Origin of the sequence: Streptomyces sp. NPDC053431 (assembly GCF_044544925.1) — a bacterium.
GTDB lineage: Bacteria > Actinomycetota > Actinomycetes > Streptomycetales > Streptomycetaceae > Streptomyces.
Genome location: NZ_JBITXX010000002.1, coordinates 503,328 through 613,103 on the forward strand (window position 1 = coordinate 503,328; position 109,776 = coordinate 613,103).

107 protein-coding genes, 3 tRNA genes and 3 pseudogenes (1 of these 113 cut by a window edge) are annotated in these 109,776 nt (G+C 71.1%); 56 read left to right on the forward strand and 57 right to left on the reverse strand.

All coding sequences use genetic code 11. The annotated features are described in order from the left end of the window. Positions 1–681 carry the 3' portion of a VWA-like domain-containing protein gene (locus tag ACIGXE_RS08245; protein ID WP_399744744.1) on the forward strand. It extends 552 nt beyond the left edge of the window, so 681 of the gene's 1,233 nt are visible here — the last part of the coding sequence; the start codon falls outside the window, past its left edge; its stop codon occupies positions 679–681. Between the two features lie 133 nt (positions 682–814). On the opposite strand, the gene ACIGXE_RS08250 is transcribed toward ACIGXE_RS08245, so the two are convergent. Further along, the gene (locus ACIGXE_RS08250) at positions 815–3,943 is read right to left on the reverse strand and encodes a discoidin domain-containing protein (RefSeq protein ID WP_399744746.1); all 3,129 of its coding nucleotides are present in this window, start codon (positions 3,941–3,943) and stop codon (positions 815–817) included. Between the two features lie 208 nt (positions 3,944–4,151). Between ACIGXE_RS08250 and ACIGXE_RS08255 the strand changes: the two are divergent. Beyond that, a pseudogene (locus tag ACIGXE_RS08255) lies at positions 4,152–4,481 on the forward strand (DUF2199 domain-containing protein); the annotation flags it as partial. A gap of 127 nt (positions 4,482–4,608) precedes the next feature. On the opposite strand, the gene ACIGXE_RS08260 reads toward ACIGXE_RS08255, so the two are convergent. The 3 genes from ACIGXE_RS08260 to ACIGXE_RS08270 form a co-directional block, all read right to left on the reverse strand. After that, a complete protein-coding gene (locus ACIGXE_RS08260; RefSeq protein ID WP_399744749.1) occupies positions 4,609–4,878 on the reverse strand; it encodes a GlsB/YeaQ/YmgE family stress response membrane protein in 270 nt (89 codons plus the stop codon). A gap of 131 nt (positions 4,879–5,009) precedes the next feature. After that, on the reverse strand, positions 5,010–5,183 hold the full coding sequence (locus ACIGXE_RS08265; RefSeq protein ID WP_399744750.1) for a hypothetical protein: 174 nt from the start codon (positions 5,181–5,183) through the stop codon (positions 5,010–5,012). A gap of 190 nt (positions 5,184–5,373) precedes the next feature. Next, on the reverse strand, positions 5,374–7,281 hold the full coding sequence (locus ACIGXE_RS08270; RefSeq protein ID WP_399744752.1) for a transketolase: 1,908 nt from the start codon (positions 7,279–7,281) through the stop codon (positions 5,374–5,376). Positions 7,282–7,685: 404 nt separating this feature from the next. Here ACIGXE_RS08270 and ACIGXE_RS08275 point away from each other — a divergent pair, with 404 nt between their 5' ends. The 3 genes from ACIGXE_RS08275 (at position 7,686) to ACIGXE_RS08285 (ending at position 12,919) form a co-directional block, all read left to right on the forward strand. Continuing rightward, positions 7,686–9,209, forward strand: a complete 1,524-nt coding sequence (locus tag ACIGXE_RS08275; protein ID WP_399744754.1) for a flavin-containing monooxygenase — start codon at positions 7,686–7,688, stop codon at positions 9,207–9,209. Positions 9,210–9,249: 40 nt separating this feature from the next. Beyond that, the gene (locus ACIGXE_RS08280) at positions 9,250–10,215 is read left to right on the forward strand and encodes a diiron oxygenase (RefSeq protein ID WP_399744755.1); all 966 of its coding nucleotides are present in this window, start codon (positions 9,250–9,252) and stop codon (positions 10,213–10,215) included. Between the two features lie 172 nt (positions 10,216–10,387). Then, entirely contained in the window at positions 10,388–12,919 is a 2,532-nt protein-coding gene (locus ACIGXE_RS08285; RefSeq protein WP_399744757.1) for an FAD-dependent oxidoreductase, read from the forward strand. Positions 12,920–12,973: 54 nt separating this feature from the next. On the opposite strand, the gene ACIGXE_RS08290 is transcribed toward ACIGXE_RS08285, so the two are convergent. The 7 genes from ACIGXE_RS08290 to ACIGXE_RS08320 all read right to left on the reverse strand — a co-directional run bounded on the left by ACIGXE_RS08290 (position 12,974) and on the right by ACIGXE_RS08320 (position 19,572). Further along, positions 12,974–13,195 (reverse strand): hypothetical protein, encoded by a 222-nt coding sequence (locus tag ACIGXE_RS08290; protein ID WP_399744759.1) that lies wholly within the window; start codon positions 13,193–13,195, stop codon positions 12,974–12,976. 69 nt (positions 13,196–13,264) lie between these two features. After that, on the reverse strand, positions 13,265–14,329 hold the full coding sequence (gene zapE, locus ACIGXE_RS08295; RefSeq protein WP_399744761.1) for a cell division protein ZapE: 1,065 nt from the start codon (positions 14,327–14,329) through the stop codon (positions 13,265–13,267). Between the two features lie 8 nt (positions 14,330–14,337). After that, positions 14,338–14,721 carry a PEP/pyruvate-binding domain-containing protein gene (locus ACIGXE_RS08300; RefSeq protein WP_399744763.1) on the reverse strand — a complete coding sequence of 128 codons (384 nt, stop codon included), beginning with the start codon at positions 14,719–14,721 and terminating at the stop codon, positions 14,338–14,340. Between the two features lie 174 nt (positions 14,722–14,895). Continuing rightward, a complete protein-coding gene (locus ACIGXE_RS08305) occupies positions 14,896–15,546 on the reverse strand; it encodes a dihydrofolate reductase family protein (protein WP_399744765.1) in 651 nt (216 codons plus the stop codon). A gap of 138 nt (positions 15,547–15,684) precedes the next feature. Continuing rightward, on the reverse strand, positions 15,685–16,767 hold the full coding sequence (locus ACIGXE_RS08310; protein WP_399744767.1) for a PP2C family protein-serine/threonine phosphatase: 1,083 nt from the start codon (positions 16,765–16,767) through the stop codon (positions 15,685–15,687). Positions 16,768–17,406: 639 nt separating this feature from the next. Continuing rightward, complete coding sequence (locus ACIGXE_RS08315; protein ID WP_399745172.1) at positions 17,407–18,825, reverse strand: DEAD/DEAH box helicase; 1,419 nt, start codon at positions 18,823–18,825, stop codon at positions 17,407–17,409. A 228-nt stretch (positions 18,826–19,053) separates the two neighbouring features. Continuing rightward, positions 19,054–19,572 carry a hypothetical protein gene (locus ACIGXE_RS08320; protein ID WP_399744769.1) on the reverse strand — a complete coding sequence of 173 codons (519 nt, stop codon included), beginning with the start codon at positions 19,570–19,572 and terminating at the stop codon, positions 19,054–19,056. 205 nt (positions 19,573–19,777) lie between these two features. Here ACIGXE_RS08320 and ACIGXE_RS08325 point away from each other — a divergent pair, with 205 nt between their 5' ends. Further along, positions 19,778–20,299 (forward strand): hypothetical protein, encoded by a 522-nt coding sequence (locus ACIGXE_RS08325; protein ID WP_399744771.1) that lies wholly within the window; start codon positions 19,778–19,780, stop codon positions 20,297–20,299. On the opposite strand, the gene ACIGXE_RS08330 is transcribed toward ACIGXE_RS08325, so the two are convergent. Further along, positions 20,296–21,135, reverse strand: coding sequence for a LysR family transcriptional regulator (locus ACIGXE_RS08330; RefSeq protein ID WP_399744773.1), 840 nt, complete (start codon positions 21,133–21,135; stop codon positions 20,296–20,298). The genes ACIGXE_RS08325 and ACIGXE_RS08330 overlap by 4 nt on opposite strands. Before the next feature lie 105 nt (positions 21,136–21,240). Here ACIGXE_RS08330 and ACIGXE_RS08335 point away from each other — a divergent pair, with 105 nt between their 5' ends. The 5 genes from ACIGXE_RS08335 to ACIGXE_RS08355 all read left to right on the forward strand — a co-directional run bounded on the left by ACIGXE_RS08335 (position 21,241) and on the right by ACIGXE_RS08355 (position 24,188). Beyond that, positions 21,241–21,966, forward strand: a complete 726-nt coding sequence (locus ACIGXE_RS08335) for an SDR family NAD(P)-dependent oxidoreductase (RefSeq protein WP_399744775.1) — start codon at positions 21,241–21,243, stop codon at positions 21,964–21,966. A 91-nt stretch (positions 21,967–22,057) separates the two neighbouring features. Further along, positions 22,058–22,282, forward strand: coding sequence for a DUF6193 family natural product biosynthesis protein (locus ACIGXE_RS08340; protein WP_399745174.1), 225 nt, complete (start codon positions 22,058–22,060; stop codon positions 22,280–22,282). A gap of 150 nt (positions 22,283–22,432) precedes the next feature. Further along, positions 22,433–23,104 carry a hypothetical protein gene (locus tag ACIGXE_RS08345; RefSeq protein ID WP_399744777.1) on the forward strand — a complete coding sequence of 224 codons (672 nt, stop codon included), beginning with the start codon at positions 22,433–22,435 and terminating at the stop codon, positions 23,102–23,104. Next, positions 23,101–23,757, forward strand: a complete 657-nt coding sequence (locus tag ACIGXE_RS08350; protein WP_399744779.1) for a Fic family protein — start codon at positions 23,101–23,103, stop codon at positions 23,755–23,757. The genes ACIGXE_RS08345 and ACIGXE_RS08350 overlap by 4 nt, the downstream gene beginning before the upstream one ends. Beyond that, on the forward strand, positions 23,754–24,188 hold the full coding sequence (locus tag ACIGXE_RS08355) for a DUF5958 family protein (protein WP_399744781.1): 435 nt from the start codon (positions 23,754–23,756) through the stop codon (positions 24,186–24,188). The genes ACIGXE_RS08350 and ACIGXE_RS08355 overlap by 4 nt, the downstream gene beginning before the upstream one ends. 314 nt (positions 24,189–24,502) lie before the next feature. Here ACIGXE_RS08355 and ACIGXE_RS08360 read toward each other — a convergent pair whose 3' ends face one another. Continuing rightward, a complete protein-coding gene (locus ACIGXE_RS08360) occupies positions 24,503–24,958 on the reverse strand; it encodes a MarR family winged helix-turn-helix transcriptional regulator (RefSeq protein ID WP_399744783.1) in 456 nt (151 codons plus the stop codon). A gap of 74 nt (positions 24,959–25,032) precedes the next feature. Between ACIGXE_RS08360 and ACIGXE_RS08365 the strand changes: the two genes are divergently transcribed. The 5 genes from ACIGXE_RS08365 to ACIGXE_RS08385 all read left to right on the forward strand — a co-directional run bounded on the left by ACIGXE_RS08365 (position 25,033) and on the right by ACIGXE_RS08385 (position 28,463). Then, the gene (locus ACIGXE_RS08365) at positions 25,033–25,860 is read left to right on the forward strand and encodes an alpha/beta fold hydrolase (protein ID WP_399744785.1); all 828 of its coding nucleotides are present in this window, start codon (positions 25,033–25,035) and stop codon (positions 25,858–25,860) included. A gap of 489 nt (positions 25,861–26,349) precedes the next feature. Then, positions 26,350–27,363 (forward strand): lysostaphin resistance A-like protein, encoded by a 1,014-nt coding sequence (locus ACIGXE_RS08370; RefSeq protein ID WP_399744787.1) that lies wholly within the window; start codon positions 26,350–26,352, stop codon positions 27,361–27,363. Between the two features lie 230 nt (positions 27,364–27,593). Continuing rightward, positions 27,594–27,794 carry a cold-shock protein gene (locus ACIGXE_RS08375; protein WP_399744789.1) on the forward strand — a complete coding sequence of 67 codons (201 nt, stop codon included), beginning with the start codon at positions 27,594–27,596 and terminating at the stop codon, positions 27,792–27,794. Positions 27,795–27,851: 57 nt separating this feature from the next. Further along, a tRNA-Met gene (locus ACIGXE_RS08380) sits at positions 27,852–27,924 on the forward strand. Positions 27,925–28,145: 221 nt separating this feature from the next. After that, entirely contained in the window at positions 28,146–28,463 is a 318-nt protein-coding gene (locus ACIGXE_RS08385) for a hypothetical protein (RefSeq protein ID WP_399744791.1), read from the forward strand. Positions 28,464–28,485: 22 nt separating this feature from the next. On the opposite strand, the gene ACIGXE_RS08390 is transcribed toward ACIGXE_RS08385, so the two are convergent. Beyond that, positions 28,486–29,769, reverse strand: coding sequence for a DUF2716 domain-containing protein (locus tag ACIGXE_RS08390; protein WP_399744793.1), 1,284 nt, complete (start codon positions 29,767–29,769; stop codon positions 28,486–28,488). Between the two features lie 204 nt (positions 29,770–29,973). Between ACIGXE_RS08390 and ACIGXE_RS08395 the strand changes: the two genes are divergently transcribed. Together ACIGXE_RS08395 and ACIGXE_RS08400 are read left to right on the forward strand one after the other, a co-directional pair. Continuing rightward, positions 29,974–30,092, forward strand: a tRNA-Arg gene (locus tag ACIGXE_RS08395). 90 nt (positions 30,093–30,182) lie between these two features. Continuing rightward, positions 30,183–31,118 carry a phosphotransferase enzyme family protein gene (locus ACIGXE_RS08400; RefSeq protein WP_399744795.1) on the forward strand — a complete coding sequence of 312 codons (936 nt, stop codon included), beginning with the start codon at positions 30,183–30,185 and terminating at the stop codon, positions 31,116–31,118. Between the two features lie 75 nt (positions 31,119–31,193). On the opposite strand, the gene ACIGXE_RS08405 is transcribed toward ACIGXE_RS08400, so the two are convergent. Further along, on the reverse strand, positions 31,194–31,763 hold the full coding sequence (locus ACIGXE_RS08405) for a class I SAM-dependent methyltransferase (RefSeq protein WP_399744797.1): 570 nt from the start codon (positions 31,761–31,763) through the stop codon (positions 31,194–31,196). Positions 31,764–32,164: 401 nt separating this feature from the next. Here ACIGXE_RS08405 and ACIGXE_RS08410 point away from each other — a divergent pair, with 401 nt between their 5' ends. The 3 genes from ACIGXE_RS08410 (at position 32,165) to ACIGXE_RS08420 (ending at position 33,955) form a co-directional block, all read left to right on the forward strand. Further along, entirely contained in the window at positions 32,165–32,398 is a 234-nt protein-coding gene (locus tag ACIGXE_RS08410) for a hypothetical protein (protein WP_399744799.1), read from the forward strand. A gap of 262 nt (positions 32,399–32,660) precedes the next feature. Further along, positions 32,661–33,179 carry a hypothetical protein gene (locus tag ACIGXE_RS08415; protein ID WP_399744801.1) on the forward strand — a complete coding sequence of 173 codons (519 nt, stop codon included), beginning with the start codon at positions 32,661–32,663 and terminating at the stop codon, positions 33,177–33,179. A 62-nt stretch (positions 33,180–33,241) separates the two neighbouring features. Beyond that, positions 33,242–33,955 carry an alpha/beta fold hydrolase gene (locus tag ACIGXE_RS08420; RefSeq protein ID WP_399744803.1) on the forward strand — a complete coding sequence of 238 codons (714 nt, stop codon included), beginning with the start codon at positions 33,242–33,244 and terminating at the stop codon, positions 33,953–33,955. Positions 33,956–34,197: 242 nt separating this feature from the next. Here the strand turns inward: ACIGXE_RS08420 and ACIGXE_RS08425 are convergent, their stop codons facing one another. From ACIGXE_RS08425 to ACIGXE_RS08445, 5 genes are all read right to left on the reverse strand, one after another. Beyond that, positions 34,198–34,821, reverse strand: coding sequence for a hypothetical protein (locus tag ACIGXE_RS08425; protein ID WP_399744805.1), 624 nt, complete (start codon positions 34,819–34,821; stop codon positions 34,198–34,200). 180 nt (positions 34,822–35,001) lie between these two features. Next, complete coding sequence (locus tag ACIGXE_RS08430; RefSeq protein WP_399744807.1) at positions 35,002–36,564, reverse strand: MFS transporter; 1,563 nt, start codon at positions 36,562–36,564, stop codon at positions 35,002–35,004. Positions 36,565–37,250: 686 nt separating this feature from the next. Beyond that, entirely contained in the window at positions 37,251–37,745 is a 495-nt protein-coding gene (locus tag ACIGXE_RS08435; protein ID WP_399744808.1) for an alpha/beta fold hydrolase, read from the reverse strand. 487 nt (positions 37,746–38,232) lie between these two features. Further along, positions 38,233–38,730, reverse strand: a complete 498-nt coding sequence (locus tag ACIGXE_RS08440; protein ID WP_399744810.1) for a hypothetical protein — start codon at positions 38,728–38,730, stop codon at positions 38,233–38,235. Between the two features lie 182 nt (positions 38,731–38,912). Further along, positions 38,913–39,215 (reverse strand): hypothetical protein, encoded by a 303-nt coding sequence (locus tag ACIGXE_RS08445; protein ID WP_399744812.1) that lies wholly within the window; start codon positions 39,213–39,215, stop codon positions 38,913–38,915. A gap of 504 nt (positions 39,216–39,719) precedes the next feature. Here ACIGXE_RS08445 and ACIGXE_RS08450 point away from each other — a divergent pair. After that, positions 39,720–40,403, forward strand: a complete 684-nt coding sequence (locus ACIGXE_RS08450) for an alpha/beta fold hydrolase (RefSeq protein ID WP_399744814.1) — start codon at positions 39,720–39,722, stop codon at positions 40,401–40,403. Positions 40,404–40,442: 39 nt separating this feature from the next. Here ACIGXE_RS08450 and ACIGXE_RS08455 read toward each other — a convergent pair whose 3' ends face one another. Then, a complete protein-coding gene (locus ACIGXE_RS08455; RefSeq protein WP_399744816.1) occupies positions 40,443–41,288 on the reverse strand; it encodes a hypothetical protein in 846 nt (281 codons plus the stop codon). 68 nt (positions 41,289–41,356) lie between these two features. Next, positions 41,357–48,703 carry a DNRLRE domain-containing protein gene (locus ACIGXE_RS08460; protein ID WP_399744818.1) on the reverse strand — a complete coding sequence of 2,449 codons (7,347 nt, stop codon included), beginning with the start codon at positions 48,701–48,703 and terminating at the stop codon, positions 41,357–41,359. A gap of 470 nt (positions 48,704–49,173) precedes the next feature. Here ACIGXE_RS08460 and ACIGXE_RS08465 point away from each other — a divergent pair, with 470 nt between their 5' ends. After that, positions 49,174–49,407, forward strand: coding sequence for a hypothetical protein (locus ACIGXE_RS08465; RefSeq protein WP_399744819.1), 234 nt, complete (start codon positions 49,174–49,176; stop codon positions 49,405–49,407). Then, a complete protein-coding gene (locus tag ACIGXE_RS08470; protein ID WP_399744821.1) occupies positions 49,404–49,532 on the forward strand; it encodes a hypothetical protein in 129 nt (42 codons plus the stop codon). Before ACIGXE_RS08465 ends, ACIGXE_RS08470 begins: the two co-directional genes overlap by 4 nt. A gap of 97 nt (positions 49,533–49,629) precedes the next feature. Here the strand turns inward: ACIGXE_RS08470 and ACIGXE_RS08475 are convergent. After that, positions 49,630–49,853: pseudogene (locus tag ACIGXE_RS08475) on the reverse strand (hypothetical protein); the annotation flags it as partial. Next, positions 49,854–50,579, reverse strand: coding sequence for a hypothetical protein (locus ACIGXE_RS08480; protein ID WP_399744823.1), 726 nt, complete (start codon positions 50,577–50,579; stop codon positions 49,854–49,856). A 366-nt stretch (positions 50,580–50,945) separates the two neighbouring features. Between ACIGXE_RS08480 and ACIGXE_RS08485 the strand changes: the two genes are divergently transcribed. After that, complete coding sequence (locus ACIGXE_RS08485; protein ID WP_399744825.1) at positions 50,946–51,200, forward strand: hypothetical protein; 255 nt, start codon at positions 50,946–50,948, stop codon at positions 51,198–51,200. Positions 51,201–51,366: 166 nt separating this feature from the next. Here ACIGXE_RS08485 and ACIGXE_RS08490 read toward each other — a convergent pair whose 3' ends face one another. Both ACIGXE_RS08490 and ACIGXE_RS08495 read right to left on the reverse strand, forming a co-directional pair. Next, positions 51,367–51,873, reverse strand: a complete 507-nt coding sequence (locus ACIGXE_RS08490) for a DinB family protein (RefSeq protein WP_399744827.1) — start codon at positions 51,871–51,873, stop codon at positions 51,367–51,369. 240 nt (positions 51,874–52,113) lie between these two features. Further along, a complete protein-coding gene (locus ACIGXE_RS08495) occupies positions 52,114–52,287 on the reverse strand; it encodes a hypothetical protein (RefSeq protein WP_399744829.1) in 174 nt (57 codons plus the stop codon). A 303-nt stretch (positions 52,288–52,590) separates the two neighbouring features. Here ACIGXE_RS08495 and ACIGXE_RS08500 point away from each other — a divergent pair, with 303 nt between their 5' ends. Then, positions 52,591–52,770, forward strand: coding sequence for a hypothetical protein (locus ACIGXE_RS08500; RefSeq protein WP_399744831.1), 180 nt, complete (start codon positions 52,591–52,593; stop codon positions 52,768–52,770). Positions 52,771–52,773: 3 nt separating this feature from the next. On the opposite strand, the gene ACIGXE_RS08505 is transcribed toward ACIGXE_RS08500, so the two are convergent. Beyond that, positions 52,774–52,944: a hypothetical protein gene (locus ACIGXE_RS08505; protein WP_399744833.1), complete on the reverse strand. Its 171-nt coding sequence runs from the start codon at positions 52,942–52,944 to the stop codon at positions 52,774–52,776. A 327-nt stretch (positions 52,945–53,271) separates the two neighbouring features. Beyond that, positions 53,272–53,853, reverse strand: coding sequence for a TetR/AcrR family transcriptional regulator (locus tag ACIGXE_RS08510; protein ID WP_399744835.1), 582 nt, complete (start codon positions 53,851–53,853; stop codon positions 53,272–53,274). 62 nt (positions 53,854–53,915) lie between these two features. Here ACIGXE_RS08510 and ACIGXE_RS08515 point away from each other — a divergent pair, with 62 nt between their 5' ends. Next, entirely contained in the window at positions 53,916–54,431 is a 516-nt protein-coding gene (locus ACIGXE_RS08515; protein WP_399744837.1) for an SRPBCC family protein, read from the forward strand. A 168-nt stretch (positions 54,432–54,599) separates the two neighbouring features. Here the strand turns inward: ACIGXE_RS08515 and ACIGXE_RS08520 are convergent, their stop codons facing one another. After that, on the reverse strand, positions 54,600–55,232 hold the full coding sequence (locus ACIGXE_RS08520; protein ID WP_399744839.1) for a hypothetical protein: 633 nt from the start codon (positions 55,230–55,232) through the stop codon (positions 54,600–54,602). Between the two features lie 245 nt (positions 55,233–55,477). On the opposite strand from ACIGXE_RS08520, the gene ACIGXE_RS08525 reads away from it, so the two are divergent. Both ACIGXE_RS08525 and ACIGXE_RS08530 read left to right on the forward strand, forming a co-directional pair. Next, positions 55,478–55,927, forward strand: coding sequence for a hypothetical protein (locus ACIGXE_RS08525; protein WP_399744841.1), 450 nt, complete (start codon positions 55,478–55,480; stop codon positions 55,925–55,927). 563 nt (positions 55,928–56,490) lie between these two features. After that, entirely contained in the window at positions 56,491–56,952 is a 462-nt protein-coding gene (locus ACIGXE_RS08530; RefSeq protein ID WP_399744842.1) for a GNAT family N-acetyltransferase, read from the forward strand. 130 nt (positions 56,953–57,082) lie between these two features. On the opposite strand, the gene ACIGXE_RS08535 is transcribed toward ACIGXE_RS08530, so the two are convergent. Together ACIGXE_RS08535 and ACIGXE_RS08540 are read right to left on the reverse strand one after the other, a co-directional pair. After that, complete coding sequence (locus tag ACIGXE_RS08535) at positions 57,083–57,517, reverse strand: hypothetical protein (protein WP_399744843.1); 435 nt, start codon at positions 57,515–57,517, stop codon at positions 57,083–57,085. Positions 57,518–57,587: 70 nt separating this feature from the next. Next, complete coding sequence (locus ACIGXE_RS08540) at positions 57,588–58,085, reverse strand: hypothetical protein (protein ID WP_399744845.1); 498 nt, start codon at positions 58,083–58,085, stop codon at positions 57,588–57,590. 134 nt (positions 58,086–58,219) lie between these two features. Here ACIGXE_RS08540 and ACIGXE_RS08545 point away from each other — a divergent pair, with 134 nt between their 5' ends. After that, positions 58,220–58,498 carry a hypothetical protein gene (locus ACIGXE_RS08545; RefSeq protein WP_399744847.1) on the forward strand — a complete coding sequence of 93 codons (279 nt, stop codon included), beginning with the start codon at positions 58,220–58,222 and terminating at the stop codon, positions 58,496–58,498. Positions 58,499–58,633: 135 nt separating this feature from the next. Here ACIGXE_RS08545 and ACIGXE_RS08550 read toward each other — a convergent pair whose 3' ends face one another. From ACIGXE_RS08550 to ACIGXE_RS08565, 4 genes are all read right to left on the reverse strand, one after another. After that, complete coding sequence (locus ACIGXE_RS08550) at positions 58,634–60,376, reverse strand: immunity 49 family protein (RefSeq protein ID WP_399745176.1); 1,743 nt, start codon at positions 60,374–60,376, stop codon at positions 58,634–58,636. 156 nt (positions 60,377–60,532) lie between these two features. Next, positions 60,533–61,159, reverse strand: coding sequence for a hypothetical protein (locus ACIGXE_RS08555; RefSeq protein WP_399744849.1), 627 nt, complete (start codon positions 61,157–61,159; stop codon positions 60,533–60,535). Between the two features lie 215 nt (positions 61,160–61,374). After that, positions 61,375–62,145 carry an alpha-ketoglutarate-dependent dioxygenase AlkB gene (locus ACIGXE_RS08560; RefSeq protein WP_399744851.1) on the reverse strand — a complete coding sequence of 257 codons (771 nt, stop codon included), beginning with the start codon at positions 62,143–62,145 and terminating at the stop codon, positions 61,375–61,377. Next, on the reverse strand, positions 62,129–63,358 hold the full coding sequence (locus ACIGXE_RS08565) for a hypothetical protein (protein WP_399744853.1): 1,230 nt from the start codon (positions 63,356–63,358) through the stop codon (positions 62,129–62,131). Before ACIGXE_RS08565 ends, ACIGXE_RS08560 begins: the two co-directional genes overlap by 17 nt. 489 nt (positions 63,359–63,847) lie before the next feature. Between ACIGXE_RS08565 and ACIGXE_RS08570 the strand changes: the two genes are divergently transcribed. Then, the gene (locus ACIGXE_RS08570) at positions 63,848–64,387 is read left to right on the forward strand and encodes an ArsR/SmtB family transcription factor (protein WP_399744854.1); all 540 of its coding nucleotides are present in this window, start codon (positions 63,848–63,850) and stop codon (positions 64,385–64,387) included. Positions 64,388–64,404: 17 nt separating this feature from the next. Then, positions 64,405–65,670 (forward strand): MFS transporter, encoded by a 1,266-nt coding sequence (locus ACIGXE_RS08575; RefSeq protein ID WP_399744856.1) that lies wholly within the window; start codon positions 64,405–64,407, stop codon positions 65,668–65,670. 17 nt (positions 65,671–65,687) lie between these two features. Here the strand turns inward: ACIGXE_RS08575 and ACIGXE_RS08580 are convergent, their stop codons facing one another. Further along, on the reverse strand, positions 65,688–66,635 hold the full coding sequence (locus ACIGXE_RS08580) for a hypothetical protein (protein WP_399744858.1): 948 nt from the start codon (positions 66,633–66,635) through the stop codon (positions 65,688–65,690). 262 nt (positions 66,636–66,897) lie between these two features. Between ACIGXE_RS08580 and ACIGXE_RS08585 the strand changes: the two genes are divergently transcribed. The 4 genes from ACIGXE_RS08585 to ACIGXE_RS08600 all read left to right on the forward strand — a co-directional run bounded on the left by ACIGXE_RS08585 (position 66,898) and on the right by ACIGXE_RS08600 (position 69,169). Then, on the forward strand, positions 66,898–67,218 hold the full coding sequence (locus tag ACIGXE_RS08585; RefSeq protein ID WP_399744860.1) for a hypothetical protein: 321 nt from the start codon (positions 66,898–66,900) through the stop codon (positions 67,216–67,218). A 2-nt stretch (positions 67,219–67,220) separates the two neighbouring features. Further along, positions 67,221–67,874, forward strand: a complete 654-nt coding sequence (locus ACIGXE_RS08590) for a hypothetical protein (protein WP_399744862.1) — start codon at positions 67,221–67,223, stop codon at positions 67,872–67,874. A 19-nt stretch (positions 67,875–67,893) separates the two neighbouring features. After that, a complete protein-coding gene (locus ACIGXE_RS08595) occupies positions 67,894–68,550 on the forward strand; it encodes a hypothetical protein (RefSeq protein WP_399744864.1) in 657 nt (218 codons plus the stop codon). 82 nt (positions 68,551–68,632) lie between these two features. Then, the gene (locus ACIGXE_RS08600; RefSeq protein ID WP_399744866.1) at positions 68,633–69,169 is read left to right on the forward strand and encodes a hypothetical protein; all 537 of its coding nucleotides are present in this window, start codon (positions 68,633–68,635) and stop codon (positions 69,167–69,169) included. 99 nt (positions 69,170–69,268) lie between these two features. On the opposite strand, the gene ACIGXE_RS08605 is transcribed toward ACIGXE_RS08600, so the two are convergent. Beyond that, the gene (locus ACIGXE_RS08605; protein ID WP_399744868.1) at positions 69,269–69,664 is read right to left on the reverse strand and encodes a hypothetical protein; all 396 of its coding nucleotides are present in this window, start codon (positions 69,662–69,664) and stop codon (positions 69,269–69,271) included. Between the two features lie 154 nt (positions 69,665–69,818). Here ACIGXE_RS08605 and ACIGXE_RS08610 point away from each other — a divergent pair, with 154 nt between their 5' ends. Then, positions 69,819–72,434 carry an amino acid permease gene (locus ACIGXE_RS08610; protein ID WP_399744870.1) on the forward strand — a complete coding sequence of 872 codons (2,616 nt, stop codon included), beginning with the start codon at positions 69,819–69,821 and terminating at the stop codon, positions 72,432–72,434. 4 nt (positions 72,435–72,438) lie between these two features. Here ACIGXE_RS08610 and ACIGXE_RS08615 read toward each other — a convergent pair whose 3' ends face one another. After that, positions 72,439–72,885 (reverse strand): Lrp/AsnC family transcriptional regulator, encoded by a 447-nt coding sequence (locus ACIGXE_RS08615; protein ID WP_399744872.1) that lies wholly within the window; start codon positions 72,883–72,885, stop codon positions 72,439–72,441. Positions 72,886–72,978: 93 nt separating this feature from the next. Between ACIGXE_RS08615 and ACIGXE_RS08620 the strand changes: the two genes are divergently transcribed. Continuing rightward, entirely contained in the window at positions 72,979–73,794 is an 816-nt protein-coding gene (locus ACIGXE_RS08620) for an LLM class flavin-dependent oxidoreductase (RefSeq protein ID WP_399744874.1), read from the forward strand. Then, positions 73,791–74,228, forward strand: coding sequence for a nucleoside deaminase (locus ACIGXE_RS08625; RefSeq protein WP_399744876.1), 438 nt, complete (start codon positions 73,791–73,793; stop codon positions 74,226–74,228). The genes ACIGXE_RS08620 and ACIGXE_RS08625 overlap by 4 nt, the downstream gene beginning before the upstream one ends. A 201-nt stretch (positions 74,229–74,429) precedes the next feature. On the opposite strand, the gene ACIGXE_RS08630 is transcribed toward ACIGXE_RS08625, so the two are convergent. Continuing rightward, positions 74,430–75,284 carry a universal stress protein gene (locus ACIGXE_RS08630; RefSeq protein ID WP_399744878.1) on the reverse strand — a complete coding sequence of 285 codons (855 nt, stop codon included), beginning with the start codon at positions 75,282–75,284 and terminating at the stop codon, positions 74,430–74,432. A 477-nt stretch (positions 75,285–75,761) separates the two neighbouring features. Between ACIGXE_RS08630 and ACIGXE_RS08635 the strand changes: the two genes are divergently transcribed. Both ACIGXE_RS08635 and ACIGXE_RS08640 read left to right on the forward strand, forming a co-directional pair. Next, the gene (locus ACIGXE_RS08635; RefSeq protein ID WP_399744880.1) at positions 75,762–76,676 is read left to right on the forward strand and encodes a universal stress protein; all 915 of its coding nucleotides are present in this window, start codon (positions 75,762–75,764) and stop codon (positions 76,674–76,676) included. Continuing rightward, positions 76,676–77,368, forward strand: a complete 693-nt coding sequence (locus ACIGXE_RS08640; RefSeq protein ID WP_399744882.1) for a helix-turn-helix domain-containing protein — start codon at positions 76,676–76,678, stop codon at positions 77,366–77,368. Before ACIGXE_RS08635 ends, ACIGXE_RS08640 begins: the two co-directional genes overlap by 1 nt. A gap of 121 nt (positions 77,369–77,489) precedes the next feature. Here ACIGXE_RS08640 and ACIGXE_RS08645 read toward each other — a convergent pair whose 3' ends face one another. Beyond that, a complete protein-coding gene (locus ACIGXE_RS08645; RefSeq protein WP_399744884.1) occupies positions 77,490–78,347 on the reverse strand; it encodes a universal stress protein in 858 nt (285 codons plus the stop codon). Positions 78,348–78,816: 469 nt separating this feature from the next. Here ACIGXE_RS08645 and ACIGXE_RS08650 point away from each other — a divergent pair, with 469 nt between their 5' ends. Both ACIGXE_RS08650 and ACIGXE_RS08655 read left to right on the forward strand, forming a co-directional pair. Continuing rightward, entirely contained in the window at positions 78,817–79,920 is a 1,104-nt protein-coding gene (locus ACIGXE_RS08650; RefSeq protein ID WP_399744886.1) for a universal stress protein, read from the forward strand. After that, positions 79,917–80,372 (forward strand): Hsp20/alpha crystallin family protein, encoded by a 456-nt coding sequence (locus ACIGXE_RS08655; RefSeq protein WP_399744888.1) that lies wholly within the window; start codon positions 79,917–79,919, stop codon positions 80,370–80,372. Before ACIGXE_RS08650 ends, ACIGXE_RS08655 begins: the two co-directional genes overlap by 4 nt. A 178-nt stretch (positions 80,373–80,550) precedes the next feature. Here ACIGXE_RS08655 and ACIGXE_RS08660 read toward each other — a convergent pair whose 3' ends face one another. Further along, positions 80,551–81,219: a DUF4389 domain-containing protein gene (locus ACIGXE_RS08660; RefSeq protein WP_399744890.1), complete on the reverse strand. Its 669-nt coding sequence runs from the start codon at positions 81,217–81,219 to the stop codon at positions 80,551–80,553. A gap of 495 nt (positions 81,220–81,714) precedes the next feature. Here ACIGXE_RS08660 and ACIGXE_RS08665 point away from each other — a divergent pair, with 495 nt between their 5' ends. From ACIGXE_RS08665 to ACIGXE_RS08675, 3 genes are all read left to right on the forward strand, one after another. After that, positions 81,715–82,950: a PP2C family protein-serine/threonine phosphatase gene (locus ACIGXE_RS08665; RefSeq protein ID WP_399744892.1), complete on the forward strand. Its 1,236-nt coding sequence runs from the start codon at positions 81,715–81,717 to the stop codon at positions 82,948–82,950. 282 nt (positions 82,951–83,232) lie between these two features. Continuing rightward, positions 83,233–84,315, forward strand: coding sequence for a zinc-dependent alcohol dehydrogenase family protein (locus ACIGXE_RS08670; protein ID WP_399745178.1), 1,083 nt, complete (start codon positions 83,233–83,235; stop codon positions 84,313–84,315). Next, positions 84,312–85,088, forward strand: coding sequence for an HAD family hydrolase (locus tag ACIGXE_RS08675; RefSeq protein WP_399744894.1), 777 nt, complete (start codon positions 84,312–84,314; stop codon positions 85,086–85,088). The genes ACIGXE_RS08670 and ACIGXE_RS08675 overlap by 4 nt, the downstream gene beginning before the upstream one ends. A gap of 7 nt (positions 85,089–85,095) precedes the next feature. Here ACIGXE_RS08675 and ACIGXE_RS08680 read toward each other — a convergent pair whose 3' ends face one another. Then, complete coding sequence (locus tag ACIGXE_RS08680; RefSeq protein WP_399744896.1) at positions 85,096–85,647, reverse strand: DUF6328 family protein; 552 nt, start codon at positions 85,645–85,647, stop codon at positions 85,096–85,098. Between the two features lie 874 nt (positions 85,648–86,521). Between ACIGXE_RS08680 and ACIGXE_RS08685 the strand changes: the two genes are divergently transcribed. From ACIGXE_RS08685 to ACIGXE_RS08700, 4 genes are all read left to right on the forward strand, one after another. Further along, a complete protein-coding gene (locus ACIGXE_RS08685) occupies positions 86,522–87,022 on the forward strand; it encodes a hypothetical protein (RefSeq protein WP_399744898.1) in 501 nt (166 codons plus the stop codon). A gap of 164 nt (positions 87,023–87,186) precedes the next feature. Next, on the forward strand, positions 87,187–87,747 hold the full coding sequence (locus ACIGXE_RS08690) for a hypothetical protein (RefSeq protein WP_399744900.1): 561 nt from the start codon (positions 87,187–87,189) through the stop codon (positions 87,745–87,747). A gap of 113 nt (positions 87,748–87,860) precedes the next feature. Further along, a tRNA-Ala gene (locus tag ACIGXE_RS08695) sits at positions 87,861–87,934 on the forward strand. A 1,156-nt stretch (positions 87,935–89,090) separates the two neighbouring features. Then, on the forward strand, positions 89,091–89,819 hold the full coding sequence (locus ACIGXE_RS08700) for a DUF2625 domain-containing protein (protein WP_399744902.1): 729 nt from the start codon (positions 89,091–89,093) through the stop codon (positions 89,817–89,819). A 285-nt stretch (positions 89,820–90,104) separates the two neighbouring features. On the opposite strand, the gene ACIGXE_RS08705 is transcribed toward ACIGXE_RS08700, so the two are convergent. After that, on the reverse strand, positions 90,105–90,986 hold the full coding sequence (locus ACIGXE_RS08705) for a polysaccharide deacetylase family protein (RefSeq protein WP_399744904.1): 882 nt from the start codon (positions 90,984–90,986) through the stop codon (positions 90,105–90,107). A gap of 87 nt (positions 90,987–91,073) precedes the next feature. Next, entirely contained in the window at positions 91,074–91,598 is a 525-nt protein-coding gene (locus ACIGXE_RS08710) for a DUF6584 family protein (protein WP_399744906.1), read from the reverse strand. 270 nt (positions 91,599–91,868) lie between these two features. Here ACIGXE_RS08710 and ACIGXE_RS08715 point away from each other — a divergent pair, with 270 nt between their 5' ends. Next, on the forward strand, positions 91,869–92,339 hold the full coding sequence (locus ACIGXE_RS08715; protein WP_399744908.1) for a pyridoxamine 5'-phosphate oxidase family protein: 471 nt from the start codon (positions 91,869–91,871) through the stop codon (positions 92,337–92,339). Between the two features lie 112 nt (positions 92,340–92,451). Here the strand turns inward: ACIGXE_RS08715 and ACIGXE_RS08720 are convergent. From ACIGXE_RS08720 to ACIGXE_RS08730, 3 genes and pseudogenes are all read right to left on the reverse strand, one after another. After that, a pseudogene (locus tag ACIGXE_RS08720) lies at positions 92,452–92,624 on the reverse strand (transposase family protein); the annotation flags it as partial. A 977-nt stretch (positions 92,625–93,601) separates the two neighbouring features. Then, on the reverse strand, positions 93,602–94,084 hold the full coding sequence (locus ACIGXE_RS08725) for a DedA family protein (RefSeq protein WP_399744910.1): 483 nt from the start codon (positions 94,082–94,084) through the stop codon (positions 93,602–93,604). 349 nt (positions 94,085–94,433) lie between these two features. Next, the gene (locus ACIGXE_RS08730; protein ID WP_399744912.1) at positions 94,434–95,207 is read right to left on the reverse strand and encodes a class I SAM-dependent methyltransferase; all 774 of its coding nucleotides are present in this window, start codon (positions 95,205–95,207) and stop codon (positions 94,434–94,436) included. 226 nt (positions 95,208–95,433) lie between these two features. Between ACIGXE_RS08730 and ACIGXE_RS08735 the strand changes: the two genes are divergently transcribed. Then, positions 95,434–96,003 carry a hypothetical protein gene (locus tag ACIGXE_RS08735; RefSeq protein ID WP_399744914.1) on the forward strand — a complete coding sequence of 190 codons (570 nt, stop codon included), beginning with the start codon at positions 95,434–95,436 and terminating at the stop codon, positions 96,001–96,003. A 423-nt stretch (positions 96,004–96,426) separates the two neighbouring features. Here ACIGXE_RS08735 and ACIGXE_RS08740 read toward each other — a convergent pair whose 3' ends face one another. The 9 genes from ACIGXE_RS08740 to ACIGXE_RS08780 form a co-directional block, all read right to left on the reverse strand. Further along, positions 96,427–97,836: an ATP-binding protein gene (locus ACIGXE_RS08740; protein ID WP_399744916.1), complete on the reverse strand. Its 1,410-nt coding sequence runs from the start codon at positions 97,834–97,836 to the stop codon at positions 96,427–96,429. Between the two features lie 229 nt (positions 97,837–98,065). After that, positions 98,066–98,656, reverse strand: a complete 591-nt coding sequence (locus ACIGXE_RS08745) for a hypothetical protein (RefSeq protein ID WP_399744918.1) — start codon at positions 98,654–98,656, stop codon at positions 98,066–98,068. Between the two features lie 319 nt (positions 98,657–98,975). After that, positions 98,976–99,758: a cytochrome c biogenesis CcdA family protein gene (locus ACIGXE_RS08750; RefSeq protein ID WP_399744920.1), complete on the reverse strand. Its 783-nt coding sequence runs from the start codon at positions 99,756–99,758 to the stop codon at positions 98,976–98,978. Continuing rightward, the gene (locus ACIGXE_RS08755) at positions 99,755–100,381 is read right to left on the reverse strand and encodes a TlpA family protein disulfide reductase (protein ID WP_399744922.1); all 627 of its coding nucleotides are present in this window, start codon (positions 100,379–100,381) and stop codon (positions 99,755–99,757) included. Before ACIGXE_RS08755 ends, ACIGXE_RS08750 begins: the two co-directional genes overlap by 4 nt. Continuing rightward, positions 100,381–101,160 carry a thioredoxin family protein gene (locus ACIGXE_RS08760; RefSeq protein WP_399744924.1) on the reverse strand — a complete coding sequence of 260 codons (780 nt, stop codon included), beginning with the start codon at positions 101,158–101,160 and terminating at the stop codon, positions 100,381–100,383. Before ACIGXE_RS08760 ends, ACIGXE_RS08755 begins: the two co-directional genes overlap by 1 nt. A 455-nt stretch (positions 101,161–101,615) precedes the next feature. Then, complete coding sequence (locus tag ACIGXE_RS08765) at positions 101,616–102,167, reverse strand: hypothetical protein (protein WP_399744926.1); 552 nt, start codon at positions 102,165–102,167, stop codon at positions 101,616–101,618. A gap of 253 nt (positions 102,168–102,420) precedes the next feature. Further along, positions 102,421–102,705 (reverse strand): hypothetical protein, encoded by a 285-nt coding sequence (locus ACIGXE_RS08770; protein WP_399744928.1) that lies wholly within the window; start codon positions 102,703–102,705, stop codon positions 102,421–102,423. Continuing rightward, positions 102,702–103,025 (reverse strand): hypothetical protein, encoded by a 324-nt coding sequence (locus tag ACIGXE_RS08775; RefSeq protein WP_399744930.1) that lies wholly within the window; start codon positions 103,023–103,025, stop codon positions 102,702–102,704. The genes ACIGXE_RS08770 and ACIGXE_RS08775 overlap by 4 nt, the downstream gene beginning before the upstream one ends. Before the next feature lie 465 nt (positions 103,026–103,490). After that, positions 103,491–104,522 carry an SGNH/GDSL hydrolase family protein gene (locus ACIGXE_RS08780; RefSeq protein WP_399744932.1) on the reverse strand — a complete coding sequence of 344 codons (1,032 nt, stop codon included), beginning with the start codon at positions 104,520–104,522 and terminating at the stop codon, positions 103,491–103,493. A gap of 86 nt (positions 104,523–104,608) precedes the next feature. Here ACIGXE_RS08780 and ACIGXE_RS08785 point away from each other — a divergent pair, with 86 nt between their 5' ends. Continuing rightward, positions 104,609–105,148, forward strand: coding sequence for a CAP domain-containing protein (locus ACIGXE_RS08785; RefSeq protein WP_399745180.1), 540 nt, complete (start codon positions 104,609–104,611; stop codon positions 105,146–105,148). A gap of 7 nt (positions 105,149–105,155) precedes the next feature. Here the strand turns inward: ACIGXE_RS08785 and ACIGXE_RS08790 are convergent, their stop codons facing one another. Beyond that, a complete protein-coding gene (locus ACIGXE_RS08790; protein ID WP_399744934.1) occupies positions 105,156–105,863 on the reverse strand; it encodes a response regulator transcription factor in 708 nt (235 codons plus the stop codon). 522 nt (positions 105,864–106,385) lie between these two features. Here ACIGXE_RS08790 and ACIGXE_RS08795 point away from each other — a divergent pair. The 3 genes from ACIGXE_RS08795 (at position 106,386) to ACIGXE_RS08805 (ending at position 109,673) form a co-directional block, all read left to right on the forward strand. Continuing rightward, on the forward strand, positions 106,386–108,368 hold the full coding sequence (locus ACIGXE_RS08795) for an amino acid transporter (RefSeq protein WP_399745182.1): 1,983 nt from the start codon (positions 106,386–106,388) through the stop codon (positions 108,366–108,368). A gap of 231 nt (positions 108,369–108,599) precedes the next feature. Beyond that, positions 108,600–109,040, forward strand: a complete 441-nt coding sequence (locus tag ACIGXE_RS08800; protein WP_399744936.1) for a VOC family protein — start codon at positions 108,600–108,602, stop codon at positions 109,038–109,040. A gap of 219 nt (positions 109,041–109,259) precedes the next feature. Further along, positions 109,260–109,673 carry a hypothetical protein gene (locus ACIGXE_RS08805; protein ID WP_399744938.1) on the forward strand — a complete coding sequence of 138 codons (414 nt, stop codon included), beginning with the start codon at positions 109,260–109,262 and terminating at the stop codon, positions 109,671–109,673. Positions 109,674–109,776: the final 103 nt, after the last annotated feature.

A 109,776-nucleotide genomic window follows, 5' to 3' on the forward strand; every position in this document is an offset into this window, starting at 1 on the left:
GGCGCCACCAGCGGCGTCAGCCCGGTCGAGGCCGAGGCCCTGCGCCGCCAGACCGCCGAGGCGGTCCGGGCGCACCACCGCTCCCGCGGCTCCGTCCCGGCCGGCTGGCGCCGCTGGGCCGAACAGACCCTCGAACCCGTCATCGACTGGCGCAAGGCCCTGGCCGGCGCCGTCCGCGAGGCCGCCGCCTGGGCCGGCGGCGCCGTCGACTACACCTACCGGCGTCCCTCGCGGCGTACCCCCGCGCTCGGCGGCCGGGTCGTGCTGCCCAGCCTGCGCCGGCCCCTGCCCCGGGTGGCCGTCGTCGTCGACACCTCCGGCTCGATGGGCGACGACGACCTCGCCGCCGCCCTCGCCGAGATCTCCGGAGTGCTCCGCGAGGTCGGCATCGGCGGCAACCGGGTCACCGTCCTCGCCTGCGACGCCGACGTCCAGGCCGTCGCCCGCGTCACCGCCGTCGACCAGGTCGAACTCGCCGGTGGCGGCGGCACCGACATGACCGTCGGCATCCGGGCCGCGCTCGCCGCGCCCGAACCCCCGCAGATCGTCGTCGTCCTCACCGACGGCCACACCCCCTGGCCCCGGGAACCCGTCACCTGCCGCCTCGTCGCCGCCCTGATCGGACCGGCCGCGCCGCAGCCCCCGGCCTGGGTGGAGACCGTACGGGTCACACCGGCCTGACACCCGTCGCCCCGACCGGGCGCACATCCCGCCCGTGTCACCGAGGCCGTCGTGGCCGCCTGCTCCCGCATCGGCCACGGCCCCGGACCCGGCGGGGAGCCGGGTCCGGGGCCGTTGCGGGGGACCGGTGAGGTCAGCTGACGCCGATCTCGCCGAGCTGCAGGTAGTGGTCGCCGAACTGGTCGGGGCTCAGCCGGGTGCCGGTGATCTTCACGTAACGCGCCCTGGTCGGCGCGAACGAGAAGGTCTGGGTGGTGGCGCCGGGCCGCGGATGGCCGTGCTCGTCGGCGACGGTGGTCCAGGTGGCGTTGTCGGCCGACACCTGGACGGTGAAGTCGACCGGGAAGCCGAGACCCGTGTTCACACCGTCGGTGCGCGGGGTGAGCCGGACCTGGCTGATCAGGCTCGCCCCCTGGAGGTCGACGGTGATCCACTCGTTCGCGGCGGCCGTGGGCGACCTGAGGCTGCTCCAGCCCATCGAGTAGCCGAGCGCCGAGTTCCGCACGCCGTCCGTGGCGGCGGCGCGCTTCCAGCCCCAGTCCTCGACGGAACTGGACGCCGTCACCGGCCGGTTGGCGGCCAGGTCCTCGCCGGCGGCCTCGATCTCGGCCAGCTGCATGTGGTAGTTGCCGTGCGGGTCCGTGCGCAGCTTCGTCCCGGTGACCCTGACGTAGCGCACGTCGGCCGGCGCGAACGGGAAGGACTGTGCGGACGCGTCCGGCCGCGGGTACCCGTGCTCGTCGGCGACGGTGGTCCAGGTGGCGTTGTCGGCCGACACCTGGACCGTGAAGTCGACCGGGAAGCCGAGACCGGTGTTCGCGCCGTCGGCGCGGCCGAAGAGGTCCAGGCGCCCGATCCGGCGGGCGGCACCGAGGTCCAGGGTCACCGACTCGGTGTGGTCGACGGACATCTTGTCGATGCTGCTCCAGCCGGTGGTGCCGGTCGGCAGCGAGCGGCGGCCGTCGGTGAGGGCCTTGCTGCTCCAGCCGTCGGCCTCGTAGCTGCTGGACGTGGCGACGGCCGCGCCCTCGGCGGGGTTGCCGCCGGGATTCAGCCGTACGTTGTCGAACCGGGCGCCCGCGCCGCCGGTGGCGAGACCGACGTTGCCGACCGGATAGCTCGCGTCGGTCAGCGAGATCAGCTCCGTCGCGCCCGCGTACACCCTGAGCGAGGAGCCCCGGGTGACGGCCCGCAGGGTGACCGTCCGGCCCGGGCTGTAGCCCGGCACCACGGCCTTGGCGAGGTCGACCCCGCTGCGGTGCACGAAGACCTCGCCGTTGTTGCGCAGGGCGACGAGGTAGCCGGTCTGCCGGTCGGTGGGGTGCTGGCTGTGGACGGTCAGACCGGCCCAGTTGGTGTCGCCGCCGTCGGCGTTCACGCCGGTGATCCGCACGTCGACGGAGGCGGCGACGTCACCATAGGCCCGCCCCGCCACCGCGGAGACGGTGTCCCAGTCGGCGGCGGTGTCGGTCTGCGCGTACGCCTGGTCGCCGGTGACCGACCAGGAGCCCCGGGTGTGCCGCCACTCGGAGTCCACGCCGGAGGAGAAGTCGTCGGCGAACGGATAGGAGGCGTCGGGGCCCGGGGTGGTGAGGGCGTCCAGGATCTGCTTGTGGCGGTGGTCGACCTCCGCGCCCGAGGTGGTGAACCGCACGCCGCTCGTGATCAGGGACGAGACGAGCGCCCGGGCCAGGACCGGCTTGACGGCGGCCAGTCGGTGCAGCAGCTCGTAGTCCTGGATGCCGGCCAGCAGCGCTTCGCCGCGGACGCTGTCGAAGACGTCGAGGGCGTCCTTGTCGGGGCGTACCAGGAACGGGTCGCCGTCGGTCGCGTCGTCGAAGGTGTCGATGTGCCGGAAGCCGTCCGGGGTCGTCCAGATGTTCCAGCCCCAGTGCAGGAAGCCGTTGCCGCCCACCGCCGACACCATCCACGGTGTCAGACGGGAGTCGGACAGCGGGTAGCTGATGAAGCGGTTGAGGCGGTGGTCCCTCGGCTCCGTGCAGTAGTACAGCCAGAGGTCCTTGCCGGCGAGGCGGCGGCTCTGGTAGTAGCCCGGGTTCGCGTCGTACTGGTCGTTGCGCGGCGTGACGGTGCCGAGGACCTCGTCCAGGGCGGGCACGGCGGCGTGATGGGCCTCGTTCGACTGCCCCTGGGGGAAGTACGCGTGATAGCGCTCGTAGAGCCGGCGGGCGGCGTCGACCTGGGGCTGGTCCCAGTCGTTGGGCTCGTCGACCGCGCTCATGTAGAACGCGTCGCTCCACCGGCGCCCGGGTGCGCAGGACCGGCCGGGATCCAGGCACTTGGAGTCGAGGTGGGCCTTCAGCGCGGGCAGCACCGTGTCGAGATACGCGGTGGCCTCGGGCGACCCCGAAGGCAGGTAGCCCATCTTCACCCCGCCCGCGCCGTCGCTGACGAGGGCTTCGAGGTTCTTGCCGCCGGCGCCCTCGATGAGGGTGGGGGTGTAGATGTACTGCAGCGCGCCGGTGTCCTGGAAGAGCTCGACGAAGCGGTCGAAGTTCTTCCAGGTGAAGGTGTACTTCCCGGCCACCAGGGTGGTGTCGCGGATGGCCAGGGCCTGGAAGTCCGCGTAGATGACGTTGTTGCGATGCCTGGCGTGGTTCTTGGCGATGTTCCCCATCAGGGTCCACCAGGCGGGGGAGTAGTCCTCGATCCCGTACTGGTCGGGGATGGACGTCGCCGTCCACGAGTAGTCCCAGCCGACGGAGGTGAACCAGTTGTTCATCCGGAACGTCGACCGGTTGGCCGGGGGCAGTTCGACGTCGTACACCGTCACGGACACCGGTACGTCGACCGGCCCGGCCGAACTCTGCACGGTGGCCTTGCCGGTGTAGGTGCCGGGAGCCTGCCCGGTGGGCACCGCCACGCTGTAGTAGTACGGCTGAGTGGTGTCGGGCGCCAGCTGCTCGAGGCCGTTCGCGACGAGTGCGTCGTAGTAGGCCGTGCCGCCGTCCGGCGGCTCCTGCTGGTGACCGCTGCGGACCTTCCAGATGTTCGGGTGGTTGTACTCCCGGTTCACGGTGATCCGCGAGGCCGGGATCACGGCCCCGCCCGGACCGGTGAGGTCGCTCGCCCGCACCGACACGTCGCTCAGCGTCTCTCCCGAGCGCAAGGCGATCTGCGCGGCCTGCACCTCGTTGCGCGCCGCGAAGAGCGACACGGCCTTCGCCGGTCGCTCGGGCGCCGGCGACGAGGAGAAGACGTGGTCGGCCCCGCTCTCGACCCATACCGACGGCTGGACCACGGCCGCGGCCTCCCCCGGGCTGAGCACGGACGCCGTCAACAGACAGGCCGATGCCGTGACTGACGCCCTGATGAATGCTCGTCTCACGATGTCCTTACGCTCCCCCTGACATGCGCACGGCGGATCCGTGGCGGCCCCCAGTCAACCGCATGACGCCCCCGGAGATGATCTTTCCCCGCCTCTTTCCCTTCCCGGACGCGAGGAGCCCGGGCGAGCGCGCAGGTTCTCCTGGGGCGTGTGGGTCTCGCTCAGCCGGGAGAACTTCTCCCGCTCGGCGGACCTCTGGGACACGCCGGGACGCGAGGCGGAGGAGCCGTACTTCGGCTGGCTCACGACCGATCTGCCGCTGTACGCGCCGACGACGCTGAACCTGAAGACCAACGTCCACACCCGCCCCGTCGGCGAGCGCCCCTTCGTGGAGCTGGAGCCCACCGACCACCCCCTCGCCGTCGAGCAGCGCACGGGGATCACGCTGGACCGCGTGCGGGAGATCGCGACGGCCGTCCTCCACTCCGGCGCCGACCACGGCCACGACTGATCGCTCGCCGCCGGCCCGCGCCGGCCCGCGCCGGCCCGTGCCGCCGTCCCGGCGGAACGGGGCCGCACACACGACGCGGCCCCGACCGGCCCCCGAGGGCGCCGGTCAGGGCCGGATGCGAAGCGCGTCAGTGGCGGTGCCTGGCGCCGGCCACGAGGCGGTAGCAGGCCAGGAGGATGAGAGAGCCGACGATGGCGGCGACCCACGTGGAGATCTCGAAGAACCCGTCAATGGAGTCCACGTCGAAGATGACCTTCCCGAGCCATCCGCCCAGCAGTCCTCCCGCGATACCGATCAGAATGGTGATGAAAATGCCGCCCGGATCCTTTCCAGGCATCAGAAGCTTCGCGATGATTCCGGCGATCAGGCCCACCAGAATCCAACCGATGATGCTCACGGTGCACCTCTTCTCAACGCAGATTCCTGCTACTCCGTATGCGCTGAACACCGCGTTCCAAACCCGAGCAGAAGCGTCGGGTGAGAGATTCTTCTTTCTGTCGCGGGCATCGGAAGCCGCGACCGGCCAGGTCAGTCCTTGAAGGCGTCCTTGCCCTTTTCCTTCAGGCGCCGCGCCTTGCCGCGTGCCTCCAGTGCGGCCCCCTTGAGCGCCGTCTTCTCGTTCCCCAGCGCATGCGCCGTCTTCCTGACGGCCTTCCCCATTACTTGCTCCGCCGAAGCCTTCAGTTTCTCGCTCGCGCTCATACCCGTCACTCCAGAACAGGAACAGGAACCGGGACGGGCCCGCCGGCCCGCCCCGCGTCACCGGCTACAGCTCGATTCTGCGCCGGACGCGGGCTCCGGGGCCAGTCAAAGCGCCCGGGAAACACGACAGGGATCGCCGTTACGACGGCGATCCCTGCTACGACGGTCGTCCCCGCTACGACGTTGATCGCTACTTGCCCAGCAGCGTCCGGGCGGCGCGGGCGATGTGGGTGCGGGAGATGCCGGCCGCGTCGAGGAGCTCGTCGGTGGTGCCGGAGCCCGGCAGGCCGTTGACCGCGAGGTGGGCGAAGGACGGCTGGTGGCCGCCCGGGGCGAGCGCGGACAGCACCGCCTCGCCGATCCCGCCCTCGGGGTGGTGGTCCTCGGCGACGACGAGGGCACCGGTCTCGCGGGCGGCGCGGACGAGCGTGTCGGCGTCGACAGGCTTGACCGAGTAGAGGTCGATGACGCGGGCCTGGATGCCGTCGGCGGCCAGTTCCTCGGCGGCGGCGAGACATTCGTGGAGCGTGACGCCCGCGCCGACGAGGGTGACCCGGTCCTGGTCGCCGTGCCGCAGGGTCTTGGAGCCGCCCACCGGGAAGGTCTCGTCGGCGGCGTACAGCACGGGATACGCGCCACGCGTGGTGCGCAGGTAGGAGATGCCGCGCAGGTCGGCCATGGCGACGGTCAGGGCCGCGGCGGAGGTGGCGTCGCTGGGGTAGAGCACCGTGGAGCCGAGCACGGCGCGCATCATGGCGAGGTCCTCGACGCCCATCTGCGAGGGCCCGTCGGCGCCGATCTCGACGCCGCTGTGGGTCCCGCACAGCGACATGGTGATCTGCGAGACGGCGGCCATGCGGATGAAGTCGTGGGCGCGGGTCAGGAACGCGGCGAAGGTGGTGGCGTACGGGCGGAAGCCGCGCACGGCCATGCCGACGGCGTCGGCGATCATCTGCTGTTCGGCGATGTACGTCTGGAAGAACCGCTCGGGATGGGCCTTCTTGAAGTCCTCGCTGTGCGTGGAGTTGCCGACCTCGGCGTCCAGGGCGACCACTTCGGGCCGGACGCCGAGCGCGGCGAGGGCGGCACCGAAGGCGACCCGGGTCGCGACCTCATCCCCGACCTCGTAGCGCGGCAGCTCCACCGACCCCGCCGCGGCACCACCGGCGCCGGCACCGACGCCGGTGGTGCCACCCCCGTCGGGCCCGCCGGCCGGAGGCTTGGGCCCGCGCACCGCCAGGCGGCGGACGCCGCCCAGCTCGGCGACGGCCCGCTCGGCCATGTCCTCGGGCAGCGGCTTGCCGTGCCAGCCGTTCTTGTCGGCGACCTCCGACACCCCGCGGCCCTTGACGGTCCTGGCGACGACGACCGTGGGCCCCGTTCCGTCCGCCGCCACGGTCAGGGCCCGGTCGACCTCCGCCAGATCGTGACCGTCCACCACGAGCGCCCGGCAGCCGAAGGCCTCGACGCGCCGGGCGTACGCGTCGGTGTCCCACTCGAGCTCCGTGGGACCGCTCTGACCGAGACGGTTGACGTCGACGATCGCGACGAAGTTGGCGAGCCGGTGGTGCCCGGCCTTGTCCAGCGCCTCCCACACGGACCCCTCGGACATCTCGCTGTCGCCGCACAGCACCCACACCCGGTACGGCTGCCGCTCCAGGTCGCGCCCCGCCAACGCGATCCCGACCCCGTACGCGATGCCCTGGCCGAGCGAACCCGTGGCCACGTCCACCCAGGGCAGCACGGGGGTCGGGTGGCCCTGGAGGCGGTGGCCGAAGCGGCGGTACGTGGTCATTAGCTCGTCGTCGTCGATCGCGCCGGCGGCCTTGAACATCGCGTAGAGCAGCGGCGAGGCGTGGCCCTTGGAGAAGACCAGGTGGTCGCCCGCGGGGTTGTCGGGAGCCGCCCAGTCGTAGCGCAGATGGCGGGTCATCAGGACCGCCATCAGATCGGCCGCGGACAGGCTGGAGGTGGGGTGGCCGGAGCCCGCCGCCGTGCTGGCGCGCACCGAGTCGACCCTGAGCTGCTGCGCGAGTTCGAAGACCTGGGAGAGGTCGCTGTCGGGTCCGAGCGTGACGGTCGTGGGCGCTGCGGTCATGACGGAGGTCCTTTCAAGCGGAGGAGGCGGGCGGGGGAGTGGTCCCCGGGCGCCGGGTCAGGGGTTCCCGGCTCCGCGCGGTCGATCACGCCCGGCACGCGTCTTCGGCCCCTCGGGTGCGGCATTGACCCTTTTGCGTCTCTCCGCGTGACTCCGCGGCATTCCTCGGCGCACCAGAGGAAGCGGGAAAATATGACCTGGATCACGTTACCGCCGGTATCTGAAACATGGTGTCGCAGGTACATTGCGATGACGGAGGACGACGGCGCTACGGCGCGGACGCCCGTACGGGCCCACCGACGCCACCGACGGGCGCCGCACGCCCTCGCGCGCACCGCGCATACGGTTGCCCTGGACGACCTGAACCACCTGGAAGACCTACCGGCGCACAAGGGAGACGGCCCGTGCAGGAGCAACGCCATGTCGACGTACTGATCATCGGCGCGGGACTCAGCGGCATCAGCGTGGCCTGCCACCTGACCCGGGCCGACCCGGGCCGGACCTACGCCGTTCTGGAGCGGCGCACCCGCATCGGCGGCACGTGGGACCTCTTCCGTTACCCCGGCGTCCGCTCCGACTCGGACATGTACACCTTCGGCTACCGCTTCCGCGCCTGGCACGGCACCAAGACCCTCGCCGACGGCACGGACATCCGGCGCTACGTCCAGGACACCGCCGAGGAGTACGGCGTCACCCGGCACGTCCGCTTCGGCCGCAGGGCGGTCAGGGCGAGCTGGTCCAGCGAGGACGGACGCTGGACCGTCGAGACCCGCGACGAGGCCACCGGCACGACCGAGATCCACACCTGCGTCTTCCTCGTCAACGCCACCGGCTACTACGACTACGACGAGGGCCACCGACCCCGCTTCCCGGGAGAGGAGCGGTTCGGCGGCACGTTCGTCCACCCGCAGCACTGGCCCGCCGACCTCGACCACCGCGGCAAGCGCGTCCTCGTCATCGGCAGCGGAGCCACCGCCGTCACCCTGGTGCCCGCCATGGCCGACGACGCCGCCCACGTCACCATGCTCCAGCGCTCACCCACGTACCTCATGACCCTGCCGCGGCACGACAGGCTCGCGGTCCTGCTCCGCAGGGCGGGCCTGCCGGCGGGCCTGGTCCACCGGTTCGGCCGGTCCCGCAACATCGCGCTGCAGCGGGCCATGTACGCCGTCTGCCGCGCCGCCCCCGGCCTCATGCGCCGGCTGCTCATCGCCGGCGTGCGCGCACAGGTCGGCACGCACGTCGACATGCGCCACTTCACCCCCACCTACCGGCCCTGGGACCAGCGCCTGTGCGTCGTGCCCGGCGGCGACCTGTTCACGGCGCTCAAGAGCGGCAGGGCGTCCGTCGTCACCGACCACATCGAGACGTTCACCGAGACCGGCGTCGTCCTGCGGTCCGGCGAGGAGATCCCGGCCGACATCGTCGTGACCGCCACCGGACTGCGCGTCCAGATCGCCGGCGGCGCGGAACTCGAGGTCGACGGACGACCGGTCACCACCCGCGACCACGTCGTCTACAAGGGCGTGATGCTCGACGGCATCCCCAACCTGGGCATCATCCTCGGCTACACCAACGCCTCCTGGACCCTCAAGGCCGACCTCGCGGCGGAGTACCTCGCCAGACTGCTCCGTCACATGGACCGGCACGGCCACACCCAGGTCACTCCGATCGCGACCGACGCCGACCGCGCCCCCGAATCCGCCATGGGCGACTCCCTCACCTCCGGCTACATCGCCCGCGGCGACGCGGTCATGCCCCGCCAGGGCACCCGCGCCCCCTGGCGCATCAGGAACAACTACTACAGCGACCGCCGCGCCCTGCGGCGCTCCCCGATCGACGACCCGGCGCTCCGCTTCGACCGCCCGCGCCGGCCCGCCGCACCGGCCGAGGACCGCCCGGACGCCACCGGAGCCCCGGTGGCATGAGGCACCGGCCCACCCCACCACCCAGGGATCGAGGACCGCGATGACGACCACCCCACCGACCGCCGGACAGCAGACCTACGAAGAGATCCTCCGCACTCTCTCCGAGGGCTCGGTGCGCGTCCACTTCGACGCGTTCACCGACATAGCCTGGGACGACCCCGACTTCGCCGTCGACCCGAAGGACCCGCGCTGGGTGCTGCCGGAGGCCGACCCGCTCGGCGGTCACCCCTGGTACCGGGCCCAGACACCCGAGCGCCAGGCCGAGATCGGGCTGTGGCGGTACGCCAACATCGCCAAGGTGGGCATGCAGTTCGAGAACGTGCTCATGCGGGGCGCACTGGACTACCTCTTCTCGCTGCGCAACCAGGACCCCGAATTCCGGTACCTCACCCACGAGATCACCGAAGAGACCCACCACACCCAGATGTTCCAGGAGTTCGTGAACCGCACCGGCGTCGACGTGCACGGCGGCCGCCGCTCCTTCCGCGTCGTCAGCCGCCTGCTCCCGCTTGCCGGTTCGGTCCTCCCCGAAGCCTTCTTCACCGGCGTACTGGCGGGCGAGGAGCCCATCGACCACCTGCAGAAGGCGATCCTGCGCTCCGGCGCCGAGGGGCATCCGCTGCTGCGGCGCATCATGCAGATCCACGTGGCGGAGGAGGCCCGGCACATCTCCTTCGCCCACGAGTTCCTGCGCGACAAGGTCCCCGGATTCGGGAGACTGCGCAGGGGCGCGCTGTCCGTGACCTTCCCGGTCATCATGCGCGTCCTCGGCGACGTGATGGTGATCCCCGACCGCAGGACCGCCGAGAAGATGGGCGTCCCCCAGCACGTGATCAAGGACGTGTTCTGGCGTTCCGAGGACGGCCGGAAGCTGCTGCGCGACCTCTACGCCGACGTCCGCATGCTCGCCGAGGACATCGGCCTGATGAACAAGGCGTCCCGCCGCGTCTGGCGGATGCTCCGCATCGACGGACGCCCCTCCCGCTACCGCAGCCAGCCCGCCTGAAGCAGCGCGAAGCCCTGGCGCAGCGCCAAGCACGGACGCCCAGGGACGCCCAGGGATGCCCTGGCATGCCCTGAAGCAGCGCGAAGCCCTGGCGCAGCGCCACGCCTGGCGCCCAGCGATGCCCTGACACGCCCCGAAGCAGCGCGAAGCCCCGAAGCGGAGAGAAGTCGCCATGCCCTACGTCGTCACCCGGTCGTGCTGCGCCGACGCCTCCTGCGTCCTGGCCTGCCCGGTGAACTGCATCCACCCCGCCCCGGGCGAACCCGGCTTCGCCGAGGCCGAGATGCTGTTCGTCGACCCGCGGGCCTGCGTCGACTGCGGCGCCTGCGTGACCGCGTGCCCGGTGGACGCGCTCAAGCCCCACACCAAGCTCACGGCCGCCGAGCAGCCGTACCTCGACCTCAACGCCGCCTACTACGAGGAACACCCGCACGCCTCCCGTACGCCCCTGGCCCTCGTGCCCCGCCCACGCCGGCGGCCGGCCGACGGGCTGCACGTCGCCGTGGTCGGCGCCGGACCGGCCGGGCTCTTCGCCGCCGACGAGCTGCTCCGGCACCCGGGCGTGCGCGTCACCGTCCACGACCGGCTCCCCACCCCGTACGGACTCGCGCGCGCCGGAGTGGCCCCCGACCACCAGGACACCCGCCAGGTCACGCGGCTCTTCCGGGCGATCGAGTCCCAGCCCGGATTCGCGTACCGGCTCGACACCGAGGTCGGCCGGAACCTGCGTCACGAGGACCTGGTCCGTGACCACCACGCCGTGATCTACGCGGTGGGCGCCGCCACCGACCGGCGGCTCGGCATCGACGGCGAGGACCTGCCCGGCAGCGTCTCCGCCACCGACTTCGTGGCCTGGTACAACGGCCACCCCGACCACAGCAGCGCGGTGCACGACCTGAGCGGCGAACGCGCGGTCGTCGTGGGCAACGGCAACGTGGCTCTGGACGTGGCCCGCGTCCTGACCGCCGACCCCGCGGGCCTCGCCCGTACCGAGGTCTCGGACCGCGCCCTGGCCGCGCTATGGGGGAGCCGGATCCGGGAGGTGGTCGTACTCGGCCGGCGCGGACCGGCCGAGGCCGCGTTCACGCTGCCGGAGCTGCTGGCGCTCGCGGCGCTCGACGGGATCGACGTCCTCGTCGAGGGCCTTCCGCAGGACGCGGTGCCGCACCCGGCGGCCCGCAAGGCGGCCGTGCTGGCCGAGCTGGCCGCCCGTACTCCCGTGGCCGGGCGACGGCGCATCGTCCTGCGCTTCCTCACGGCGCCGACGCGGATCCTCGGCGACGACCGGGTCACCGGACTGGAGGTGGCCCGCACCGAGCTGCGCGCGGACGCCGACGGCAGGGTGACGGCCGTCCCGACGGCGGAGCGGGAGGTCCTGGAGACCGGGCTCGTCCTGCGCGCCGTGGGCTACCGCGGCCGGCCCGTACCCGGGCTGCCGTTCGACGAGGCGACGGGCACCGTGCCCCACGAGCGCGGCCGGGTCGCGCCCGGGGTGTACGTGGCGGGCTGGATCAAGCGCGGACCCACCGGCTTCATCGGCACGAACAAGACCTGCGCCCAGGAGAGCGTCACCACACTCCTCGACGACTTCGAGGCGGGCCTGCTCACACCCCCCGTCGGGGAGCCTTCCCCCCCAGCGCACGACGGCGCCCGCAACGCTGCCGCGGGACGGAGCCGCGGCCGTTCCCGCGGCGCACCCGGACGCCGTCGGACTCGAGGGATGGAGGGCCGTAGACGCGGCCGAGCGGGCGGCCGGCGCCCTGCAGGGGCGCCCACGCGTCAAGATCACCGACAGGGAGGCCCTCCTCGCCACCGCCCGCTCGGCGCAGACGGTCCCCGACGAGGGTCCGCCGGCGCCGGGCCCGCAGCCCCGACCGTTGCTCCGGTGGCTCGCGGGCCCTCGCCGGGCCCGCTCCCGACCCCACCCCTGACCCCTCGTCCGCCGACGGGCGGACCGGCGTCACGCACGTATCCTGCGGGGATGGCGGAGACATCGAACCGGGGGGCGGGGGCGGCCGACGGGCGCTCGACGCGGTGGAACGAGCACAGGGCCCGGCGCCAGAGCGAACTCGTCGACGCCGCCGTGGCCGCCGTCGAGGAGGACGGGCCGGGGATCGGTGTGAAGCAGATCGCCGACCGTCTCGGGCTCCCGCGATCGGTGGTCTACCGCCACTTCAAGGACCGGGCGGACCTCGACGAGCTGATCCGCGGGCGCATCGTGGACTCCCTCATGGCCGATCTGGCGCCGACGCTGGAGCCCGACGGCACGGTGGTCGAAGCGGTGCGGCGTACGGTCGAGGTGTACCTCGACTGGATCCGGCGGCACCCGCGGCTGCACGCCTTCCTGGGAGCGGGCGCCCCCGCCGCGGGTGCCGGGGTGGTCGCCGGCACCAAGGCGGCCATCGCCGTCAAGGTCGGCGAGTTGTTCGCGGCGGTCCTCGGCGCCCTGGGCCGGGACCCGGCCCCGGCGCGGTCGATCGCCTTCGGCATCGTCGGATTCGTCGACGCCACGGTCAACCACTGGCTCTCCGACCAGCGTCACGAGCTCACCGGCAGCGAGTTGGCGGACCTGTTGACGTGCTCGATCTGGTCGGTCCTGGACGGCAACCTGCGCGCGCTGGGCATCGAACTCGCCCCGGACCGCCCCCTGTCCGACCTCCTTGGCGACGGGGCCACCGCCTTCCAGGCCATGCCTGGAAAGTAGCTCCAGCGCCCCGCCGTTCAGGGGGCGTCCTCCACGGGGCCCGAGAGGCGCCGCTCAGTGCTTGCCGGCGTTGAGCTTCCTGAGGGCTCCGCCGACGGGGATGAGCCCGTCGCCGTCAGGCCTCATCTCCTGGGGGTCCACCGGAAGGCTCTTGGTGACGGTGGAGGTGTCGACCGGCAGGGCGGAGGTGACGTTGCCGACGCCCGAGGCGTGCGCGGGAACGGCGACGGCGACGCCGGTGAGGGTGAGCACGGCGGCTGTGACGATCTTCTTCATGCCTGCAGGAACGAGAAGCACCGCTTCCGAGTCACGCCGACGGACCACCCGAGATCGTCGAGGCGCCGCTCAGTTCGCCCGCCGGAGCATCGCGAGCCGGCTGGCCGTGCGGTCCAGGTCGCGGGTCAGCGGCTGACCGGCGGGAAGGGCGGCGAGCGGGTCGGAACCGATGAGGACGAGGCGGACGTCCCGGTCGCAGGCGACGTCGACCAGGTTCGCGAACCGCTGCCGCCCGTCCGCGGAGGCCTCGGTCAGCGCGGGCACGCCGTCCAGGACCACGGTGGCGAACCCTTCGGCGAGGGCCAGGTAGTCAGGCACCGCCGTCGCCGTCTCGCAGAGCGCGTCGAAGCCGAGCCAGACGAGATCACCGCGCACCGCCCGGGCCGGAAGCTCCCGCAGATGGGCCTGGACGGTGGTGGCCTCCGCGGCTGCCGGAACGGTGAGGCCGAGCGCCTCCAGGGCGGCGTCACCGGGCGGCACGCACACTCCCGTCGCGAACCGGCGGCGACCGCCGCCCGACCCCTCATCCGCCGCGACGCGGCGGAAGTCCACCGGACCCGTGACGTCCAGGACGTCCATCCGCTCCTCTATGAGCGTGATGGTGGGCTCGAACAAGTGGTGGTAGAGCGGGTCCGGCATCAGTCCGGCGGGCGGGTAGTTGGAGGTGGTGACGAGGGTGATCCGGCGGTCCAGCAGCGTGCGGAAGAGGCGCGCGATCAGCATCGCGTCGCCCGCGTCGTGCGCATGGAACTCGTCGAAGACCAGGACCCGGCTGTCCCCGATCAGTTCGTCGAGAGCGCTGTCGACGGCGCTCTGACCGTCGTGGCGGCCGCCCGGCCTGCTCACTCCGTCGTGGAGCCGCCGGAAGAAGTCGTGGAAGTGCAGCCGGCGTTTACGCCCGGTGGGCAGACCCTCGTAGAAGGTGTCCACCAGCCAGCTCTTCCCCCGGCCCACCGGGCCCCAGACGTACAGGTCGCGGGGCGGCGAGGGGAAGGTCCAGGCCGGCCGGGCGAGTTCGGCCGCCAGGCGGGCCAAGCGGTCGACCGCGGCCTCCTGCGCCGGAGCGACCGAGAAGCCGCGCCGCGCCGCGGCCTCGAGGAAATGGCGGCGCATGGCCTGCTCGTGCTTGGGCACCGGTCAGCTCATCCGTTCGTACGCTGGGGCTCGTCGAGGCATCGGCCGGGATCAGACCGGCTCGGGTGCCGCGCTCGCAGGCTCCAGGACCTCCACCGTCCCGCGGCCTCTTCCAGGGCCGAGGGCAACGGCCCCTCCTCGAAGTACGCCCGGATACGGGCGGCCGCGCCCGTGTCCGACGCGGCGTCCGCTTCGGACGCGGCACCGAGCTCCGCGCGTATGCGCTCGGCCACGCCGGTCGAGGTGACGAACTCCTGGTAGGCGGCGGTCGTCACATGGAACCCACCCGGTACCGGTAGCCCCCCGCGCGCGAGCTCGGCCAGTGCCGCACCCTTACCCCCCGCCGTCTCCAGCGTGGCGGCAGCAGCGTCCAACGGCAGCACGAAGTCCATGCCCTGATCCCCCCGACTCGGCACTCGACTCGACAAGGCGTCATGATCGCATAGGGGCGATGGCGTTGCGGCCGCACAATCTCAGCGCTGACACGGATTGCCGGGCAGAGGTCGGGCTCCTGGAGCGGGAGCAACGGGGGAAGGCCGCGGCCGGGCCGCGGCCGCGGCCGCGCGTCACTTCCGCCAGAAGAGGTGGTGCGTCACGCCGCTCGGGCTGGGCACGACCTCCAGGTGGAACCGGTCGAGCAGCTCGTCAGGCGACTCCCACAGGCGCAGTCCGGCTCCGAGTCTCACCGGCGAGACCACCACGTGGAGGGTGTCGACGAGGTCGGCGTCCAGGAACTGCCGGATGGTGGTGACCCCGCCGCCGAGTCGGACGTCCTTGCCCTGTGCTGCCTCCCGCGCCCGTTCGAGGACGGTGGCCGGGTCGCCGTCGACGAAGTGGAACGTGGTGTCGCCGAGCGTGAACGAGGGACGGTGGTGATGGGTCATGACGAACACCGGCGTGTGGAATGGGGGCTCGTCACCCCACCAGCCCTGCCACTCATGGTCCTGCCAGGGCCCGCGCTGCGGTCCGAACTTGTTGCGGCCCATGATCTCGGCGCCGATGTTGCGGGCGAAGTCTCGCGTGAAGTAGTCGTCGAGACCCCGGCTGCCTCCCGGCTCCGTGCGCATGGGCCAGCTCGCCGTGGCGCCGGCCCACGCGAACAGCCTCTCGGGATGGTCGAGGCCGAAGGGCCGGTCGAGGCTCTGGTCCTCACCGGCACCGGCACCGACACCGTCACTCGACACGTTGAAGTTCATGACTCTCAGCAGCTGTTCCATGGGTTCCCTCGTCCGTTCCTGTCGCAAGGTCGCGCGGCGAAGGGCCGCACACTACGACGTCGAACGGGAGACGGCCGGATCGACACCCCGCCCGTAAGTCTCCGAACCTGAGGCGCCCGCAGTGGACCGCCGAGCTGCTCACGTCCGGTCGCGGGAAGGGTGCCATTCGACGAGGAGGATGGTGGCGTCGTCCCGGAGGCGGTGGTCCTGGTGGTGCAGGAGCTCGTGCACCAGGCGCCGCAGGGCCTCGGGGGCGGGGTCGCCCGCGGCCATGGCGCGGATCACGGTGTCGGCGAGCCGCTCCTCGCCGAAGAGGTCTCCCAGGGGGGACCGGGCCTCGGTGACGCCGTCGCTGTGGACGAGGATCCGGTCGCCGGGCTGAAGACGTGTCCGGTGCACGGTGGGCGGGGACGACGTGTGGAATCCCCAGCCGAGGGGCAGGTCGGGTTCGCGTTCGAGCCCACGCGGCAGGACCCGGCCGTCGCGGATGAGCAGCGGCGGCGGATGGGCGCAGTTCACCCAGGTGAGCGTGCCGTCCTCGGTGTCCAGCTCGGCGATGACCGCGGTCATGAGCCGGTCGGTGAACCACTCGTCCAGGACCTTGTCGATCGCGGGGACGATCTCGGCGATGCTGCCGCCGGAACGGCGTGTGGCGCGACAGGTCGCGAGGCCGGCCGCGCTCGCGCCGCCGGAGGCGAGATCGTGCCCCATGGAGTCCAGCAGCGTCAGGTGCAGGGCGCGCTCGGTGAAACTGTGATCGAAGGTGTCGCCGCCGATGTCGTACGCGGGCTCGAGCACTGCGGAGGAGGTCACCCGCGCGGTACCGATGGTGCGGGGTGGCAGGAACGCCCACACCAGCTCGGCCTGCACTGTCATGTTCCGCCGTCGCCCGGCCTCGACCAGCGGATCGTTGTGGGACGACTTGGACACCAGCAGCAGCGCGGCCACACCGGCCAGCGTCTCGCACCAGCCGACCAGGTCCTCGTCGAGATCGGGCGCACTGGCTTGCAGCACCCCGAGCCGCTCGACGCCGTCGATCATCGGCGCCCAGACGGTGGAGCCGTCCGGCGAACGCTGTGTCCGCTCCAAGCGGTAGGCCGATCCCGCGGGCGAGCTGTCGATGTCGAGCAGCTGTTCCCCGGCCGTCACCGGCTGCGGCAGGGCCACGAGGCTGGTCTGCTGGAGATCGGTCACGTACACGCACGTGCTGCTGAGACCCATGCGCCGGCCTGTTTCGTACACAAGCCCGGCGAGGTCCCGGCCCGGCACCAGATGTGCGGCGGAAACGAGATCCCTCAGCAGCTGCTCGTGAGACTCCATGACAAGGCCCTCCGCCGGCTCGCCGGTCGCGGGCAGGCACACCGAGCGTAGCGTCCGACGAGGCCACGGGCACGCAAGGGAGCGCCGCTGGGGGGAGGGGGGAGCGCAGGCCGGCGGCTGTGACGCCTGGCGCAGTTGGTGTGCGGCGGGTGAGCGGGGGTGAAAGGGCGGCGGGTGCCGGGTGCCGGGTGCCGGGTGCCGGGTGCCGGGTGGCGGGCGCTGGGCGGCTGGCGAGGGCAGCGGCCGATGGCCCTCGACCCCAGCGGCCAGCGGGCCGGCGGTGAGTGGTCGGGGCGTGCGGCCAGGCGCCCTGAGGCCGACGCGGGCTGGCCGCGGGGGCGTACTGCGTGGGCTGGTCGTCCCGGTCCGCGGGCGCGGGCTGGTCGTCCCGGTCCGTACGGCCCCGGGGGCCGGCCAACGCGCGGGGCCGTACGGCGCGGGCTGGTCGCCCCGGTCCGCGGGGCCGCAGGCTGCTCGTGCCGGTCCGTACGACGCGCGGCCGGCGGCGGGGATCCGTACGGCGCGCCGCCCGACCGTCGCCTACCCCCCGCGCCGTACGCGGGCGGCCTTGCGGGCCTCGGCCGTGCGCCGGGCCTCGGCGGACTTGCGCGACTCGTTCTTGGCGCGGCCGGGCTTGCCCGGAACGGTGCCCCTGCCACGGAACTCGCCGCCGCGCCGGTCGCGGCCCGCGGAGGCGGAGGTGGCGCCGTCGGGGGTGGCCGAGGGGGCCTTGGCTCCGGTGATGCGCCGCAGCTCGGGCTCGCCGGGGCGGACGTTGGTGGTACGGGGCCGGATGCCCGCCTCCGAAAGGAGACGCGCCATGTCGCGGCGCTGGTCGGGCAGCACCAGCGTGACGACGCTTCCGCTGGCGCCCGCCCGTGCCGTACGGCCGCTGCGGTGGAGGTAGTCCTTGGCGTCGGCGGGCGGGTCGATGTTGACGACGAGGTCGAGGTCGTCGACGTGGATGCCGCGGGCGGCGACGTTCGTCGCCACCAGGGCGGTGACGGCCCCCGTCCTGAACCGTTCCAGGGTGTCCGTGCGCTGGGGCTGGGACTTGCCGCCGTGCAGCGCGGCGGCCCGGACTCCGCTGCCGACGAGGTGGCGGGTGAAGCGGTCGACGGCCTGCTTGGTGTCCAGGAACATGATCACGCGCCCGTCGCGTGCGGCGATCTCCGTGGCGGTGGGGAACTTGTCGGCGCCGTGGACGTGGAGCACGTGGTGCTCGACCGTGGACGCGGTCTCGTCGGCGAGGTCGGCGTCGTGGACCACCGGGTCCTGGAGGTACCGGCGGACGAGGTGCTCGACGTCCTGGTCCAGCGTGGCCGAGAACAGCATCCGCTGCCCGTCGGGCCGCACCTGGTCGAGCAGCTCGGTGACCTGGGGCAGGAATCCCATGTCGGCCATCTGGTCGGCCTCGTCCAGGACCGTGATCTCCACCTGGTCGAGCCGGCAGTCCCTGCGCTCCACGAGGTCCCTCAGGCGGCCCGGGGTGGCGACGACGACCTCGGCCCCGGCCTTCAGCTCGGTGGCCTGCCGACCGGACTGCAGGCCACCGACCACGGTGGCGAGGCGCAGCCTCAGAGCCTCCGCGTACGGCGCGAGCGCCTCGGAGACCTGCTGGGCCAGCTCGCGGGTGGGCACGAGGACCAGGGCGAGCGGCTTCTTGGCATCGGCGCGCCGGCCGGCCGTGCGGACCAGAAGCGCGAGCCCGAAGGCGAGCGTCTTGCCCGACCCGGTACGGCCCCGCCCCAGGACGTCGCGGCCCGCGAGCGCGCTGGGCAGGGCGGCGGCCTGGATCGGGAACGGAGCGGTCACCCCTTGGCCGGCCAACGCCGCCAGAACCGCCTCGGGCAGCCCCATGTCCTCGAAACGCTCCACGGCCGGAAGCGGCGGGGTGCCGGTGTGGCCGGCGAGATCGGCGAGGCCGGCGAGATCTCCCGTACGGGCCGTGCGGTTCATGGATGCCATGCCTTCGTCTGGAGGGGTGCGCGACCCCCAAGGAAAACACGGCAAGGAGGAGCCGGCCGAATCCCTTGGGCACTGCCCGCCGGATCACGTGCCGACGATGCCTCGGGCGACGGACTCGGAGCCAGGCGGATCGTGCTCGTGATCTACGCGGGACCGGGATCGAAATCGGGATCGCGCCTCCGGCGCCAGGCCCTCGGCCGCCCACGCGCGGGAAGCGGTTCAGCGGCCGTAGGCACTACGGCAGAGAGCGGGTACGCCATAGGGGACCTGAAGGCGTTCGGCCTCGCGGCAGAGCTGGCGCATGTCGGCCGGCTTGCCGACCGGCCGGGGCTGGGCGGGGTGCTTGGGGGGCTTGGCCGTCCGCGTCCGGTGGGGCTTCTTGGACGGCTTGGTGGCTTCCGGCCGCGCCGATCGCCGCGCGGAACGGTGGTGGGCGGGGGGCGCCGGGCGATCGGCGCGCCCGGCGGCCGGCGAACCGTGGGCCTTGGCGCCCCGGCCCGGTGGGGAGGTCGGCGAGGCGCTGTCCGGGAGCGGCTCGGTGGAGTCGAGGGCTTCGCGGGGCGCGTCCTGCGTGGGGGCGGGCCAGTCGCGGGGGAGCGGGGCCGGCGGTCGGTCGTCGGCGGGGGAGAGACCCGCGGGCGGCCGGGCCGACGGCGGGGTGCTGGGGATGGCGACACAGCCGGTGACGGCGAGGAGGAGGCAGACAAGGAGGACTGGTGTGGTGCGGCGCGGGTGCATGATCCCTACGATCGCGGAGGGCCCTGTGGCGGCGGGCGTGGCTGGCGGGTAAGCCACCGTGACGGGTGACAGAGGGGGCCGCTCCGAGGAGCGCCCTCGTCTCCGATCTCGGAGCTCCGATTTCCGGGCTCCGATCTCCGAGCTCCGATTTCCGAGCTCTGATCTCCGAGCTTCGGCTGTCCGCGGCGCGTGGCACCATTCCGTCATGTTCAAGGGGGAAGCGCCTGCGACGCCGGCTGAGGCGGTGCTGGAACTGCGCGAGATCGCTCACTCATGGGTCGACGGGCAGCACACGGAAGCAGAGTCCTTGACCGAAGCCGCGCTGCGTGCGCTGTGCGGCGGCCTCGAGACGCCGTCGCTGCTGCACCTCGCCGCGCTGAACCGCTGCGAGCACGATCTGGCCCCCGAGCTGTTCGGCCGCGTGATGGACGAGCTCGGTTTTGGATTCCACCCGCCTGAGGACTACTGGGAGGGCCGGTTGGCGCTCGCCCGCTGGTGGGCTTCCGAGATCGTGGGCGGCTGGCTCGACCCCGCGGACGGCATCGCCCTCATCTTCTACAACGTGGCAGAAGCCTACGGCCGCTGCGAGGAGTTGAACCCTCTGATCGACGCGGTGGCGGCGCACTGGGAGAACGGCGGATCGAAGGGCTCCCCGGAAGAGATCACCGCGCAGCTGAACCAGATCGCCAAGGAGCTCCTGGCCCGCATCCCGCCTCCCGCCCGCTAGAGGCGTGTCGCGGTGCGGACGAGGTCGGCGACGGCTTTGGATCTGCTGTGTGGTGGCCAGGCGATGACGGTCGTGACAGCCGGTGCATCCGGCACCGGCACCGTCGCGTGATCGTCGCGCAGGTGGGCTCGGAGGGACTCGGGCACGACCGCGCAGGCCCGTCCGAGCGCGATCAACTGGAACAGCTGGGTGTGGTCGCGCACCTGCGGCCCAGGCCCGTCCGAATAGCCCCCGCCCGGTCGAGGCCAGCGTGGCAGGGGCAGGTCGGTCAGGGTGGTGACCTCGGCCATCGACATATGAGGTCGGCCGGCCAAAGGGTGCCCCGCGGGCAGGACCACGACCTGCCGTTCGGTGCGCAGGTCCTCGGTGTCGAGTCCGGCCGTCGTGTCGAAGGGCCGCTGCAGCAGAGCAACGTCGGCACGCCCGTCGCGCAGGAGCCTTTCCTGCTCGCCGGGCCCGCACAGCATCACCTCGACGGCAACGGCGCCGGGCTCGGCGGCGTAGGCGTCCAGGAGCTTCGACAGCAGTTCGCCGGCCGCTCCGGCTTTCGTGGCCAGCACGACACCGGGCAGTTCGGCAGCTGCGCGGCGGGTACGGCGCTCGGCGGCTTCGACCGCGTCGAGTGCGGCCCGGGCCTCCCGCAGAAGCACCGACCCGGCCTCGGTCAAGGTGACTGCGCGAGCAGTGCGGTGCAGCAGAACCACTCCGAGCCGTCGCTCGAGCTGCTGGATCGCCCGCGACAGCGGTGGTTGCGCCATGGCGAGCCGCTGCGCCGCCCGCCCGAAGTGCAACTCCTCCGCGACGGCGACGAAGTACCGTAGCTCCCGCGTCTCCACCGCGTCATCGTATCCGGCGCTGACCAGGATCGATATCCGTGCGGTATCACCGCCCACCCAGTCGGTCTTGGACGTCCTACCCGAGTCCGCCCGACGCTTGACGACATGAGTGAACAGACGATCGCGCTGGTGACCGGTGCGAACAAGGGAATCGGATACGAGATCGCGGCGGGCCTGGGCTCCCTCGGCTGGCGAATCGGCGTGGGCGCGCGGGACCAACGGCGCCGCGACACCGCGGTGGAGAAGCTGCGCGCAGCCGGGATCGATGCGTTCGGCGTTCCGCTCGACGTGGCGGACGACGCGAGTGTGGCCGCCGCGGCCGAGCTGATTGCCGACCGCGCCGGAGGGCTCGACGTCCTGGTCAACAACGCCGCGATCACCGGCGGTATGCCGCAGACGCCCACAACGGTCGATCCGGCGACCGTACGAGTCGTCGTGGAAACCAACGTGATCGGGGTCATCCGCGTCACCAACGCGATGCTGCCCCTGCTGCGCGGCTCGGCGTCGCCGCGGATCGTGAACATGTCCAGCAGCGTCGGCTCGCTCACCCTGCAGACCACGCCCGGCGTCGATATGGGCCCGGTTCCCGCTGCGTACTTGGCGTCCAAGACGTTCCTCAACGCCGTCACCGTCCAATACGCCAAGGAACTGAGCGACACCAACATCCTGATCAACTCCGGCTGTCCCGGCTTCACCGCCACCGACCTCAACGGCTTCCAGGGCGTCCGCGCTCCCCAGCAGGGCGCGGCGATCGCGATCCACCTCGCGACCCTGCCCGACGACGGACCGACCGGCGGATTCTTCGACGACGGTGGAACAGTGCCCTGGTAACAGCCTCAGCGCACGGCCACCGCTACTCATCGTGGTCTGTGACGTCGACGAGGAGTCCTGCGGTGGCCGTCGGCCACCGCAGGCCCTGGCGGTGCCGAGAAGTTGTTCCTGGGACATCCCGTACATCGGCACGTCGAGAGACGGCCGGTACTACGTCGAAGGACCGAGTCGAAGCAGCCCGCGGATCGCTGAGACGGACAGTGCGCAGGCCGCAGTGGCGATGGTCATCGATCGTCTGCCGCCAGGCTGCGGCCCCGCCTTCATCGGCAACGCAGCTGAACTGGCCGCCTACGAGAAGGCGACAGACTGCGGGTAGGGCGGGGCCGACCCGCAGAAACCGAAACTTTGGCGGCTGTGACTCACCGCCCCCATCCTGCCTGGAACCCGTCTCGGCCCGGGGAGCGGCCATGGGTTCGTTCGCCTAATCGGCTTGGTGTTTCAGCGGCCCTCTCGGCAGAGTGGCACCGTGACTGAGCTGTGGGCGCACACCCTGACCTGGGCAGAAGTGGATCCTTCGCGACATCCGTTCGAGCTGGACGACGATGCGGCAAAGGCGTTGGCCGAGGCTCTGGCACCCCTGCTGCCCGGGGCAGCCGCCATCGAGGAGAACCGGTGGCGTTCGCTGGATCCGGTCACCGAGTTTCTCGTGGAGCGGTACGGCCGGTGGGCCTGCGGATGGAACTGGTCCGTGGGGGAGGGCGACAAGGACGGCGGAGTCGTCGGCGTGTGGTGCTGTGCCGCCGATTCCGTGACGACGGCCGACGAGACCTCAGAGCTGGTCGTCGCGGCCCTGCTGGAATGGCGTGACTGGCTCGAGGAACTGGCAGAGCGCTTCGCCGCCCTCGCACCGCCGGAGCCCTCGGCCGGATCCTCGGTGGACCCCTGGCACTGGGAGCGGGCATGCACGCGGCTGGTCACCGTCGTGGCCGCCCGGACCGAGGCCGAGAGCGGCTGGTACGGGCACTGCATGCAGGTCCTGGCGTGGTTCCTCACGTACAACGGCGTCGACGAGGAGCGGGCCCGGGAGGTCGTGGAGAGCGCGGTCGGTGGCCGCTTCGACAGTTGGATCGCGCCGGAGGCCACGGTGGTCGACGCGGTGAGTTCACGGTTTGCCCGGACCGTGGGAGACCAGGGATGACTTCCGCGCCCGTCCGCCAGAAGGACGCCCTCGCCGACTGGCTGAGCATCCGTACGGAGATCTCCTGGCCGCGCTGGAACTGCGCGGCGCCTGCTGCGGGACCGCCGGTACCCGACGGCTTCCGCGACTTCTTCACCAGCACACGCGCCAGCCGCGACCCCCAAGGCGCCGCCCGGGTTCTGACGGCCCTGGATCACGCTCTCGCGGACGCGAAGCAGCACAGGCGGCTGACCTTCGCCCTCATGGCGGACTGGCAGCGGACCGTGCTCCATCGCGACGTCGTCGGCTTCCGCATGGTGCCCGCTTTCGCGAAAGGAGGACGAGAGCGGTACGGCCTCGCGCGCGACACACAGGCGCGGTTCGACCAGTGCTTGTCAGAGAGCACTCAGCCCGATCTGCCCCTGCCCTCGCGCGCTGCCCGGACGTACCTCGACGTCCTGTTCTTCCATCCGTTCGAAGACGGCAACGCCCGCGCGGCCATGCTGGCGCTGGCCTTCGTCCTGGCCCGTGAGGGTGTCTCCCTCGACCAGGTGCACCCGCTGCAGGTCACCCGCTGGGCCGACGACGCCGACGGCGCGGCCGATCTGGCTGTGCTGCTCGGAATCCTGATCACCGCGGCGCGGCGCCGCCCGCTCCACGGGAGCCTCTCGTGAAGGACCGGGACGTCATACTCAACGAACTGGCCCAGGGACTACGCCCGCTGCCACAGGGCATCGAGTGGTTCGACCGCCTCGGCTCCGAGGAACAGTCCGAGGTGCTGATGTGGCTGCGTTATTACTGCATCCAGGCTCGCGCTGTAGACGAGGACGGACCGGAGAGCATCCGGCGCGCCGGACTACGCCCCACGCACACCCCTGCGGTACTGATCACCCGCGGCCGGATCGACCAGCAACTGAGGAAGATCGTCGGCCTCACCCCGGTCGACGAACGCCGCAAGTCGTTCCGCCTGCTGGTCGCGCTGCTCGCCGTCGCGGACGCCCGGCGCCGCGAGCGCTTCTGCTCCGGGGGCTGCGGTCACTGGTGGCACCAACTGTCCGCCGTTGATCCCGCCGACCCCGCGATCGAGGCGGATGGGACATCGTGAGTCCTGCCCCCCCGGAAAGCAGGCAGTCCTGGCGCGCGCGGCGGTCTGCGGGTCACGCGTTGTGGGGCGAGGCCGGCGCCGGCTTCGGAGTGGCGAGGAAACCGGGGCAGCGGAACTTGCCTCCGCTCCCGTCCAGTTGCGAGTGTTGACGCCACGCGAGCGGGTGGGCGCCGCGCAGCACTCGGGTGTTCTCCCGGAAAGAACCACCGGCCCACAGCGGCGTGCCGCCCAGCTCGCGGCCGTCGTGAATGCGGCACTCCGCAGCTCCGGCCGCCGGCCGCCCCGGCCCATGTCGCCCCCCGCGGCCACGCTCTTCAGGCCGAACGCGCCCGCCCGACGGACTCCAGCACCGACGTCAGGAAGCGGCGTACGGTCTCCAGCTCGGCGGCCTCGAAACCTTCGGCAGCCGCCAGCACCTCGCCGATGACCGGGCCGAAGAAGGCCCACCCGAGTTCCGTTGCCTTCTCCTCCACCTCCAGCAGCACGCGTCGCCGATCGGCCGTGTCCCTGCTGCGCCGGACCAGTCCGAGTCGCTCCAGCCGATCGATGAGGGCGGTGGTCCCGGCCGAATGCAGCCGCAGTTGCTCGCCGAGCCACCCGGGCGTGGCACGGGTGCCGGCCCGTGTCGCGTCCAGCAGGTGGATCAGCGCGCGTACGTCGGTCGGATGCAGTCCGTGCCGCGCGGCGAACTCGGCGCCAAGCAGGTCGAATTCCACCGTCACGGCGCGCAGCACGTGCACCAGTCCCAGCGCCGGATTCTGCTCGTGCACGCCCCACGCTCCCTCGGACCCGAGCTCTTAATATCTCGCTGAGCGAGATTATCGCCGAGCGAGAGGAATGCCCAGTGTCCCTGTCAGCTTTCGATCTTGCCTACGGCGAACTCCGAACCCGCTGGCCCGAGTCCACCGAGGAGCGCGACGTCGTGACGCCGTACGGGCGCACCAGGGTCCACGTATACGGTCCGCAGGACGGCAACCCGCTCGTCCTGCTCCCCGGCGGCTCGGCCACCGGCCTGGTCTGGTTCGCCAACGCACCGGCCCTCGGCAGGCGATACCGAGTCCACGCGGTCGATCTGCTGGGCGATGCCGGCCGCACCGAACGCCGGGGCGCGCCGCTGAGGAACGCGGACGATCTGACAGCCTGGCTGGATGCGCTCCTGGACGGTCTCGGGCTCGCCCGCACGCACCTGTGCGGTCACTCGTACGGCGCCTGGCTGGCCGTCAGGTACGCCCTGCACGCACCGCAGCGCGTGCACCGCCTCGCCCTCGTCGATCCCACCCAGGTCTTCGCCGGATACCGCCCCGGCTACCTGCTGCGCGCACTGCCCACCCTGATCCGCCCGAGCGAGGCCCGTGCCCGCGCCTTCCTGGCCTGGGAGACGGGAGATCTCCAGCCGGACGAGGCCTGGCAGCGCCTCTACGCGTCGGCCACCACGGTTCCCGATCGCACGCTCATCTCGGGCGGCCGCCCTCGGGTCGCCGACCTCCGCATGCCGGTGCTGGCCCTGTTCGCGCGGCAGAGTCGCGTCCACCACGCCCTCAGGGCAGCGGACAGGGCCCGCCGGACGCTCTCGCAGGGCGAGGTCGCTCTCCTCGCCGGAGCCACCCACCACTCCCTGCCACTCACGGCGCCGAAAGACATGAACGATCGCCTGATGGACTTCCTGGGCTGACAGGCGCTTCGACAGCGGCCAACCGCGCCCCCGCCGCTCACTGACGCATGGTGCCTGGCTGCGCGGAAGGTTGTCCGGTTTGGGTGATCGATTAGGGTTCCGATGTCTGTTGTGCGCCCGGGCGTGCATTGTGCGCCGGGGTGGTGTGAGGGGGAGGGGCTTGGGGTGGCAGAGATGTCGCAGGCGGGGCACGGCGCGGGGGACGGGCAGGGCGGCGGAGAGACCGGGGCACCCGCGGGCCCGCCCGCCCCGGATCCGGCCGGGCCGCAGCCCGGTCCGACCCCAAACCCGTGGGGCGCACCGTGGCCCGGGCCCACCCCGGGTCCGTGGGCCGCACCGCAGGCCGGCCCAGGGCATGCGACCGGTGCCGGTGCCGGTGCCGGTGCCAGTGCCAGTGCCAGTGCCAGTGCCAGTGCCGTCGCCGGCCCGCAGACGTGGCCGGGCCGTCCGGGCGGTGTGACGCCTGGGTGGGCTACGCCCGCCGGAGCGGTGCCGTCGTACGAGGGTCACCCGTACGGGGTCCCCGCCCGGGCGTGGCCCTCTGCGGAGGAGCGGGCCGCCGCCCACGGCGTCGTCGCTGCGCCGACCGGGTCGCGGTACTCCGAGCAGGCGCGGAACGGGCGGCAGGGGGCCTGGCGGCGGCTCGGCGAGGTGCTGACGGTAGTCGGGCTGTTGGTCGTCGGGATGGTCGCCGTTCTCCTGCTCGGCATGACGGTCGCGGTCGTGTCGGGGCTCGAGTCGGCCCCTGACGGAGGAGAGCGCCTGCTGGCCGATCCGCTGGCCGACGACGCTTTCGCGCTGCTGTCGCTGGCGATCGGCATACCCGCGGTGATGCTGGGGGTGCGCTGGTGCGGCCGCCGACCGGCGGGGACGCTCGCCTCGGTGACGGGGCGGCTGCGGTGGCACTGGCTCGGGCTCTGCGCCGGTCCCGCGTTCGCCGTCATGGTTCTGAACATGGGCGGGCTGATGCTGTGGGACTGGCTCGCCAACGGGGACGAGAGCTTCGCCGGCGAAGCTCCAGGCGCGGGGCGGCTCGTGGCGGGCTTGGCCGTCTTCCTCCTGGTGGTGCCCTTCCAGGCCGCCGCGGAGGAGTTCGTGTTCCGGGGCTGGCTGCCTCAGTTCTTCGGCGGCTTCCTGCGTTCCCCCTGGCCGGGAGTGGCGGTGGCCTCGGTGCTGTTCGCGCTCGCCCACGGGTTCGGCGGATGGAGCGGGTTCCTGCTGCTGCTGTACTCCGCGCTCTGGTGGGGATGGCTCGTGGAACGTACGGGCGGCCTGGAGGCCGTCATCGCGGTGCACACCGCCAACAACGTGCTGTCGTTCGTCATCGCGCTGGTCCTGGGCCAGCTTGCGGACACCGGCACCGCCGCGGACGCGCCCTGGCAGGCGCTGGTGGCCGAGCTGGTGACGGCCCCGGCGTACTGCCTGCTGACGGCCCGGCTCGCCAAGAAGCGCGGTGTCGTCGCGCGACGACCGGAGCCGCCGGTCGGCGGAACCCAGGGCTGACCGGCCGCGTCCCGCCGGGACCCTCGAGACGACCGACGAATGCGCCTCTGCGCCACGCCGAGGACGCTGCCGAACGGCTGCCGGCGCAGGCCGAATCCGGCTCATGGACGAATGATCGAATAATGGCGCCTCGGATGGGGTAGAACGGACGCCGGACGTCTTCCCGCAGCGGGGAGAGTCCACCACCGACCCCTGCCGGCCCGCCCGGCATGAACTGAAGGACACGCAGTATGGCCAGCGGTACCGTGAAGTGGTTCAACGCCGAGAAGGGCTTCGGCTTCATCGCCCAGGACGGCGGACCGGACGTCTTCGCCCACTACTCCAACATCTCGGGCACCGGATACCGGGAGCTGGTCGAGGGAGAGACGGTCACCTTCGACGTCACCCAGGGCCAGAAGGGCCCGCAGGCCGAGAACATCGTTCGCGGCTGACCCGCCACGAAATGCTCCGCACCTCGCGTCGTTCGCCGTCCAAGGTGACGTCACCGAGGCGGGGCGGAGCAGCTCGGTAGCCCGCTGGGCTCATGACCCGGAGGTCGCGGGTTCACATCCCGCCCCGCTACTGAAGACGTGGGCCCGGCGGCGCAGCCGGGCCCACGTCGCCTTTTCGCGGCCACCGGCCCCACAGGAGCTCACGTAGCGGTGGCTCTTCCGTCTCTCTGGTACCTCCCACCGAGTGAACGCGACGATCTCGGTATGAGCTCAGCAGAAGACGCAGAAGACGCAGGGGGCGCAGTGGGCGCAGAGGGCGCAGTGGACCTGTCTTCCCCTCAGCGGGCGTTCATGCTCAACGCAGCCGAGATCGACATCCTCCCGGGCGTACGCGGCGACCTGGCGGAGCCGTACAAGGGCGCTTCCGGTACGGAACTGGCAGACGTCCTGCTTCCCCTCGTCGACAGGGGGTGGATCGACGTCTGCCGCGTCGTCCCCTGGACCGCGCCTGACGGGAGCACCGGCTTCCAGCCCGGAAGTCCCCTCGCGCGCGAGGAATTGCCTTCGCTCCTGGCCGATGACGGCAACTGGCGGTATCCGGACGACGGCGACTGGATCGGCTGCCTCACCCTCACCCTGACCGCCGAAGGGCGAGAGATCCCCTGGTAGCCCGGCGGCGGTCAAGCAGGCCCTAATCCTCCCGACGCCGGAGGGGCTCACCGAGCAGGGCGGTGAGCTGCTTCTCCACAGCGGCGAGCAGGTCCTGGCCCCAGACGCAGAACGTGTGCTCCCAGGGATGTCCGAACGTGCCGAAGCGCAGGTCGGGGTGGACGTTGAGGTAGTAGTCGCCGTCCGGATAGGCCGCACCCGGCCATCGCGGGCTGCCGGCCCGTCCCACCCGGTGGGGGTCGAAGACGTAACCCGTGTGCTGCCAGTCGAGGAAGCCCAGCAGCCCGCCGGGCGGGGTGAGGTCCGTCAGCGCATCGCGGATGATCGCTTCGAAGGCATCCAGGAGATCCTCCTCCTTCTCACTGCCGGCGTCGTCGAGAGCGTCGAGTGACCACGTGGCCGAAGGAACGGGCTCGTCGATCCCGGGGAATCTCTCCACGCTGGGCCGGAAGCCGAACTCGCCGTACAGCCGGTCCCACAGCCCGCCCCACTGGTCCCCGTCATGGATCTCCCGTACGGGCCGGGTCCCGGCCGGTACCCCGGCGGGGGCCCACCGGTAGGTACGGACCGTGGTGAGCTCCACGAAGCCGGCCGTGGACAGCGCGGTGCGCAGTTCTCCCGCGGCCTCGGCGATGCAGTACCGCGCCTCGTGCCCCAGCAGGTAGGCCTTCTTCGCCAGTGTGGCGAAGCCTGCGACGAGTTCGGGGTACGGCCCGGTCAGCCCGCCGATGACGACGAAGTCCGAGTCCGCGAAGCGTCCGGCCCACCCGGCGGCGAGCACTCCTCCGCTGCCGGGCAGGATCACCGTCTCCCCACGACCGCCCTGGCCGTACGCGGCCCACCCGTCGGCCTCCACCTCGGCCAGCGGCCTCGCGTGCGGGCCGCTCGCGGCAGCCAGCTCCCGTACCTGAGCATTCGGGGCACCCGCCCGTACGCGGCCCTCACGCCGTCCCCGCCGCATCGCCGCGAACTCCGACACCAGCAGCGACCGCTCGGCGTCCGGCGTGAACCCGGCCGCCGCCAACTCCGCGGCCAGCTCCGAAGGGTCGGCGCCGTACACCTTCCACTGGACCGGCTCGTCGCGCGCGGCGAACGCCGCCTGCTGGCGTCGTACGAGCTCGGCGAGCTCACCGCGGCCCATGTGCGTGAGCGGCCGGTGATCGACTGTGCCGTGCGTGCCGTAGTGGGTCCGTACGACGGGTCCCTCCCGCTCGACCACCGCACCCGTCGGCGGGTATGCGGGGACCCGCCCACGCTCCTGCGCCACGAAGGCGCCCCACACCCTGGCCTGCTCCAACCGGTCCATGATCGGAAAGACTAGCGCCGTCCGTCATCGTGCCCCGGAGAACCGTCCGCGGGTGACGTCACCACCCCTTGGCGCGGCACCCCTGACTGAGTCGAGGACGCGTACCGGCGCCTGGCCGCCCGGCAGTCGGTAAAAGGCTCGCCGCGCAGAGGATGGTCCTCTACCTTGAGCCGGAGCGGGACGGCGCGCGTTCTCGCAGGCTGCGGTGCCGTGGCAGAGCGGCCCATTGCGATCGACGTGGGCGAGGTCCCGCCCACGGCGACTGACGGGGACGGGGCGGGCCTGCCCCTACCCGTCCGCGGGTTCGAATCCCGTCGGCACCGCAGCCGACCTGCCGGGTGGTCCACGACAAGGCCCGTGCAGCCGGCCAATTCGCGTGCTGTTCCAGGTGGGGCCTGGGTAGCGTCCTGCGGATGACGAGCGAAGACGTGGTGCAAGATCATCCCCATCGGCGGATCGTCCGGATAGGCGACACCATCCGCAGGCCGGTCCAGCCGTGGACGGAGACGGTCCATGCGCTGCTGCGGCACCTGGAATCGGTGGGCTTCCCCTGTGCACCCCGCGCGCTGGGCTTCGACACCGAGGGCCGAGAGGTCCTGAGCTACGTGGAGGGGGAGGCCGGGCCGGCGGGCTGGGCGAAGGTCGCGGACGACCGTGGGCTGGCGGCCTTCGCCCGGCTGCTGCGGGACTACCACGACGCGACGGAAGACTTCTCGCCGCCGGACGGAGCGGTGTGGGCCGTCGCTACGGAGGAGGCGCCGGCCCCTGGCGAGGCGCGGGCCCGCGGTGCGATGCGAATCCTCGGTGAGGAGCGGGCCTCTGGTGAGGTCCGGGCCCCCGGTGAAGCGCGGGCCCTCGGTGAGGTGCAAGCCCCCGGTGTAATGCGTGCTCGTGGCGAGGTGCGGGCCCCCGGCCAGGTGGTCTGTCACGGAGACTTCGGCCCGTGGAACGTGGTGTGGCAAGGCTCGCGGCCTGTCGGGATCATCGACTTCGACTTCGCCCACCCGGCCGCGCGCATCGACGACGTGGCCTACGCGCTCGAATACGTCGCCCCGTTCCGCGACGACGCCGAATGCCTGCGGTGGCTGAGCTTCCCCACCCCGCCGGACCGCCGTCGGCGCCTGGAGCTGTTCTGCGACGCCTACGGCCTGTCCTCGGCGACCGGCACGTTCGACGCGGTCGTGGCCAGGCAGGAACGGAACATCGCTCTCGTCCGTCGGCTGGCCGGTCAAGGCCATGAGCCCCAGGCCTCCTGGGTCGCCGAGGGCATCCTGGAGAACCTAGAAAGCCGAGTGGCTTGGAGCCGTTCGCACCGACATCTCTTCGAGAAATCGCCCCGGTCGGACTGACTGACGCCAAGCACCGCCATCCGCAAAGGAAGGCGCAAAGGAGCGGCCTTCTCGGCGAACAGGTGGCGGCGGGGGTTACGGGGATCGCAGGATGAGGTGGTCCAGCCAGCCCAGCTCCCATCTGTCGACGCGCCAGCCCCGGCAGAGGTCGGTGATGCGGGCGGCCGGGAGGGCGCTGGAGCGGCGACCGGCGGGAAGGGTCTCGCGTTCGAGTACGGGGAGCACGAGGTAGACCAGACCGCCGGGCCGGAGCAGCCCGCGCGCCATGTCGAGGATCTGTTTTTTGCCGGTGAGGAACTGGAACGAGAGCCGGAAGGAGACGACGTCCATGCTCGCCGGGGCGATGCCCGGCGGGGGGCCGTCCTGGATGTCGTGCTGCATCCACCGGGGGCCGAGAGCGGAGGAGCGGGCGCGAGCCTTGAGGAGGGCCGCGGCGGAGACCTCCACACCGGTCACGTCGTACCCCAGCGAGTGGAGGCAACGGGCCAACTGGCCGGTGCCACAGCCGACATCCAGTGCCTTCTGACCTGGCTGCGGTCCGGCGTAGCGGGTGAACATGCTGATCTCGGCGTCACAGACCTGCCGCCAGTCGCGCCCTTCGTCGTAGACCGGGTCCCAGTACTCAGCGGTGTTCCTGTCGCTCACGTCGGTCCTTTCCGCGCCGCTGGGGAAGCCGCGTCGGCGGCCTCCGGCTCGATGGTGATGCCCGTGCCACGGGCACAGGGTTTCCTTCTCCGTGGGTGATACCCGTCAGCTCGACGGCGTGTGCGGCGTGTACGGCGTCTTCGGCCTGGGTACCGGCGACTTGGGGGCACGGGGCGGGCGGAGACGTACCCGAGGGCGTCCACAGACGGCGACCCGAGATGGACGTGCCCGAGCGCGTCGGGCGACCCCAGCGCTTCGGGCGGCCCAGCGGGCCGGAGTGAGAACGCGGGCTTTGGATCCGGCATCCGGGCCACGGCCTTGCAGGAAAAGTGCGATGTTGGATCGGCGGCGGCCTCGACCGGGTCGCCCGGCGAGAGAGGGGGGAAGCCATGGAACCGCTGATGGACCCTGCGATCCAGAAGGCGCTGGAGGAGCAGGAGGCCGTCGCCCGGAAGATGGGGGAGCTGCTGAGCGGCCTGGGCAGCGATGCCAGTTGGACCGGCGGTGGGCCGGGTGGGGGGTGGCAGATGCGGCCGGAGACGCAGGAGGCGCTGATGCAGGCGATGGCGGAGAAGGCGGCGGCCGGCCAACGGCTGTCGGAGGAGCTGATGCGTCGGGCCCGCGAGGGCAAGTAGCACCGTCCCCGGGGCCGGCGCCCGGTCCCGGGGGACACACGAGGTGGCAGCGGCGATGCACAAGACTATCCCCGCGACGGTCAGCGGCCTCGGTCGAGCCGGCTACGCCGCTGCCGCCGCGCTCCTGGTGCAGCGGGCGTAACGTCCCGATGGCCTCGCATCCACGGCGGCGGTCACCGGCCTCGGCGCCGGGAAATGCCTCCCGCGCCGAGGAACGGGCCCCACCTGCGGTGATGTCGTACTCCGCGCCTATGCTGCTGCGATGACGTCTTACGAAGGCACACATCCCACCGTTCTCGTCCGGGTGGGCGATCGCCACGCCGAGATCGACGAACAGCTCGCACCGGCGATCCAGGCGATCTGGGAGTGTGGCATCGACACGTTCACCTGCTGCCAGGACCTGGCCGAGAGCAACGCGGACTGGCCGACGAAGTTGCCCCACATGGCCGAGTGGGTGGAGTCCCGCCGCGGCTGGATGCTCATCGACTTCGCGGTCGACAGCGGACTCGCCTTCCTGACGGCCGTAGCCAATGCCGGACCGCGAGACGCCTTCTATGTGCGGATGACTCACTGGGCCGCCCCCGACGCGTGGGACGTGCAGGTCAAGCCGATGGACGCGGCGATGTTCCGGGATGACCAACCGTCGGACTTCGGCCTGCGCCTCCTGCAGGTCAGTTTCCCCGCCTACGACCTGCCGGAACTGACCCGACGTCTCCGCGAACACGCCGCAGGCCGCACGGTGCCGCCTGCCCCCGCAGACTGGAGCAGCGTGGGCCGCTAGGGCGGGCGTGTATCGAAAATACTTTCTAGATAATCGTCAGGCTGCCCGACTACGGTGCGCGCATGGTGAATTTCGTGCTGGTCGCAGGTGCACGGCTCGGGGCGTGGGCGTGGGGCGAGGTGGTGCCGTATCTGCGTGCGGCTGGCCACGGCGTCTATCCGTTGACGCTGTCCGGTCTTGCTGACAAGCGGGGTGTGCCGGCGGGGCAAGCGACTCACGTCCAGGACATCGTTGCAGAGGTAGAACGCCAGGGTTTGCGTGACGTGGTCCTGGTGGGTCACAGCTACTCGGGCATCCCGGTCGGTCAGGCCGCGGAGCGGATCGGTGACCGACTGGCCCGTGTGGTATTCGTCGACTCAAGCGTTCCAACTGACGGCAAGTCCTTTGTCTCCGCCTGGCCGGACGGCGGGGCGGCAGTGACGGCCTCGATCGCCGAGAACGGAGGGTTTTGGCCGCTCGCGCCAGCTGCTCACTTTGACGGCGAAGGTCTCACCGATGAGCAGATCGCACGCCTCGTGCGCGGCTCGACGCCTCACCCAGGTGCCACGCTGACCGAGCCCGCTGTGCTGGCGGGGCCGCTCGGTGAACTTCCGGCGACATACATCCTGTGCGTGATGCCGGGGGCCGAGCCCGACGACGCCGAGCCCGACGAAGATGTGGCCGAGCTGCTGAACAGCAAGCACTGGCGGTTGGTCAAGATGGACACCGGCCATTGGCCGATGTTCTCCCAGCCACGCGAGTTGGCGCAGATTCTCCTCAATGCGGCCGGGGAGTGAGAGCACCTCCATTGCCGGCGGGCTCGTTTTGGACGCGCTTGACGGGGGCTGGTCACAGCCATTCGGCGATGGCCGCTTTGAGGACGGGCGCCTCGTAGCGGACCGCTAGCTTGTCGTATCGCGTGGCGGCGGCGCGGTACCTCTTCAAACGGTTGCTCCCACACTCGACCGCGTGGCGCTCACGGTCGTCGATACAGGCCCCAGCGCTGTGACCGGAAACGTTCGCCGGTTTGCCGCGCGTCTCAGTTGCCGCTCAGCGGAGATGCCCACGCGGGATCGTGTCGGGATCTCCTCGCGAGGTGAGTCAGCAGGTGATCCGCCGCGATGGAGGCGGTGTCTTGTGGCGCACCGACTGCGGTCAGGCTGCTGACAAGCCTTGCTGATGCTGTTTCCGGCATGTCCAGGTCGGTGAGGAGGGGAAGCAGCAGCAGGAGTCGGGTGGCCGTGTCCTGCGCGCCTTCGGCCGCAGGGGATGGGTTGTCGGCGATCCCTGTCAGTTCGGTCCATGTCAGCCCCGTTCCCGAGAAGTCGCCGTCCCAGCTGGCGATCTGCTCGACGGAGCTGCTGCCTGGATGGGTGAGGAAGTAGTCGGTGCCGTAGTCGCCATCCAGATTGCGGTAGATGACCACCGCGCCGAGGCCGCTCTCTGTCGGCACCCGGAACACCGGCCAGCGTTCGGGATCGAAGAGGACCTCGGACATGGCATCGGCATCGGCGCCGTCCTCACCGAACCACTCCGGCACCGGGCGCTCGTCACACGCACCGTCGCTACACATCGCCAAGAGGTAGTTCGACCAGAAGCCCGGGTGGACCGACAGCGGCTCGCCCGGCACCAACGGGCCGAGGTCGTATCCCTTGATCAGCACCTCTCGATCCTGTCACCAACCACCGACACGGTCCGATCCGGGATCTGCAAGGGGCGCCGCCCGGTTACGGAACAGCCCGACAGGGGCGGCTGTGGAAGGTGATATGTGGCGCTGCCTCGCGGCGGCCTGAGCCTGGGTTCTGCAGCCGGCTTCTCCAGCCAGGGTTCTGCCGTCACACTCTCAGACGGAGCTGCGGGCTTCCTCGTAGTCCGGCTGCGGTGTAGGACGCTTCTTCTTTCGGACAGCAGGCAAGGTGATCAGTAGCACAGCCGCTCCGAGGAGTGCGATGACCGCGATCCAGGCCGCGCCCACGTGCATCGCGTGAAGAAAGGCGTGATCAGCAGCCTGAGCGAGAGCGGGCCGGTGGAGAGTGGTGGCGACGTGGCGAGCCTGTTCGGCGGACACTCGCGCCTGTTCCTGCACCGGACCGGGTGCACCCTCCAGCGAAGGTTCGATCGCACGTCGGTACGTGATCGACATGATCGTGCCGCCTACGGCGATTCCGATCACACTGCCGGTTTGCCGCACGGTGTTGGTGACGGCCGATCCTGCACCGGCCTGTTCCAACGGCAGCTTGCTGATCAATGCGGCCGTGACGGGGCCGATCACCATGCCGATCGAGAGGCCTTGTACCAACAAAAGGATCTCGATCCAGACGAGCGGAGTGTGGAGTCCGAGGAAGCCGTACCCGCCCATGGTCAGCGCAGCCAGGGACAGCGCGGGCACCGTGACGAGCCGTAGGGACAGGCGGCGAACCAGGCGTGAGGCTAGGGGTGCCCCCGCCAGCGCGCCGAATGCGGTCGGGATATTGGCCAAGCCCGCCTTCATCGGCGAAAATCCCAGCGCGCCTTGCAGGTAGAAGGCGTTGTAGAAGGTGATGGCGGCCACTCCGAAGAGCAGCAATCCAAGCGCCGCATTGCCGCCACCGAATGTGCGTTGCGCGAGCAGTCGCGGGTCAAAGCTCGGCGCCTTGACGCGCAGTTCGACGATGACGAAGACGGCCAACAGAACCAGACCGGCGACGATCGGCGCCCAGACGTCGGTGCGACTCCACGCAGCCACCTGCCCCGCCCGGATCAGCCCGTAGGCCAATGCCACGAGCCCGCTGATCGACAGCAACATTCCGGCGGGGTCCACCGGCCGCGGAGTGGGGCTGCGGAAATCCGGAACCAGCAGGATGAGTGAGACCAATGCCAATGCCGCGACCGGGACATTGATCAGGAATACCGAGCCCCACCAGAAACGATCGAGCAGGAACCCCGCCAGCACCGGGCCGACAGCCATTCCGACACCGGCCGACGTCGAGAAAATTCCGATCGCGGCAGCACGGGCGGGGCCGGTAAAGGTCCACATGAGGATGGCCATGTTGGCGGGCGTGATCAGTGCGCTGCCCACCCCCATAGCAGCTCGAGCCGCGATCAGCTGGCCCGCATCGCCTGTGTACGCCGCCCACAGCGAGGACCCGGCGAAGATCACCAGCCCACTGGAAAACACGGTCCGGTGACCGAACCGATCGCCCAATGAGCCTGCGGTGAACATCAATGTGGCGAAGGCCAGGGTGTACGCACCGGTCGCCCATTGCAGCTGACCCGGATTGGCCCCCAGTCCCCGTACCGGGTCTGCGAGGGTCTCCAGCGTGGTACTCAGGACGGTGTTTTCTAGCCAAATGAGCAGCGAACACAACATGAGAACGGCGAGAATCAACTGCTGCCTGGACTTCGGCAACGTCAAAGGCTCGGTCATGAACACCTTCGGGTATCGATCGGCGGGAAGCTGAACGCCTGGACAATAAGCAAACTCCACGACGCCGTCAAGCTTGGATTTTCCTCTCAAGACTGTTGCGGCCGAACGGAATTCATGCCCTCTGTCGAATTTGCGGAACGAACAATTTTGTGCCCTCCGGTGATTTACGAGTCGAATTACCTCACCTCCAGAGGGTTGCGGCCGAGCGGATTTCATGCCTTCCGGCCGTCGAGTCGACATTCCCGACCGCCAACCTGTGGACCGAAGTCACCCGCGGCGCCGCCAGCCCGGCCGCAGCTCTGGCGATGGTGTGTTGAAGCTCGTCGAGTCCGCCCAGGCCCGATGGTGTGCGATCAACGGAGCCCATGAGGCCATCTGGTTCCCCCTGGTCCCCGCGGGCGCCAGGGTCGAAAAAGGTCTCCGCGTCGAGCGGGCTGCGTCTCAGGCCGCCGACGTCGAGGGCAAGCCTGTGGCGGAGGCTGCGGACGGGGATGGGGAGGAAGGCCGACGGCGGCGATCTGCTTCGAGCTCGTGGTGAACTTCGGAGAGGGCATCAAGGCGGCCCAGGCTGCCGCCCTGACTGCCCTCAGGCCATCTGTGCTCGGCACCCGGGCCGGTGCTGCGGTCCGTTCTCCACCGAGAACCGGAAGGGCCCCGAAGGGGAATGGCGTGCCGGCCCGCCGTCCTCAGCTCGCATGCTCGAGAGCCGCTGCGATGACCTCGGCGGTCTTCTGAGGCGCCTCGTCCGGCAGGAAGAAGACCGCACCGGGGATCGTGACCACGGTGACGTGGGGAGCGGACTCAAGGGTGGCGCGCTCTGCAGGGGTGAGGCCGCCGTCCCCCTTCTCTGCGTGGACGACCCACGCCGGGTTGCCCGACGCGGCGAGTTCGGCGGCCGGATCCCGGGCCGCGGCGATGTGGTCGAGGTACTCCCCGGTGACACGGACGGCGTCAGCGGCTCTGTTCTGCTTGAGGTCCTCGATCAGTTCTTTCTTGTGCGTGCGGGACGTCTTGGCGGACTTTGCCATGAGCGGCAGGAGCCGCAGCAGCATCGCCATCGGCCAGCTGCCGACCTTCTGCGAGGCGCGCACGACGGCGCGGAAGAACCTGGCCTCATCGGCAGTCGTCATGCTGATGCCCAGGAGGACGACCGGGCCCTTGAACTGCCCTGACAACACCATCTCCAGAGCCACCGTCGCCCCGTGCGAAAAGCCCACGACCACGTCGCAGCCGTGCCGTGTACGTTCGCCAGCTCACCGGCGCGACGGGCAAGTGCAGGGATGGTCACGTCTTCTGACAGCGGTGCGCCGGCGTTACCTGGCAGGGTCGTGGCCACCAGGCGGACGTGGGACAGCGCCGGATCGGCCATGACCAGGTCATACGACCTCGCTGCACAGGCCCCGCCCGGCAAGAGTAGAACCGATCGCCGCGCATCGGCCGGCCCGGCGACCAGAGTTTCCCAGGGCTCCCTCATAGCCGCCTCCGAAACGCTCTATATCTACGCAATAGATTACATAAGGGTTCGACATCGCGGCCCCAGAGGAGGGCGGCGGTGACGGCGCAGCAGGCCGTGGTGCGGATGGTGCAGCCGTCCTCGCCGTACGGCTCGGAGCGCGCGAGTGACATGACCTCCGTGGGGCAGGGGCCGGTTCGTTCCACGGCTGATGGTCAGGGCTGGTTCGCGATCTGTCGGCCGAGCTGTTCGAGGAACTCCTGCAAGCTGGACGCGGCGACCTCGAAGTCATCGAACCAGGAGGCCGTGGTGGACTTCCAGACGTGTCCGCTGTCTCCGATCGCGAACAGATGGCCGCCGCCGTCGCTGGCGAAGACCAGTGCGATCGATTCGCCGTTGATGGGAGCGGGGCCGTACTCGCGGAAGTGTTCCGCCACCGTTGCTGGTGAGTGGATGAAGTACCCGCTGTCGACGTCGGGCAGGGAAGCCTCGCTGATCACCCAGTAGAGCGTGGTCAGGTCGGAGGGGATCGGCGTCAGGTCCACGAGCGCGCCTGTCGCCTGGTGGCTGTCGTCGGTGGCGAGCATCACGGCGTTGTGTCCGGGCGGGAAGCCGTGCGTCGGGAGGAAGGACATCATCATCTTCGTCAGCGCCGCGTCGGCCTGTTCCCGCCAGGACCGGACCCACTCCGCGTCAAGCCGCTCACCAGGCACGTTTCCCCCTCGAATACGCGTGGGACCCGCAGGCGCGAGCCCGTAAGAACATATCGGAGGGGTCAGCAAGGGACGCGGTGCGAGCGCGCTCTTCCTGCCTGGCGCTCCTTGACGAACCGGACCCCGCGGAGGCTGCTGCGGGGGTCCTGGGCGGCTCGTGCGTGTGAGTGGCTCTGTGTCCGTCAGGACGCCGCGCCACTCACACCGGGGGCTACGAAACGCCGGTGCATCGGAAGGAACCGCGTATCCGGCCGGCCGGAGATGCCGGCCTTCTCGACCGCAGGCGCGAGGCGCTCGCCGAAGAACCGCTCGAAGTCGCTCTGCGACTCCCAGACATCGGTGACCTGCAGTACGTCCCCGTCGAACCACGCCACGTGCAGGAGGGCGCCGTCGGGCGCCCGCCCCTCCCAGTTGACGTCATCGCGCACCGCGTCGTACTGCTCGGGGGTGACCCCGGGCCAGCTGAGGGACAGGACAACAGCCATCGGAACGTACCTCTCTGTGCGAACGCCCGGCGACACCACGCGACCGGCCAGGGCCATCCTCGCGAGCCGGGTGCCGCTTCCGTGCCATCGCCACAGGGGCGTGCGACAGCATCGGCGGGTGTCACGGGGACAGGGTGCGCCCCCCCCGTGACGGACGCCCAGCCCCGGTCCTGCCCGCGCCTGTCTGCTCCTGTCGACCGCAGCCGAGCCGCAGCCGCAGCCGCAGCCCTGGCCGCAGCAGAGCTGCAGCCGCAGCTCTGCCCACAGACGAGCTGCAACCGCAGCCCTGCCCGCAGCCCCAGCCGCAGCCGCAGCCGCTGATGGGACCTGACCCGGCGTGTGCCTTCGTCGCCTGGGGCACAGCGTGGTGCCGGCAGGGGGGAGGGGGGGCGGTGCCGTTCGGGCAGGACCCGTTCGGGGCTCCTGGGCGTGTGTGGTCGGTGAGGGTGAGGTGGACTGAGGAGGCGAGACGTGCACTGGTTCTTCGAGTGGAGTTGAGGGTCGATGTCGCCGAGCAAGCCGAGTGTCGTGTTCGCCCACGGACTGTGGGCCGACGGCTCTTGTTACAGCAAGCTGATTCCCGTGCTTCAGCGGGAGGGCCACGAGGTGGTGTCCGCGCAGAATTCCTTGGACTCGCTGGAGGGAGACGTCGACGCCGTCCGGCGGGCGCTCGCGCGAGTCAGTGCGCCGGCCATTCTCGTCGGGCATTCCTGGGGCGGGTTCGTCATCACCGCCGCGGGGACCGACGAGCGGGTCGCCGGGCTCGTGTACATCGCCGCGCTGGCGCCGGATGCGGGGGAGACGGCTCAGGAGCTGATCGGCAGGTTCGACCCGCCGCCGCTGTTCGCGCACCTCGAAGAGGAGGACGGGCGGATCTGGATCGCCCGCGACGGCATCTCCGACTTCTGCGGTGACCTGTCCGAGGCGGACCAGCAGCTGGTGTGGGCGACCCAGACCTCTGCGAGCAGCCAGGTCCTGGGGGCTTCGACCGATGCCCCGGCCTGGAAGTCCAAGCCGAGTTGGTACGTGGTCGCGGGCCAGGACCACGCGGTGGTGCCCGCCCATCAGCGTTTCGCGGCCGATCGGATGGGCGCCACTACCGTCGAGACCGACTCCGCCCACGTGGTGATGCTTTCGCAGCCCGAGGTGGTGCTCGACGTCATCAGGAGCGCTGCGGCTTCGGTCTGACGCCCAGACCGCTGCCCGACAACCCCCGGCGACTTGCCGTCAGCCTCTGCGGACCTCGTGCGGTGCGTGGCTGTAGTGGGGGTGGCCGCGTTCGAGGGCCACGAAGGTCAGGCGTGGGTTGTCGAGCAGCGGGGAGAGGTCGCCGTCGGTCACCTTCGTCGAGCCCGAGAGGATCACCTCGCGGAGGGTCGGGTGGGTTGCGATCGGGGCGAGGGTGGTGAGGTCGCCGGTGTTCTCCAGTTCCAGGCGGCGCAGGCGGGGAAGGCCGGAGACGAAGGTGATCGTGTCGGTTTTCGCGGCCAGCAGGGAGACGTCCGTGAGGGCCACGGCGCCGGCCAGGAGGTCGGGGTGGGACAGCCGGCCGTCGTAGAGGCGGAGTTCTTCGAGAGCCGGGAAGAGGGCGGCGCCCTCCATGCTCGTGACGTGCTTCCGGGGTGATTCGAGGCGGAGTTTCCGGAGGGCGGGTTTGAGGCCCAGGGCGGAAAGGGATTCTCCGGTCCAGTCGACGATGACGAGGTTTTCGACGGACGTCGGTGCGTGAATGCTGCGGGCGGCCGCCGGCCACGGGATTTCCAGTTCGCGGAGTTCCGTGAGGGCGGTCAGGTCCAGGTCTCGCGTCGCCGTCGTGGGCAGGTGCAGGCGTTCGAGGTTCGTGCACCGGGTCAGCGGAGTGAGGTCCTTGATGCCGTTCAGGACGCGAAGGCTGCGCAGTCCGGGGAGGTCCGGAAGAAAGGCGAGGTCGGGGCCGGCCTTGGGGCGCAGGGGTGCGCCGACGACCAGGCCGTCGCACGTTCCGTCCGCGAATCGCTCGGCGTACGCGGGGTCCCACGGCTCGTCGGTCACGAACATCTCGGACGGTCCGCCGCGACGTCGGGTGATCTTCATGCCGGCTACCCCGGGAGAGAAAGGGGGTGGGGGACGGCCCTGTCGAGGACCGTCCCTCACCCCGCCTGTCAGCAGTGGGCGTACTTCCTCGACGGGCGGATCTTGTTCGTCAGAGTCGCACCGCCGTAGCACTTGTAGCGATTGTACAAGCCCTGTTCGAGCCTACGGAGGCTCCCCTTGCCCCTCTCGTGGTAGCGAATGGACTGCACATTGTTCAGCTTGCCCTTCTTGTGGTGCTGATGCATGCGCCGGTGCATGTTCTTGGACTTGCCGATGTAGTACGAGCCGTTCTTGTACTTGATGACGTAGACGCCTCGCTTACGGGGGGCCTTCCTCGCATGCCGGTTCAGATTGCAACTGGCGTTGTGGACGACCGTGTCCGCGGTCCCGTCGAAGACGGTGTACGTGTGGACGTTTCCGACGTTGAGGTTGAAGACCAGCCGGTCCGCGAGCTCGCCGAGATCGCGCACGCGCCGCACCGTGTGGACCGAACCGTCTGCTGACCGCAGCGCGTCGCCGGCCTTGATGCCGCTCGCCTTGGTCCAGCCCTTGTCCACCACCCACAGCGGGTGGTCGGCGGTCGCCTCAAGGGACGGGGTCGCCGGGTCGAGGTCGGTGTCGATCTCGACCAGGTGCTTCAGGCCGTAGCCGCTGAAGACCTCGAGGACGGGCTGAGCCGTGGTCCGTCCCGTCGCCGGGTCCGTCGCCGCCACGAGGTCGCCGACCCGGACGTCCCCGATCGGCAGGTAGCTGCCGTCGGCCATGAGGACCGGTGTGTCAGGGGCGAAGGAGTTGCACCGTGAGCGCCGGAAGACGCTCTTCGCCCGGGAGAAGGAGCGTCGGACCCGGCTCGCCTTGCGCAGGGCCCGCGCCGCCTTGAAGCCCTTGACGGCCAGCCGGCCGGCGGAGCCGAAGGCGACGCCGACGCCCATCTCCGCGGCCTTGCGCCAGTTGCCGGTGGCGGCGTAGGAGATGGCTCCGACGGCGGAGGCGATGTTGCCGATGGGGCCGGGGATGTAGGAGGCCACTTCCGCGACGCGGGCGACCCTCTTGAACATCTTCTTGAAGCTGAAGCCCCAGTTGCCGTCGAGGTCCGTGCAGTTGACGGGGTCGCCCGCACAGTAGTCGTACGGGTTGGCGTTGCCCCCGGGCTCCGGGTCGACCTGCAGGAAGCGGCCGAGCGCGGGCGCGTAGAGGCGGGCTCCCATGAGGATGACGTCGTCGAGCGCCTCGGAGGAGCGCTGCTCGGCGCCGAGCCAGCCGTACCGCTGCACCCCCTGGCCCTCGGCGGGGACGCCGAACTCGTCGAAGGTGAGGACCTTCGGCGCGGTCATCGCCGTGTCGAGCGAAACCGCCACGTCGCCGTGCAGGTTGGCGAACTGCAGCTCCACGTCGCCGGTCGCGGACGTGGTGGCGGTGAGGTCGCCGTCCGGGCCGGAGACGTTGCGGGTGAGGGTGCCCTGGGTGGTGTCCTCGATGATCCAGCGGGGCTCGTCGGAGTCGTCCCCGTAGTGGTTGAGCTTGCTGGTGGCGTTCGCCCAGGTGCCGTCCGCCTGCTTGTTCTCGGTGGTGAAGGCGGCGAAGCGCTGAGCCGGGTCGAGGGTCCAGGACTGGCGCCTGTCACCGGCGGTCTGGGAGGCGACGAGGTCGTTGTCCCAGTACGTGTTGACGGAGCCGGTGCCGGTCGCCGTGGTGCGGCCGAAGGCGTCGTACGTGTAGCCGTCGGTCAGCAGCCGGTCGGCGCTGTCGTACGAGCTGGTCGTGACCGTGCCGCCGGTGGTGGTGCACGAGCCGTCCTCTGCGGGCGCGAAGGCCGTCTTCGAGGTGCGGTTCATGCGGCCGGTGATGCTGCGGCCGGCCTCGTCGAAGCCGTAGGTCCGGGTGGTGCAGCCGTCGATCGTGGTCTGCGCGGCCTTGGTCAGCCGGCCGAGCCGGTCGTAGGTGTACTCCTTGCTGTCGGTGGAGTTGGTGTCGGCGGCGACCGCGCCCTGCGTGGTCATCTCCAGGTGCTGGCCGTAGACGACCGCGCCGTCGGAGATCCGGGTGTACGTACGACCGGTGGCCTGACCGCTCGCGTCGAAGGTGTCCTTGCGGACGTAGCCGCCGGGGTAGGTCTGCTCGGTGAGCTGACCGTCCGGGCCGTACTTCGCGGTGAAGGTGCCGGCGACGGAGTCGGTCACCGAGGTGACCATGCCGCGCGGTTCCTGCGTGCGGTCGTACGCGTAGGTGGTGGACCCGGTGTTGTCGCTGACCTTGACCGGCTTGCCGAACTTGTCGAACTCGGTCGTGGTCGTGCCGCCGTCCGCGTCCGTGTAGGACAGCAGCCGGTCGAGGGCGTCGAAGACGCGGGTGATGCTCTTGCCGCCGGCCGTGGTCTTCACGGCGTTGCCGGTGACCGGGTCGTACTCGGTGGTGACCTGGGGCAGGTCCTGGCCGAGGTCGCCGGTGATCTGGGTGGAGACGATCCGGTCGGCCGCGTCGTAGACGGTGGTCGTCGTACGGGTCTTGCCCGCGTTGGTCTCGGTGACCTCCTCGATGTCGCCGAAGCGGGAGTAGCGCGTGATCCGCTTGACGGGCAGGGTGTCCGGCATGCGGGTGGTGTCGGCGCCGGTGACCTTGCCGCCGGGCAGCGTCACACAGGGGCTGCCGGCCCACTCGGGGCGGTTGCCGCAGGCGGCGTCGTCCGCGTTGGCGCCGGCCGTGTAGAACACGGTCCTCACCGTGCCGGTGTCCGCGCCGTTCGAGCCCGGCCTGCGCGACTCGACCGCGCGGCCCGCCGCGTCGTACTTGATGGTGGCGGTCAGGTTGGCCCCGCCGGTCACCGCGTCCGTCGTCACCGAGGTCTCGGTGCGCAGGGTCCAGCCGGAAGTGCCGCCGATAGGAGTGCCGTAGCCGGTCTTGGTGACCCGCACCTCGACGTCGTTGGTGTAGCCCTCGATGCGGGCGCCGTCGAGGGTGGTGGTCTCCAGGTGGTAGGCCGCACCGTCGGGCTTGCCCTCGTCGTACCGGTGCACCGTGTGCTCGCGTACGACCACCGAGGCGCCCGCGGCGAGGGCCGGCATCGGCGGGTCGGTCTGCGCCGGCACCGGCTCGTCGAGCAGGGCCCGGAAGACCGGCCCGGTCTCCTCCAGCAGGTCCTGGCCGTCGCGGCTGTAGACGTTGCGGGAGTCGAGGAGCGCGGCGCGGGCCGCGGAGTCGTCGGGCAGGGCGAGCTCGACGGTCTTCTGGTCGACGTCGTCGCCGAGGCCGAGCGCGAGGAGTCGGCCGGTGGCGTCGAGGGTACGGACGGTGTTGCCGAAGCGGTCGTACTCGCTGGTGTCGATGTCACCGACGCCGGTCGGCGACCAGGTGGCCGTGTTCACCTCCTGCGCCGAGGCGTTGAGGTAGTGGACCGTGGCCTGCTGGTAGCCGTCCTTGCCCGGCACCGTGGCGCTCGCCGTGTTCGTGGCGGGGTTCGACTCGTCGTCGAAGACAGCGGTCGCGTCGGTCGGGACGTCCGCCTGAGCCCACTTAGCGGCGTTCGGGCCGTCGAGGTCGTAGGGGCCGCCCGCCGCGCGGGTCAGCGGGACCTCGTAGACCACCTTGGAGGCGGTCTCGCCGCTCACCTGGTCCTTGGTGCCCGGTACGAGCGCGGGGCGGCGGACCTTCAGCAGCCGGCCCGGGTCCTGGTCGGCGCCGGCCGGGCCGTAGTCGAAGTACCAGGGCAGCTCGCCCGCGGTGTCGACCTTCGTCAGACGGTCGCCGCTGTCGTACGCGTAGACGGTCTTGAAGACCGCCGTGTCGTCGGCGGAACCCTTGCGGGGGTCCCAGGCCTCGACCAGGCGGCCCTGGTAGTCGTAGCGGTAGGTGGCGACGTCCACGGCGGTCTCGGCACCGGCGGCCGGGTCCCAGGACCAGATGCGCACGGCCTTGACGCGGTCGGTGACGTCACCGGGCGTGGTGAGGGTGGCCGTGGTGGCCGTCGCGTAGACGTACTCCAGGACCTCGCAGCCACGGGCCGGGACGCTGCCGGTGCACTGCCCGGTGTCGTCGACGCCGGGCTCGACCTCGCCGATCACCCGCTTCACGAGCGAGCGGCCGTCGGTGGTGTCGTACACGTACCTGCTGGTGGACGCGGCGTCCGTGCCGGACACGCTGTCCACGACGTAGACGTCCGAGCCGGTCTGCTTCTTGAACCGGGTGATCGAGCCGTCGTCGTCGGTCAGGACGTAGTCGGTGCCCGACGCGGCCAGGATCCAGCCCTCCGCGCCCGGTTCGGGGCTGAAGGAGCCGTCGGAGCTCTTGGCGAAGGTGATGGTCGAGTCGTCGTAGCCGGTGACGACCGCGACGTCCTTGCCGGGGAAGGTCAGCGAGTGCAGGTCGTTGTCGGTGGCGCCGCCCGCGGCGCCGCCCGCCCACTCCGGGCCGAAGGGGGCGACCAGCTCGCGCACGGAGAGGTGGTCGAAGTAGACGGCCTTGCCGGAGTTCGCGCCGAAGCCGTTGTAGAGCCGGAGGTAGGCGGTGGTCGCGTCGGCCGGCACGGTGAAGTCGAGGCTCAGCTCGGCCCAGGCGTCGGTGTACGGCACCTTGCGGGAGGTCTGCTCGACGGTGCCGCCGGGCGTGCCGAAACCGGCGTAGAGGCGCAGGCCCTTGGCGTGCTGCGGGGAGAGGCCGGTCGCGGTGGGCACGTACGCCCAGGCGGAGAACCGGTAGGTCTTCCCTGGCTTCATGCCGAGCCGCAGCGCGGTCTGGTCGCCGCCGACCATGGCGTACGCGTCACCGCTGGTGTTGGTGGTCGGGACGACCTTGAGCGAGTCTGTGGACCCGTCCTGGCCGAGCGTGGTGTCCCGGGTGAGCGTCGCCGTGGTGGCGGTGAAGCCGGCCGTGTCGGTGGACACGTCCTGCTGGTTGGCCGTCAGGCGCTGGCCCTGCGGGATCCAGCCGCGGTCCGTGCCGCGGGACGACACGGTACGGCTGGACGACAGGCCGTACTCGTCGGCGTCGGTGACGCTGATCGAGTAGTCGCCGGTCAGCAGGTTCACCGAGCCGGGGCCGACCTCGTCGGAGGCGGCGCCGTCCGCGTTCGGGTCGACGGTGAAGCCGCGCCACTCGCTGATGTACGGGGCGTCCGCGTCGTTGTCGGTGTAGAGCATCGCGCGGACCTGGACGACGCCGCCGACCTGGCCGAGGGTCTCCAGGACCGACCAGTTCGCGTAGGCGCCGATCTGGGACAGCGGTGCCTTGACCGTGGTGATCGGCGTGTTGTCCTGCTTGGTCAGGTTCGCGAGCGGGACGTCGTAGACCGTGGCGCCCGGGCCGCGGCGCCACTGGTAGGTGACGCGGGTGTACTTCGGCTGCGCGTCGACCGCGATCTGCACGCGGCGCGCGCTGACGGCGCCCTCGGCGGGCTGGACCATGGCGCCCTGGCCGACGAGGAAGTCGTACAGCACGGCGGTCGAGAGGTTGCCGGCCTTGTCCTTGGCCTGGACACGCAGGGTGCGGTGGCCGTCGGCGGCGGGGGTGATCGACACGGTGGTCGTGCCGGTCCCGGTGACGGTCACCGGGGTGGCGCCGTCGAGCGAGTAGACGTAGCCGGCGAGGTCGGTGGTGCCGGACGCCGGGGTGAAGGTGAACTGCCCGGGGGTCCCGCCGCTGCCGTGCCAGGCGCCGTCCTGCGGGTAGGCCGTGGACGACACGAACGGGGCGCCGGGCGGGGTGGTGTCGACCGTGAAGCTCTGCCAGGCCGACCAGGTGCCGTTCCAGTCCTGGCCGTCGTAGACCGCCGCGCGCCACTTGTACGAGCCGGGGGCGAGCGCCGTGCCGGGGGTCCAGGTGGCGGTGGCGCCGGAGGCCACGTACACCGAGGTGCCGGACTGCAGGACGGCGGTGCCGTCGGACTTCCAGACCTCGAAGGTGAGCCGGACGGTGTTGCCGTCGGCGTCGGTGGCCTTCGCCGACAGGGTCGGGGTGGTGTCGTTCGTCGCCGCGCCGGTCAGCGGCGCCAGCGGGGTGGCCGCGCCCGGCTTGGTGTTGTAGGTGACCGCGATGTACGGGGTGTTGGACGCGGCGTTGCCGGAGTTGAACTTCTTCCAGGCGTATTCGTCGGTCTCGTCCGTCGCGCGGATGCCGAGGGTGTTGGTCCCGTTGCCGTTGGCCGCCCAGGCCGCGGCCAGGCTCGTGATGTCCGTGTTCACCCAGCCGTCGGCGCAGGAGGACGAGTAGCCCTTGGTGGCCGTGCTGGTGGACCACTTCCTGTTCCAGTTCGGCTGGGCGGTCCACCGGGTGGCGGTGGAGGCGGAGCTGGTGTCCCAGACCTCCCAGCTGCGCGCGCTGCAGGACCAGGAGTGGAAGTTCCACAGGTTCAGGCTCGCCGACTTGATCACCTTGCCGGTGATCTTGGACATCGGGAAGGCGAGGAACGACCGGGCGACCTGCCCCGAGCCGTTGTTGCCGAGCTTCAGCTCGGTCGCCGCCGACTGGTCGGAGCTGAAGCCCTCCTGCACGAACGCGTCGAAGCTCGCGCCGATGTTCACGGCGGGGTCGATGGTGACCGGGAACGTCGTCGCCGGGTCGGCGAGGAACGCCGCGTCGGGGGTGAGCGTGAGGTCGACCGTGGCGCCGTGCTGCGCGACCTTCAGACCGACGTCGGCGCGGCGCTCGTGCTCGCCCGAGTTCGGGTCGACCGAGGCGTCCCACATGACCGGTGCGGGCAGGGCGCCGACGTTCCGGCCGGTCTTCGGGTCGGTGAAGGTCACCGAGCGGTCCGCGTTCGCCTTGACCGCCAGACCCTTGGCCTGGAGGGTCAGGGTCACCGCGCCGTTGGCGCCGACGGCGCCGCGGTTCTTCAGCTCCAGGAACTGCTCGAAGCCGGTACGGGTCGACTCGACGACCATGTCGGTACCCGTGGCCACGTCGGCGTAGCGTGCCTCGGTGCCGTGCACGGCCGGGTCGGGCAGCGCGCCGCGCCACGAGAGCGTCACCTCGTGGCCCGCGCCGCTGTCCAGGGAGACCAGCGGCACGGCGGGGGTGTTCTTCCCGCCCGGTGCACCGCCGGACTTCCGGATCCGGGCGACGTCCGCGGCGGACGACTTGCCGGCCAGCGTCAGGTCCAGCGGGTGGCCGGCCGCGCGGACGGCGCCGCCCGGAGTCTCGACGAGCTCCGGGTCGACCTTCTGCCAGGTGCCGTTGCCGTCCTTGAACCGGATGGGCCCGGTGTACGTCTCCAGGGACATCGAGCCGTCGGGGTTCGCCCAGCTCGTCGTGGCGTCCGTACGCTCGCCGGTGACTTCGATCCGCCGGTTCTGCAGCCGCGCCATCAGCAGGGCCGAGGCGGCGTCCGCCGCCTCGGCCGGGCCCTTGGCCTGCGCCGGCCGCGCCGGCGGTGCCTCCGGTGTGGTGCCGGCGGCGACTCCCTCCAGCAGGCCGAAGGTGAGCACGCACGCCGTAGCCAGTGCTATACGCCGCAGAGCTCGCGGCGAAGGCAGCGGATGCCGCTCGCGCGGAACGGCTGTCCGTTGTCTCATTCTGTCGATCCCTCCCCAAGTGGAAGCACCTCGTCAGGTGATCCAGGGAACTTATCGACAATGGACAACGGAAATATCGACCTGATTAACCGTCAAAGCCGCACCCTGTGAAGGAATCGTTCTGGAATCGTGGCCGGGAACCTCCTCCTCAGGCGCCCGGGATCATCGCGCCGCCCTTGAGACGTTCGATGTGGGCCTGACAGCCCGGCAGGCGGTGTTCGAGCACGGGAAGGTGACCTCCGGCGGGCGGGTGCTGGTCAACGGCGCCGGGGGAGGGGTCGGGGGCTTCGTGACCCGGCTCGCCAAGCGTGCCCGGGGCAGAGGTGAGCGCCACGGCGAGCGCACGCAGCACCCGGGCCGTCCGCGCGCACGGGGCGGACCACGTGGTCGACTACACCGCCGGGCCGGTCGCCGCCGCGCTCGACGCTTCGGTGGACACTCTGCTCAATCTCGTTCCGCTGTCTCCCCAGGATGCCGCCGCTCTGGCATCGGCGGTACGGCCGGGCGGGCGGATCGTCTCGATCGCGCCTCCCATCGAGCCGCCCGTGGGTGCGGGGGTGGAGGCGATGCACGTGGTCGCCGCGAACAAAATGTGGCGGATCTGGCCGCGCTCGTGAAACTCGTCGACAGGGGCCGGGTCACCCTCGACACCAGTGCAACGTACGCCCTGGCCGATCTCGCGGACGTCCACCGCCTCGGCGAAGCCGGCCGGATCCGGGGCACGGTCGTCATCGTCCCGTGACACGGGCAGGCCGCCGCTTGCCGGCGCCCGCTGAGGGCTTCCCGTCAATGATCCTCTGGCTGGTGGGGACGCTCGCCCCCGGGGCGGGCGATCTTGCCTATCCGGCGAGGGCGAGGGCGAGGGCGAGGGCCAGGGCGAGGGCCAGGCCCTGCAGGCGGGCGATGGCGAGCATTGTGCGGTGGACACCGTCGCCGCGGAGGCGGCCGTCGCGGAGGATCTGTAGGTCTTCATGCGGGCGAAGCAGTGCTCGACGCGGGCCCGAACGTGTTTGTGGGACTCGTTGTGTCGTGCGGACCTACTCTTCGTTCCTCGATCGCGCCGTCAGGGGGTCAGTGCGGTGGCGGCTCGGGCCAGACACGTAGCCGGCCAGGCGAAGCGGTTGGCGGGGTTGCGGAACGAGTGGTCGCCGTCGTTGATCGGATAGCCGCCCTCTGCCTTGGTCCACTGCGCGGGACCGTACGGCCCTTGGTCCTCCAGAAGGGCCGTGGCAAGCCGCTCGGGCTCCTCGACACGGGTGCAGGCGCGCAATGCCGCAGTCAGGCGCTCGACGGCGCTGTCCGGCACGGCGTCATCGCCGAACGCGGGTAGCAGGAGCAGTAGCCGGGTGTGGGGATCGGTCGTGCTGCCGCCGGGCAGGCGATTGTCCGCCGCGGCGATCAACTCCGCCCAGGACAGCCCGGGGCCCATGAAGTGCCCTCCGTCATGTGCAAGGTGCTGGGCAGCATCCCAGTCCGGGTGGTGCAGCAGGTAGTCGATTCCCTCGTCCTCCTCGAAGGCGCGATACACCACATACAGGCGATGGCCGCCGGCGAGCGGCACCGTGAAGACGGGCCGGGTGTCGCCTCCCAGCAGGCGCGACTGCAAGGCTCCGGCCTCCTGCTCGTCAGTCTCGCCTACGAGCTCCTCGGCTTCTTCGCTTTCGGAGAAGTAGTTGTGCAGGTGGCCCAGCCAGAACAGGTGATCGTCCAGGAGTTCGGGCTGGTGGTGGAAGGGGCCGCCGTCGTAGCCCGGGATCCGGGTCGGAGGTGCCTGCGGGCTGTGCGTCACGAGGTCATCATGTCCTCCGCAGCGGTCACGAGTGACGGCCGGGGTCGGAAGCATACGGGACAACCCCAGACGCCATCCCAGGGGCAGGGCGGGCTTGGTGGTCGTCCGCCACGCGACCCCTGGCGCGGTGAACCAGCGATGCCGTGCCCCGGGACGGCCCACCGTGTGGCCTCGGGTACGTCCCGAGGCCGCGAACCCTTCGTGGACGGGCACGGCCGGTGGCTGAATCGGCTGCGCCTATCCGGGTCACTTCCGGAGGTTCTCGGAGCGAGAGACGAGCGAGGGGGGTAGGTCGTTTCGCGCAGGATGACCTTGGGATCCATGAGGAGATCAGCTGTGTACGCAGTAATTCGGCGATATGAAGGAGTGACCGACTCCGCCGAGGCGGGACGCCGGGTGGACGAGGGTTTCGTTCCTCTCCTTCGCCAAGTGCCCGGTTTCGTGGCCTACTACTGGGTGGACGCCGGGGAGGGAGTCATGGTTTCCACCAGCGTCTTCGAGGACCAAGCCGGGGCCGAAGAGTCGGTCAAAAGGGCCGCCGACTTCGTGCGGGACAATCTCGCATCGCTCCTCCCCAACGGCCCGCAGGTGACCGCCGGGAAGGTCGTGGCTGCTGGGTGAGGAGCTGTGGAGGCGCCGAGCTAGGCCCCTCCACTCCGGCGAGCCGGCCTTTCAGCGATGACAGCCAGGCACACGCCTGACACGTAAAAGAACTGCTCCACAGCCGCCCGTCCCGATCTCACAACCGCCACGAAGCCACTGCGTCACATGATCCGCGGGGCAGGAGCTAGTCGCCGGTCGTGCCGTCGAGCATCTCGCGCAGGATGTCCAGGTGGCCGTTGTGGCGGGCCGTCTCCTCGGTGAGGTGGAGGAGAATCCAGCGCAGATCGACGTGGAGGCCGTTGCGGACGGCACGCTGGGCCTGCTTGTCCAGGCTGTTCCCGGCGACCAGTTCGCGGTAGCGGGCGCTCTGCGCGGCGTACTCGTCGAGCAACTGCGGGAGGGGGAAGTCGACTGCGATGCGCATCTCGCGGTCGGGGTCCTCCTCGGTCCAGGGGCCCAGGTCTTCCTCGCCGAGAAAGACCACCTGGAACCAGTAGTACTCGACCCAGCGGAGGTGGTTGATCACTCCGCTCAGGGTCATCAGGGGTGAGCTCGGCAGAAGCGCCTTGCGAGCGTTCTCCGCGGAGGCACCCTCGCACTTGGCGCGGGCGGTGTCACGTGCGTAGTCGAGGAACGTGGTGAGCTGGGTGCGCTCGTCCCACGCGGGCGGCGTGTCGTCGATTCTGGTCATCGTGCGAAGCGTCCCTGATCGCCGCCATCGATGTCGAACCATTTGTCGGCGGACCGACCTGCTTCACCCGGGTCCTTACCTGGCCGCATGTTGCTCCGGCGCTCCGGTGCGCCAGTACTGCAGCGATCCAGCGATCCAGCGATCCAGCGATCCATGCGGCGGGCGGAGCCACGCGGCACGATCCGCCGGCCCGAGATGACGACAACCAGCGGCCGTCGGTGGCCGACGTGCGATGGCCGTTCAAGCGGCTTGGTATTCGTGCGGATGGCCGCCGCGCCATTCGACCCACATCGGGTTGTCGATCATCAGCTCCGGGTCACCGACACCCGCCGCTTCCAGGAAGATCATGAGCTCGCGGTCGGAGTGCGCAATCCCGAGGTAGCCGACCTCTTGGCCATGGCGCTGCACGGTCACCCGGCGCCCGCCGGACGGGCTGGGCCGGTGCACGATTATCGAAGGACCCATGCCCGGCGGCTGCCCCGGAAGCCTCCGGTGTACACCAGCTAGGCAGCGATCCAGAGGAAACCCCGTGGGGCCGGCCCTTGAGACACCTGATGAACCGACGGTGGGGCCGACTCCGGAGTCGCTGTCTCACCCGACGGTCCCCGAGACCTTGCGCAGTGTGAGCGACTGGACCGTGGAGCCGGTGGTCGCGGTCGTCCAGACCGATGTGCCGGGGTCAAGCGAGGGGGCCGTCCCCCAGGATTCCGTGGCTTCGTGGCGTCTCTCGCCGTGGCGCGGCCGGCCGACGCCCGTGCCCTCCTCGACGCCGCGATCGGCGCCAGGGTCACCGCGCTGCAGCCCGTCTCGAAGTGCTTCCGGGGCTACGGCGGCGTCGTACGAACATCTGGCGTGGTCGACGGGCCCACAGCCCGGACGCCAGAGCTCTCGCAGTGATGTTCAGTCGCCCGAGCAGCCCCAGAAGAGGATCTCCTGGGGATGTCCGGCGGCGTCGAAGGGCACCGTGGACCGGCCGTGCCACCGGTCCACCGGCAGCTGGCTCAGGTCCGTCAGGTCCTGCCGGGTGGGGTGGCGCTTGCCGAAGAGCCGTAGGGCCTCCTCCTCGCTCACCGGAGTGAGCGTCCCCGCATGGGCAGGACTGCCGGGCGGGGTGATGCGGTCGAGATCGACGATCGAGTGGGTGCCCTCCTGCCCTCCTCGCGGGCCGACTCGTCCCGCCAAGGTGAAGTGCCAGCCCGACGCTCCCATGGGGAAGGCCAACAGCCCTACATCATCAGGCACTTCCAGGCGATCGCTTCCATCACCTGTCGGTGACCTCGCGGCACCCACCCCGGCGCCGGTGTCCGGTCTCGGCGACAGCGGCTGGATCCGAGCCGACTATCCATCGGACGACGCCACCGCTCGGAACCAACGATCAGATCGCCGGAAGGCATCGGCCTATGCCAGGAGCGCCGTCGTGCACTGCTCGGTGAGGTCCTCGGCGTGCGGTGGCAGGGGGGTGCCCGTGCGCAGGTGGCGGCGGACCACGGTCAGCGGGAGGTCGACGAGCGCCAGGGCGACGCGGTCCCGGGCTTGCTCGTCATGGGCGCCCAAGACTTCCGCGAGGCGAGCCAGGGCGGCGAAGACCCGGCTGTTGCCGGCGTCCGCGCGTCGTCTGTGCTCCTCGGACCACTCGGCGCGGCCGAAGTCGGCGGCGCCGTAGAGGAGGAGGACCGCCTCGTTCGGGTTCTCGCGGCACCAGGCCACCACGTGTCGGGAGGCTGCGCGGGCCGCCCGGTGTGGGTCGGGCTCGCCGGTCAGGACGGCGAAGTAGCCCTCCTGGAAACGCTCCACGGTCCGCAGCCACACCTCGGCGAGCAGTGCCGTGCGCCCGGGGAAGCGGTGGTACACCGAGCCGCTGGGCGCGCGGACTGCCTGGGCCACGGCCGACATGGTCACGGCGGCGGGTCCGCCGGAGGCCGCGAGCTGCACGGCGGCGTCGAGGAGTTGGTCGGTGTCGAAGCGGGGTGGTCTCGCCATGAATCAGAGAGTACTCTCCAATTAATTGGAGAGAGGTCTCCAATACTCTTTGGGAGGGACGCATGGGCGTCTACAACGTGCACGAACGCCAGCTGCCGGTGAAGGAGAGCGAGGTGGGCGCGCTCATCGACACCCTGGCGAGCGGGGAGGGTGACAGGCTCTGGCCCGGCGCGGCCTGGGCGCCGATGGAGTTCGACCGGCCGCTGGGGCCCGGCGCGGTGGGCGGCCACGGCCCGGTGCGCTACACCGTGACCGGATACGCGCCCGGGCGCTGGATTCGCTTCGAGTTCACCGGGCCCCGTGGCTTCCACGGCTTCCACGAACTCACCGTGCTCCCTGTCGGCCCTGACCGCACGCGGCTGCACCACACCCTCGCCATGGCGCCCAGGGGCGTGGCCCGCCTGACCTGGCCCCTGGTCTGGCGCCCGCTGCACGACGCCTGCCTCGAGGACGGCTTCGACCGCGCTGAACTCGCCTGCACAGGCACGGTGCGGAGCCCCGCCCGATGGTCGCCGTACGTCCGCGTGCTCCGCGCGCTGGCGAGCGCTGCGATGCGCCGGAAGGAGGGGCGCTCGTGAGCCGTTGCCGGCGGGGTCCGTCCGCATCCTGCGCCGGACGTGCTCGCGCACCTGGGCGCGACAAGGCGATCAGGTGAACCAGCGGGAGCGTCGGGCGTGCGGCCTGGACACCGGATGGCCCTTCGGACGGGCGGGAGTCCACGCCGTCGCCCCAGCCTTCGAGGGCTACTACGGCTGACGACGCAGGGCCCGAACGGTGTCGATGTGCGCGGTCAACAGCGACAACCTTCCTCTCAGAGACGGCCCGTCGGGCATTTCTTCCTCCCAGCGGCGATGCAACCGCTGTGCGTCGGCAACATCGGGGATGCCGTACCGATCGGCGAGCTCGATGCCGGCCTTCAGTTGGGCGAACTCGTACGCGCTCAGGAAGCGGCTGAGGAAGCCGACCACGAGGACGAGGAAGCCGAAGGCGGTGGCGGCCAAGGCGAACTTCGCGACGCTGCCGCCCTTCGCTAGGTGGGCCTCCTCATGCGGCGCCCAGGCGAGCACCCTGGCCATCGCCCAGACCAAGGCAACGCCTGCAACGAGGAAGAGGTACTGCCAGTACACGTGACTCTGAGCCGTGCGGCGTAACTCCTGGTAGCGCTTCAGGTCGCGCTCCACGCGGTTCTTGTCGTCCGGAGCGAGCGGTCTCTCGGTCCAGAACTCGAAGAAGCTGGCCTGGATGGCATGCGCGTATTCGGCGTCCAGGGAACGCTTCACTGCTGCATTGCCGCGCACCCCGGCTTGGAACTCCGCGATCAGCAGGAGTAGGAGGGCGGCCATCGTGGCGGAGACGATGGCCGCGAAGTCGTTCGACATGGCGATGTCGCCTTGCGCAAGCATCCCTCGATGATCTACCGCGCTGCGGGGTCGTAGAGCCGCTTTCGGCAAATGCCTCCGCCGGCGACGCGTCGGGAGGGATCGGATCCGCGACGTGCCGTGTAGTGCTGACGTGTTGAAGCCGGGTCCGCAGGCGACGAGGACACCGGGGGCTCCGGCCGGAGGTCTCCGTCCCCCCCCGTCTCGACGGGGCTCAGCGCTGGGCGGGCTGCCATCATGCTTGGATGGCCCACGACATAGTGTTTTTCCTCGCTCCCGACGACGAGACCGCCGCTGCGACGCGACTGCGGGGACCTGGTGTGGCCTTCGACTCTGTGGGCTGCCGTTTCATTGATCCGGACAGTGCCATAGCCGAGTGGGACGTGTACTTCGAGGAGCCTTCGGCCGAGCTCCCGCCGGCAGAGCGGCTGCATCGGTCGTGGCCGGAGTGGGTCACCGTTCCCGTGAACGACGGCATCGAGGTGTTCGCTCTGCCGAAGCGGCTGACCCGAGCGCTGGCCGACGCGAGCTCCGCCGAACTCGAAGAACTCGCGGATCGCTGGGCCGCGCGGCTGCGGTCTGAGGACGGGGACGACATGACCGACGATGATCTACTGGCAGTCCTGCAGGGGGTTGCCCGGCTCGCCGTGTCCGCGATGGACACGGGTGGCGGCCTCTACAGCTGGAGCTTCTGACCGCCCACCTCGCCGGACAGCCACGCCCGGGGCCCTGCTATTCGGTCTTGCGGCTCACGGGGAATGTCCGAGGTGACGCCCAAGTCCCCGGGATCGGAGAAGGCAGCACCCGGCGTCCTCGCACCGCCGCTCGCACGCCGTCGAGCGGGTGCGGCCGGCCCGAGAGCGCGCGAGCGGCCGTGACGCAAGGCCAGGGCGAGGAGTGCTGCCGGTGTCGTCGAGCGTCGTCGGGCGGGCGTTGGCCGTCGGTGGGGCCGCCGACGGTCGGCGCCGCCGTGTGCGTACGTACGGCCCGCACCGTCGGGTGCGGGCCGTACGTAGGTGCCGCTCTCTCGGTCGGGGGAGGCCGGAGGGCGGACGGGAGCGGTCCCAGTCGCTCAGCACTCGCCTGCCCTCGATTTCACCCGCCACACCCTTCGGTTTCTGGTCAGGGAGCGAAGCGAAAGGGGAACGCGCCAGCCTGGACGTAACTTCACGGCATGACCGTACAGGTGGCCCTGCTCCCGGTAACCGTCCCAGTAATCGCATGCCTCGGCGCCAGGTTGATTGGCATACTCCGCGCTGTGACGACCGACCACCGCTCCGGCCCCGCCCTGACCATCAGCGAGCGTGACTCCGAGCTTGAGGACCGATTGACCGAAGAGTTGATCGCCTTCAACAGTGCCGCCGCATGCGCTTCCGACCGCGGCACGTTCTCGATCAAGGTCACCGATGAAGCAGGTGAACTGGTTGGCGGGTTGACCGCACGAACGTGGGGTGGCCTCTGCGACATCGAGCTGTTGTGGGTGCGCGAGGACAGTCGCAAGGATGGCTGGGGCAGCAGGATCCTGCAGGCAGCCGAGGCTGAGGCAAGGCGGCGCGGTTGTAACCGCCTCTCCACCTCCACCTTCACATTCCAAGCTCCCGGGTTCTATCAGCGCCATGGCTTCGTCGAGACGGGTCGGACACCGGGTGTCCCTGGAGGGCACGCAGACGTTCACCTGTTCAAGCCTCTGACCGACTTGCCGCACTCGCATGAGTCGTAGAGGCGCTGATCGCAGCCACTCGTTGAGGGCGGCCACCGGTACCGACGCTTCGTCGCTTTACCCACTACTTTCGGAACACACCCCGGAACGGCTCCGACGCCGGATGACCACACCGGTCACATCGTGATCATCACAGCGCAGTCAGGCGGAGGTCCCCGCCCCAGCTGTCGCAACGGACCCGACCAGCGGGGAACGAGAGCTCCAGGGCGATGCGTCCGGAGTTCGGTTCGTGTTCTTCGCGCACCGCCAGGACAGGATCCCCGATGTGGTCCGCGAACGGTGTCTTCCCGCCGATCTCTTCCACGGCGATACGACCCGCGTCGCCCATGTCGTAGCCGGCGTGCGGCTCTGACACCTCGACGATCAGACACCAATCCGATCCGGTCGTGATGCGGAGGGCGGACTCCCGGTCATCGATCAGCCACACGTCGAGCGGGCCCGCCGGGGCCTCACTGTCGTACGAGTGCCACGACCCGACCACACCTGTGAGCCTGCGCCCCACCCAGGCCTGCACGCTCGCCCCGGGGCCATGCAGCGGGCACCCGTTCGACTTCTCGGACTCCATCGGGCGGACATTACCGCCGATGGGTCTTCCAGCTCACCGCGGCACTGCACGGGGCGAGCCTCAGGCCACGTCAGTCGAGGGGGCGAGCGGTGAAGGGAACGAGGGCTCCGGCACGCATGATGGGCGCCGTCACGTGCTGACCACAGGCGACGTAGGCCTCGCCGCCCTCCGGTGTCACCTCCCAACGCAGTGCTGCGCCGCAGACGCCGCCAGCGTCCACGGTGACCGGGCAGGTGTCCGCGATCTCCTTGCCTCGGCTCGACCGAGGGCGGTTGTCAGGGTGGACGAAGGGCAGGCCGTCCGCCGTGTAGACGGTCTCGGTGAAGGTCTGAAAGCCGAGGCCCTTGAAAGCCTTCATGGCCCGCGGCGAATCGACGTTCCCCAGATCGTCACGGTCGACGACCTTGCGCAGCAGGTCTTTCGGCGCCCAGAGGACCGCTCCCACCCTCACGGCATGCCGACGGGGCAGGTCCCGGGGTACGGCGTCCGCGGCGGTCAGGAGTACGTGCTCCCTCGTGATGGTGACCTGGTCGCCGTTGATGGTGAGGGTGGTGATGTGTGTGGTCAACACAGCTTCCTTTCGCACGTTCAAGGCCGGCCGGTGCACGGCAGCCCGCTGCACCGCAGCAGCGACATTCAACAAGACCGGCCCTGGCCACAGGGCGCGAACCGGATGTCAGAGCGGGATGCGAATGTGTGAGCATGGATCATGACGAGGAGCTGATGCGCGGCCGGGTCTACGGTCAGGATCACGACGACCCCCGACCCGGCCCGCAGCCGGGTCGCGCCTACGCCGAACTGACGGGGGGCCCGCTCGACGGCCTCCTTCTCGACATCACCGGCTGGAGCCCCGATCGCATCCGCGCCGGTGCCGCCCTCGAGACCGCCCTCGGCCGCTACGGCGCCGCCGGCCGGTCCCTGTACCAGCCGCGCCCCGGCGCCACGCACCGCTTCGACTGGGCCGGCGACACCCGCGCCTGACGCGCCCGGCCGCTGTGATGACGGCCGGACGGCTGCCTGCGGTGCAATCCAATGCGGTGCACCGCACTGCTCCGCACTGCTCCGCTCCGCTCCGCACCGCACCGCATTGCGGTGCAGCGCGGTGCGGGCGAGCCCCTAGAAGGGTTGAGCGGCTTGCAGGAGGCCGGGCGGCAGGTAGGGAGACTCGACGCGGATGGCCCAGCCGCGCCGGCGGGCGTGGCAGGCGAGGGCGAGGATGTCGAGGTTGACGGACGCGTCCGGATCGTCGGCGCGGTCGGCGACCCGGTAGTAGTCGCGGTGGGCTTCCAGCGCGTCGGCCAGGGCCAGGTTGAAACTTTCCTCGTCGCCCTCCACGAGTTGGGACAACAGCACGGCGGGCGGCATCGCGAAGCCCCAGTCCTTGGCCTTCTCGGCTTGCTGCAGCGCCCGCTGCGCGGCCTGTTCGGGGTCAGTGCCCTGCAGGTAGGCGTGGAGGGCTTCGCGGTACGCGGTGAAGGCCGAGCCGTCCGGGTGGGCGAAGGCCGGGCCGGTGAGGACCAGCGGGGCGAGGTCTTCGCGCGTGCCGGTGATGAGGGCGAAGGCGGTGGCCGTCTGCCAGTTCCCGGCGCCGGCTTCCCGGCCCCGCCGGGCCGGGTAGTGCAGCTTGCAGCCGTCGACGGTCACCTCGACCTCGGTCCCCGGCTCGGCGAGGGCGATGCGGAACAGGGCAGCCCCCGCCTGGGAGGCCAGTCTGAGACCGGCGAGCTGGGCGTCCGTGACGTCGTCGGTGTTTCCCGCGCGCCACTGGAAGAGGCGCTCCTGATCGTTCATGACGCCCTCGAGCCGCCAGACGGCGAGGGGTTCCCCGTCGGTGACGGTGAACGCCTCGCGGACGTGTTCCTCGTACAGGGCCTCGACCTGCGGGTCCAGTGTCCACTCGCAGGCCGGACGCTGGACGACCAGGGGGCCCGCGGCGAGCGCGGCGACCGCGTCCGGCCGCCGGTCCCGCCCGAAGCCGCCGACCCGCGGGCCCCGGGTCTCGAAACCGGTGATCAGCGCGTGCGGGAGATAGTCGCTGTGGACGGCGGGCGCCCAGCCCAGGGTCCGGTACGCGAGCGCGGCGAGGGCCATGGGAACCAGCGGGAGGAGGCTTCTCGGCGCGGCCGTGGGGCCGTGCACGCGCGCGTGCCTGACCAGGAGGTCGGCCAGCGCGGCATCGAAGGCCTCCTGGTCCTCGGCCGCCAGGGCGCGCACCGCGTGCAGCGCCGCGCTGTGCGGCCGGTCCAGGAGGGCCGCTTCGCCGGTCTCTTCGGCGCGGGTACGGATGCGGTCCAGGGCCGCGTCGACGGCGACGAGCTTGGCCTGTGCGCTCGCCGGGTACTCCCCGTCGTCGTCGCCGGTGTCGTCCAGAGCAACGGCCATCAGCCCTGTGGCGAGCTCGCCGACGGGCGTCGACCGCGCCTGCTCGGCGAACTTCTGCCGGGCGAAATCGAAGGCCTCGCCGTGCCACTTGGCCTTGTCCCGGAGGATCGACAGACACAACGCGTCGATCCAGTCCCCGGCCGTGACGCTCTCCTCGGGGGCATCCTCACCCGGGTCGTAGCTCATGCCGAAGTTCACGTACTCCAGAAAGACCTGGAAGCTGCAGTGCGGGTGGTACGCCGCGTACGCGACGGCGCCGACCGCGGCTTCGCAGGCGTCCTTCAGGGCGGCCTTGGCCTCCGGCGTGTCAAGGTCCGGGGTCTCGACGGAGAGGGCCCCCAGGTAGTCGAGGAACTCCTCGGCGATCGACTGCCATTCGTAGACGGCCATCCGCCCGGCCCGCGACATGGACCGCACGTGGCCGCCGACGCGGTTCGTGAAGTCCTCGCGTGCCGCCGACACGACACCCTCGCCCACCTGGTGACGCTCTATCCGCACTGCCCCGCTCCTTGATCGAGTCTCTGGGACAGCCTAGACACCGCATCTGACAGGCTTCCCGCTGCGGCCGTGGAACTTGACCGCGCGTCAGCACCGCGGGCGCCGAGGTCACGCGTCGGCACCCGCCCGGCGACGTCAGTCGTGCGGCGATTCGCCGGAAGCCGAACGGCGGCCCCCGACGGAGGCGATCAACGCGTCTGCCACGATCGCCGCGTCGGCCTCCGCGACATCTGCCGGGTATTCCGGCAGCAGGTCGTCCCAGACGGGCAACCATGACCCGTACAGCTGGGCCTGTCCCTCGGGCCGTGCGAAGAACCAGATGTGCAGGTGTGCGCCTCCGTCCCCGATGCGGTAGACGTGGGCTCGCGAAATGTTCGGCAGGGCCTGCATGTGACGGACGATGTGAGTGGTCAGGACCCCCAACTCGGCGGCCAGCTCGTCAGGCAGGTCGGCCATGTCGTAGTGCTCGATCGGGTGCAGCATGAGCACCAGCGGCACACCGACTCCCGCGATTCGCGTGAGCCGCCAACGGTCGTTGAACCAGATCCCGTCCCCTCCGTCACGGCACGCCTCGCAGTCCGACGGGTCCTCGCCCTGTCGCGGAGGCTCGGGAAGAACCGGGGGGTGCAGAGGCGAGACGCGCAACCCGTCCGCTTCGAAGGGGCTGACACTCCACCCTGTCATGCGCGCGAGCGGGAGCCGACGCTCACCATCCGCGGCGGCGAGCGCGTGGTCGTAGAACTCGTCAGGTCGCAAGGCCATGGTGCGCAGACTAGTTCGACTCCCTCACTGAGTGAGGGCCGGGGGGACCGCCTTCTCCTGGTCCGGGCGCTCCGGGCCGCCACGCTCCGAGCTGCGGGCAGGTGAGGGCTCAGTCGGTGACGTCCAGGAGGACGGCGACATGGGGCTCCCGTGCCGGCGTGCCCGAGGGGCGGTGAAGCGCAGGCGGGCTTCTACCCACGAACTCCTGAGGCCCGTCAGGCGGGTGGCATCAGATCGCTCTCACTGATGGTGTACGTCAGCAGGGGGTAGAGGAAGTCGGTTTCGTCGTTCTCACGGCGCCGCAGGCGGTAGAACTCGCGCCTTTGCTCATCGTCGGCCGATGTCAGGCGCGCACCCTGGGGGAGGTAGGCATGCCCGTCGCGGTGCCGAACGAAGGTCTTCGACGTCCGAAAGGTCACCCCCAGCCACTGGTTGTCCACCGCCGGGACGGGCTTGTCCAGAACGATCTTGTGCTTGAGTCGCCGATTCGAGTCGACGGAGAACGCGACGACGCTGTTGTGGGTGAGGGGGATCTCGAACTTCTCGCCGACGGACCCCTTCGGTTCGAAGATCAGCTTCCTGGGCGGGCCCGCTTCGGGATGCCGGTAGCAGGAGAAGACGGCGATGAACGACTCGTCGGCCAGATCGAGGGCCTGGTCGGAGTGGCTGCCCATGGTCGTGTAAGCGTTCGTGTACGTCTCGATGAGCGCGTTGTTGAAGCCGACCGAAAGCGCCGCACGTTCTTGAATCCGTCGCGCCAGCCGTTCGTGCACCGCCTGGAAAGGCTGCGTCGGGCTGCTGTATTGAGTGGTGGTACGGACGAGGGGAACGCCACCCGCCTCGTCGATCTTGGCAAGGGTGGCGCCTCGGCGGCCTTTTCCTACGTCTTCCAGACGGGCCGACGCGAACAGTTCCGTGAAGAGATCCTCCTCGGCCGGCAACGCGCACGAGATGATCTCGTCCGAGATCCTAGGCTCGAGGGGCAACGTAGTCTCCCGAGTTCATGCTGAAGAGGAAGTCGTCGCCGTAGTCGATGAAGGAGGAGGTCCTGTTCTCCTCGGCGTACAGCCTGCGCAGCTCGTCCATGCCCGTCGGCGTGGGTGGCTCCAGCTTCACCAGACCTCCGGCCGTTTTGAGGAACGTGTGGCCGTCCCTGTGAACGGCCTCCGCGCTCGAACAGCGCACGACGTAGCCCAGGCGGGTCGGGAGCGATTCGGCGTCCAGCGTCGAGGGCCGGATCTCGTGCGTGTACAGGCGGTTGGTCGACAACGGCATGAAGAACACGGAGCCGGGATAGAGGGTCAGGGTGAACTGCGAGGGGAGCGCGACCCCGTCGCGTTCCTCGACCGGCTCCTTGAGGCGGAAATGGAGTTTCGTCAGCCCGCTGGCACCCTTCACGCCGTGGTCGAAGGCGTCCTCGGCCAGGGGCCGCAGCCTGTCGAGCTCGTCGTAGAAAGTGCAGAAGGCCATGATGCCGTTGACGGGCATGTCCTTGGTCTTGTCGGCGTGGGCCGAGATCTTGGCCTTGGACTGCTTGCGCTCCGTCGTGGCAGCGGTGTTGTGGTAGATCTGAGCGAGGACATGATTCAGCGGCGCCTGGTTCCGGAAGACGGTGGCGGCCTCGCGGTTCAGAGCCTCGACGATGTGCGTGTCGGTCGGGCGAAAGCTCTCGGTCGGCCCCGAGAGATTCGTGGAGCACCGGAGGAGGCGGAAATGCAGCTCGTCACCGTCTCGCGTGACCGGCGTCAGATAGATTCCGCTGCGATGGGCTGTTCCGGGCTTGGTGGACTCCGTGAGGGACTGGAACGCGTGCTCCGCGCGGATCCGCCCGAAGTGGTCGTCACCGGGGTCGAAAAAGCGGCGGTAGAAAACGCCCGCGCCGTGTACCCGCACGGGAACCCGACCGAGGCCGACGAGGGTCCACGGGGTGTCGGCGTCCTCGCGGAAACCGTGTGACAGCTCCCGGACGACGAAAACCCTGGCCGCGGATTGCAGCTGGCGGCCGCTGATCCCGGAGACGTCGCCGCACAGGTAGACGGTCTTCTGTGCGAGGTCGGGCGAACGGGAAGCAAGTTCCTCGGGCGTGATGGTGGTACCGAGAAAGTCCTTGACCAGGTCGTTGTCGTGCAACGTCGAAGGCGCAACCAAGATGTTGCTCGCATCCTCGATGCAGGCCTCTGTCAACTCTGTTGCGTACATCAAACGGTACCCGCGATTCACAGACTCGGTGGATTACTCGAAAGGTGTGCATGGCAATGGCCCGCACCTTCGACTCGCGTTTCGAAGCCCGAGCGAAAGGAGGCGGACCGTTGAAGCCCGATGCTCTCACGGGGGTTCGACAGCGGGCAACGGATTCTCTTGGGTGGGCGGTGCGGGGGGCGGCCAGCGAAGCCGGGGAAGGGAGGCCGTGAGGTCGGGCGGACGGCCACCGGCGCCCGTCAGTCCTCGCGCGCATGGAACTGCCGGACCCGGTGTGACCGAAGACGAACTCACGGGATCAGGAAGGCTGACGCGCGCGACCGCCATCATGAGCGCCTCCTTGGAGGACGCGCGCGGCGGCGAGGACGGCTGACGGCCCCGGGCCCGCGCCGTGGCGGGGGCCGACGCCCCAGGGGGAAACGCCAGTTGCCGCAAGCCTGAACGAAAAAACGCTTGCCTAATGGTCAAGAAGTGTTGACCATTGAGGGCATGGCAACCGATGAGCCTCCCGAGGCGTTCCACGTCACGACTGACGAGCAGCTACGCGCCGTCTCCAATCTCACGCGTCACCGGATCATGGCCGTGCTCCGCTTCGAGCCCGCGACGATCACGCAGATCGCCGAGCGAGTGGGCCTCGCGAAGGGCAGCTCCAGCTACCACGTACGGCTGTTGGAGCGGGCCGGCCTGGTCAAGGTGGTGCGCACGCGGAAGGTGCGGGGGGTCACCGAGCGGTATTACGCGATGGCCGCGCGAACGATCGTGCTGCCGGATCCGGGCGAGGGCGGGCCGGACGTCCTCATGCGGCACGCGGTGGCGGACCTGGAGGCCTCGCCGGCGGACGGTGAGCGGCACGTGGGGATGGCGCATCTGAGGCTCACCGAGCAGCAGTTCGCGGAGCTCGGGGCGCGGCTGCAGGCACTGGCGGACGAGTACCGGGAGCTGTCCGATCCGTCGCTGCCGGACGCGTCGTTCGTCTTCGCGCTGTTCCGTCCGGGACAGCGCCGGCAGGCCGAAGGGGATGCCAGGTGACCTCAGGAGTTCCGAAGTTGCCGACCGGGTTCGGGCGGCTGTGGACCGCGCAGACGGTGTCCTCCCTGGGGGACGGGGTGACGCATGCCGCGCTGCCGCTGATCGCGTTGACCCTGACGCGGGATCCGATGGCCCTCGCCGTCGTCACGGCCGCCGGAACGCTGCCGTGGCTGCTGTTCGGCGTGCTCGGCGGTGCGCTGGTGGACCGCTGGGACCGTCGGCGCACGATGTGGGTCACGGACGCGGCGCGTGCGGTGCTGCTCGCGATACCGGCGGCAGCGGCCGCGCTCGACGGGCTGAGCATTCCACTGCTCGCGGCCGTCGCCTTCCTCCTCGGCCTCGGCGGACTCTTCTTCGACACGGCCGCCACGGCCTATCTGCCGGACCTGCTCGGCCGCGACCCCGCGCTGCTGGAGCGCGCCAACTCCCGCCTGCGCGGCACCCAGACCGCCGCGTCCGGCTTCGTCGGCCCGCCCGCGGGCAGCGCCCTGCTCGCGCTCGGGCGGGCGGTTCCGCTGCTCGCCGACGCGGTGTCGTTCGCGCTCTCCGCACTCCTCGTACGGTCGCTGCCCGCCGTACCCCTGCCCGTACCGCAGGCCCGTGAGTCCCTGCTGCGGCAGGCGCGGGCCGGCGCCTCGTACGTGTTCCGGGACCGGCTGCTGCTCGGGCTCGCGCTGCGGCCGGCGGTCGGGAACATCGCCTTCCTCGCCGTGGAGACCGTGCTCGCCCTCTTCGCGCACGACCGTCTCGGCATCGACACCTTCGGCTTCGGCCTGCTCCTCACGGCGGAGGCCACCGGCGGTCTGCTCGGCGCGGGCATCGCCTCCTTCCTCGGCCGACGACTCGGCACCGGCACCGCACTGACCTGCACGGCCGCGGTCGAGGGTCTCGCCGTCCTGGGCCTCGCCGCCGCCCCGAACCCGTACGTCGCCGGCCTCGCGCTCGCCGTCTGCGGGGCGGGCATGGGTGCCACGATGGTGCTCGCCCCGTCCCTCCGGCAGGCGATCGTCCCCGCCCACCTGATGGGCCGGGTCGCCTCCACCTCCCGCATGCTCGCCATGTGCGCCGCCCCGTTCGGCGCCGTCCTCGGCGGCTGGCTGGCCACCGCCTACGACGTACGCACCCCGCTCTACACCGCCGCCGGTCTCCTCCTCGCCATGACCGCCGTCACGTCGACCATGACCAGCAACCGCCGGGTCGAGGCGGCGCTGCGTGCCGCCGCCCCGGCCGATGATCCCGCTCGCCCGGGATCCCCGGCCCCCGTTCAGGAGGGTGCCGTCTAGGGCTCCGTGAGCGAGGTCTACGGCACAGGCGCGGACTCCGGCACGCGTGCGGACTCCGGTACCCGTGCGGGCTCCGGCAGGCTTTCCGGCTCCGCCCCGTGGCTCTCCGGGGCGCCGAACCACGCCACCGCCACCGCGCCCGTGACCGCGAGCACGAAGCCGAGGACGGCCGGCCAGGCGAAACCGGGGCGCGAGGCGTCACCCAGCCACCAGACGCCGATCATCCCCGGCAGCACGGTCTCCCCGACCACGAGCGCCGCCGTCGCCCCGTTCACCGAGCCGAGCTGCAGTGCGACCGTGTGCAGATACATGCCGCCGACGCCGGCCACGAGGATCGCGTAGAGCGCCGGGTCCGTCAGGAGCGCGTCCAGGGCGAGGGGGTCGAGGCCGTTCAGGATCCGCACCCCGACGCCGAGCGCGCCGAAGCCGAGGCCCGACAGGAGACCCGCGAGGATCGCCGCCCGGGCGCCGAGCACCCGTACGAGGACCGTGCCGCCGCCCATCAGCAGCAGCGAGACCGCGAGCAGCCACCAGTGTGTCGCGATCGGGGTGCGCCCGCTCCCCTCCGGGCCCGCCGCGCTCGCCAGCAGCACCAGGGCCGAGCAGACCACACCGATCGAGGTCCACTCCGCGCGGGTCAGCCGGATGCCGAGGAGCTTCACGCCGAGGACGGCCGTGACGACCAGATTGGCGCTGATCACGGTCTGGGAGAGGAAGAGGGGGAGCAGGCGGGCGGCCAGCGCGCCGAGGCCGAAGCCGACGAAGTCCAGGATCGTGCCGACGATGAACTCCCAGGTCATCGCCGCCTTTGCGGTCGACGACAGGCTCGGCCCGCCGTGCTGGGTGAGTTGGCCGGCCGTGGCCGCCTCGCGCCGTGCGGACCTGCGGGAGCCGACGGCCTGGAGGACGGATCCCGTGCCGTAACAGATCGAGGCGGCGACGGCGGTCAGCAGTCCTATGAGCACAAGCAGGTCCCTTCACACGGTGGGGGCGGGCGTCGGGGTGGATCGGTCCGCTCAGTTCGTTCCCCGCTTGGCAGACGTCGGATCGGGCGTCCGCGTTGCCTCCGACCTCCCACCTCCGTGGGAGGTCCGGCTCGGGACGGGCGTCGGCGTCGAGGACGAACGGAGCATGTCAGCCGTCTGGGCGTGACGTCGGAGCGTAACCGAATGCCTACGTTGTGTGATGATCGGTTCACGCAACGTACTACGACTGGAGGCCGAGCTGATGAACGAGACCAAGGGTGACGCCGTGGTCCTCACGGACGTCGAGGGTCATTACTACGTCCTTCCGAGAGAGGTCATCGAGGTGTCGCGGATCGAGAAGGAGGCACAGGGCCGCGTGGACGAACTGCTGGCCTCCGGAGCCTCCGGCGGCTCCGCCCAGTTCTCCTACCGGGGCGTGATCACGCTGCCCGCCGACAGCGAGTGGACCCATTTCACGCCGAACGTGGCATGGCCGAACGGCATCGCGAACTCCGGTCGGAAGCACCCCAACCAGATGGTGATGATGGACAAGCCGGTCATCCGCGCCGCCGGAGCGGAATAGGCATGCTTGTCGGATCGGGCGCGGCCGGCGAACGCGGAAGGACCCCGCCGGTTCCCGACGAGTTCGCCGTCGACCTGCCGGCCGTGGCGAGCACGCATCGGGAAAGCCTCGCCCGGCAGGGATGCGCGGCGTTCGGCGAACTCTGGAACGGGGCGACCGCCGAGGCGATCGCCGTGGAAGCGGCGGAGTTGTTCCCGGCCGCCGCAGAGATCGCCCGCCGGACCGGCGGGCTGATCCAGGCGACCGCGTCCGACGCCCCGCTGCTGACCCGACTGCACTTCGCCCTGGTGCCCTTGGCGAGAGCCCTGACCGGCCGGCTGCTCGTGCCGTCGTACGGCTGGTACAACTTCTACCCCGGCGACGACGGGATCTGGCTGCACGTCGACGTCGAGAGGTCCGACCTGGCGATCCTGGCCACCGCGCTGGGCGGCGTCGGTCCGCTCCACATCCATCCCGAACTGGCCGGCAGCACCCAGGCGGAACTGGACCGGTTGCAGGCCGGCCCCTCCTGGGACGCCGACAGCGGACGCCGCATCGCCTACCCCCGGCGCGGCGTCCTCGCCCTGCGCGGGCGATCCGTACCCCATCACCGCCCAGGGCGCCCGCTGTCGGCCCTGGGTGCGGTCGCCGCGCTGCACTTCACGTCGCTGCTGTAGCCACACGAGAGGACCGCTGATGCCCCAGCTCGCACCCGAGATCGCCCCGCTCGGCGCCACGGACCTCCTGCCGTTCGTACCGACGACCGCCGATCGGCGGTCCTTCCGGACACTCGGCTACGCGCACCTCGACGGCCTGTGGGACGCGGAATTCCGCGACAGGCTCGCCGACGAGGCGCGTGAACGTCATGCGCACGCCCGGGTCCCGGACGCCGGCCCGCGCACGCCCGTGGAAGAGCGTGGCCGAGTCCGCAAGCAGACCCCGGCGGCCACCGGGCAGCTCCTGTCCCGGCTCCACGTCTCGATGACCCACGTCGCCCGTGCCCTGTCCGGCCGGCTGCTCGTCCCGACGTTCTCGTCCTACGGGTATTACGAGGGCGACGACGAGGTGTTGCTCCACCTGGACACCGAAGACTGCGACGTGACCCTGCTGACCACGGCGCTCGGCCGGGTCGGGCCGCTGCACCTGCGGCCCGAGCTGCGCGGCCGCTCCATGGCCGAACTGGGGCGGCTCGAGGACGACGTGACGTGGGACCGCCACGGAGGGATCGAGGTCGACTACCCCTGCCTCGGGCTCACGGCGCTGGCCGGCAACACGGTGCCGCACAACCGGCCCGGCCGGCCCACCGCCGCGGTGAACGCCGTGGCCGCCCTCTGCTACCGCGCGCTCTTCTGACCCGGGCGTTCCCCCAACGTCGTTCCTCCGCACGGTCGCGCTCGCGATGCCGGGTTCGGTCCGGCTCACTAGCGTCGGGACCATGCACCTCACCCCGCGCATCCGCCGCCTCGCGGCCCCCGCCGTCGCGCTGGCCGCGGCCGCCTGCCTGTGCGCCACGACCCCGGCCCGGGCGGACACCGTCGTCATCGACACCGTCGACCAGACCACGACCCGGACCGGCGAGGCCCCGCTCGAAGGCTGCCTGCCGGCCGACCTCATCGGCCGGTACACCATCGTCGAGCACACCGTCGCCCACGTCCTGCGCACCGACCGCACGCTGGTCGTCAAGGGCGTCGACAGCTACGACTTCCACATGGACCTGCCCGACGGCCGCTACGTGCAGAGCGGAGTCGACTACGACCGCTTCACGCTCGTCCTCGCCCGGCCGTACCACACCGTCCTCGGCATCGTCACCGAGGACGAGCGCACGATCTACGCCGCGGACGGCACGCCCGTCGGCACGCTCACCATCAAGGAGCGGAGGAAGGCCGTCTTCGAGGACGCCGACCTCGACGGCGAGGTCGATCCGGGTGAGGTCATCGTGGAACGCGACAGCTTCGCCCTCACCTGCGGGTGACCGTACGGCCAGGCCAGGGGCCCGCTCCCGGGCGGGTCGCGGCCGCGGGCAGGTCGACAGCCGGACCGGCGCCGCCTGCGGCCCGTGAGCGGCAGCAGGTCAGGCGCTCTCCAGAGCCTTGATCACGCGGTCCAGATCTTCCGGCATGACCGCGATCAGGAGCTCGCCCTCGGACGACTCGCAGGCCACGATCCGCGATTGCGGATTGATGGCCACTGCCTCACGCAGTGAGGGCGAGCGCACCTCGGTCCGGCGCAGACCGGCCGGCAGGGCGACCTCCCGCTTACCGAAGGAAGGCTTCCAGACGAGGGGATCAGCACCTCCTGTCCGCAGACGTCCCGCCCGCCAGCGAGAGCCCTGAGCGGACCACTTGAGCATGCAGGGCACCCCGGCCGGCTCCCCGGCGGCGGTCGCCGTCGACCTCTGCCGCCGCTTCCGGCCCACCAGCCACGCGACGAGGGCTGCAAGCACCGCGAAAAACGCTATGTCGATCACTCTCGCATTCAATCAGGCGCCCACCCCGCGACCGCGACATCACGACGCACACCACTCAATGCACGGCCCAGGTGCCCGGAGCCGAAAGAATCGTGTCGGCCGAACCACCGGAGCTGACGTGGAACCAGGTGTGCCCCCCCTCGACCGTGCCGCCATGCCCCCGGCGACGGGCATACCGGCCGCTGGCGCGGGTCGCAAGGGGCTGAGAGCGGGCGCGCTGGGCCCGTTCTCCTCGGTGGTGATCGGCCTGGCGTCCACCGCCCCGGCGTTCAGCGTGGCATCCACCCTCGGAGTGATCGTCGCGGCCGGCGTCGGGCTGCAGACCCCGGCCGTGATGGTGCTGGCGTTCGTACCGATGGTGCTGATCGCCTACGCCTACCGGGAGCTCAACGCGATCGCGGCCGACTGCGGCACCACCTTCGTCTGGGCGAGCCGCGCCTTCGGCCCCCGGGCGGGGTGGATGGGCGGCTGGGGCATCATCGTCGCCGACGTGATCATCATGGTGAACCTCGCCGAGATCGCCGGGCGCTACAGCTTCCGCCTGGTCGGCCTCGACTCGCTGGCCGACAGCCGGGCGTGGACCACGGCCGCGGGGGTGGTGTGGATCGCCGCGATGACCGCGGTCAACTACATCGGCATCACCGTGTCGGCCGTCCTGCAGCGCTGGCTGCTGATCATCGAGCTGGTCGTGCTGATCGCGTTCGCCGGCACCGCGCTGGTCAGGGCCTACACCGTCAACCCGCCCGGCTCGATCCACGTCGCCGCCTCCTGGTTCGATCCCTTCCGGATCGCCTCCACCCAGGAGCTCACCACCGGGGTCCTCGTCGCGGTGGTCGCCTACTGGGGCTGGGACGTCGCCGTCTCGGTCAACGAGGAGACCGTCGACAGCCGGCACATCCCCGGTCGGTCGGCGGTCATCTGCACCCTCGTGCTGCTGAGCGTCTACACGCTGGTCGCCACCTCGGCGCAGGCGATCGCGGGGGTGAGCACCCAGGGTTCCGGACTGGCCAACCCGGACCACTCCGGGGACGTGCTGTCCGTGCTGGGCGACACGGTCTTCGGCAGCGAAGGCGCCGGCCCGTACCTCACCCGGCTGCTGATCCTCATGGTCGTGACGTCCACGGTCGCGGCGACCCTGTCCACCATCCTGCCCACCGCCCGTACGGTGTTCTCGATGGCCGCGCACCGGGCCCTCCCGTCCCGCCTGGCACGGTTGCACCCCAGGTTCCTGACGCCGACCTGGTCGACCGTCGGCATGGGCGTGACGTCCATCGGCTTCCTCCTCCTGCTGACCTTGGTCAGCAGGAACGTCCTCGCCGACACCATCGAGGCCGTGGGCCTGGCCATCGCGTTCTACTACGCGCTCACCGGCTTCGCCTGCACCTGGGTGTTCCGACGCACCCTCACGCGCAGCACCCGGGACTTCCTGAGCAGGGGTGTGGTCCCGTCCCTGGGCGGCCTGATGATGCTGTTCCTGTTCTGCTACGCCGCCTTCGACGTCTTCGCCGAACCCGACTTCGGCACGACCTCGGTGAACCTGCCGCTGCTGGGGCGGGTCGGAGGGGTGTCGGTGCTCGGGGTCGGGGCCCTGTTGGTCGGCTTCGTCCTGATGCTGGTCGTCACCCGGGGCCATACCAGCGCTCTTCGGCTGCAGCGGCGCCTGATGCCACGCGACCTGCCGCCGCGGACGGCCGTCGACGTGGCCGCCCGGTACGTGCCCGCCGACACCCGCTCGGGCGTCGGCGGAGCCTGGTTCGACGTCGTCCCGCTGTCCAGCGCACGGGTCGGCCTGGTGATCGGCAACGTCCTCGGGTACGGACTGCCCGCCGCCGCCACCATGGGCAGTCTGCGGACCAGCCTGCGCGCCCTGGCCCGGCTGGACCTCGACCCGGACGAGCTGCTCTCCCACCTCGATGACCTGGTCGGCAAGAAGGAGCACGGCATCGAGGGAATCGGAGTGACCTGCCTGTACGCCGTGTACGACCCGGTCACCGGCGAGTGCCGGCTGGCGCGCGCAGGCCACTCGGCGCCCGCGGTGATCCGACCCGGCGACGGCGCCGACGGCTACCTGGAACTGCCACCCGGCCCGCCCCTGGGCGTCGGCGGCCCGCCCTTCCAGAGCACGGAGCTGCATCTTCCCGAGGGCAGCCTCCTCGCCTTCTTCACCGACGGCGTGGTCCAGGCCCTCGACCCTGACATCACCGTCGGGCGCGGCGTGCTCGCCGACATCCTGGCCCAGTACCAGGGGCCCCTGGAGGACCTCTGCGAACAGGCGCAGTCGGCACTGCTCGCCGGGCCGGTGGACGACGACGCGGCCCTGCTCCTGGTCCGCACCCGAAGGCTCGACCCGCAGAACGTGACGACCTGGGAGTTCCCGCCCGACCCGGCCGCCGTCGCCGACGCCCGTGCGGCTGCCGCCGGCCGACTCGAGGACTGGGGCCTGGACCTGCTGTCCTTCACCACCGAACTGGTCGTCAGCGAGCTGGTCACCAACGTCATCCGCTACGCCGCCGGCCCGGTCCGCCTTCGTCTGATCCGCGACCGTACCCTGATCTGCGAGGTCTCCGACACCGGCCACACCTCCCCGCACCTGCGCCACGCCGCCACCGACGAGGAGGGCGGCCGCGGCTTGTTCATCATCGCCCAGCTCACCCAGCGCTGGGGCACCCGCTTCACGCCCACGGGCAAGACCATCTGGGTCGAACAAGCCATCCCGTCCGGCGAGGACGCCGAGCCCGCCTTCGACCTCTCGGCGTTCGACGCGCTCTGATCGGTCAGGGGCGGTGCGGGCCGCGGTAGGGGAGGGTCTGTCGGTAGACGACGCTCGTGGTGGTGCTGCCGAAGCCGGCGAGCTCGTCCATGAGGGTCTCCAGGTGTTCCATGGAGGTCGCGGCCACCTTCAGGGTGTAGCAGTCGTCGCCGGTGGTACGCAGGCACTCCAGGACCTCGCGGCGTTCGGCGAGGAGGCGGTGCAGAGGTTCGTGGCGGTTGCCCGGGTATTTGAGGCGGACGACGGCGAGGACGGGGTAACCGACCTTGGTCAGATCGATCTCGGCCCGATAGCCGGTGATGACGCCCTGGGCCTCCAGGCCGCGGACGCGTTCGGTGGTGGCCGACGGGCTGAGGTTCACGCGGCGGCCCAGTTCGCTCAGGGAGATGCGGGCCTCCCGTTGCAACTGCTCGATGATCGCCCAGTCGACTTCGTCAAGATTCCCGGCCATGCGGCGAAAATACCAGCAAAACCACGGCGAAACAGGTCCCCTGCGGGGAAGTCTCGGTTCCGCGCGCTGTGATCACCGGGATAGCCTCGAGCCATGCAACTCGGCGTCAACGTACCGAATTTCGGCCCGGGTACCGATCCCGGCGTCCTGCGCGAAGCGGCCCGGCTCGCGGAGGGCCTCGGGCTCGGCGTCCTCATGGTGTCGGATCACGTGGCCGTCACGCCGGACGTGGCCGAACGTTATCCGGAGCCGTTCTACGAGCCCTTCACCACCCTGTCGTGGCTGGCGGGCCTCACCAGCACCGTGCGGCTGGGCACGACCGTGCTCGTCCTGCCCTACCGGCATCCCCTGCTGGTGGCCCGCATGGCCGCCAACCTGCACCAGCTGAGCGGCGGGCGCTTCGTCCTCGGCGTGGGCGTCGGCTGGGCCCGGCAGGAATTCGAGGCGCTGGGCCTGCCGTTCACCTCGCGGGGCCGGCTCACGGACGAGTGCCTCGGCACCCTCCGGGAGGCCCGGAAGGCGGGGCGCCAGGAGGGCGACGTTCCGATCTGGGTCGGCGGTCACAGCGAGGCGGCCCTCCGGCGCGCCGTCAGGTTCGGCGACGCCTGGCACCCGCTGCGGCTCTCGCTCCCCGAGATGCGCGCGGTCCTGCGGCGGCACACGCTGCCGGGCTTCGCACCGCGGATCGCCCTGCGCGTCACCGGCGCCCCGGTCGAGGCGCCGGACCGGCCCGCCGGCGTCGGCAGCGTCGACCAGATCCTCGACGACCTCGACCAACTGCGCCTGCTGGGCGCGGACACCGTCGTACTCGACCCCTACCACGGGGATCCGGAGGAGACCCGCCGGCCCGAGGCGGCCTGGCGGGCGCTCACCACCGTGGCCACCCACTGGAAGAGGAACGCATCATGATCACCTCGGCCGACGAGGCCCTGCTGCGGCGCGCCATCGGCATCGCCGCCCACGCCGTCACCCTGGGCGACGCGCCGTACGGTTCCCTCCTGGCCGGACCGGACGGCACCGTACTCGCCCAGGCCCACAACACGGTCCGGCGGGACGACGACATCACCGCCCACCCCGAGCTGAAGCTCGCCCGCTGGGCGGCCCGCGAGCTGGACCCGGACACGGCCGCCCGTACCACCCTCTACACCAGCTGCCAGCCCTGCGGCATGTGCGAGGGCGGCATCGTCCGCTCCGGCCTCGGCCGGGTCGTCTACGCCCTGTCGACCGAGCAGCTCGTCGCGCTCAACCCCGCCTCGGGCGCTTGGCCGGCCGTACCGCACGAAGGCCCGGCCCTTCACGACGAAGCACGCACCCCCGTAACCGCCTACTACCGGCCCGCCTGACGACCGGCCCGACGGCCGCGCCGCCGACCGGCGAAGGCGGATGGACAAGGCCCGGTGAGGCTGCGTCCGGCCTGGGCAACTCGCAGGGCCTGAGCGGTACGTGGTGGCGCGACGGACCGCTGCCGCCGTGTGCGGCGCCGTCGCCGCGGGCGCGGCCAGGATCCGGCGTGCCCCGCCGGCCCCGAGAGCCCGTCTGCGGTGTCAGGCGTGCGGCACGAGGGCGACCGGGGACCGGCTGTGATGCAGGACCGCGTGGGCCACGCTGCCGATGCGGGCGCCCGGCGTCGAATGCCGTGCACGGCGGCCCACCACGAGGAGGCCGGCGTCCTCGGAGGCCTGCACCAGCTCGATCCCCGCCGAACCGATCACCACGCGAGCGGTGGCGCCCACCTCGGAGTACTTGGCGCGCCAGGGCTCGAGGAGATCGTCGAGGGACTGCTCGATCTCCGGGGCCACGGCGGGCCGGACGTCCGGCACCATGGCCGGACCGAGGCCGGCGTAGAGGGGGATCTGCTGGGCGTACACGGCAGTCACGTCGGCACCACGCCGGGCAGCCTCCTCGAACGCGAAGTCCAGGACCGCGTCCGCGGGATGCCGCGCGTCGACCCCCACGGTGACCGAGCCATTCGACGAGGCGCCGCCGGGGCCTCGTACGAGCACGACGGGCCGCTCGACGGCCCCGGCCACGCTCAGGCCGACGGATCCCAGCAGATACCCGGCCACGGCGCCCATCGCGCGCGAACCCAGGACGAGCAGGTCGCCCGCTTCCGCCGCGGCGACGAGGCCCGGGACGGGTCCCGAGGACAACAGCCGCGTGGTCACCGGCAGACCTGGACGCTGTTCGCGCAGGCGCTCGGCGGTGCGACCCAGCAACTCCTCGGCCCACGACGCACGGGACTCCTGCGCCGCGAGCGGGGCGACGGACTCCGGCCCCGGTGCCTGCGCATGGACAAGATGGACGCCGGCGCCGCGGAGCACGGCCTCGTCCGCCGCCCACTCGGCCGCGGCGTCCGCCTGCCGCGTACCGTCGATGCCGACCACGATTGTCTGCGGCATGACCGTCCACCTTCCGATGAGAGTTCGTCGTTGTCGTAGCTGAGCCGGGCGCAGGACGCCGAGCGTCCCGGGCGACGCAGGGCAGCGCCACGCGCTCGGCGCCGCCTTCCCGCGAGCGCCCGGCGACGGAGATCCTCCGCCACTCCCACCCTCGTCCGCGGGCCCGTGCCGACAGCAGTGCCGAACGGTCCCCTTCCGGGACCGTTGGCCCCATGCGGGCCGACCGGCTCGCACGCGGGGCCCCAGGTCCTCCGCGGCGCCGCCGCGCGCGTCCCCACGTCGCGCTCGCCGGTGGCAGCCTGGCCCGCCGCGGCAGCGGCCTTCGCTGCGGTGACCACCCCGTCGCCACCGTCCGGGCCGGAGGGGCGACACTCTGCGCCGGGGGGGGCAGGCCGGGACCGACCGGCCCTATCCGGCCGCCGGTTCCGGTGCGAGCGTGGCAGTGAGCGGCCTCGCACGCGAAAGGCGGTGGCGACGATGGACGCGCCCGTGACGGCAGTCCCCTTGGTGGTAGGCGTCGACGGTTCCGACGCCGGCCTCACAGCCCTGGACTGGGCGGTCGACGAAGCAGTACGACACGGACACCCTCTGCGTATCGTCCATGCCTCTCTGTGGGAACGGTACGAAGGTGCCGTGCCGGCCGGGACCACCGACCGGCCCTCAGGACAGGCCCTCGCGGAGGACATCGTCGGCACGGCCGCCGACCGGGCCCGGCGGCGCGCCCCCGGGCTCGCTCTCAGCGCGGAGGTCCTCGCCGAGGATCCCACCGGTGCGCTGCTCCGCGAGGGCCAGGAGGCCCTGCTGCTCGTCGTCGGGTCACGTGGGAGGGGCGAGCTGACCGAACTGCTGCTCGGATCCGTCGGCCTCGTCGTGGCCGCCCGAGCGTACGGCCCCGTCGTCGTCGTCCGCGGGGACCGGCAGGCCCTGGAAGCGAGCCATCGGCGGGTCCTGCTGGGCATCGGCGACCACGACGTGGACGCACCGGCGGTCAGGTTCGCCTTCCACGAGGCGGCGGTCCGGAACGCGGAGCTCGACGTCGTCCGCACCTGGCGACGCCCCGCCCACGCAGCGGTGGAGCACCCGCTGCTGAGCGGTGAACCCCGCCCGTACTTCGAGCACCGGGCCTCGGAACTCCTCGACAAGGCCCTCGACCCCCTGGCCCGCGAATTCCCCCGGGTCCGGCTGCGCAGAAGCACCGTCGAGGGCCCCGCGCACCGGGTGCTGACCGACCGCTCCGCCGCCGCCGACCTGCTGGTCGTAGGGGCGCGACGGCAGGGCCGCCTGGTCGGCCTGGAGCTCGGCAGGGTGGCCCACCGGGCGCTGCACCACGCCTCGTGCCCGGTCGCCGTCATCCCGCAGCACCACCCCGCCCCCTCGGAGGGAGAGCAGTGATGGACGCCACTGCCCGCCACATGAGCGATCTCGGCCGCCGTGTCGAGGCCAGGCGCGCCCGTCTCGGCCTGTCCCGCGAGGAGGTGGCCGCACGGGCCGGATCGACACCGGGATACATCGACCTCCTTGAGCGGCAACTTCCCTCACCCGGAATCGAGTTCCTGATCCGGCTCGCGAACGCGCTGGAGACGACCGTTCAGGATCTGACCGGATACACCGCCGACTTCGGGCCCGGACGCGGCCAGGCCGCGTATCACGCCCGCATGGACGCGATCGACGAGGAGGAATGCTGGGCGCTGCTCGCCGACCACGGTGTCGGCCGCGTCGCCGTCACCGGGAGCGACGGGCCGGAGATCTACCCCGTCAACTACCAGGTCATGGGCAGGGAACTGCTGTTCATGACCGCGCAGGACACGCCGCTCGCGCGGGCGGCCGCTGCCGGCGCGGTCATCGCCTTCGAGGAGGACCGCGCGGACGAGGCCTTCAGCCAGGGCTGGAGCGTGCTCGTCGTGGGCCCCGCACGCAACGTGTCGGACCCCGCCGCGGCCCAGGCGCTCCGGGAAGCCGCGTACTCGACGCCCTGGGCCGGCGAGGGGCGGGACACGGTCGTCGTGCTCGCACCCCGCCGCGTCACCGGACGCCGCATTCAGGCGCCGGGCGCGCCCGGGACGTCGCCTGCGCCCGAGCTCTGACGAACGAGGCCGGAGGGCCGGAGGGGCGAGGCCGGAGGGCCGGAGGGGTCGGCGGGGCCGACAAGCCCTTGGCCAAGCCTTGGCGGGGCAAGAAGCCTGGCCGGGCCGCACTCTCCGCGGCTCACGCCAACGGCACCACGGCGACCGGCGCGGGACTGTGGTGGATCACCGCGTGAGCGACATGGCCGAGATGCGGACCCACGGGGATCCTCCGCGTCCGGCGTCCCACGACGACGAGATCCGCGTCCTGCGAGGCCTCGACCAGGTGGAACGCGGCAGGGCCCATGGCAGCCCGGGCGGTCACGGCGACCCCCGGGTACCGCCTCCGCCACGGCTCCAGCAGATCGTCCAAGCCCCCCACGAGACGGTCGCCCAGCTCCTCGCCTATGCCCGGGTCCGCCAAGGTCGCGTAACCGTAGGAGGCGGGCAGCGTCCAACTGTGCAGGAACCGGAGGGGCAGACCTGTGCGGGCGGCCTCCGTGAACGCGAACCCGAGCAGGCTCTCGCACGGATGGTAGATGTCGACGCCCACGACGATGCCCGCGCGGGACGGCGTCGGCCGCTCGCCCTTCGCGCGTACCAGGACGACGGGCTGCCGGGTGGCTCCTACGACGGAGAGGGACACCGAGCCGACGACGAACCCGAGGACGCCGCCCAGCCCGCGCGAGCCGAGCACCGTCAGATCGGCGTCGTTCGCGGCGGCGGTCAGCGTCTCGGCCGCTCGGCCGTGCGCGCGTTCGGTGAAGACCTCCAGATCGGGATGCTGCGCGCGCGCCTCCTCCGCGTCCCGGATCAGGCGCTCGGCACGTTCGGCGTGGACACGAAGGTACAGAGCGGGGATCTCCGGCGGATCCGGCCAGTCGTCCACGAGCACGAGCCGCAGCGGCACCTCGCGGAGCATCGCTTCCCGCGCCGCCCAGCGTGCGGCGGCGACGCTTTCCTCCGAGCCGTCGAGACCGACGGTGACCTGGGCTGTCATGACCTGCCTCCGCAGCCGGGTCCGTGCCGCGGCGTCCGAGGCCGGACGCGTGTGCGGCCTCCAGGCTTCAGGGTGCCGCCCGAGCGGCCCGAGGCAGAGGGGCCGGGCAGGTCCCGATCGGGACCGAACGGCCCATCCCGTCGAGGTCCGCAACGGTGCCAGCGTGGGAGTTGCCGTTCCCGGGGCCGGCCGGCCACCGGCCTCCATGGCGCACTCCGCAGGAGGAACCATGAGCAGCGAGACTTCCGCTCGGCCGGAGCCCGACGACGTCGTCGCCCTGGGAGCCGACGGGGCCCTCTCCGCCCGTACCGCCGCCGCCGAAGCGAACCGCTCACGCCATGCCGGATCGCTTCCGGAGCCTGCCGTGACCAAGGTGCCCGGCCCCGCGCCCCGGTCTCCGCGCCGACCCACCGCGCTCCCTGTCCGGTCGAGATCATTCCGCCGTCTCGGCGGCACGTGACGAGGAGCCATGAGTGACGTCCTGGTCGGCATCGACCCCCGCGAGCTGTCCGTCCCGGCCCTCGCCTGGGCCGCCGACGAAGCCGTACGCAGAGGGGCCCGACTGCGCCTGGTCGTTGCCGTTCCCCCGGTCCACGACGGGCTCCCGTACGCCGCGCTCGCCCATCACGTCGCCTTGCGGAACCGCGCGCAGTCGGCGCTCGTCAACGCGGAGGACCTCGTACGGGCGCTGCACGACGGGCTGTGGACGGCGACGGAGCTCGTCGACGGCGTACCCGCGGCCGTGCTGCGCGACAGGACGCCGGGTGCCGCACTCGCCGTGGTCGGATCACGGCGCCGCGGCAGGGTCGCCGAAATCCTCGGCGAGGGCTCCGTGGGCGTCCCGCTGGCCGCACGCGCCGACTGCCCCGTCGTCGTGATGCGGGAACCCGAGCACACGACCGTCCGCCCGCCGCTGGTCGTCGTCGGCGTGGACGGCAGCCGGGACTGCCGGGCCGCCGTCTCTTTCGCCGCGGCGGAGGCGAGCCGGCGCGAGGCACGGCTGCTGGCGGTCTGGGTGTGGCCCCGACCCCTGCTGTCCCACGGCGACGAGAGCGCGGGCCTCGCCGAGCGCCGCAGACTGCTGGCCGAGTCGGTCGGCGGCTGCGCCGAACGCTACCCGGACGTCGCCGTGGAGCAGATGGTCGTGCGCGGTCACCCCGTCGAGGAACTCACCCACGCCTCTGCGGAGGCACTAGCGGTAGTCGTCGGACGCAGGGGGCGCGGCGGCTACACCGGCATGCGGCTCGGCTCCACGGTCCACGGCCTGCTGCACCATGCCGAGTGCCCCGTGATCGCCGTTCCCCTGTCGGCGGCCGGTGGGACGGACGGTACCCCTCCGGGGCCGAACGGTCCCGGCCCCGCACGGACCGTCCGGCCCCGGCAGGATGACCCGCCCGGCTCTGGGGTGCCACGGGCCCCTGGGGCACGGTGGAAGAAGAAATGGAGTCGGGACCGCCGTCCGGATCCCCGGAGCAGGGCAGCAGCCGCGCGACGGAGCCGGACGGATCCGGATCCACGGCCGATCCATCCGCAGGGTCCCTCCCGGGCCCGTACACGAGGAGCGGAACGATGACCGGACACAAGGCGGAACGCAGGCGCAGCCTCGTTCCCGACTTCAACGACTGGTTCAGCCGCGAGTTCCCGGGGCTGCCCGGATGGCGTCCGGCGAACGCCGCGCACTCCATTCCGGTGGAGGTCTCCAGCGGTGAGGGCACGTACGTGCTGCGCGCCGCGCTGCCCGGGGTGGACCCGGACGACGTCACCGTCACCGTCGACGACGACCTCGTCACGGTGAGCGCGGAGCACAGCGAGAGCGAGGAGGACAAGGAGCACTCGGAGTTCCGCTACGGGTCCTTCCGCCGGACCGTACGCCTCCCCGTGACGATCCCCGCGGACGACGTCGACGCCTCGTACGCGGACGGCATCCTCACCATTCGCGTCCCGATGCCCGAGGAGAAGCCCCTGAGCCGACGGACGATTCCCGTACGGCGACCCGGAGACGCGGCGGGCGGAGGGCGGACCTGAACCCCGAGTGCCTCCTGGTCGCCCGGCCGCCGACGTGGCACCGGCGGTCCGGCGGAGCGTCGCCGCCCCCTGCATGGCGGTCCGGCAAAGCGTCGCCGCCCTGCATGTCGTCTGCTCAGCACCGTCTTTCCCGTCCTGCTGTGGGGGACGGACGGGCTGCGCGGGCCCGACGGCGGCGTCAGAAGCGGCTGCCGTCCGCCTCGGCCCCGTGCTCCAGGCCGCCCTGGTCGAGCCGGAAGGGCGGGTAGGCGTCCGTCATCAGGCTCGCGTACGCGGCGACGCGCAGGACCCAGCGGTTCAGCCCGACGATCAGGGCGAACAGGTCGCGCGGATACCTTTCGCCGAAGGCGAGGGCGAAGCCGGCGATGAGCGTGAGAAGGGTGATCAGCCCGCCGGTCCACCAGCCGGCGCGCATGCCGCCGGTGAAGAAAGCGACGACCAGGTAATGGGGGATGGCGAGCAGCCACCACTTGACCAGGACGAGCGAGCGCGAGAGCCGCTCGGGGTAGGCGATGTCGAGCCGGGCCGGGTAGTCGGGCTCGGCGCCCAGGCTGAAGGGCGGGTAGCGGTCGGTGCCGAGCGCGCCGTACGCGTAGTACGAGACGCGCCAGGACCAGCGGAGCACGCCGAGGTTGAAGTCGAACAGACCCCGCGGGTAGCGCTCGGTGAAGAGGATCGCGAAGAAGGCGATCACCGTGACGACGAGGAAGGCGAGCCAGAGGAAGACCAGCACGATCCAGTGGGGAATCACCAGGATCCACTTCACCAACCACAGCCAGCGGGACAGCGGGGTGTCGAGCCGGGCCGTCACCGCCACCGGCGAGTACGGGGCGGACGGGGTCTCCATGAGGTCACTTCCTCACCGCATTGTCGGGTTCGCCGGTTCGTCGGGTTCGCCGGCCCACCACCTGGGCGCGACCCGCGTCCCTTTTCAGGATCGCCCGCGCCGGCGTACGTGTCCGGCCGAGCGGCCGGGCGGCCGCCGCACGGACCGGGACCGGCGGCGTCCGGTCACCGGGGCCCGGGCGGCCTCCCGCACCCTTGCGGGTGCCGCGGCGGCACGCCGCGCGTCTGACCGGGTGCCGAAGCGATCGCCCTGGGAGAATGGGTGTGGGAGCGGACCGAACGTCTTCTCCCCGTTCCGGTGTGATCGCCGGCGCACGCGTGCCGCCGCCCGTCTCCGCTTCGGACCCCCGGGCAGGGGCACCATCCCGCAGGCCGGCGACAGACGTCCTCCCTTTCGAGTGACCCAGCCGACGCCTGGACCTCCGGCCCACCCGGTGGGTGCACGGCCGGGCCGGGTGCCGGCCACGTCGAGCAGCGGAAGGACTGAGCAGAGCCCGTGGAACCGAGCATCGACTACAAGGCGTTGTTCATGGCCACGCCCAGCCCGTATCTGGTGCTGGATCCGGCTTTGATGATCGTCGACGTCAACGAGGCGTACCTGCAGGCCACCGGCCGGAGTCGACAGGACCTGCTCGGTCAGTACGTGTTCGACGCCTTCCCGGACAATCCGGCGGACGCGGACGCGGACGGGGTGCGCAACCTCAACGCCTCGCTGCGCCGGGTCCTGCTGTCGAGGCAGCCGGACACCATGGCGGTGCAGAAGTACGACATCCCCGTGCCGTCCCGGGCCTGGTTGTTCGAGGAGCGGTGGTGGTCGCCGATCAACACCCCCGTCCTCGGGCCGGACGGGCAGGTCGTCTGGATCATCCACCGGGTGGAGGACGTGACCGAGTTCGTCCGCTCCCACGCGCCCGGGCCGGCAGGACGCCCCCTGGACCGGCGGGAGGTGATGGAGGCCGAGCTGTACGGGCGGGCGCACGAGCTGCAGAGGTTGAACGAGGAACTCCGCCAGGCGCACGCCCGGGAACGCCAGGTGGCCCTCACCCTGCAGGAGGCCATGCTGCACTCGCCCGACCTGGAACGGCACCCGGACATCGCGGTGCGCTATGTGCCCGCGGTCGGGTCGCTGAACGTGTGCGGCGACTGGTACGACGTCGTCGACCTGCCGGACGGCGCCTTCGCCGTCGCCGTAGGAGACGTCGTGGGCCACGGTCTGGAAGCCGCCACCGTCATGGGCATGCTCCGCAGCGCGTTGAGCGCCGCCGTCCGAGCCCTGTACGAACCGGCCAAGTCGCTGGAGGTTCTCGGCCTGTACGCCCGCTCAGTCGAAGGGGCGCTGGCCACCACCGCGGTCCAGGCCGTCATCGACTCCAGCCGCCGGCGGATCGCCTACAGCAGCGCCGGCCACCCGCCGCCGGTCCTGCTGCACGCCGACGGCACCTGCGAACTGCTGGACCAGGCCACCGACCCCCCTCTCGGCGCGCGCCCCGACCACGTACCCCGCCCGCAAGCCGACGTGCGCTACGGCCCGGGTGACAACCTGGTGCTGTATACGGACGGCCTCATCGAGCGCCGCGACCAGGACATCGACGTCGGCCTGCGGCAGCTCACCGAAGCACTCGCCCGCCATGCCGGCCTCGGCCCGGACCAGCTCGCGGACGCCGTCCTCGCCTGCCTCGGCGTCGCCGGCGGCGCCCGCGACGACATCGCCCTCATCACGGTCCGCCTGTGACAGCACGGATCTGCGTCGGACAAGGCCGTCCTCCTTCGGACTGGGTGCCCGCGTCCACCGTCGCACCTGGACCGTCCTGGGCCGGAGGGCCCGATCGGCCCTTCCGTTGGGCCGGTCGGCACATGCGCCGCCGTGAGGTGACGCCCGAGCCTTGAGGAGGAGGACACACCGAACGCGTGAAGGAAGCGCAGGTCTGGAAGCGCGGGTCTGGAAGCGAAGGACGGGAAGCGCGTGACAGGAAGCGCGGATCTGGAAACGCGGGACAGGAAGTGGGTGGACACCATGAAGGCAGCCGTCTATCAGGGGCCGGGACGGATCGCCTGGCGGGACGTACCCGACCCGGACATCAAGGACCCCGCCGACGCCGTCGTGCGGGTCGACGTCGTCACGATCTGCGGCACGGACCTGCACATCCTGAAGGGAGACGTGCCGGAGGTCGCGCCGGGCCGGGTGCTCGGCCACGAGGCCGTCGGCACGGTGGTCGAGACCGGGCAGGACGTCCGTACGGTACGCCCCGGGGACCGCGTCCTGATCTCCTGCATCTCGGCCTGCGGCCGCTGCCGCTTCTGCCGCGAGGGCCGCTACGGCCAGTGCCGCGGCGGGGGAGGATGGGTCCTCGGCCACCTCGTCGACGGGACGCAGGCCGAGTACGTCCGCGTGCCGTTCGCGGACCTGTCCGTCCACCCGCTGCCGAACGCGGTGGACAGCTTCGACGCCGTGCTGCTCGCCGACATCTTTCCCACCGCCTACGAGGTGGGGGTCCTGAACGGCCGTGTCCAGCCCGCCGACACCGTCGCCGTGGTCGGCGCCGGCCCGATCGGCCTGGCCGCGATCGTCACCGCTCGCCTCTACAGCCCCGGTCGCATCATCGCCGTCGATCTCGCCGAGTCGCGGCTCGCGGCAGCGCGCAAGCTCGGCGCCGACGCCACCGCGACCGCCCGCGAGGGCCCGGAACAGCTCGTCGAGGACCTGACCGACGGCCTCGGGGCCGACGTCGTCATGGAGGCCGTCGGCGTGCCCGAGGCCTTCGAGATGTGCACGCGGATGGTCCGTCCGGGCGGACGGGTCGCCAACATCGGCGTCCACGGCAAGCCCGCGGCCCTGCACCTCGAAGACCTGTGGATCAAGGACGTCACCATCACCACCGGCCTCGTGGACACCTCGTCGACGCCCATGCTGCTGCGCATGATGGCGGCCGGCAGGCTGCCCGCGGCCGATCTCGTCACCCACCGCTTCGAGCTCGGGCAGATGGAGGAGGCGTACGACGTGTTCGGCCGTGCCGGCGACACCGGCGCCCTGAAGGTCGCGCTCGGCGGCCCGCAGCACACGGCCATGCAGGTCACCGCGCCGCCGGACGCCGGATGAGCGGCCCAGCGGCCGGCTCCCCGCCGCCGCGGGGCGTCGTCCTCGACACCGACGGCGTGCTGCTCGACTCCGCCGCCGTGCACGCGGCGGCGTGGAAGACGGCCTTCGACTCCTGCCTCGGGGAGCTGGCGCCCGACGCCGGGAGGCCGTTCGACGCGGACGCCGAATACCGGCGCTTCGTCGACGGCAGGTCCCGCCACGACGGGGCGGAGGCGTTCCTGACGGCCCGGGGCATCCGCCTGCCCCCGGGCGAGCCCGGCGACCCGCCCGGCTGCGGAACCGTGTGGGCGGTCGCGGCACGCAAGGAGGCGGCGTTCCTGGACGCCCTGGCCTCCGAGCCGGTCGTCGCGTTCCCCGACGCCGTGGCCGCCCTTGCCGCCCTCCGCTCCCGGCGCGTGCCGTGCGCCGCGGTCTCGGCATCCCGCCATGCGCGGGCGCTGCTCGCCGCCGCCGGCCTCGACACGGTCCTCGCCGCCGTCGTGGACGGGCAGGACGCCGCTCGGCTCGGCCTCGCCGGGAAACCCGACCCGGCGCTCTTCCTGCACGCGGCCGGGATCCTCGGCATCCGGCCGGATGCGGTCGCGGTGGTCGAGGACGCCGTCGCCGGAGTCCGCGCGGCCCGCCGGGGTGGCTTCGCCCTCGTCGTCGGCCTCGACCGCACTCCTGACGGACACGGCGCATCGAGCCTGTACGACGAGGGCGCGGACCTGGTCGTCCCCGACCTCACCACGCTGGTCCGGAGGGTGTGGGGGAGGGCGGATGACCGCGGCTGACCCTGCCTCAGCTGAGGTGGCGGCGCGTGGCCCGGTGACGGAGGCGCAGGGGCACGACGTACCAGCAAGCGCCGAACCAGATCATCACCGTGGCGACGATGGCCAGGGCGTAGGGCGTGGTGAGGATGAGGGCGAGGATGAGCAGCAGCGAGCATGCGACGGTGAGGGCGAGCAGCACCATGCCGCACGCCATCATGCGGCCGGCCGCGTTCACGACCTCGGCCTTCATTCTGAGGCCGGACAGATGTCGGTGGATGGCGACGGGCGCGATGAGGGCCGCCGTGGAACAGGCACCGAGGACGATCGTGGTGACGTAGAGGACCCTGTGGGGCGTCGACAGGGCGTCGAACCGCGAGGTGAACACGATGCTGAGAAGGAAGCCGAAGAGGACCTGGACGCCCGTGAGCGCCACGCGCGTCTCCTGGAGGACCTCGTTCCACCGCCGGTTGACCCGCTCGCGGGCGGTCTCCGGCCGTTCGGCGACGTCGGGCGCCGAGTCGGCCGGGAGGAACCCGTCCGCCGCTGCCGCCGAGGGGAGATGTGGGCCCGGGCTGTACATGGCGTTCTCCTAGGGACTGTCGGCGGGCGGGAGCCCGTTCCCGGTGGGCGAGCGAGACGTCGTCGACCTTCCGGTCCGTCTCTCTCGCTCCGAAAAACCTCGTGACCTCGCAGCGGCGATGACCGGAGACCGTCACCGGGCAACGTTGCTCAGTGCGGTCGTCGGCGGACCGGTGCCGCTGGTGAGATGGGAACGGCCGGGATGCCCAGCGCCAGGAGTCGGCACTGACCTGACGACCGTACTGTCGTGCTGCCGTGCTGCTGCCATGCTCCTGGGGCCTTAGGGGCCGCTCACCGCGTCGTCGCCGCCTGGGCGGCGCTGCCCAGGCGATACCGTCGTCGGGACCTTGGATCCCGTCGAGCCGGCTTGAGCCGCTCGGACTCCTGCAAGGCCGGTGCAGGCGTCTCTTCGGAAGCGGAGATCCCGGCAGCCGCAATCCTGGGCATCCGCCACGCCGGGGACCGGCGCCGCGAGGGCGATGGGCAGGATGGCGACTGCGACTACGGCGCGGTTGTTCATCGAGACCTCCTCAAGGCCCTGCAACCGTCGACGCAACTCTAAGGAGTGCGCGATGCGGGGGCGCGCGACCTTAGCCCGAACGGAACCGCCGCCCGGCAGGGACGCCCTTCGCCGGGGCGGGGTGCAGGGCCGGCCGCCGCCGTCCTCAGGCGCGCGGTTCCGTACCGCGACCGCCAGGAGAGGGGATGCGGGGCGGTCGTCGCCATGCGCTACGGCGATCTGGGGAATTTGCCGGTTCGGCGCCGTGAGTCGAGGTGCCGTGGCCGGTTTCGGGTGCATCCTCTGAGCACGTGGACACCTAACCGGCCACGACGGAGGAAGGGAGAACGAGTTGAGGCTCTCCCGAAGGGCTGCTGTGATCGGCGCCGTCAATCTGGGCCTCGCGGTCGGTGTGCTCGGTGGTGGCACGGCCCGTGCCGACATCCCGGACGCCAACGGCGTCTACACCGGTTGCTACAGCCGCAACGACGGCGACCTCCGCGTCATCGACTACGCGGCGGGTGTGCGATGCCGGCCTCGTGAGATCACCGTCACCTGGAACGAGCAGGGCCGGCGAGGGCCTGCCGGCCCGCAGGGCGAGACCGGCCCGGCGGGCACGGTCAACACCGCTCCCGCGTTCGGAGACATCGTCACGGTGCCTCTGGGGGAGAGTCGTTCCAGCTTCGCCGTCTGCCCACCCGGCCAGACGGCGATCTCCGGCGGTCACGGTCTGGGTGACGGGCTCGTCCCCACGGTCTCCAACCGGATCACCACCAACACACCCGACGACACCTGGCAAGTCGTGATCCACCATCCCGCCAACGATCCCCGAGGCACCCCCAACACCGGTCAGGCCATCGCGTATTGCGCACCGTGACGGTGGAGGGCGACGGCCACAGACGTACCCGCGGCGACGACGGCGGATCGGCCCCCATCCGGGTCGCCGGCCACGTCCTGCCTTGGTCCCGGTGCAAGTGGATGCCCGAGCCGCCGTGGCCGGGGTGACTGACGAGCCTGGCAGCCTGCGCGTACGGTCGGCGCATGCGCGATCAACGGGACCACGATCAGGGCGACGGCAAGGCGATGCCCAAGCACTCCACCCGGCCTGCCGACGGAGCCACAAAGGCCGAAGCGGTGGTCTTCGTCTGTGCGACCTGCGAAGCCCCCCTGACGGGACCGCTCACTCGACTCCCCGCGGTCCCCGAGGCGCCGCACCACGACTGGTGGGACGCCGAAGAGCGTGGTCCGTCGCCGGCGACCGTGCCGCCGGGCTGCTACGCCATCGAGACGGAGCCGTACGGCGCGCCCCTGGTGGTGTCCGATGTGGCTGTGCCGGCCATGCCTCGCTACGGGACGATAGGCAACGGCCCAGGGAAATGGCTCGTCTCGCAAGGCCCGCGAGGCAACATCGTCATCAACCCGGGCGACGCCCGCGGCCTGGAGCTTCGGCACGCGTCCTCCGCTTGCTGCGGGGCGACCCCGACCGGTGGGATGAACCAGTCGTGTGCCTGCGGAACCCTCGTCGCCACACTCTCCTCCGACTGCTGCCTACCGTACGAACTCCATCTCTCGGCCGACCACGTCCGCGCCGCTCAGCCCTGAGGCAGAGCGAGCCGCTCGTCCTTCTCGCCGAAGACCGGCGCGGCGTGATCGGACCTCCTTGAAAAATCCCAGAGCGCCGAGCCGCGCGTGGCTCGTATGATCGCGGGCGGGATGGGGCTCGTAGCGCAGTGGTTGTCGCGCCTTCACCGCATGTGGGAGGACGCCGGTTCGAATCCGGCCGGCCCCATCCCATCCCGCTCACCGGCCCCGGCTCTGCGCTGCCGCCGGTCGACCGTCTGACCGGCAACGACACCATCACTTCATCGCGACGCGAACTGCGCGACGCAGCCCGCCAGCGCGGTGATCGTGCCGAGCACAGCGATGAGCACCTCTGCTCGGGTAATCCGGTCGAGCTGCCTGCGTCGACCGGGCCTCTTGTCAGAGTCAACCCGCTTCCTCATGGTCTTCTCCCTTCGTTTGCAGCAGGGCCCTATGGACGGACCGCCCAGCGTCGGAGCTGGGCCGGTAAGACATTGCACTGATGCAGACGGGGCACACCATGGTGCGCACCCTGGCGAAACCCGGCGAATAGTCGCCGGCTATATGACGGGGATTCACGGTCACTCAGCCGAGAACCTGGGGCTTGACGCACCGGAGTGACCGCGCAACCAAACGCTTGACTGCCTGGTCCTTCTCGGCCTGCTGGGGTGCCCTAAAGGCCAGCTCGCAAGGCTGATCAGTAGCTGGGCGGTCGTCACGCCCCACCCCCGGCTGCCGGCCCACGCCTCACCTGAGACCACAGGATCGGGTGCCCTGGGCGTCGAACTCCCGGTTCACCGAACCTCTCGTCCGTGTCGCCGCCACCGGGAACCATGGCCTAATCCGCCACGGACTCAGGGGGATACGGGGATGCGGGGATGCGGGGAAACGCCAGGTCGGCGAGGTGGAGCACCCCGACGGTGTTCCATGGGGCGCGCGAGACGACTTCCGTGGTCCGCCTCAAATGCACGGGAATGGGCCTCATACTCGACCGACGCGGTTCGGGGCCGCGGTCGTCGCGCTCGCCGCAGCCCACACCGCCCCCTCGCCGCCGCTTCCATCAGCGTCCGTCTGGTACCACTGGCCGTGCTCGGTTCGACCGCCAGAGACGCGCCCAGATCCGCACCGAGCAGATCAAGGAACTCGAACGCCCCGTCGAAGTGTTCAGGCCTGGGATGCGAAGCGGACTACGGCCTCTAGCGCAAGGTCATCCGGGGGACGCTCAACGAGGTAGGCGGCATGCTCCCCTACCAGGGACTGGTCCACCGGAGGCATGCGGTCACGAGACGTCATCTCGACAGGCAGTTGGTGCGCGGAATCGCCCTGCTGGATGGGGGGCAGGGGGCCAGTGCGACGATGCGAGCATGCGTGAGTTGAGCGAGTTGATCGACGTCGAGGAACCGGCTTGGCCTGAGCTGAGGGAGATCGTCGGTGCCGGGCCGGTGTCCGTCGAGGTGCTCCCTGCCGATGACGGCCTGGGGAGGGCGTCGCTTCTCCAGTTGCAGGTCACGGCCAGGTCGTATTTGGGCGCGGTGGTGCTGCACTGTGGCGGTCTGCTGGTGGACGGTGGATGGCTGCGGGTCTTCGGCAGCCCCGTGGACGGGGCGACGCGCGGGGTGCCGAGTCTGGCTCAGGTCAATCAGCTCCCTGGAGCCTTCGACCCGGCGTGGCGAGCGGATTCCGGTCTGGTGGTGGCCCAGGACGTGCTGGGCGGTGTATTCGCTCTCAATGGCGGGGCGCCGGCCGGCCACGGGCGTCCTGGGGCTCCTGGAGAGATGGTCTACTTCGCCCCGGATTCGCTTCGCTGGGAGGCTTTGGGGATCGGTCACTCGGCGTGGATGACCTGGCTGGTGTCAGGAGCGCTTGATCAGTTCTACGCGGATCTTCGCTGGCCCGGTTGGACGGAAGAGATCGCGGCACTGCAGGGTGATCAGGGCCTGTCGGTGTTTCCGCCGTTGTGGTCGGCTGAGGCACGTCAGGACCTCTGCGCGACGAGTCGTCGGGCTGTGCCCATGAGGGAGTTGCTTGACGTCGCCCGGGAGTCATGCCGACAGTTCGATGGCGTCGATCCGGGGTTTCTCGGTGTCGTGTGAGCCGGCCGGCTGGCCGAGGCGGCGGTAGAGATCGGAACGGCGGTGTTTCCGGCGAAGGACATGAACTGTTCCGTCCGGCGCCAGCAGCGACCTCCGTGGCCACCGCGGGCTGGATCCCTCCGGCCGCCGCCAGCCTGCGTGAGCATCGAGGTTGCCCATCCGGGCCGATGAGCGGATGCGGTGTCAGCCGTGAGGTAGTGGTTGGAGGGCTCCGCTTGGCCGGCCCGGGCCAGGGGAGGGCTGAGTGAGGCCGCTGTTGCCGGGGGCAACGCGGTGTTGAGCGGGTCAGGGGGTGAGCAGGCTGCGCAGGTCGATGACGCGGTAGCCGCGGGTGGGGAGTGCGTCGAGGATCCGGGGCAGTGCCTCGGCGTCGATTACCTCGGTGCCCCCCTGGGATGCCCCGACGTGCATCTGCAGGACGGCGCCCGGACACAGGGCGTCCAGTGCCCTGTCCACTGCGTCGTCCACCGTCATGCCGCCTTCCGTACCCTTCCATCCGTTCGTGTCGGTGGTGAACTCGATGTCTGCGAAACCGAGCGCGTTGACCTCACGGATGTGAGCGGGACTGGTCTCGCTGTACGGGAACCGGAAGAACGGCGTCACCGCGCGGCCTGCCCCCGCCGCACGAAGGGCCTGGTCCGCCGCCATCACTTCGTCCTGTCGTTCGGCCTCGGTCAGGTCCTTGAAGTAGGGGTGGCTGAAGGAGTGGTTGCCCAGTCCGTGTCCGGCTTCCGCGATCCTCCTCACCACGGTGGGGTAGCGGTCGGCGAAGTCTCCGGTCAGGAAGAACGTAGCGGGTACGCGACGGCGGGCGAGCTCGCCGAGGATGCTGTCCAGACCGGCGTCGTTCCAAGCCGCGTTGAACGTCAGGGCGATCACCCGTTCGCGCGTAGGGATCACCCGATTCTCCGACCCGAACAACGCCTGTAGGCCTTCGCTCTCCACGGTCGCGGCCGGACGCGGCGCGAACGCCTCGGCCGGCGGGGCGCCCGGACCCTGCGCGAGGGTCCACAGCAGGACGGCGGACAATCCGGCACCTGCCGCCAGCAGACGCCGGACGCGGGGGAGGCGGTCCGTGATCAGTGAAAGTGAGCGCATGCCCCACCCATCGGCCGACCGCGCCCCGCCCTTGAGCAGGCACTGTGCAACTCCCGCTGCCGCGGCCAAGGCGCCGGACTCCTTCGGGAGCCTTGTGCCGGCCCGGGGGAGTGTCGTTGCTCCCTGTCCAGGGCGACCGATGGTGCAACTCCGCGCTTACGGCCAGACCCAACGGACGAAGGTGAAGAAGCCGATCCCCCAGATGGCAAGCAACCCCAGCAGGACAAGACCCACGCCGGCGCAGGCGAGACGATCGGTGAACGTGGCCTCGTCGCCTTCCGGTTCGTCGTCGATGTCCAGGGGTATCGCGGCCCAGTCGACCGGGCGTCCGAGCTGCTCCGAGGCCGCTTCGCGTGCGGCCGCCAACTGCTCGGCCGCGAATGCCGTACCGGCAAGGGTTTCAGAAGCGTGCCAGGCCAGCGCCCGCATCCGGGGCAGCGGTGTGGAGTACCGCGCCTCGAATGCGGCAGTCTCCGCAGGGTCTCGATCCTCTTCCAAATACGTCCACCGCCCGGCCTCCGCGGGTTCGCCGTACAGCCGGTAGACCTCGCCCAGGCGACGCCTCAGCGGCAGGTCCTGCGGGAAGGAGGACACGAGACCCCGCAGACGTTGCCGCGCCAAGGGGACCCGCCCGGCGGCAAGATCCGCATCCACACGAGCGAGGGTGTCGGTGAGAGTCATAGCCGCATCATCGCTGATGGAACGGGCTGGCCCACATCCGCCCGGTGCTGGGCAACTCCCACACGGCATCCGTCACCGGCCGCTCCACGGTCGCCCCCCCCGGTGAGCCTGTTGGGCAGCCAGTTGCTGACACGACCGCGGAATGAGACCGAACAAAATAGTCTGCAACAAAACCATCTGCTACGGTCTACCTGTTGCGTCCGGCTCGCGCCCACGACCGCAGCCGTCTGACCTGCCTCACCACGCCCCGACCATCAAAGGTTGATTCCCATGAGCGAGACCACCGCCACCGAGACCACCGCCACCGAGACCACTGACACCGAAACCGCTGCCGGCAAGACCCAGAACGATGGCCCGGCCCCCCGAGTGCTCACCGACCAGGAGCTCTCCCAGCTGTTGAGGCAGGGCCAGTTCGGCGTGCTCGCGAGTGTCAGGAGCACCGGTCATCCGCACCTGTCGACCGTCCTGTACGACTGGGACGCGGAGGACCGCGTACTGCGCATCTCCTCTACGGCCAATCGCCTCAAGGTCCGCCAGCTGCGCCGCGATCCGCACGCCTCGCTGCACGTCAACGGCCCGGACATCTGGTCGTTCGCCGTTGCGGAGGGGGAGGCGGAGATTGTGGACCCCGCCGACGGGACGGCACCCGGCGCCCACCCGCTGCCTGACCGGCGCGTGACCATCCTGCTCCGGGTCTCCCGCCTGTACGGCACCGCCCTGGACATCCCCGCCCAGGACTGAGGAACGCGCGCCGCGCCAATGTGTTCGTTGTGCAAGTAGGCGATGCCGCTCGTCGCATGATGGACGCCGTCGCCCTCCGAGCGGCAGTCGCGGAGGATCTTCAAGGTCGCCGGGGGCCGAGGTGGCCGACGATGCGGCCGGCCGTGGATTTCGAGACGCCGAAGAGCGGTGCGAGCTGGCGCAGTGTCAGGTCGGTCCGCCAGTGCGCGGCACCAAGAGCAACCGACCTTCCAGCGGAATCCCCCACGGCCGGCCGCGCCGAGCGATGTCGGCGCCTTCGCGCCGCGGCGTCCAGGTGGGCGAGGAACGGCTCGATGGTTCGCACTGCACGCTCGTCGTGTGTTGCGGACAAGCTGAACAACACGTATTCCAGGAGCTGGGGTTCGAAGACGTCGATATGGACGGCCAGCGGTTCGAGGACCTCGTACGGGAACTCGTACGGAACCCCTGCCGTAGACACGGCGTGCAAGGCGGACTCCCGCACCGCATAGTCCGTATCGGACACCGCCCACTGGACCAGCCATCCGGCTGCCCTCTCGGCATCTGCTTGCTTCAAGTAGGCCGACTCCAGGAGATCACTCAGCTCGTCGGCCCAGACCTCCCGCTGAGGTGCGTCAGCTTGAGTCACCACAGCCCACGTCGCCTCAAGCCGCTCCAGTAGCTGTTGATACTCGTCCACAGAACGATCGTAGAGACCACAGCTGGCCGAGTGCACCAACGCCAACTGATGCATCGCTTTACTGCCGCGCTGCTGGCGGTGAGCCCTTTGATCTCTCCGTCCGCTTTGAACGGCCCCGGGCATCGTCTCCCCGCTGACGGACGGGAGTGCCTTCTTCTGCCGGGAATCTTGGCGGGCGGGACTGGCTACAGGCGAGTGCTGATGAGCCCGACATGAGGTGGAGTCGGTTCGACCCCCAGTGTCCGCGTCAGCCCGGACGGCCCGCAGGGCGTACTGACCCGCACTGTCGTTGCCTCGGCCGATGGGCGGGTGTCCATCGAGTGAGGTGCAGCGGTGGTGGTTACAGGTGTGTAGGAGGGTCGCCGGACGCCTTGGCGGACGGCCTCCTCCTCCGCTTCATCGTCTGGCCCCCCGCTGCTCGTCAGGCAGTCGGCCTTCTGCAGCCCGCTCCCAGAACAAGGCAGAGGAGGGGCAAGTGCCGAGGCCTCGGGCGGCACGGTCTTGCCCTGCGGATGCCGTCCGAGGAGTGCCGAGACCACGGGTCCATCGCGCCCGCCGCAGCGCAGTGCCCGGCGGGGTGGGGTCACGATTCCTCGGTCGCGGTGTCGCTGGAGGGCGGGGCCGCCGTTCTTCTGCGGTACAGCACCGCCCCGCACGCCGTGAGGAGGAGGACGGCTACGGCGGCCACGCCGAGCGCTGTCCTTTCGGCGAAGAGTCTTCCCAGCATGTCGAGGACGCCGAGTCCCGCGGTCGCGTAGATCAGGGCCCAGGCCGCCCCGCCCACGAGCAGGGCGGGGAGGTAGCGCGGCAACGGCATGCGCATGCTGCCCGCGAGGAAGTTGGCGGCGGTTTGGAACCCGACGGTCAGGAAGGAGACCGCCACCACCGGTGCGCCCCACCGCTGGATCGCCCGCTCGGCGCGCTCGAACTTCGCCGAGGAGATCCGCCCGGCGAACCTGCTGCGCCGGGCGCCAGCGCCGGCGAGCCATCCGACGGCGAACGTCCCTGCGGCGCGGACCAGGACGATGACGTACAGGGTTCCGGCCGTGAGCGCGATTCTATCCACGGCGCCTCGTCCCGATCTCCGGGCCGGAACCCGGGACGCCGGTCAGTCGCACGGGGTGTCCCGCCCCGGCGGAGGCACGACGCGCACAAGCCCGGTCACCATCTCTCACCTGCGCCCTGCCTCTGCCCGTTCCGTCCTGTGGTTACCAGGTGCGGCACGGGAATGCTGAACCTGCATGCCCGCCGGCTCGCCAGGCAAGGTAACCCTAACCGAATGGGTGGGCAGGGGTATAGCGCGCCTGGATGCCGGAGAACGACAGCCGGGGTAGTGAACCCGGGTCGGCTGCCTACGCCTCCGCGCCCCGGCAGGCCGTAATCAGGCTGCCAGATGCCGTTCCGCTCAGGTGGTGTCAGGTCGGTCGGCGGGCGATGGTCAGTAGGTGGAGGCTGGTCACGACCAGGCCTGGATGGTCGTCGGTGAAACGTGCGGCAGCGAGGGCGGTTTCCAGCGCTTTCCCGCCCAGGTTCTTCCTTCCGGTCCGGCGTTCTTCGGCTCTCAGCGCCTCGTAGGCAGGGCCATGAACCGCGTGGACGGCCAGGTGGTCGAGGCCGGCCTCTTGCGCCTCGGCTTGGAGTCCCGCGGGATCGTGGTAGTACGAGGTGGGGCCGTTCGAACGCACCCGCAGTCCGGTCGTCGCGATGTCCAGAGCGCTGCGGGAGTCCAGGTCCAGGAGCTTGGCGTACCGGTTGAGGGCTGCCGCGGCGACCAGGCCGCCGGGCTTGACGACCCGGCGAGCCTCCCGCCAGGCGAGGGCACGCTCGCTGCTGTCCGGCAGGTGGTAAAGGGGGCCTAGCATCAGCACGACGTCGAACGAGCCGTCCGCCTGGTCGAGGGACCGCGCGTCTCCCACACAGGCGGCCAACCCCTGGCCGCGGGCCTCTACGACATGCCGCTCCACCGCGTCGACAATCAGAACCTCGTAGCCGCTGTCCGTGAGCCAGCGCGCATGCACTCCCGGCCCGCCGCCGACATCCAGGACGGACGCGGGCGGCGGCGGAAGGTGTGCGCGCAGGAGTTCCTGCGTCCGCACCAGCTCGAGCGTCCCGATAGTGCGCCCGGAAGTGAGACGGCCGGCCTCGTCGCCGCCACTGTAGAAGTCGGTGAGATCCGGAATGAGTGCCATGTCGACCTCCGGCCGGAACAGCGGCCTGCCGCTCGCAGGATGACACGGCCGGCCGCTCAGCCGCTACGGAAATCGCTCGTGCCAAAGCACACGGCTCGCGCAAGGGCGGCCCGGTGGCGGCCTACGAGCATCTGCCCGTGCACCGCACGTCCGCAGCCCCTACGCCGGGGCGGGCTCGCCCGCCATCATGGCGTGGACGCCATCGGCATTCAGGGAGGGGAATCGGGTGGGTGCAGCGGCTTTGGCCCTGGCGGCAGCCGTTCTGGGCGGCTTCGTCTCGTTGGTCTCGGTGTGGTTCACGCAGCGTTCCGCGCAGCGCCTGCGTGAGCTCGAGTGGGCCCACACCGAGCGGCATCGGCGAGAGGACCGCGAGCAGGAGCGACAGGACCGGCTGCTGGCGGAACGGCAGGCCGGGTACATCCGTTTCAGTGCGGCGGTGAGGGCCACCCGGGACGTGCTGGCCGCCTGTTCGTACGACCTCCTGCGCTCCGGGACCCTGCAGGACGCACGCCGAGCGGAACTGGCCGAGCGGTGGAACGCCTACGTGGTCCAGCACGCGGAAGCCCACCTCATCGTCTCCCCCGAGGCGCTCGTCGCGGTGGGGCGGGTCAACGGTGCCGTGCGCGGGATCTACAGCTTGGTCCAGCGCCTGGACACCGGGCCCGCAGGACCGGAGGTCACGCTGGAGGAACTGCAGAGGCGACTGGACAAGCTGTGGGAGCCGCTGGAGTCGCTGCGCGAGGCGATGCGAACGGACCTGGGTCTGGCCGACCCCATCGACGGAACGGCGCCGTGACAGACGCGCGGGCCCACGCGATGCCCCATCGCGGCGAGAGAGCGGAGCACGGGGCTTCTGCCGAACCCTGCCGCGGTGTTCGCCCCCGCTGCTGGGCTGTCAGTCGGCCGCCGCTGCGAGACCGTCACCGCCCGCCGCTGCCGGGACGTCAGGCGTCCCCCACTGCGAGGCCGCGAGTCGCCCACCGCTGCGAGGCCGCGAGTCGCCCACCGCTGCGAGGCCGTCATCCGCCCGCCGCTGCCGGGACGTCAGGCGTCCCCCGCTGCGAGGCCGCGAGTCGCCCACCGCTGCAGATCGTCATTCGCCCCCCGCTGCTGGGCCGTCATCCGCCCGCCGCTGCCGGGCCGTCAGCGTCCCCCACTGCGAGGCCGCGAGTCGCCCGCCGCTGCGAGGCCTTGAGTCGTCCGACCGCCGCGGGGGCCGTCAGTCGCCCGGCAGGCCCGACGCCCGCGCCGCCCCGGCCCTCCGTCCCCTCCGCCGTGACCGCGGGCGCCCCCTCGTCGACTCCGTCGACAGCTGGAAGGTGACCGCCACGCGGGCGCCCCCGAGGGGGCCGCTGGTGATGCGGACCGTGCCCCGGGCGGCGAGGGCCGCTCGGCGGGCGATGTCCAGGCCGAGGCCGGTGGAGCCCGTGCTGCCGCCGCGGGCGAGGGCGCCGTCCGGGTCGGTGATGCCGGGGCCGGCGTCATGGACGGTCAGTTCCACGGTGTGCGCCGTGCGGTTCACGGAGATCGCCAGGGCGGTGCCCACAGGGGTGTAGCGGAAGACATTGCCCACGAGCGCGTCCACGACCGCCGTCACGTCCGATTCGGACAGGCAGACGGGAGTCGTCTCGTCGGTGATCTGCAGCTCGCACGGGCGTGCCTGCTGGCCCGCGAGTACGGCCCAGAAGGCCGCGCGTCGGCGGACGACCTCGGCGACCTCGCAGCGTTCCCCGCCGTCCGGCGGTTCGTCGGGGGAGTCCTCTCCCCGGAGCGCCCGGCCCATCGGGCCGACGGAGAGCGGCGTGCGCGCCTCGGCGATGATCGCGTTGAGTTCCTTCTCCAGTTCGGCGACGGCCGCCTGGATGCGCCCGGTGTCGGCGCTCGGCGTGATCCGCTCGACCGCCAGGTGCAGCGCGGTCAGCGGGGTGCGCAGTCGGTGGGACAGGTCGGCGACCAGTTCCCGTTCCACCGCGAGCAGGTCGGTCATGCGGTCGGCCATGCTGTTGAAGGCCGTGCCCGCCTCCTTCAGTTCCGGCGGCCCCTTCGGCTGCACGCGGGTGTCGAGGTTGCCCGTGCCGAGCCGGCGCGACGCCTCGGCCAGTCGCCTGGCTGCGGTGACGACGGCGGAGCCGAGGCGGTCTGCCACGAGTACGGAGCCGCCGAGCAGGACGACGGCCAGGCCGGCCATGACGCTCCATGAGAGGGCGACACCGCGGGTCAGGTCGTCGTCGGGCACGAAGTTCTCCACCACCGCGACCCTCTCCTGGGGCAGGATCACCGGCTGCAGGTAGATCCAGCCGCCGGGGACGTCCCGCGAGATGGACTCGCGTTCGCCCAGGGCCCGGGCCAGGAGGTCCGGCGGCGCGTGCCCCGCACCGCCGACCGTGCTGTGGTCCGGCAGATGGATGACCATGTGCTCGGCCGCCCGCAGACCCGCTCCCGCTTCGCGAAGCTGGGCCGCGTCGGTGGTGAGCGCGAGGATCGGCGCCATCGCCGCGGCGCTCTGCTCGGCCGCTGTGATGCTCTGCTCGCGGGCGAGCGACATCACCAGCAGTCCCAGCGGAATGAGGAACGACAGCGCCACCATCGAGGTGACCGCCAGGGCCACCCCCGCCAGGGAGCGCCTCACCGCGCGGCCCCACGCTCGTCACAGGGTCTTCGGAGCCCTCGGTTCACGGGTACAGTGCTCCAACGGGTCGTCGCGCATCAAGCGGTACGGGCAGGGTTCGGGGTCTGAGAAGTCCGGGGCGGTGACCGTGGATGCAGGAGGGGCTCCGGCGCGACGATGCCACGAAGGCGGCCGCGGCCAAGCCACTGTCATCCGGCCCGTGAGGCCCGTGACCAGGGACTACGGGCCGTCAGGCGGCGCCGAACGAGAGGCCGTCCGTGCCGTTGCGCAGGGCCACCGCCCGGTCGGCCACGGGGATCGTACACCCCTCGGTCGAACTGCAGCTCGCATAACCGATCAGCACCTTCGCCTCGCCCGGGGCGGTCGCCCGGATCGGCAGCGTCACCGTGACGGGGCCGTCGGGGTAGACGGGTACGGCGCTGGTCACGCCGGGCACCTTGATGGTTCTGACGGGCTTGTCCACCGTCATCTCGCCCGCGCTGGTGACCGAGCCCGTCGGACGGACCTCGGTGGGCCGCCCCACCCCTTCGATGCCTTGTGCGGGAAGCGCGGTGCTGTAGAGGTGGAAGCCGGCCTCGTCCGGCGTGAACGTGACGACCAGGGTGCCCGCGGAGGCGTCCCAGTCGCTCACGCTCAGCCGGACGGTGACGCCGTTCTCGTTGAACTCCGTCACCGCGGCCGGACGCTGGGGCGCGGACTCCTGTCCGCATCCGGTCAGTGAGGCGGCAGCAAGGAGCCCGGCCACGGCCCAGGCGAGGCGTGCGCGGGCGGTGCGGGGGAGGAGGGGGGCCGAGTGCGCGGGAGTCGTGTGCCGTGTCATGTCGTCGTTCTTCGTCCTTCTTCGGTTCCGGAATGGATTCGGGTGCCGGACTGCCTTGAGGCCAGGTCTTGAGGCCGTGACGGTCGGATGCCGTGACGGCCGTCGTGACGGCCAGTCCGCGCTCGGCAGCGGCAGCGGCAGCGGCAGCTGCTGGCGGCAGGCGGCAGGCGCCAGGCGCCAGGCGGAGGGGAGGGGAGGGGACCGGGACGGGAGGGGAGCGGAGCGGAGGGGAAGGGTGGCGCGCGTGGTCCTGCCGCCCTGCCGCCCTGCCGCCCCGCCGCACGGCGGCCGTCCTCACGCCGTCCTCCCGCCGCGCCGCTCACAGGCCCGTGTTCGCCCCCTCCAGCCGTATCTGCAACGCGTACACCACATCGGTCCACAGGCCGGTGACCAGAAGGACGCCGACGAGGACCAACAGCGCGCCCCCGGCCCGCATGACGGTCCGGTGGTGGCTCCTGACCCAGCGAAAGGCACGCAGGGCCCGCTGGAAGGCCAGCGCGGCGACCAGGAACGGCGCCCCGAGTCCCACGCAATAGCAGGCCATGAGCAGCGCGCCCCGTCCGGCGCTGGCCTCGTTCCAGGCCAAGGCCTGTACGGCGGCCAGCGTCGGCCCGATGCACGGGGTCCAGCCGACGGCGAACACGACGCCCAGCAAGGGAGCGCCCGCCAGGCCGAAGGCGGGTCGGCGCCGGCTGCGCAGCTCGCGCTGGGTGAACCCCGGCAGCCAGCCCGCGAAGGCGAGCCCCATGACGATGGTGAACAGGCCGAGGACCAGCGTGACGGTGTGCTGGTACGCGACGAGGTTGCGTCCGACGAAACCGAAGAGGGCGCCGCCGGACACCAGCACGCTGCTGAAACCGAGGACGAACAGTGCCGCCCCGGCGAGGATCCGGCCGCGCCTCCCGCCGTCCGCCTCGGTCAGCTCGGACACCGACAGGCTGGTGACGTAACTCAGGTAGCCCGGTACGAGCGGGAGCACGCACGGCGAGAGGAAGGACACCAGGCCCGCGGCGATGGCCACCGGGACGGCGAGGAGCAGGGTGCCCGACACCGCGCCGGCGTCGAACCCGGAGGCGAGTGCCGTCCGCGCGGCGCCGGTCATGCGTCCTCCTCGACCACGCGGTTCACGAGGGGCTCCAGTTGCGCGCGGGTGACCGGGCCGGAGACGGCGACGGCGATCCGGCCTCGCCGGTCGATGACCAGGGTGGAGGGGACGGCCTGCGGGTTGAGCAGAGCGGGAGGGTAGGCCAGGAGGAGCTTCCCGTCGGGATCGTGGATGCTCGGGTAACCCAGCCCGTACGTCTCCTCGAACCGCCGGGCGGGCCCGGTCGCGTAGTCGCGGACGTTGACGCCCAGGAACTCCACGCCGCGCGGCTCCGTGGCACCGCGCAGCGCCTCCAGGTCGCGGGCCTCGGCGCGGCAGGGCGCGCACCAGGAGCCCCACACGTTGAGGACGACGACCCTGCCGCGGTACGAGCGGAGGCCGATGTCCTGGCCGGCGAGGTCCCGGCCGGCGGTTTCGGGTGCGAGGAGGCGATCCGCCACCGGCATGACCTTCGCCGTCGAGGCGGTACCGGCCCCGGACGCCCCGCCCTCGCCGCCGCCCGCTCCGGAACCGGCGCCACCAGCGCAGCCGGTGGCCGCGAGGCCGAAGACGAGGGCGAGGGGGAGGAGCAGCAGGGCGGCCGTGGCCGGCCGGCCGCGTCTGTGGCCGCGGGCCGTCATCAGGCCCACTTCCGCAGGAACGCGCTCAGGCCGGCGTCGGTCAGGTCCGGGTTGCCGGTCGAGTGCGTCTCGGTCACGACCCTGCCGTTGCCGTCGAGGACGACCAGGACGGGCATCTTGTAGGCGCCCTCGCCGGAGCAGTAGCTGCGCAGGAGGTCGAAGGCGGCGGAGTCCTGGCTGCCGATGTCCACCTTGACGACGTGGTACGAGGCGTCGAGGAGCGCGCCGACGCCGCTCGTGGCGAAGACCCTGTCGGCGGCCTTGCAGTTGCCGCACCAGTTGGCGCCGAAGTCGATCAGTACCTTCCTGCCGTCGGCCTTGGCCGCGGCGACTGCCGCCTTGACGGCCCCGCGGGCGTCGGCGCCCGTGGGGTAGCCGGTGGAGAAGCCCGAAGAGCCGGATCCCGAGGCGCTCTTCGTGGCGGCCGGGCGGGACGGCTCGGCGGAGGCCTTCGTCTTGGCCGGGCGCGGCGCGGCTGTGGTCGGGGCGGTGGATGAGGAGGGGGAGGCGCTCGGACGGGACGTCGGCGCGGCCGAGGTGGAGGGGGCGGTGGGGGAGGCGGTGGCGGTCGAGGCGTCCATGGGCTCCGCGAGGGTGGCGCTCCGGTCGGCGGGCGCGTCCGGCGCCGCGGCCACGGAGACGTTCTGCGCCGCGTCGTTCTTCGAGCCGCCGACGCCACAGGCCGTGGCCACGGCAGCGGTCGCGACGGTGAGGGAGACGGCGGAGAGGCGGACGAGACCCTGTATGCCAGCGGTGCGTTGACGCCGGTGTGCGGCCATGACGAATCAACCCCTTGTGTCGGTGAGATCTCCGGGGCCGTGCGGCGGCCGGTGCCGGAGTGGGGCCAGAACGCGGCCCGGCGGTCGTCCGCCGGGGCCGGAGTGGTCGTCCTGACCGACCGTGAGCTTAGGGGCGGAAAGTGCTCCCGGAACGGTCCTGATGCTGGTCATCAGGGATGCTTAAGGAACTGCTCAGGTTCGGGACCCGGAGGGCCGAGCCCGGGGCCCGGGTGCGGACGGTGGGTGCCTGCGGGATCACGCGCGATCACGCGCGATCACGGGAGTCCCGCGGGATCACACGCGATCAGGGGTCACGGGGCTCACACGCGATCACGGGGGTCACGGGGGATCACACGTGATCAGGGCGGGGCAAGGGTGCATCACACGCGATCAGGGGGATCACGGAAGATCAGGAAGGATCACGCGGGCTCAGGGGGGGGGGGGGGCACGGTGGATCACAGGCGGGTTTCGCGCACGCTGGCCTTCGCGGCCGGCACGACGGTCGCCGTGATCTGCGAACGGTGGTCGTCGCTGGTGAAGGTGACCACCAGAGTGCCGCGATCGGTCTGTTCGTTGCTCGTGCGGAACCACGGGGCGGGGACGGCGGAGACGAAGCAGACGCTGTCGCGGCCGTACTGGACGGTGACCTTTCCGCCTTCGGACGGGACGGTGTGCAGCCCGGGCCCACCGCTGCACTTCGGCGCGGAGGCCGTGGGCGTGGACGCGTCGGGCGCCCGGGTGGAGGTCGGCGAGGGGGTGCGCGAGGTGGGCGCCGCCGGTGACGGCCGGCCGGCCGGAGTGGTCGAAGGGGTCCTCGGGGCGGCGGCGGACGAGGCCGGGACGCCCACGATGCCGGAAGGGGAGGGGTACACCGCCTGGACCGATCGTGCGGCGGGCGGGGTCGGCCGTGTGAGGCCGATGACGAAGTACACCGTGAGCATGACCGCGGTGACGCTGGCTGCGGTGCACGACAGCCATATGAGGAGGTAGCGCGTGAGGCGTGGCACCGCATCAGTGTGGCCGACGGCCGCCGCGCGGCCCGGCCGGGCCCCGCTGACGACTGCGAGGCCGCCCGCCACTCCGCCGCTGATCTCCGGCTCGGCCTGGGAGGGCCGACTCCGCCTCGTCACGCCGTCGCGACGACCGGTCGGGCGCTCCGTGCCGCCGTCCAAGGCCCGCGCAACGGGCGTCCAAGGTCCGCGCAACGGCGCTCCTGGCCGGGCGCGAGGGAGAGCCGCGCGCCCGGCCGGAGTGGTTCGGTCAGGGGCCCGCGAGGAGGAAGATGATCTCGACGCGGCCCGGCTTGCCGGAGGCGGGATCGTGGATGCGGTACAGCAGCGTGATGGTGGTGCCCGTGTCGGAGGCCGGCACGGTGGCCACTCTGCGCAGTTCGGCGTCCCGCAGCGGCTCGGCGCGGGACTCCGGCGGCCGCGGGTCTTCGGCGAGGGAGGCCAGGGCATCGTGCAGGGCCCGGCGGCCGCCGGGGGAGAGGTGCGCGATCTCGTTGTAGAGCCTGCGCGGGATCTCGACAATCCAGTGGGTCACGCGATGGTGCCCTTGTCGAGTTCCGCGTACAGGTCCTCGACGGTCATCAGCTCTGCTTCGCCTGCGAGTGACGCGCGGATCGCGTCCCGGACCTCGGGCCGGGTGCGCAGGGCGACCAGGTGCCGGGCCTCGGTGATCACGGCTTCCTGCTCGCGGCCGAACCGGGCGGCCTCCAGGCGGGCGTTGAAGGCGGTCAGCTCGGCCGTGTCGATCACGGCGAGGGCGGCACGCAGCTCCGCGAGCGTCTGCGGGCCTTCCTCGGGCTCGATCCGGTACGGGCCGGCGTAGGCAGGGCCTGGGTCGTGCGGCAGCGCGCTCATGCGGTGGCCTCCTCGTTGCTACCCCTCCACCGTACGGCGCCCAGTGCGTCAAGGGGAGGGTCCGTGGCCGGGCAGTACGCTGCCGGCCGAGCTCGCCAAACGCGGCTGCGAGGCGGGCGGATGGGTGACGGGGTGACGGGGTGACGGGGGCGACGGGGATGACGGGGATGATGGGGGCGACTTGCTCGCACCACCCCCCTCGTACCCGCGTCGTGGCAGCGGCCGTGATGAGGCTTCGTGAAGGTCGACGGGGTTCTTCGGCGGCATCATCGGCGTGGACCCCACTGCCACCGCCGGCGGAACGCCGGACGAAGCGCGTACCGGGTCCACTGGGCGGCCGCATGGCATAGCCCCAGGTCGATGACCCAGGGCTATGGGCTATGGGCTATGGGCTAGGGGCGATGACGGAAACCGGTCCGTGCGCGGTCAGGAGCACGCCCGGTCACGGATGGGGGACGTACCCCCCTACTGATTGAGAACCTCCGCAGCCTTGTCGGCCACGCGCTGGGCCTGGATGTCGCGGCCCTTCTCGTTGGGGTGCCCGTACCAAGGGAGGGCCTGCTCACCGAACTTGACCTGGGAGTCCTCGAACAGGCCGCCGATGCCCCGGTCGGCGCCGTCGCAGGCCGTGTTGGCGCCCGTAAGGGCGTAGAGGTCGACGAAGTTCGCGCCGGCGTCCGCGACGGCCTTCTTCATGACGTCGTCCAGCCGCTTCTGGACCTGGTCCAGGAAGGGCAGGGCGTCCTGTGGGATGTCGGCGAGCGGCAGCTCCGTCTGGCCGGGCGCCGCGGTCAGGCACTTGGTGGTGTCGGCGGGCACGATCCTGGGGTAACCGACCAGGACACGCTTGGCGTCGGGGGAGAAGTACTGGATGCGTTCGAGCAGCTCTTCCAGCTCCCACCCGACCCGCTCCAACTGAGCGTCCAGCCATTCCTTCCCGTCGCCGGACTCGAAGAACTCGCGGCAGTTGGCGGCCGGTTCGTCCCCGTCCACCGGCGTTCCCGGCAGCAGGGCCCCCTCATCGCCGCGGAGCTTGGCGGAACACTGCTTCAGGATGCGGCTGAAGCCCACCGTGTTGCCGCCCATGCTGCCCACGGCCAGCTGGGTGTCGTCCTTGAGCGCCTCCTGCTGCGGTGGCAGCTCGCCGAGTCCGAAGGGCAGCTCCTGCTTCTCCCAGAAGTGGTGGACGAGGGCGCCTCCGCAGGAGACATCCGACTGGACGCTGAGCGTGATGCCCTTGTCCGCGAGGCGGCGGGTGACGACGGTTGGGTAGTTCTCCTTCGCCTGGAAGCAGAAGACCCTCTCGGTGCCCTCGTTGTTCACGGGGGCGATGCCGTAGTTGGCGGTGTAGGAGTCGCCGAAGAAGACGGTCGGTACGGGGTCGGCGGGCACCGCGCCCGCGGTGGGCGCTGTGCCGGCGAGCGCCAGGCAGCTGCCCAGCGCGACAGCCGCGGCGACCCATCGCCCTACCGCTGGAGTTTTCGTCGTCTTACGCATGACCGGGGACATGCCGTGCCCTTTCATCGAGGCTCACGAGGAGAGGCGAGCCGGAACGCTCCGTATTCATCCATAAGCGGAACGTGATGATCCAGTGGCGGTGGACTGCAACCAGGCGATCTTGGACAGCACCCCGGCGAATCTGCGTCTCGGCTGGTCGTCAGGGGTGCCGGAGAGGCGAGTCCGCCGCGGCCGGAAGCGATTACGACCCGAAAGAGAAAGGGGGCTCGCCCGACCGGCGCGCAGGTCCGACAGCCTGGCCATGCAATTGCGGGAGCACATGCATCTGGCATGCAGTCAGCCGTGCCGAACGCGCGTACGGCCGTCGAAGTCGAGTCTCATGGCCCAAGCGGTCGCCTGCGCGTGATTGGCCAAAAGACCGTGTGCCGGTGCGGCCACGGGGCGGCGGTACGGAGAACCCGTGGTCACGGTCCGGCGAGAACATAGCCAAGGGACAGGCCGACGCGGCCGCCGTCATGGACGCCTGGATGAACAGCCCCGGCCACCGGGCGAACATCCTCAACTGCGGCTTCACCGAGATCGGCGTCGGCGTCGGCACCGACGGCGGCCCTTCGTGGACCCAGGACTCAGGACCCAGGATCCAGGACTTCGGCACACCCCCCTGAGCCGCCCTCAGTGCGGCGCCACCAGCTTGATGCCGACACCGCGCACCGTGCGCAGATAGCGCGGTGCCGAGGCCCGCTCGCCGAGCTTGCGGCGCAGCGCGGACACGTGCACGTCGATCGTCTGGTCCTCGATGTACGCCTCGCGCCAGACCTCCGCCAGCAGCCGGCGCCGGGAGACGACCGTGCCGGCGTGCCGGGCGAGGAAGGCCAGCAGGTCGAACTCCCGCCGGGTGAGGAGCAGCTCACGCCCCGCCAGGTGGGCCGAACGTGCCAGCGGGTCCACCGTCAGCTCCCCGACCGTCACCGGACTCGACGGGTCGGCGGGCGGGGCCTGCCCGGCGACGGGAGCGGGGAACGCGCTGCGCCGCAGCACCGCCGCGAGCCGGGCCATGAGCTGCGCCCCTGAGAAGGGCTTGACGAGGTAGTCGTCCGCTCCCGCGTTCAGCAGTTTGACGATCTCGCTCTCGTCGTCCCGGGCGGTCGCCACGACCACGGGCACGTTCGATATACCGCGGATCATGCGCAGGGCGTCGCAGCCGTCGAGGTCGGGCAGGCCGAGGTCGAGCACCACCGCGTCCAGCGCACCCTGAGTGACCTCCCGCAGGGCGCCGAAGCCGTCGCCCGTGCTGCGCACCGTGTGCCCGTACTCCGCCAGGATCTCCATCAGCGAGGCACGGATGCTGGGGTCGTCTTCGACCACGAGTACGCAGGGCATGGCGCACACCCTACAGCGGGCTGTCCGCCATTCGGACAGCCCGTCGGGCGACCACGATGCCCGGCCCCCGAGGTCTCCCGGACGGTGGGCGCTCGCATGGTGCTGCCACTGGGCGGCCGCTGTCCCAGAGGGCTTGAGCGGTACGGCGGTTGCCTGGGACACGGTCGGCCGACGGCGACGCCCAGGCGGCCCGCCCAGCACAACCGCCCAGCTGGAAGGGCATATGCGGGTGGTCGAGGTGGCGCCTCGCCGAGCGTCCCGGCCTGCCGGCTGTTCGGCTCGGTCGACGTGGCGGCTCGCCTGCCGCGACGACGGACGTCGCGATTCCAGCCGGCGACACAGAGCCTCATCTCCCCATGGGTGAAGCGTCTTGACGGCGCCTTGGGGAAGGCCCCTGGGTGTGCAGCCGGAAGGTCACGGTCAACACAGGTGTGTCGAACCCGCATACTCGTTGATCGCGTCGCCGCGAAGCGCGGTGCCGCCGGACCGTGTGCGTAGGAGTGAGGAAAGCCGATGGGAGACATGAGGGATCCGAACGGCCCGGCCGTGCCCGAGGTGATGGACAGTCCGGCGCCGCGACCGCAGCCCACCGGGAAGCTGGCACGGTGGCTGCTACGCCATCAGGTGCAGCCCGTCGGACCGGCCGCGGGGGAGGGACACGCCGAGCCGCACGCCTGGTGGAAGGTGATGTGCCTGACCGGGGTCGACTACTTCTCCAGCCTCGCTTACGTGCCGGCCATCGCCGCGCTCGCCGCGGGAGCGGTGTCGCCCCTGGCGACGTTGCTGATCGTGGCGCTGACCCTGCTGGGCATGCTGCCGATGTACCGCAGGGTCGCCAAGGAGAGCCCGCACGGTGCCGGGTCCGTGGCCATGCTGGAGGACCTGCTGCCCTTCTGGTGGGGCAAGCTGTTCGTGCTCGTCCTGCTCGGCTTCGTGGCGACCTCGTGGATCATCACGATCACCCTGTCCACGGCGGACGCCTCCGTCCACGTGGTGGAGAACCCCTTCTTCCCCGAGGCGCTGCACGGCCACGAGGTGGCCCTCACGGTGGCCCTGCTGCTGGTCCTGGGCGGGGTGTTCCTCCTCGGCTTCAGCGAGGCCGTCAGCGTGGCCATCCCGCTGGTCGTGGTCTTCCTGGTACTCAACGCGGTCGTCATCGCCTTCGGCCTGGCGCACGTCGTGACGACCCCCGGGGCGTTCACGGCCTGGACCGACGCACTCGTCGAGGGCGGAGGCGGATTCGGCGACCTGATGAAACCGGCGCTGCTGGCCTTCCCCCTGCTGGTGCTCGGCCTGTCCGGCTTCGAGACCGGGGTCAGCATGATGCCCCTGGTGTCGGCCGAGGGCGATGACGACGAGGAGCGGCTCCGTTCTCGTATCCGCAACACCCGCAGGCTGCTGACGACCGCCGCGCTCATCATGAGCGTCTACCTGCTGGCCTCCAGCTTCGTCACCACCGTCCTCATCCCCGAGAAGGAGTTCCAGCCCGGCGGCGCCGCCAACGGCCGCGCCCTGGCCTGGCTGGCCCACGAGCAGGTGGGGGAGGCCTTCGGCACGGTCTACGACATCAGCACGATCCTCATCCTGTGGTTCGCCGGCGCGTCCGCGATGGCGGGGCTGATCAACATCGTCCCCCGCTACCTGCCGGACTACGGCATGGCCCCCGAATGGGGGCGCGCGGTGCGGCCCGTCGTACTCGTCTACACCGCCGTGTGCGTCCTGATCACCATCGCCTTCGACGCCGACGTGGACGCGCAGGCGGGTGCCTACGCCACCGGCATCCTGGCCATGATGGTCTCGGGCGCCTTCGCCGTCACCGTCTCCGTCGCGCGCCAGGGTCGCCGCGCGGCCGCCATCGGCTTCGCACTGCTCTGCCTGGTGCTGCTCTACGCGCTGGTCTACAACATCGTCGACAAGCCCGACGGCATCACCATCTCCGGGTTCTTCATCGCCGGCATCGTCGTCGTCTCGCTGATCTCCCGGGTCTCACGCACCACGGAGCTGCGCGTCGACCGCATCGTCTTCGACGAGGCCGCCCGCCGGTTCGTCGCCGACACCCTCGCCCACGACAACGCCATCAACCTCATCGCCAACCGCCGCCAGTCCGGCGACAGCGCCGAATACCGTGACAAGGAACGCGAGCAGCGCGGCACCAATCCGGTCCCCGGCCCGGCCGACGTCATCTTCCTGGAGATCGACGTGGTCGACCCCTCGGACTTCAGCGACGTCCTCGCCATCCACGGCGTGGAGGTCGACGGGTACCGGATCCTGCGCGCCGAGGCTCCGGCCGCCCCGAACGCCATCGCCGCGATTCTCCTGGCCCTGCGCAACACCACCGGCGTCCTGCCGCACTGCTACTTCGCCTGGGCCGAAGGCAGTCCCCTGAAGCACATGTTCCGCTACTTCCTCCTCGGCCGCGGGGACACCGCACCCGTCACCCGCGAGATCATCCGCAAGCACGAACCCGACCCCGGACGCCGCCCCGGCATCCACGTCGGCGGCTGACGGACGGCGCCCCAGGTCCCCCGCCTCGGCAGCCCGAGGCGGGGGAGGGCTGCTCAGCGTGCCGTTCGAGGCCGGGGCAGGGGACCGGGCTCGTACGTGAACACAGTCACGGGCCGACGTACTCGAAGACGGAGGAACACGGCCCGTTCGTGGGTGTCGAGGAGCGCCCGGCGGCTCTGTCCTCGGTATACCGGTGGTCTCGAAGGCCGGTATCGCAGAGGGAGAAATGTCATGGCGCTGCAGCGGATGGACAACGTCGGCATCGTCGTCGAGGACCTGGACGCCGCCGTTGCCTTCTTCTCCGAGCTGGGCATGGAGCTCGAAGGCAAGGCGGAGATCGAGGGCCTCTTCGCGGACCAGGCCGTCGGGCTCGAGGGCGTCCGCAGCACCATCGCGATGATGCGCACCCCGGACGGCCACGGCAGGCTGGAGCTCGCCCAGTACCGCACCCCCGCGGCGATCGGCGACGCATCGCACAACCCGCCGCCGAACACACTGGGCCTGCACCGGGTCATGTACGCCGTCGACGACATCGACGACACCATCGCCCGCCTGCGCACCCACGGCGCCGAACTGCTCGGCGAGGTGGCGCGGTACGAGGACACCTACCGTCTCTGCTACCTCCGCGGCCCCTCTGGCATCATCGTCGCCCTGGCCGAAAAGATCGGCTGACGGCCCCTCGCGGACCGCGCTCCGTGCGCATCAGGCGCTGGGTGGTGCCGTCGGCCGCGTGACCGCAGACTTGAACGTGTTCAATTTCTATGTCACGCTGTGGAACACGTTCTTGATCGCCGGGACTGGGCGACACCGTGGTCATGCGTACGCGTACTCATGGCCCCCGTCCTCACCCTGACAGTGCCGTTTCCCTACCCAGTTGACCGAGGAGTAGATGTGATACGCGCGAAGAAGACCATGGCCGCGGCGATACTGGCAGCCTGCGGGCTGACGGCCGTAAGCGTGGTGCCCGCCGCCGCGGCGAGCGGAGATCTCCTTCCCCATCCCGGGCCGGACGGCCTGGTGTGGGTCGAGGAAATGACCGGGGACGGTGGCGTCGCGTCAGGCGGAGCGTGGGAGGGGCTGCCCACCGTGCTCACCGTGGCCTGCGAAGGCGGCGGAAGTGTGCAGGTGACGATGCGACAGCAGGCGCAGATCGCGGCGTTCACCGTGGACTGCCCTGTCGGCACCGCGGGGGTGGGCTCGGTGACGATGGACGCGGGCGTCGTGAAGTCCGGTTCGTTCACCGTGGGGGTCGACGCCTCCAGCGACGACATCCGCTGGGCCCTGACGGTCACACAACCCGAGTGACACACCGCCCGGGCCCCGGGGGGGCCGCGGGGCCGCGCGGCGGGGGGGGGGGGGGCCGGCGCGCCGGCGGGGGGCGGGGGGGCGGGCCCCCGCGGGTGGCCCG

Excerpts from the sequence above, each read along its gene's own strand:
- ACIGXE_RS08785 (WP_399745180.1), top strand. The coding sequence starts at position 104,609 with ATGATCCAGTGGCGGTGGACTGCAACCAGGCGATCTTGGACAGCACCC.
- ACIGXE_RS08535 (WP_399744843.1), bottom strand. The coding sequence starts at position 57,517 with ATGGAGTCCGAGAAGTCGAACGGGTGCCCGCTGCATGGCCCCGGGGCG.
- ACIGXE_RS08325 (WP_399744771.1), top strand. The coding sequence starts at position 19,778 with ATGTTCAAGGGGGAAGCGCCTGCGACGCCGGCTGAGGCGGTGCTGGAA.
- ACIGXE_RS08620 (WP_399744874.1), top strand. The coding sequence starts at position 72,979 with ATGCAACTCGGCGTCAACGTACCGAATTTCGGCCCGGGTACCGATCCC.
- ACIGXE_RS08570 (WP_399744854.1), top strand. The coding sequence starts at position 63,848 with ATGGCAACCGATGAGCCTCCCGAGGCGTTCCACGTCACGACTGACGAG.
- ACIGXE_RS08660 (WP_399744890.1), bottom strand. The coding sequence starts at position 81,219 with ATGGAGACCCCGTCCGCCCCGTACTCGCCGGTGGCGGTGACGGCCCGG.
- ACIGXE_RS08800 (WP_399744936.1), top strand. The coding sequence starts at position 108,600 with ATGGCGCTGCAGCGGATGGACAACGTCGGCATCGTCGTCGAGGACCTG.
- ACIGXE_RS08420 (WP_399744803.1), top strand. The coding sequence starts at position 33,242 with ATGGTGAATTTCGTGCTGGTCGCAGGTGCACGGCTCGGGGCGTGGGCG.
- ACIGXE_RS08700 (WP_399744902.1), top strand. The coding sequence starts at position 89,091 with ATGCGTGAGTTGAGCGAGTTGATCGACGTCGAGGAACCGGCTTGGCCT.
- ACIGXE_RS08670 (WP_399745178.1), top strand. The coding sequence starts at position 83,233 with ATGAAGGCAGCCGTCTATCAGGGGCCGGGACGGATCGCCTGGCGGGAC.
- ACIGXE_RS08315 (WP_399745172.1), bottom strand. The coding sequence starts at position 18,825 with ATGAACCGCACGGCCCGTACGGGAGATCTCGCCGGCCTCGCCGATCTC.
- ACIGXE_RS08795 (WP_399745182.1), top strand. The coding sequence starts at position 106,386 with ATGAGGGATCCGAACGGCCCGGCCGTGCCCGAGGTGATGGACAGTCCG.
- ACIGXE_RS08445 (WP_399744812.1), bottom strand. The coding sequence starts at position 39,215 with ATGGCTGTTGTCCTGTCCCTCAGCTGGCCCGGGGTCACCCCCGAGCAG.
- ACIGXE_RS08600 (WP_399744866.1), top strand. The coding sequence starts at position 68,633 with ATGCACCTCACCCCGCGCATCCGCCGCCTCGCGGCCCCCGCCGTCGCG.
- ACIGXE_RS08655 (WP_399744888.1), top strand. The coding sequence starts at position 79,917 with ATGACCGGACACAAGGCGGAACGCAGGCGCAGCCTCGTTCCCGACTTC.
- ACIGXE_RS08320 (WP_399744769.1), bottom strand. The coding sequence starts at position 19,572 with ATGCACCCGCGCCGCACCACACCAGTCCTCCTTGTCTGCCTCCTCCTC.
- ACIGXE_RS08385 (WP_399744791.1), top strand. The coding sequence starts at position 28,146 with ATGCTCAACGCAGCCGAGATCGACATCCTCCCGGGCGTACGCGGCGAC.
- ACIGXE_RS08310 (WP_399744767.1), bottom strand. The coding sequence starts at position 16,767 with ATGGGTCTCAGCAGCACGTGCGTGTACGTGACCGATCTCCAGCAGACC.
- ACIGXE_RS08680 (WP_399744896.1), bottom strand. The coding sequence starts at position 85,647 with ATGTACAGCCCGGGCCCACATCTCCCCTCGGCGGCAGCGGCGGACGGG.
- ACIGXE_RS08410 (WP_399744799.1), top strand. The coding sequence starts at position 32,165 with ATGGACCCTGCGATCCAGAAGGCGCTGGAGGAGCAGGAGGCCGTCGCC.
- ACIGXE_RS08585 (WP_399744860.1), top strand. The coding sequence starts at position 66,898 with ATGAACGAGACCAAGGGTGACGCCGTGGTCCTCACGGACGTCGAGGGT.
- ACIGXE_RS08350 (WP_399744779.1), top strand. The coding sequence starts at position 23,101 with ATGACTTCCGCGCCCGTCCGCCAGAAGGACGCCCTCGCCGACTGGCTG.
- ACIGXE_RS08435 (WP_399744808.1), bottom strand. The coding sequence starts at position 37,745 with ATGGTGTTGTCAGGGCAGTTCAAGGGCCCGGTCGTCCTCCTGGGCATC.
- ACIGXE_RS08690 (WP_399744900.1), top strand. The coding sequence starts at position 87,187 with ATGCGCGATCAACGGGACCACGATCAGGGCGACGGCAAGGCGATGCCC.
- ACIGXE_RS08335 (WP_399744775.1), top strand. The coding sequence starts at position 21,241 with ATGAGTGAACAGACGATCGCGCTGGTGACCGGTGCGAACAAGGGAATC.
- ACIGXE_RS08750 (WP_399744920.1), bottom strand. The coding sequence starts at position 99,758 with ATGACCGGCGCCGCGCGGACGGCACTCGCCTCCGGGTTCGACGCCGGC.
- ACIGXE_RS08615 (WP_399744872.1), bottom strand. The coding sequence starts at position 72,885 with ATGGCCGGGAATCTTGACGAAGTCGACTGGGCGATCATCGAGCAGTTG.
- ACIGXE_RS08300 (WP_399744763.1), bottom strand. The coding sequence starts at position 14,721 with ATGGACTTCGTGCTGCCGTTGGACGCTGCTGCCGCCACGCTGGAGACG.
- ACIGXE_RS08520 (WP_399744839.1), bottom strand. The coding sequence starts at position 55,232 with ATGTCGAACGACTTCGCGGCCATCGTCTCCGCCACGATGGCCGCCCTC.
- ACIGXE_RS08715 (WP_399744908.1), top strand. The coding sequence starts at position 91,869 with ATGAGCGAGACCACCGCCACCGAGACCACCGCCACCGAGACCACTGAC.
- ACIGXE_RS08400 (WP_399744795.1), top strand. The coding sequence starts at position 30,183 with ATGACGAGCGAAGACGTGGTGCAAGATCATCCCCATCGGCGGATCGTC.
- ACIGXE_RS08290 (WP_399744759.1), bottom strand. The coding sequence starts at position 13,195 with ATGAAGAAGATCGTCACAGCCGCCGTGCTCACCCTCACCGGCGTCGCC.
- ACIGXE_RS08565 (WP_399744853.1), bottom strand. The coding sequence starts at position 63,358 with ATGTACGCAACAGAGTTGACAGAGGCCTGCATCGAGGATGCGAGCAAC.
- ACIGXE_RS08755 (WP_399744922.1), bottom strand. The coding sequence starts at position 100,381 with ATGACGGCCCGCGGCCACAGACGCGGCCGGCCGGCCACGGCCGCCCTG.
- ACIGXE_RS08280 (WP_399744755.1), top strand. The coding sequence starts at position 9,250 with ATGACGACCACCCCACCGACCGCCGGACAGCAGACCTACGAAGAGATC.
- ACIGXE_RS08775 (WP_399744930.1), bottom strand. The coding sequence starts at position 103,025 with ATGAGCGCGCTGCCGCACGACCCAGGCCCTGCCTACGCCGGCCCGTAC.
- ACIGXE_RS08555 (WP_399744849.1), bottom strand. The coding sequence starts at position 61,159 with ATGGCCTTGCGACCTGACGAGTTCTACGACCACGCGCTCGCCGCCGCG.
- ACIGXE_RS08675 (WP_399744894.1), top strand. The coding sequence starts at position 84,312 with ATGAGCGGCCCAGCGGCCGGCTCCCCGCCGCCGCGGGGCGTCGTCCTC.
- ACIGXE_RS08610 (WP_399744870.1), top strand. The coding sequence starts at position 69,819 with ATGCCCCCGGCGACGGGCATACCGGCCGCTGGCGCGGGTCGCAAGGGG.
- ACIGXE_RS08430 (WP_399744807.1), bottom strand. The coding sequence starts at position 36,564 with ATGACCGAGCCTTTGACGTTGCCGAAGTCCAGGCAGCAGTTGATTCTC.
- ACIGXE_RS08630 (WP_399744878.1), bottom strand. The coding sequence starts at position 75,284 with ATGCCGCAGACAATCGTGGTCGGCATCGACGGTACGCGGCAGGCGGAC.
- ACIGXE_RS08265 (WP_399744750.1), bottom strand. The coding sequence starts at position 5,183 with ATGAGCGCGAGCGAGAAACTGAAGGCTTCGGCGGAGCAAGTAATGGGG.
- ACIGXE_RS08650 (WP_399744886.1), top strand. The coding sequence starts at position 78,817 with ATGAGTGACGTCCTGGTCGGCATCGACCCCCGCGAGCTGTCCGTCCCG.
- ACIGXE_RS08515 (WP_399744837.1), top strand. The coding sequence starts at position 53,916 with ATGGGCGTCTACAACGTGCACGAACGCCAGCTGCCGGTGAAGGAGAGC.
- ACIGXE_RS08525 (WP_399744841.1), top strand. The coding sequence starts at position 55,478 with ATGGCCCACGACATAGTGTTTTTCCTCGCTCCCGACGACGAGACCGCC.
- ACIGXE_RS08285 (WP_399744757.1), top strand. The coding sequence starts at position 10,388 with ATGCCCTACGTCGTCACCCGGTCGTGCTGCGCCGACGCCTCCTGCGTC.
- ACIGXE_RS08590 (WP_399744862.1), top strand. The coding sequence starts at position 67,221 with ATGCTTGTCGGATCGGGCGCGGCCGGCGAACGCGGAAGGACCCCGCCG.
- ACIGXE_RS08450 (WP_399744814.1), top strand. The coding sequence starts at position 39,720 with ATGTCGCCGAGCAAGCCGAGTGTCGTGTTCGCCCACGGACTGTGGGCC.
- ACIGXE_RS08390 (WP_399744793.1), bottom strand. The coding sequence starts at position 29,769 with ATGGACCGGTTGGAGCAGGCCAGGGTGTGGGGCGCCTTCGTGGCGCAG.
- ACIGXE_RS08490 (WP_399744827.1), bottom strand. The coding sequence starts at position 51,873 with ATGACCAGAATCGACGACACGCCGCCCGCGTGGGACGAGCGCACCCAG.
- ACIGXE_RS08710 (WP_399744906.1), bottom strand. The coding sequence starts at position 91,598 with ATGACTCTCACCGACACCCTCGCTCGTGTGGATGCGGATCTTGCCGCC.
- ACIGXE_RS08760 (WP_399744924.1), bottom strand. The coding sequence starts at position 101,160 with ATGGCCGCACACCGGCGTCAACGCACCGCTGGCATACAGGGTCTCGTC.
- ACIGXE_RS08625 (WP_399744876.1), top strand. The coding sequence starts at position 73,791 with ATGATCACCTCGGCCGACGAGGCCCTGCTGCGGCGCGCCATCGGCATC.
- ACIGXE_RS08545 (WP_399744847.1), top strand. The coding sequence starts at position 58,220 with ATGGATCATGACGAGGAGCTGATGCGCGGCCGGGTCTACGGTCAGGAT.
- ACIGXE_RS08455 (WP_399744816.1), bottom strand. The coding sequence starts at position 41,288 with ATGAAGATCACCCGACGTCGCGGCGGACCGTCCGAGATGTTCGTGACC.
- ACIGXE_RS08595 (WP_399744864.1), top strand. The coding sequence starts at position 67,894 with ATGCCCCAGCTCGCACCCGAGATCGCCCCGCTCGGCGCCACGGACCTC.
- ACIGXE_RS08640 (WP_399744882.1), top strand. The coding sequence starts at position 76,676 with ATGGACGCCACTGCCCGCCACATGAGCGATCTCGGCCGCCGTGTCGAG.
- ACIGXE_RS08790 (WP_399744934.1), bottom strand. The coding sequence starts at position 105,863 with ATGCCCTGCGTACTCGTGGTCGAAGACGACCCCAGCATCCGTGCCTCG.
- ACIGXE_RS08645 (WP_399744884.1), bottom strand. The coding sequence starts at position 78,347 with ATGACAGCCCAGGTCACCGTCGGTCTCGACGGCTCGGAGGAAAGCGTC.
- ACIGXE_RS08305 (WP_399744765.1), bottom strand. The coding sequence starts at position 15,546 with ATGGAACAGCTGCTGAGAGTCATGAACTTCAACGTGTCGAGTGACGGT.
- ACIGXE_RS08510 (WP_399744835.1), bottom strand. The coding sequence starts at position 53,853 with ATGGCGAGACCACCCCGCTTCGACACCGACCAACTCCTCGACGCCGCC.
- ACIGXE_RS08635 (WP_399744880.1), top strand. The coding sequence starts at position 75,762 with ATGGACGCGCCCGTGACGGCAGTCCCCTTGGTGGTAGGCGTCGACGGT.
- ACIGXE_RS08270 (WP_399744752.1), bottom strand. The coding sequence starts at position 7,281 with ATGACCGCAGCGCCCACGACCGTCACGCTCGGACCCGACAGCGACCTC.
- ACIGXE_RS08375 (WP_399744789.1), top strand. The coding sequence starts at position 27,594 with ATGGCCAGCGGTACCGTGAAGTGGTTCAACGCCGAGAAGGGCTTCGGC.
- ACIGXE_RS08745 (WP_399744918.1), bottom strand. The coding sequence starts at position 98,656 with ATGACACGGCACACGACTCCCGCGCACTCGGCCCCCCTCCTCCCCCGC.
- ACIGXE_RS08780 (WP_399744932.1), bottom strand. The coding sequence starts at position 104,522 with ATGCGTAAGACGACGAAAACTCCAGCGGTAGGGCGATGGGTCGCCGCG.
- ACIGXE_RS08415 (WP_399744801.1), top strand. The coding sequence starts at position 32,661 with ATGACGTCTTACGAAGGCACACATCCCACCGTTCTCGTCCGGGTGGGC.
- ACIGXE_RS08730 (WP_399744912.1), bottom strand. The coding sequence starts at position 95,207 with ATGGCACTCATTCCGGATCTCACCGACTTCTACAGTGGCGGCGACGAG.